Below are 113234 nucleotides of genomic sequence, written 5' to 3' on the forward strand. Positions count from 1 at the left end.
GTCGGAACCATGTTCCGGACACAGCACCACGCATCTTCGCGATGTCGTGTCCGGAACCTGGTTCCGTGGACGCCCCCCCACCCCCCCCCCCCCCCCCCCCCCCCCCCCCCCCCCCCCCCCCCCCCCCCCCCCCCGGCCCCCCCCCCCCCCCCCCCCCCCCCCGCCCCGGCGCCGGCCGGGCGGCACGTGGCGGGCCCGCCACGCGCCTCCCGTCCGGCTCGTCCCCGTTGATGGAGCAGCAACCGTCGGGTCCGCACGTCGGACCCGACGGTTGCTGCTCCATCGACGGCCGCGCGGTCGTCGTCCGCGCGGTCGTCGTCCGGGGGGGGGGGGCTAGCCGGCCTCGATGAACGCGGCCACGTCGGCGAGCTCCTCGGCCGAGACCGCGTGCGGCAGCCCGGCGTACGAGCGGTCCGTCACGTCCGTGTGGGCGGCGGCCCACGCCTGCGTCCTCGCGGTCGCCTCGGCCGGGATCACCGGGTCGAGGTCACCGTGCCCGAGGAACACCCGCGGGCGGACGGTGGCGACCGCCTCGTCGCGGGAGTCGGTGACGCCCGGCACGACGAACCCCGAGAGCGACACGGCGAACGCGAACGCCGTGGGTCGAGCACGGAGCAGCTGGAGCGCCATCGACCCGCCCTGCGAGAACCCGAGCAGCCCGACCCGCGCGTGCTCGGCAGCGACGGAGTCGATCCAGTCGAGCACGCCCTCGACGGCGGCGTCCACCGGCTCGAGCGCGGGGGAACCCGGCGTGCCGAGCGGGTACCAGGAGAAGCCCTGCCCCCACGGCGCCGGGGCGCGGAGCGACGCGATCGTCCACGCCGGCGGCAGCGCGGGCGCGAGGCCGAGCAGGTCCCGCTCGTCCGACCCCAGCCCGTGCATCGCGACGAGGAGCGGTGTGCCGGCGCGCTCCCCGGCCGGACGGGTCCACTGCACGCTGTCCGCATCGATCATGTGGACAACGCTAGCCATCCACAGCGACCGCGCCTTCCGCCGAACTCGCCGGGGCGACTGGTAGACACGGTGCATGGCCTCGCTCCGCACCCCCGACCCCGACTCCGGCTGGCTGTCCGACGAGGAACTCGCGAACATCCGCCGTCGGCTGCCCATCTGCTACGTCGAGGCGATCCCGGTCCGCACCGACGGGCTCGGCGTCGTGACCGAGGTCGGCGTGCTGCTCCGCGTCGCCCCGAGCGGCTCCATCGCCCGCACACTCGTCTCCGGTCGCGTGATGTTCGGTGAGTCGATCCGGACGGCGCTCTTCCGGCACCTCGAGAAGGACCTCGGTCCGATGGCCTTCCCGCAGCTCCCGGCGAGCCCGACCCCCTTCACGGTGGCCGAGTACTTCCCGCTGCCCGGCGCCTCGGTGTACACCGACGAGCGGCAGCACGCGATCTCCCTGGCGTACGTCGTGCCCGTGACCGGCACGTGCGACCCTCGGCAGGACGCCCTCGAGCTCACGTGGATGAGCCCGATGGAGGCAGCCTCCGACGCCGTCGCCGAGGAGATGGAGGGCGGCCGAGGTGCCCTGCTCCGCGCCGGCCTAGCCTCGGTCGGCGCCCTGCACTAGCCAGGCCTGCAGGCCGGCCAGCTCCACGGGCGCCGCCCACCGCGCCGCATGCACGACGAAGCCCCCGGATCCGATCGGATCCGGGGGCTTCGCAGCGCGGTCGGTGACCGGGCTTCAGTGCTTCTCGTCGCGGAGGCTGTCCGCGACGCCGTGCGCCGCGTCCTTGACGTCGTCGACGCCCTGCTTGGCCGACGCCTTGGCCTGGTCGGTCTGACCCTCGGCCTTCAGCTTGTCGTTGCCGGTCAGGTTGCCGACGCCCTCCTTGAGCTTCCCGCCGAGCTTCTCGCCGGTGTGGTTCTCTTCGCTGCCAGCCATACGGTCTCCTTCCAACGACGAACGTTCCCCCGCGGGCCACTCGCGCGGCCTGCGGTGAAGGAGAACCTACGCGTCCGGCGTCGCCCGCTTCGCACCCGACGTCCAGGTTCGGTCGAGCGCGGGCGCGGCCCGGGCGAGCGCGGAGTCTCAGTGGCGGTCGGCTGCCCCGGCCGGACGCGACGCGCGACGCGAGCCCCCGCGGCGACGAGCGACGCCGGACTCCGAGCCGGCCCCACGGCCCGCTGCGTAGCCGCCCTCGGACGACCACACCGGAGCGGACCCACCGCGCACGACGTCGCTGGACGCCCGACGGCTGCCGCCCGAGCGGCGCTGACCGCCCGATGCCGCGCCACCCGTTGCACCGCCACGGCTCGCGCCGCCACGGGACCCGGCAGCGCCGGAGCCCTCGGTGACCGGTCGGCCACCGCGACCGCCGGTGGACCGGCCCGACCCGCCGCCGGCGGACGTGGTCTGCGGGGCCGGGGCCGCGCCCGGCGTCCGTCCGCCGCGACCACGGCGACGACCGCCGCCGGCCGTCTCGGACCGTGCCGACTCGGTGGTGCGCGGCTGGCGCTGGCGCTGCTGCTGGACCGGCGCCTCCTCGACGTAGCGGACCGGGGCGACCTCGCCGACCAGGGACGTGACGGCGGGTGAGGTCGCGGTGACCTGCTGCGGCGCGACCTTGATCGCAGCGGCGCGCATCATCTGCGCGACGTCGCGGCGCTCGGCCGGCAGCGTCACGGTGACGACGTCACCGGAGGACCCGGCGCGTGCGGTGCGACCCGAGCGGTGCAGGTACGCCTTGTGCTCGGTCGGCGGGTCGACGTGCACGACGAGCTCGACGTGGTCGACGTGCACACCGCGGGCGGCGACGTCGGTGGCGACGAGGACGAGGGCCTCGCCGGACGAGAACTTCGCGAGGTTCCGCTCACGGGCGCCCTGCGACAGGTTGCCCTGAAGGTCGACCGCGGGGATGCCCTGCGAGCTGAGCTGCTTCGCCAGGCGCTTCGCGTGGTGCTTGGTGCGCATGAACAGGATGCGTCGGCCGGTGCCCGAGGCGAGCGCGCGGACGAGGTCCTTCTTCGCGTCGGCGTCGGGGACCTCGAACAGGTGGTGGGTCATCGCCTCGACCGGGCTGGTCTCGTCGTCGACCGAGTGCATGACCGGGCTGTGCAGGAACTTCTTGACGAGCTTGTCCACGCCGTTGTCGAGCGTTGCCGAGAACAGCAGGCGCTGCCCCTTCTCGGGCGTCGCCTGCATGATCTTCGTCACGCCGGGCAGGAAGCCCATGTCGGCCATGTGGTCGGCCTCGTCGAGGACGGTGACCTCGATGTCGCCGAGGCTCACGTGCCCCTGCTGCATGAGGTCGGCGAGACGACCCGGGCAGGCCACGACGACGTCGACGCCGGCACGCAGGGCGTCGACCTGACGCCCCTGGCCCACGCCGCCGAAGATCGTGGTGGTGTTCAGGCCCATCGCCTTCGCGAGGGGTGCGAGGGTCGCGTCGATCTGCGTCGCGAGCTCACGCGTCGGGGCGAGCACGAGTGCACGGGGCCGACCGGCGCGACGGGGACGACGGCTCGCGGCGAGGCGGGCGGCCAGCGGGATCGCGAAGGCGATCGTCTTCCCGGAGCCGGTCCGGCCGCGGCCGAGCACGTCCTTGCCCTGCAGCGAGTCGGGCAGCGTGTCGGCCTGGATCGGGAAGGCCGTCTCCTTGCCCTGCTGGGCGAGGACCTGCGCCATCGGCGCGGGGACGCCGAGGTCGGTGAAACGGATGTCGGAAGGGGTGGCGGTCATGGTGACCTTTCGGGCCGGCACGTGCCGGCCGTGGGCGCGCTGGCATGTGGCGCGCGGGCGGGAACCCCGCGTCAGCGGTGCTGACGCGGTCGCCGCAGCAGAGAGCCTGGCACCGGGATGTCGGTGCGCGATCATCGACCGGATGAGGGTCGGGAGTCGGGGGCGTCCGTACGACGCACGAGGCGATCGGCGCCTCGAGTACCCCCAGCATAGCGTGCGACCCCCGGGGTCGGGCAGGACCGTTCGCCGAGCGCGTGCGATGATCCCCTCGTGCGCACCCGTCCCGTCCTGCTGACCGCCGCGGTCGCCCTGGTCACCGCCCTCGCCGGCACCGGCTGCGCGGCGGCCGCCACGCCGGCTGCTCCCGCCTCGTCCGCCGGGACCCGGTACACGGACCTGCCGACCTCGGGGCGCCCGGACTACCAGCTCGGCGGCGGCTACACCCCGGCCGCCGGGGTCACGATCGTCGAGCGGGACAGCACCGACCGCCCCGCCGCCGGCAGGTACTCCATCTGCTACGTCAACGGGTTCCAGACGCAACCGGGGTCGCTCGCCGAGTGGCAGCGTCGCGCCCCGTCCGCCCTCCTGCGCGACGGCGCGGGGACGCTCGTCTCCGACCCGGGCTGGCCGGACGAGGTGCTCCTCGACACCAGGACCGCCGCGAAGCGCGCCGCGATCACGAAGGAGCTCACGAAGGCGGTGGTCCGCTGCGCCGACCGGGGGTTCGACGCCGTCGAGTTCGACAACCTCGACTCGTGGACGCGGTCCGGGAAGCGGTTGACCCGCTCCGGCAACCTCGCGCTCGCCGCCGCCCTCGTGCGGGTCGGGCACGAGCACCGACTGGCGGTCGGGCAGAAGAACACGCCGCAGCTCGGGAAGGCCGGGCGGCAGACGACGGGCTTCGACTTCGTCGTGGCCGAGGAGTGCGTGCAGTACGACGAGTGCTCGGCCTACACGGCGGCCTACGGGAAGCGCGTCATCGACATCGAGTACTCGGACACGCTCCACCGGTCGTGGGCGTCGGTCTGCGGCATGCGGGACCGTCCGGCGATGACGATCCTGCGGGACCGCGACCTGGTCACCCCGGCCGACGACGAGTACGTCTTCGAGCACTGCTGACGCAGGACCGGGAACCAGACAGACCCGCAAGACGCAATGTCGGCGGTAGGGCGCAGCAGTACACCGCTGCGAGACCTCGCCGACGTTGCGTCTTGCGGAAGGGGTGCGGACAGCTGACGGCGGACGGCCGGGAGGCGCGGATCGCCTCCGCCCCGCACATCGCGGGCCGAGGCGGGCGGGTCAGGCGGGCCAGGCGTCGCGCAGGGCGGCGACGGCCTGGTCGGCGGAGAGCCCGGCCTCGTGCGCGGTCGCGGCGAGGGCGCGAGCCGCCCCGGCGACGGCCTCGGGTACCTCGGCCGGGCGGACCACCCGCGTGCCGGCACCCCGCGCAGTGTGCACGAGCCCGGCCTCCTCGAGCAGCTGGTAGGCCTTCGCCACCGTCCCCGGGGCGAGCGAGAGCTCCTCGGCGAGGGCGCGGACACTCGGCAGGCGCTCCCCGTCCACCAGGTACCCGGCAGCGATCTGCGCCGCGATCTGCGAACGGACCTGCTCGAACGGCGGTACCCGGCCGCCCGCGTCGAGGGCCACGAGTCCCGTCATGCGATCCACCCTTGTGTCCTGTCCGTTGCGTGTTGCGTGCCGCGTCGTGCGGGCATCAGAAGTCGTACTGCTCGCCGACCGGGATCGGCACGGCGACCGTGTTGCCCGGGGGAGCGAGGGGGCACGCCCAGGCCGGGTCGTACGCACACGAGGGGTTGTACGCGAAGTTGAAGTCGAGGACGAGTTCGCCGTCGTCCCCGCCGAGGTCCGCGCCCTTGATCGTGTCGAGCAGGTAGCGTCCGCCGCCGTACGTGCCGCGGGCCCGTCCGGCGCTGGCGTCCTTCACCGGGACGAAGAGCCCGCCCGCGTACCCGCCGTGCGACCACACGTCGAGGGTGCCGATGCCCGGCAGTCGGACGATGCCGAGGCGGTCGAAGTGCACCGTGCCGTCGGTGCCCGTCTCGACGTCCATGGCCTGGGGCTCGGCGTCCTCGATGCGGACACGGAAGCGCCACTCGGGGTCGTAGTCGGGGACCGGCAGCGCCTCGAAGTCGCGCGCGTCCTCGTCGAGCAGCGGACTGGCCGGGTGCTCACCGAACATGGCGTCGCGGGTCTCCCGCCACATCGCGTGGGCGGTCTCCGGGTCCGGCGTCGCCCGCACCCGGCGGTACAGGTCGAACGTCATCCGACGCCAGTCCACGGTGGCGAGCGTGCTGTGCACGCGGTCCTGGGCCCTCGGCTCCTGCGTCTGGCTCACACGGCGAGCGTACGCCCGGCTCCTCCGGACCCGCCAGCACCGGGCCGCAGTCGGTGGACGGACCCCGCGGGCCGGGCACCGACCGCGGTCAGCGGACGGACCGACGCCAGGACGGGGCGAGCTGGCGCATCCGCAGGGCCCGCCACTGCCAGATGACCCACATGCCCGGCCAGAGCGCGGCGCCGAGCAGCGCCGGACGCATCCGGTAGGTCAGGCGGTCGAGCAGGAGCGTGCGACCGTCGCCGAGGTCGACCGTCGCCATCCGGTGCCGCATCGTCATGCGGCCGAAGAGCCCGGTCTCCCCGCCGCCGTTGTCGCGCTGCACGGGGACGCCCTCCACCTCGTACAGGTCGATGTCGACGTGGGTGTCGCCGCTCGGCACGATGCCGAAGGCGTCCGCGGCGATCGGGTGCGGCGTACCGGGCGTCCAGCGTTCGGGCAGGCCCTCGGGGGAGCGTGACCGGTAGACGAGGAACGGCTTCGTGACCGCGACCATCACCGACGGCGAGAGCAGGGCGTCGCGGACGGCATCGACGGGGGCGTCGAGGACGATGCGGAGACCGACGTGCATGGCGCGCACGCTACGCCGGAGCGCTGGGCAGCCCGGCGCCGACGGGGGACGGACGGGTTCAGGCGTGCCGGGCGGCCCGGCGGCGGGAGCCCTCGGCGCGGTCACGGGTGCGCAGGCGTTCGGTGAGCGCCAGGCGCACGGTCGGCCACTCGGCGGCGGTGATCGAGAAGACGACGGTGTCGCGGAGCGTGCCGTCGCGTCCGATCGCGTGGCTGCGGAGGACGCCGTCCTGCTTCGCTCCGAGCGACGCGATCGCCGCACGCGACTGGTGGTTGTGCCAGTGCGTCCGGAACTCGACCGCGATGCAGTCCCACGTCTCGAACGCGTGGGAGAGCAGGAGCAGCTTCGCCTCGGTGTTGATGCCGGTGCGCTGCGCTGCCCTGGCGAGGAACGTGTACCCGATCTCCACCCGGCGGTTGGCCGTGTCGATGTTCGCGAAGGTGGTCGACCCCACGACCCTGCCCGTGGGGCGGTCACGGACGGCGAACGGCACCATCCGACCGGCCTCGTGCTCGCCGAGGCGCCGCTCGATCTCGTCGTCGACGCGGTCCGGCGCCGGCACCGAGGTGTACCAGGTACGCCAGAGGTCGCCGTCCGCCACCGCCGCCCGCAGGTCGTCCGCGTGCTCGGCCGCCAGGGGCTCGAGCGTGACGCGGTCGCCGGTCAGGGTGGGGACGGTGGCGAGCTCCATGGTCATCGATACTACGGTCGCGGTACCGACAGCGGGGCCGTCGGGACACCCCCGTGGGGACCGGTCCTGTGGAGACGGACAGGGGACCGCCACGGCTATCGTGGTCCGGTGGCAGCACGCACGCAGGAGAAGTACCAGGTCCGGTTCGCGTGGGGGGTCGCCGGTGCCGACCGGATCGCGCACGGCACGCACCTCGTGGTGTGGGTGGACGTGCTGCCGGACCCCCGATCGGCGGTGCACGGCGCCGGTCCCGTGGCGCGGGCACGTGCCGCGGCAGCCCTGCTGCCGGACGGTCCGGAGGTCGTGCTCGGCCACCTCGGCAACGCGGCGTCCGTGGCGGAGCGGGTGACGCGCCTCCAGGCCGAGCGTGGCGACCGGTGCGTCGTCGCGGTCGTCGCGGCCGGGCGGTCCCTGGTCAGCGCGGACGACGTGGCGGAGGACGCCGGCGAGCCCGCCGACGCCGAGGGAGCGCCGGACCCGGCGGTCGAGGACCTGCTCGCGGCGGGCGCGGTCGTCGACGCGCTGATCTCCGTCGGGATCGACCACACCTCACCCGAGGCGGCGGCTGCGTGCGCCGCCTTCACCGGACTCCGCCGCGCCGTGAAGCACCTGGTCAGCGCCGCCGAGGGGGCTGCCGAGCTGGACCGCGGGACGGTGCACGCGGCGCTCGCCGCCGGACCGGAGCTCGTCGTCCTGCGGGAATCCGGCGCCGCGGCGTAGCGTTCCCGATCGCAGGCGTCGACCGGGCGCCGCTGACCGCAAGGAGCACGTCATGAAGGCAGTCGTCGGCGACACCGTGATCGCGGAGGCCCCGCAGGAGGACCTCGTGCAGATCGAGGGCAACTGGTACTTCCCGCCGTCGAGCGTGAAGCCGGAGTTCTTCTCCGAGAGCGACACGCAGTACCACTGCCCGTGGAAGGGTGACACGCAGTACTACACGGTCACGGTCGACGGTCAGGCACTGCCGGACCGCGCGTGGTCGTACCCGACGCCCATCCCGTCCTCGTTCGACCGCGTCGGCAAGGACTACTCCGGCTACTACGCGTTCTGGAAGGACGTCCGCGTCGTCGACTGACGTCGGTCGGGCCGGGATCACCCGGCCAGCGTCAGCACCACGAGCGCCACGTTGAGGGCGACGATCACCAACGCGATGACCCCCGCCACGACGCGGGTGGTCATCGCGTTGACGTCTGCACCCATGATGCTGCGTCGCGAGGTGTAGACCACGAGCGGGACGATCGCGAACGCGATCCCGAAGCTCAGCACGACCTGGCTGAGCACCAGCAGCGTCGTCGGATCCGCCCCCACGGCCAGCAGCGCGACCGCGGGCAGGAGCGTCACGAGTCGGCGCACCACGAGCGGGACCCGCACGTGCAGCAGTCCGTGCATGATCTCCGCGCCGGCCATGCAGCCGACCGACGTCGAGGCGAGGCCGGACGCGAGCAGTCCCACCGAGAACAGGACGCCGACGACGGGGCCGACGTTCGCCTCGATCGTGGCCTGCGCGCCGGGGATCGTGTCGGTGCCGGCGACCCCGGGCAGCGTCGCGGCAGCGAGCACGAGCATGCAGACGTTCACCCCTCCGGCGACGACGAGTGCGAGGCCGACGTCCCAGCGCGTCGCGACGAGGACCCGGCGTCGCTCCGGTCCCGCGGGCACGTCCCCGTGGCGGTCGCGGGCGAGGGCCGAGTGCAGGTACACCGCGTGCGGCATGACGGTCGCGCCGAGCATCGACGCCGCGAGCAGCACGGACTGCGAGTCCTCGAAGCGGGGGACCAGGCCGCCGACGAGCTCGCCGGGAGACACCTGCGCGAACAGCAGTCCTGCGCAGAAGCCGACGGTCAGGATCGCGAGCATCGTCGTGACGACCGCCTCGAACGTCCGGGTGCCACGGCGGCTGTGCAGCAGCAGGATCGCCATCGAGACCACCCCGGTGAGCACGCCGCCGGCGACCAGCGGCAGCCCGAAGAGCAGGTGCAGTGCGAGTGCGCCGCCGATGACCTCGGCGACGTCGGTGGCCGCGGCGACGATCTCGGCCTGCGCCCAGAACAGCAGTCGGGGCGTCCGCTTCATCCGGAGGCCCAGGTGCTCGGGGAGCGACCTGCCGGTGACGACGCCGAGCTTCGCCGACAGGTACTGCACGACGACGGCGCTCGCGTTCGCCGCGACGAGCACCCAGAGCAGCAGGTATCCGTACTGGGCGCCGGCGGTCAGGTTGGCGGCGACGTTGCCCGGGTCCACGTAGGCGATCGCGGCGACGAAGGCCGGACCGAGGAGTGTGAGGCCGGCCGCGCGCCGCCGAGGGTCGACGGGGCCCGGCCCACCGGGTTCGCCGGCGGTGCCGTCACCGCGTCCCCCTGCAGGGCGACCGGAGCGGGCACGTCGAGCGGCGGCGGTGTCGGTCATGCGACCAGCATGCCAGGATTCGGTGCGCCGAATCCACAGATTCGTTCAGTCGGTCAAGCCGCCGCGCGCCGCGCTCGGTGCGCCCGCACCTTCGCTCGGTTGCCGCACCGCTGCATCGAGCACCAGCGGCGCGTGCCACCGCGCGACGAGTCGTAGAACACCAGCCCGCAGTCCTCGGCGGAACAGCGGCTCAGCCGGGTCGGCTGGCCGTCTGCCGCCACGTCGTCGAAGCCCACCTCGGTGAACAGCGCCACGGCGTCCCGCGCCACGCTGGACAGCGCCTGTGCCAGACGGACCCGGTTCGCGCCCGCCCGACGGCGGCCACCCGGCAGGCTCGGCGGCACGTCGGGCAGTGCCGCGAACAGGTTGACCGTGTCGATGTCGTCCGGTGCGGGCCGGGTCCGGCCGGTCCCGGCCCGGAGTCCCACGGCGACCGCGGAGCGTGCGGTGGCGTCGGACGAGCCGGCGGGTGCGGGTGCCGCGGCGACCGCGAGCCGACCGATCGCGGCCCGGAGCGCCCGGGCGTCCTGCAGTTCGCGGGCGGTCGCGCCGACGTCGATCGGCTCGGTGTGGTCGCCGAGCCACTCGTCGAGGTCGGCGGGGGTCACCAGGAGCTCGCCGAGTCGGGCGCGGGGGCGGCGGGCGTCCGGGTCGTCGGCGAAGCCACCGGTGTGCGCGAAGTCCAGGGCGATCCGACCGGCGTCGAAGAACCACGACGACCCGCTGTCGGTCCGGATGTGCTGCCCCGTGTGCATCCGTCCAGGCTAACGGCTCCCCGGCGCGCCTCCCCGCGCCCTGTGGATCATGCGGTAGCTGCGCGCCGCTCCCACGTGATGAGGTTCCGGCCGTCGAACCGTCGGCTGCACCGCGCGCACGCCAGCGGTCGCGTGGGGGTGCGGTACCGGACGTGCTCGTGGCCGGCCGGGCAGCTGCCGACCCACGGGGCCAGCTCGGACGCGATCGGTCCGTCGTACAGGCGGGACCCGGTGTAGCCGATGCCCGCTGCGGTCCGCCGCCACACGGGCCCGTGCCCGGCCCGCGGACCGGCGAGGGCGTGGGCGACCTCGTGGAGCAGGACCTGCTCGACGTCGTCGTCGCTCACCCGGGCGGCGATGTGCCGGCTCACCGTGATGCGTCGGCGGGCGAAGTCGCACTGCCCGGCTCGGGTCTTGGCGTGGTCGAAGGCGAACGTCCACCCACCGGGACCGAGGTGCGCGGCCAGCAGGTGCTCCGCGCGCGCCCTGACCCGCTCGAGCGTCGCCCCCGCGGCAGGGCGGGGAGCCTCCGCGGCAGGGCCGGACGCCCGCGTGGACGGCCCCGACGCGGCCTGCGCCGCCGCCGACCGTTCCGTCACGGCAGGTCGGGGTCCGGCTCGTCGCGGGGCGCCTGGCCCTTCTGCGCGGCCTTCGCGGCGATCCGGCCCCAGATGTCGTCGGCGTCGGTCCGTGCGGCGTCGGGCGCGCCGAGCACCCGGCGGCGGATCGGCGGGACCTGCTTCACCGGCTCCGCGACCCGGGTGGTCGGCTCGTCGTCCTCGGCCCGGCGTGCGGCGACCTCGCGCGCCGTGCGGGGCCGGTCGTCGGTGGCCTTCGGCTGCGAGACCGATGCCCGCAGCGCGGCCTCGACCGCGGTGCGGAGTGCCTCGGTGCGCTCGGAGGGGGCGCCTGCCTGCCGGAAGGCCTGGTACGCCCGCGAGAGCGCGGAGCGGGCCTCGTCGAACCGGGACAGTTCGAACAGCGACCACCCCTCGAGCTCGGCAGCGGCACCCTCGAGCTCCGGCCACTCCTCGGTCCGGGCGGTGTCGCGTGCCATGGCGGCCTCGGTCGCGGCACGCTCGTGGCGGCCCAGGTCGTGCAGCACGTGGGCGCGACGGATGCGTGCGGCGACCTTGTCCGAGCGCTCGCCGGTGAACATCGTCAGGCGGAACACCTCTTCGGCGACGACGAGCGACTCGTCGAGGCGGCCCAGCAGGCGGAGCAGTTCGGCCCGCTCGGCGAGCGCGTCCGTGCTCCGGCTCTGACCGAGGTCGCGGAGTCGCTGCTGCACGGCGTCGGCGTCCACGGCCGGGCGCAGGCTGATCGGCGCGAAGGTGCTCCCCGGGCTGACACCGGCGGTCACCGGAGCAGGACTGCCCGGTGCGGCGTGACGGGGTTCCCGGGCGCGGTCGACGCGGTCGGGCTGCTGGCGGTCATCGGGCGGGAGGGACATCGGTTCGAGGGTAACCGCGGCCCGCCGTGAGCGAGCGGTGCCACGCGCACGGGGGGTCCGAGAACGCGGGACGGCCCGTCCCGCACCAGCGGGACGGGCCGACGGTCGAGGCCTGGTGGTCAGTTGCTCCCGGCGATCGCGGACGTCACGGCGACGCTCACGGCGATGAAGGTCGCGAAGGTGGCGACGACGGCGAGGATGATGGCGAGGACGCCCCAGACGCGCCCGCGGCCCGCGACCGCGGCGATGATGCCCTGCACGAGGGCCCAGAGACCGAGCACCGCCGCGATGAGGACGACGATCGCGCCGCCGCCGAACTGGCTCAGGGCGGACGGGTCGTTCATGAGCTGCTGCTGCAGCTGTTCCTGCTGCTCCACCGAACCGCCGCCGTTCCGCGCCATCTCCGCGAACGCAGCGTTGCCCGCGAGCGCGGCGCCCATCACGGCACCACCGACGACACCGAGCACGAGCGACAGGACCCCGAGCGCGAACGCGACGAGGCCGACGGTCTTCTTCTTGCGCTTGGGCTCCTCGTAGGACTGCCACGCCGGGCTGCCGGCGCTCGCGGGTGCGGACGACGCCGCGTACGGCTGGTGCGACCCCTGGTGCTCGCCCCACGTCGGGGAGTCCTGGTGGCCGTCGCGCTGGCCGTACCGGTCGGGCTGGTCGCCGTGCTGCTGCTGGCCGTCCTGCTGCTCGCCGTACCGGGGCTGCTGGCCGTACTGCGGTGCCGCGCCGGGCTGGTCGACGCGCTCGCCGTAGCGAGGTGCGTCGGAGCGGTCGTGCTGCGGTGCGCTGCCCCAGACCGGTGCGTCGCCGGTCCGGTCCTCGTTGCGCCGGTCGTCGTTCGTCATCAGGGGACTCCCTCGGTCGGTCGCGCAGGTGCGCGGTCGTTGTCCCCCATCTTGGCAGCCGGGGGACCGGTGCGTTCAGGGGCGCGCGTCCGTCACGTCACCCACCGACGCGACGGGAGGCGCGGTGCCGGACCTGCGCCGTGCCTCCCGTCCGCCCCGTGGACGCGACGCGGCCCGCGCCGTCAGCCGCCGAAGACGCTGCGGTTCGGCTCCGGGGACGCGACCGCGGTCGCGTCCGTCACGATCGGCGCACCCGCCGTGAACGCGCGCAGTTCCTGCCCGTGCACGACCTTGGCGGGCATCGGGTCGGACGAGTACCGCCGGGGCATGTCCGCCACCGGCAGGTCCGCCTTCGACCCGAGCAGCACGATGTTCCCGAAGCGCCGGCCCTTGAGCATCCCGGTGTCGGCGACAGCGGCGACCGAAGGCAGGACGGCCTGCAGCGTCGAGGCCTGCCCGCGGGCGAAGGCCAGGCCGGCCCCGTCCGCGACGTTCACGGCGACGATGCCGGTGGGGGAGAGGAACTCGGTGACCGAGCGGTAGAACTCGACGCTCGTCACGTGCGCGGGGATCTGCGACCCGCCGAAGACGTCGACGACCACCAGGTCCACCGTGCCCCGCAGGCCGTTCGGGAGCTTGCCGAGGACCTCGCGGGCGTCGCCGTACCGGACCCGGATCGAGGCGCCGCGGGGGAAGGGCAGGACCTCGCGGACGTGCTCGACCAGGTCGCGCTCGAGCTCGACGACCTGCTGCCGCGACCCCGGCCGGGTCACCGCGACGTAGCGGGGCAGCGTCAGGGCACCGGCGCCGAGGTGCAGCGCCGTGATCGGTCCCTCGGGCAGCAGGTCGATCGCGTGCCCGATCCGCCGGATGTACTCGAAGGCCAGGTGCGTCGGGTCCTCGAGGTCGACGTGCGACTGCGGGGTGCCGTCGACCACGAGCGTGAAGGAGCCGGGGCGGTGCCGGTCCGGCTCCACGGACGCCCAGCCCGCACCGATCCGGAACCCGTCGAACGCGTCAGCCATGCCCCCATGGAACACCACCGACGATCCCCACCCGGACCACCACCCGTGGGTGGTGTGGCCGCATCCGCCCGGTCGTGAGGCTGGGAGCACCGGTCGGGGACCCCCGCCGGACAGCGTCCAGGAAGGCACACCGTGACCGCTCAACTCCTCGCGAACACCGTCGTCGGCATCGTCCTGGTCGGGTTCCTGGCCTGGCGCCAGGCGACCTGGCGGGCACTCGACCCCGCCCGGGTGTGGCGGGCGCCGCTCGTGCTCGGCGTCGTCGGCGTCGTGGTGCTCGCGGAGTCGGTGGCCGCCGTCACGACGCTCGACGTGCTCTTCCTCGGCATCGAGGCCCTGGCGGCCGTGGCCGCCGGCCTCGCGATGGGCGCGATGACCCGCTTCCGCACGACCGCGACGCCGGACGACCACGGCCGGGTGCTGCAGGCCCGGACGGGCTGGGCGGGCGCCGGGCTCTGGGTCCTGCTCATCGTCGTCCGCATCGGGCTCGACGTCGTCGGCGGACACCTCGGGACGCACCTGCTCACGTCGACCGGCGTGGTCCTGCTCGTCCTGGCGCTCAACCGGGCCGCCCGTGCCCTCGTCGTCGACCAGCGGATCCCGCACACCGCGCGCGGCATGATGGTCCGGTGACCACCGGCCCGGACCCGACGAGCACCGCCGCGGCGTGGGACGGTCCCGTCCCGCGGCGGTCGGGCTCCGCGACGACCCGTGCGCTGAACGCGTTCGGCATCGCCGCGGTCACCTACTGGTTCGTGCGGAACGGCCTCACGGACGGGGCGCCCGCCTGGGTCTGGCTGGTCGGCACCCTGGCACTCGCCGCGTGGGCGATCCGGGTCGCGGCCCGCACCGAGCGCGTGCTCTTCGCCGCCGCGTGGGTGATGGTCGTCGCCGGCGCGGCGGTCGTCGTACCGACCGCCGCGGTGACGGTGGCCGTCCCGTTCGTGGGCGTCGTGGTGATCGGTGCGGGGCGACGTCAGCCCGTCTGGGCCGGTCCGGTCGCCGCCACCGTCGCGCTCGTGGTCGTCGCGGCGACCGCCGCCGCCTCGGGAGCGCCGGTCGGCCTCGTCCTCGGAGGCGGCGCCGGCCCGCTCCTGGCCGCAGTGGTCGGGTTCAGTCGTCGGCAGTTCCGGATCGCCGAGGAGCGCACCCGCCAGGCCGTGGCCGAGCAGCAGCGTGCCGAGCTCCTGGCCGACCGCTCGCGCGCCGCCCGCGAGGTCCACGACGTCCTCGCCCACTCCCTCGGCGGCCTCGTGCTCCAGCTCGACGCGGTCGAGGCCCTGCTCGAGGCCGGTCGGGTCGACGAGGCGACGCGTCGCGCGGGCGAGGCCCGAGCGCTCGCGGCGACCGGACTGGCCGATGCTCGCCGCGCCGTGCACGCCCTGCGCGACGACACGGCTCCGCCCACCCTCACGCAGCCGGGTGACCTGGTCGGCCTGGTCGCCGCGCACCGGTCGTTCGGCGGGTCCGTCACCACCCACGGAGACGCGGCACTCACCACCGTCGACGCGGCCCACCGCCGGGTCGTGGTCGCGGCCGTCCGGGAGGCACTGAGCAACGCCCGCAGGCACGCCCCCGGTCGCCGCGTGGTGCTGTCCGTCGACCGGGCGGACTCCGCCGTGCACGTCACCGTGGCCAACCCGCTCGACCGGTCCGGCCACGCGCGTGCCGGTGCGGACGGCCGCGCCGGGGCGGTCGGCCACGGACTCGTGGGCATGCGGGAGCGCTTCGCGGAGCTCGACGACGGGTCCTCCGTCACGGCCGGCAAGGTCGACGACGCCTTCGTCGTCGCGATGCGGGTGCCGGAGGCCACGTCGTGACGATCCGGGTGCTCGTGGTCGACGACCAGGCGATCGTGCGGGACGGTCTGGTGACGGTGCTGTCGCTCGTGCCGGACCTCGAGGTCGTCGGCGAGGCCACCGACGGCGCCGAGGCGATCGCGATGGTCGCCGTCGACCCGCCGGACGTCGTGCTCATGGACCTGCGGATGCCGGGCACCGACGGCCCGACGGCCACCGCCACCATCACGGCGGCGCACCCCGACGTCGCCGTCCTCGTGCTCACCACCTACGCCGACGACGACTCGATCGTGGGTGCGCTCCGCGCGGGTGCGCGCGGGTACCTGACGAAGGACGCCGGGCGCGCCGAGCTCGCCACGGCCGTGCGCGCGGTCGCCTCCGGGCAGGCCACCTTCGACGCCGGCGTCGGCGCGCGGCTGGTCGCCCGGCTCGGTGACGCCCCGGCTCCGGCTCCGCTGTCGGTGCGGGACCGCTTCCCGGGGCTCACGCCGCGCGAGGCCGACGTGCTCGAGCGGGTCGCGGACGGCCGGACGAACCCGGAGATCGCCGCCGAGCTCTTCCTGACGGTGCCGACCGTGAAGTCGTACGTGAACCAGGTGTTCGCGAAGCTCGGCGTCCGCACGCGCGCCGAGGCAGTCGCCCTCGTCCTGCGCTGACCCCCGCGACACACCGCGGCCCCGTCGGTCTGCCCACCGGGTCGTGTTGCCCGTCCTGCGACGCGGATCCCGTGACCCGGCCACACCGGGCGCTGCGGTCGCGACCAGCCGACGCCAAGCCTGGTCACGTACCGTTCACCGCGTCGTCACCCGACAGGTGTCGGACACGGTGCCGCCCCGGCGCCGGTGTCCCCGGTCGCCGGTGACCACGACGTGGACCGGACCGGCCCCGCGCGACCCCCACCGCGCCCGGGCGGACCGAGCGTCGTCGGCGAGCCGCGTGCCCGCCGCCCTCCGACGTGCGACGGCGCACGCACCACACGCGTGCGCCGACCCCGCGACCGAGGTCCGGCGGCACGTGGAACGACCACGACTCCGACCAGGAGACCCGCCATGACCGACACCACGAGCGTCCCCACCCACCGCCCGCTCCGCGCACTGCCGACCCGCACCGTACCGGGGCCGGTCCGGTCCGCCCACCCGCATCGTGCCTCCGGTCCGGTGGCCGCGGACGGCGAGCGCGCACCCCGCTGGATGCGCGTCACGGGTGCCGTGCTCCTGCTCGGCGGTGGCGCGCTCACGGCTGCCGTGCTCGGCTGGCCCGGCGACGCGCCGGAGGTCGCGCTCCTGCTGCCCGGCGTGCTGGCGCTGGTCGCCGGTGCGCTCCTGCTGCTCGCGCGCACCGGGATCGCGGTCACCGAGACCGACGTCGTCCTGCGCTTCCGGCCGCTGCCCGCCCGTCGGATCGCGAGGCAGCACATCGCCGACGTCGCGATCGCCGAGGCGGACGCCCGGACGTACGGCGGGGTCGGGCTGCGCCTGGGTCGCGGGGTGCGGGCGCTCGTCCTCACGCCGGGCCGGGGCGTGCGCATCACGGACGACCGCGGTCGGGTGACCTTCGTCCGGACCGAGCACCCGGAGCGGGTCGTGCACGCGCTCGTCGACTGAACCGGCCGTCCTGGCGCTCGCCGGGAGCGGGACCGGAGCGTGTTACCGGGGGAACGCGATCGTGGCCCGCGCGCTTATACACGCCATCGCCGAATCCGGTCAAGCCAGGACTGGACAGCGCGTGCCGGAGCGACCTATGATGACAGTTCGCGCTCCCTGGCATCCGTGTGTCGTCATATTGCGGTCGAACACGCGCCCTGGTGAAGCCGGTCCCGTATATGGCGGCGGGACCCGCTCACCGATCATCCCACAGGTCCTCGACGGTCGTGCTCCTCACGGTCGTGTCGTCGGATCCGCGTGTCGGTGATCCGGGGTCGCGCCGAGCGATCAATCCACTCACCTACGTGCTGCTCGTCAGTACCGGCCCGACGGGGCCTACCGGAGGTCACACCCTTGGCTGCTGCGCCCAACGCATCCACCAACCCCAAGAACGGTCGCAACCACTCGCGACTCTCGTTCGCCAAGATCACGGACACCCTCACGGTTCCTGATCTGCTCGCCCTCCAGACGGAGAGCTTCGACTGGCTCGTCGGCAACGACGTCTGGAAGGCCCGCCTCGCCGAAGGACAGGAGCAGGGTCGCACCGACCTCGCGCTGCACTCCGGCCTCGAGGAGATCTTCGAGGAGATCTCCCCGATCGAGGACCTCGGCGAGACCATGCAGCTCTCGTTCACGTCCCCGGAGCTCGAGGACCCGAAGTACTCCATCGACGAGTGCAAGGAGCGTGGCAAGACCTACGCCGCGCCGCTGTACGTCAACGCCGAGTTCATGAACCACATGACCGGTGAGATCAAGACGCAGACCGTGTTCATGGGCGACTTCCCGCTCATGACCGAGCGCGGCACGTTCATCATCAACGGCACCGAGCGCGTCGTCGTCTCGCAGCTCGTCCGCTCGCCGGGCGTGTACTTCGAGCGCCAGCAGGAGAAGACCTCCGACAAGGACATCTACTCCGCTCGCGTGATCCCGTCGCGTGGTGCATGGCTCGAGTTCGAGATCGACAAGCGCGACCAGGTGGGCGTGCGCATCGACCGCAAGCGCAAGCAGTCCGTGACCGTCTTCCTCAAGGCCCTCGGCCTGACGAGCGAGGAGATCATGGAGGAGTTCCAGGGCTTCGCCTCGATCGAGTCGACCCTCGAGAAGGACGCCGTCCTCACCAAGGAGGAGGCGCTCAAGGACATCTACCGCAAGCTGCGTCCGGGCGAGCAGGTCGCCGCCGAGGCCGCGCGCGCGCTCCTCGACAACTTCTACTTCAACCCGAAGCGCTACGACCTCGCCAAGGTGGGTCGCTACAAGCTGAACCGCAAGCTCGGCATCGACGCGCAGCTCTCGGACTCGGTGCTGACCGTGCAGGACATCGTCCGCACCATCAAGTACCTCGTCTCGCTGCACGCCGAGAAGACCACGCTCGACGGTGTCCGCGACGGCGAGCCCGTCCAGCTCCGCCTCGACGTGGACGACATCGACCACTTCGGCAACCGTCGCATCCGCGCCGTCGGCGAGCTCATCCAGAACCAGGTCCGCACCGGCCTGTCCCGCATGGAGCGCGTCGTCCGCGAGCGCATGACCACGCAGGACATCGAGGCGATCACCCCGCAGACCCTGATCAACGTGCGACCCGTCGTCGCCGCGATCAAGGAGTTCTTCGGCACCTCGCAGCTGTCGCAGTTCATGGACCAGAACAACCCGCTCGCGGGTCTGACGCACAAGCGTCGCCTGTCGGCCCTCGGCCCGGGCGGTCTGTCCCGTGAGCGTGCCGGCGTCGAGGTCCGCGACGTCCACCCGTCGCACTACGGCCGCATGTGCCCGATCGAGACCCCGGAAGGCCCGAACATCGGCCTGATCGGCTCGCTCGCGTCGTTCGGTCGGATCAACTCCTTCGGCTTCATCGAGACGCCGTACCGCCGCGTCGTGAACGGTCAGGTCACCACGACCATCGACTACCTCACGGCATCGGAGGAGGACGACTTCGTCGTCGCCCAGGCCAACGCCCCGCTGACGGACGACTTCCACTTCCAGGACGACAAGGTGCTCGTCCGCAAGAAGGGCGGCGAGGTCGAGCTCGTCGGCAAGGACGAGGTCGACTACATGGACGTCTCGCCGCGCCAGATGGTGTCGGTCGCGACCTCGCTCATCCCGTTCCTCGAGCACGACGACGCGAACCGCGCCCTCATGGGTGCGAACATGCAGCGTCAGGCCGTCCCGCTGCTCCGTTCCGAGTCGCCGCTCGTCGGCACCGGCATGGAGGGCTACACCGCCATCGACGCCGGTGACGTCGTCACCGCCGACAAGGCCGGTGTGGTCTCCGAGGTCTCGGCCGACGCCGTGACCCTGCAGCTCGACGAGGGCGGCACGCAGACCTACTACCTGCGCAAGTTCGACCGCTCGAACCAGGGCACGAGCTACAACCACCGCGTCATCGTCTCCGCAGGCGAGCGCGTGGAGCAGGGCGAGGTCATCGCCGACGGCCCCGCGACGGAGAACGGCGAGCTCGCGCTCGGCAAGAACCTCCTCGTCGCGTTCATGCCGTGGGAGGGCTACAACTACGAGGACGCGATGATCCTGTCGCAGAACCTCGTGAAGGACGACACGCTCTCCTCGATCCACATCGAGGAGTACGAGGTCGACGCCCGCGACACGAAGCTCGGCAAGGAGGAGATCACCCGCGACCTCCCGAACGTCAGCCCGGACCTCCTGGCCGACCTCGACGAGCGCGGCATCATCCGCATCGGCGCCGAGGTCCGCCCCGGCGACATCCTGGTCGGCAAGGTCACGCCGAAGGGCGAGACCGAGCTCTCCGCCGAGGAGCGCCTGCTCCGCGCGATCTTCAACGAGAAGTCGCGCGAGGTGCGCGACACCTCGCTGAAGGTGCCCCACGGTGAAGAGGGCACGATCATCGGCGTCAAGGTCTTCGACGCGCAGGACGGCGACGACGAGCTCGGCTCGGGCGTCAACCAGCGTGTGGTCGTCTACATCGCCCAGAAGCGCAAGATCACCGCGGGTGACAAGCTCGCCGGTCGTCACGGCAACAAGGGCGTCATCTCGACGATCCTGCCGGTCGAGGACATGCCGTTCCTCGCGGACGGCACCCCGGTCGACATCGTCCTCAACCCGCTCGGCGTCCCCGGCCGCATGAACTTCGGCCAGGTCCTCGAGATCCACCTCGGGTGGCTCGCGAAGCAGGGCTGGAACGTCGAGGGCATCCAGGAGTGGGCATCGGCCCTGCCGGAGGCAGCGCACAGCGCGGCGCCCGGCACGAAGGTCGCCACCCCGGTGTTCGACGGTGCGTACGAGCGTGAGATCGAGGGCCTCCTCGACAGCACCCTCCCGAACCGCGACGGCGAGCGCCTGATCGGTTCGTCCGGCAAGGCGCAGCTCTTCGACGGTCGCTCCGGCGAGCCGTTCCCGGAGCCCGTCTCGGTCGGTTACATGTACATCCTCAAGCTGCACCACCTGGTCGACGACAAGATCCACGCCCGTTCGACCGGTCCGTACTCGATGATCACGCAGCAGCCGCTGGGTGGTAAGGCGCAGTTCGGTGGCCAGCGGTTCGGTGAGATGGAGGTGTGGGCGCTCGAGGCGTACGGCGCCGCCTACGCCCTCCAGGAGCTCCTGACGATCAAGTCCGACGACATCCTCGGCCGCGTGAAGGTCTACGAGGCGATCGTCAAGGGCGAGAACATCCAGGAGCCCGGCATCCCCGAGTCGTTCAAGGTCCTCATGAAGGAGATGCAGTCGCTCTGCCTGAACGTCGAGGTCCTCTCGGCCGACGGCCAGGCGGTCAGCCTCCGCGACACGGACGACGAGGTCTTCCGTGCCGCTGAAGAGCTCGGCATCAACATCTCCTCGCGGTTCGAGTCGTCGTCCGTCGACGACATCTGAGCCGGCCCGTACCGAACACGTTTCGAACTCAGCAAGAGAGAAGAACATTGCTCGAAGCAACGTCATTTGACGCCATCCGGATCGGCCTCGCGACCGCCGAGGACATCCGTCAGTGGTCGTACGGCGAGGTCAAGAAGCCGGAGACCATCAACTACCGCACCCTGAAGCCCGAGAAGGACGGTCTGTTCGGCGAGCAGATCTTCGGGCCGTCCCGCGACTGGGAGTGCGCCTGCGGCAAGTACAAGCGTGTCCGCTTCAAGGGCATCGTCTGCGAGCGCTGCGGCGTCGAGGTCACCAAGTCCTCGGTCCGTCGTGAGCGCATGGGCCACATCGAGCTCGCCGCGCCCGTCACGCACATCTGGTACTTCAAGGGCGTCCCGTCGCGCCTCGGCTACCTCCTCGACATGGCGCCGAAGGACCTCGAGAAGGTCATCTACTTCGCGGCGTACATGATCATCGACATCGATGAAGAGGGCCGTCACGCCGACATGCCCGGTCTCGAGAACGAGATGCGCCTCGAGATCAAGAACCTCGAGGGTCAGCGCGACTCGATCATCGCCGACCGCCTCAAGAAGCTCGAGGACGACCTCGCGGCGCTCGAGGAAGAGGGCGCCAAGGCCGACGTGAAGCGCCGGACCAAGGACACCGCCGAGAAGGAGATGTCCCAGGTCCGCAAGTCCTTCGACGAGGACATCACCCGCCTCGAGCGCGTGTGGGAGGACTTCCGCAACCTCAAGGTCGGCGACCTCAAGCCCGAGGACGCCGTGTTCCACGAGCTCCAGGACCGCTTCGGGATCTACTTCGACGCCTACATGGGCGCCGAGGCGATCAAGCTGCGGCTCGAGGCCTTCGACCTGGCCGCCGAGGCCGAGGCGCTGCGTCTGCAGATCGCCGAGGGCAAGGGCCAGAAGAAGATCCGCGCGATCAAGCGCCTGCGCGTCGTCAGCTCCTTCCTCGCCACCGGCAACTCGCCGGCCGCGATGGTGCTCGACGTCGTGCCGGTCATCCCGCCGGAGCTCCGCCCGATGGTGCAGCTCGACGGTGGCCGCTTCGCCACGTCGGACCTCAACGACCTCTACCGTCGTGTGATCAACCGCAACAACCGTCTCCGCCGCCTGCTCGACCTCGGTGCCCCCGAGATCATCGTGAACAACGAGAAGCGCATGCTGCAGGAAGCGGTCGACGCGCTGTTCGACAACGGTCGTCGTGGTCGTCCGGTCACGGGTACCGGCAACCGCGCCCTGAAGTCCCTGAGCGACATGCTCAAGGGCAAGCAGGGTCGCTTCCGTCAGAACCTGCTCGGCAAGCGCGTCGACTACTCGGGTCGTTCGGTCATCATCGTCGGCCCGCAGCTCAAGCTGCACCAGTGCGGTCTGCCGAAGCAGATGGCGCTCGAGCTGTTCAAGCCGTTCGTCATCAAGCGCCTCATCGACCTGTCGCACGCGCAGAACATCAAGTCGGCCAAGCGCATGGTCGAGCGTTCGCGTCCGCAGGTGTGGGACGTGCTCGAGGAGATCATCCGCGAGCGCCCCGTGCTGCTGAACCGTGCGCCGACGCTGCACCGTCTGGGCATCCAGGCGTTCGAGCCGCAGCTCGTCGAGGGCAAGGCCATCCAGCTCCACCCGCTCGTGTGTGCTGCGTTCAACGCGGACTTCGACGGTGACCAGATGGCCGTGCACCTGCCGCTGTCGGTCGAGGCGCAGGCCGAGGCCCGCATCCTGATGCTCGCCTCGAACAACATCCTCAAGCCGTCGGACGGCCGTCCGGTGACCCTGCCCGCACAGGACATGATCATCGGTCTGCACCACCTGACAACCGTCCGCGAGGGCGCGCTCGGCGAGGGCCGTGCGTTCTCCTCGGTCGCCGAGGCGATCCTGGCGAAGGACCAGAACACGCTGCACCTCAACGCGATGGTGAAGATCCGCATGTCGGGTGTCCACTTCGCCGAGGGCGAGGCGCCGGAGGGCTACGAGGTCGGTCAGCCGATCCTCCTCGAGACCACCCTGGGCCGTGCGCTCTTCAACGAGACGCTGCCGGCGGACTACCCGTTCGTCCAGCGCGTCACCGACAAGGGCACCCTCTCCGCGATCGTCAACGACCTCGCCGAGCGCTACTCCAAGACCGAGACGGCCGCCGCGCTGGACCGGATCAAGGACGCGGGCTTCTACTGGGGCACGCGCTCCGGTGTGACCGTGGCGCTCTCCGACGTCGTGACGCCTCCTCGCAAGAAGGAGATCATCGCGGGCTACGAGGTCCAGGCCGCCAAGGTCCAGGGCGAGTTCGACAAGGGTCTGATCACCGACGCGGAGCGCCGCGCCGACCTGATCAAGATCTGGACCGAGGCCACGAACGAGATCGCGCAGGAGATGCGCGACAACTTCCCGGTCGACAACACCATCAACCGCATGGTGTCGTCGGGTGCTCGTGGTAACTGGCTGCAGGTGCGCAACATCGCCGGTATGCGTGGTCTGGTGAACAACCCGAAGGGTGAGATCATCGCCCGCCCGATCATCAACTCGTACCGCGAGGGCCTGACCGTGGCGGAGTACTTCATCGCCACGCACGGTGCCCGCAAGGGTCTGGCGGACACGGCTCTCCGTACCGCCGACTCGGGCTACCTGACCCGTCGTCTCGTCGACGTGTCGCAGGACGTCATCATCCGTGAGGACGACTGCGGGACGACCCGCGGCCTCGAGCTGCCGATCGCGACCGTGGGTGCCGACGGCACGCTGGTCCGCGACCCGCGCGTCGAGAACACCGTGTACTCGCGCACCCTGGCCACCCCGGCGTCCGACGCCTCGGGCACCCAGGTCGCCGAGGCCGGCGAGGACGTCGGTGACGTCCTGCTGGACACGCTGCTCGCTGCCGGTGTCGAGAGCATCAAGGTGCGCTCGGTCCTGACCTGCGAGTCCGCCGTCGGTGTCTGCGCGAAGTGCTACGGCCGTTCGCTCGCCACGGGCAACCTCGTCGACATCGGCGAGGCGGTCGGCATCATCGCCGCCCAGTCCATCGGTGAGCCCGGTACCCAGCTGACGATGCGTACCTTCCACACGGGTGGTTCGGCCTCGGCCGACGACATCACGCAGGGTCTGCCCCGCGTGACCGAGCTCTTCGAGGCCCGCACCCCGAAGGGCGCGTCCCCGATCGCCGAGGCCCCCGGCCGCGCCACGATCGAGGACACGGACAAGGGCCGTCGGATCATCCTCACGCCGGACAACGGCGACGAGCCGTTCATCTACCCGGTGCTCAAGCGTGCGACCCTCCTCATCGAGGACGGCCAGCACGTCGAGCTCGGCGAGCAGTTCATCGCCGGCACGGTCGACCCGAAGGAGGTCCTCCGGGTCAAGGGTGTGCGCGAGGTCCAGAAGCACCTCGTCAACGGCGTGCAGGACGTGTACGGCTCGCAGGGCGTGCCGATCCACGACAAGCACATCGAGGTCATCGTCCGTCAGATGCTCCGCAAGGTCACCGTCGTCGACCACGGCGACACCGACCTGCTGCCGGGTGAGCTCGTCGACCGGTCGCGCTACAACGCGCTGAACCGTGCGGCGCTGCAGGAGGGTCGCAAGACCGCCTCGGCTCGCCAGGAGGTCATGGGCATCACGAAGGCGTCCCTCGCGACCGAGTCGTGGCTGTCCGCCGCGTCCTTCCAGGAGACCACCCGCGTCCTCACGCAGGCGGCCATGGAGGGCAAGCAGGACCACCTCGTCGGCCTCAAGGAGAACGTCATCATCGGTAAGCTCATCCCCGCCGGGACGGGCCTCAGCCGGTACCGTGACGTGGACGTCGCCGCGACCGAGGAAGCCAAGGCGGAGCGGTACCCCAACCGCATCTTCGCCGACGACTCCTCGTTCTCGGACGCCGACCTGAGCTTCGTCGACTTCGACAGCTTCTCGTCGGACGACTTCACGCCCGGGACCTACAACTGAGCCTGAGCTGAACCCGGAAGGCCCCCGCATCCTCGGATGCGGGGGCCTTCCTCGTTCCCGGACCACGGGACGGACGGGAGGCCCGTGGCGGGCCCGCCACGGGCCTCCCGTCCGCCGTGTGGTCGCGGCTCAGGCGGTCCGGCCCTTCTCGTCGACCAGCGAGTACAGGCTGAGCACGTTGCCGTCGGGGTCGCGCACGTCGAACCAGTCGACGGCACCGTCGACGCACTCGACGGGACCGACGTCGATGCCGAGCGACCCGATGCGGGCGTGCTGCGAGCGGACGTCGTCGACGCCGAAGCGGACGGTCGCCGGTCGCTGCTCGGCGTCCGGGTCCAGGTACAGCTGGAGCCAGATGCCGCCGATCTCGTACTCGACGACGCCGTCCTCGGGCTCGAGGTCGGGATCGGTGCGCTGGAACACGGCGCCGTACCAGAGGCAGGACGCTTCGATGTCCGTGACGGGCAGTCCCACGGTCACGCTCGTGATGTCCATGTCTCATCATGTCCCGGCGCGGGCGTGCGCGTCGAGGGTCTTCCGGCGAACACTCCTGCACAGGCACGGCCGGCCGTCCGCTCGTCCACGGACCGCGCCCCGGACCGCTCCGCCCGCGCTCACGAGCAGCACGATCGACGCATGTCGACCATCGTCCGCTGCGGCCGGTACCCGCTGGTACCCCTGCACTGGGGACACCCGCCACCCCGCCGCCCCCTCGTTGTGGGACTGCGGGGGCGGCAGGGGCCAGCCGTAGCGTGGACGGGCGCCGCGCCGCAGCGGTGCGCACCCCCACGACCCGGTCTCGACCCGAAGGAGGCTCCGGGACACATGGCCACGCTCTCCGAGATCCTGATCCTCAACGGCGCACTGCCGATCGAACACCTCGACGCGATGACGGGCGACGAGGAGATCGACGAGCGGGCGATCCGCACCCTGGTCGACCAGGGCGTCGTGAGCGAGGCACAGTACATCACCGCCCGCGCGGCGTCCAACAACTCCCGCACCGTCCCGCTCACGGACTACCCCGTCGACGGGACCGCGGTGTCGATGCTGCCCGCGGCGCTCTGCCGACGGCACGGCGTGCTCGGCATCGGGTTCGAGGGCGAGACGCTCGTGCTCGCGATGGTCAACCCGACGAACGTGCTGGCGATCGACGACGCCCGGACTGCCTCCGGGCGCACCGTGAAGCCGCTGCAGGTCGACGAGCGGGACCTGCTGGCCGCGCTCGACCGGTACCTCCGTGCCGACGACGAGCTCAACGACCTGACCTCGTCGCTCGAGGAAGAAGCGTCCGCGCAGGCGCAGCAGCAGGTGGACCTGACCGACGGGTCGCTCGACGACGTCCCGATCGTCCGCTTCGTGAACCTGCTCGTGTCGCAGGCGATCCAGGACCACGCGTCCGACATCCACATCGAGCCCGGCGAGCACGAGGTGCGCGTCCGCTACCGCATCGACGGTGTGCTGCACGAGATGGCACCGGCGCCGAAGAACATCCAGAACGGTGTCATCAGCCGGCTCAAGATCATGAGCGACATCGACATCGCTGAGCGACGCAAGCCGCAGGACGGCCGCATGTCCGTCCGGCACGGCGGCCGACAGATCGACCTCCGTGTGGCGACGCTGCCCACGGTGTGGGGCGAGAAGGTCGTCATGCGGATCCTCGACAACACGAACACGTCGATGACGCTCAAGGACCTCAACCTGCTCGAGCAGAACTTCCAGGCCTACCAGCGGTCCTACTCGAAGCCGTACGGCATGATCCTGGTCACCGGTCCGACCGGCTCGGGCAAGTCGACGACGCTCTACACGACGTTGAACGCCGTCGCGAAGCCCGAGATCAACGTCATCACCGTCGAGGACCCGGTCGAGTACCGGATGGCCGGCATCAACCAGGTGCAGGTGAACCCGAAGGCGGGGTTGACGTTCGCCTCCGCGCTCCGCTCGATCCTGCGTTCCGACCCGGACGTCGTCCTGCTCGGTGAGATCCGCGACCACGAGACCGCGCAGATCGCGATCGAGGCCTCCCTCACCGGCCACCTGGTGCTGTCGACCCTGCACACGAACGACGCGCCCTCGGCGGTCACCCGTCTGACCGAGATGGACATCGAGCCGTTCCTGGTCGGATCCGCGCTCGACTCGGTCGTCGCGCAGCGCCTCGCCCGACGGCTCTGCGACCGGTGCAAGGCACCCGCGCGGTACACCCCGGCGCAGCTCGTCGCACTCGGCTTCGTGCCGAGCGAGGACACCCCCGTACCGGAGTTCTTCGGCCCGGTCGGGTGCGCGGTCTGCTCGAACACCGGGTACCGCGGGCGGATCGCCCTGCACGAGGTCATGACCGTCACCGAGGAGATCGAGCGCCTCGCCGTCGCGCGGGCGTCGAGCGCCGAGATCAGCCGGGTCGCGCAGCAGCAGGGCATGCTCACGCTGCGGCAGGACGGCTGGGAGAAGGTCAAGCTCGGCATGACGAGCGTCGACGAGATCCTGCGCGTGGTCGCGTAGGTCGGGAGCACGAGGACGATGAGCGAATCGGTGTACGACATCGAGGCCGGCGACGACCCCGTCGCCGGGTGGCACCCCGGACAGCCGGGCAACGAGGTCGGCGGTCGTCGCGCGGCCCGCCTGGCCGCGGCGGCAGCAGCTGCGGCGGCGGCCTCCGCCCCGGCCTCGCCGCGGGTCGAGCCGGCCGTCGTGCCGACCTCGAGCAACGCCGTGTACGACCTGTCGGCCGAACCCTGGAGCCCCGGACCGTCGAACCCCGAGCCGTGGCGCGCCGAGCCCGCGGTGTCCGCCGAGCCCGCCTGGGACACGTCGTGGCCGCCGCCCGCGGGGGAGCCCGTCGCCGTGCCGGTGGCGCAGCCGCATGCCGCACCGGCCACGCCGCCCGCTGCGGTCCCGCCGTCGACCGCCGCCTACGGGTACGCCGACGCGGTGACCCAGCACCTGCCGGTGGTGCCCGCGGAACCGACCACGAGCCTCCAGACCGTCGCGACGACCGTGCCGACCACCGGCGCCGTCGCCGGGACGCACCCGGAGATCGGCTTCACCCGCCACGCACGCGAGGTCGCCGACGCCGACCTCATCACCGCCCTCGCCCAGGTCGTCTACCAGGGCGCATCGGACCTGCACGTGACCGCCGATGCGCCGCCCACCGTGCGCGTCGACGGCTCGCTGCGTCCCGCCGTGCCCGGAGGGCCCTGGGCCCGGAACAAGGTGATCGCGGCGCTGAAGACCCTGCTCAGCCCCGAGCAGGCCGGGCAGTTCGACCACGAACAGGAACTCGACTTCGCGTACTCGCTGTCGCCCGAGTTCCGCTTCCGCGTGAACTACTACCAGCAGCGCGGCAACTGGGGCGCCGCGTTCCGCATCATCCCCACGAAGATCAAGACCCTCAAGCAGCTCGGCATCCCGGAGCACGTCGGCGAGTTCGCGAAGCTGCCCCGCGGTCTCGTGCTCGTCACCGGGCCCACCGGATCCGGCAAGTCGACCACCCTCGCCGCGCTCATCGACCTGGTCAACGAGACCCGCGCCGACCACATCGTCACGGTCGAGGACCCGATCGAGTTCATGCACGACCACAAGAAGGCGATCATCAACCAGCGCGAGGTCGGTGCGGACACGCACTCCTTCGCCGCCGCCCTCAAGCACGTGCTGCGGCAGGACCCCGACGTCATCCTGATCGGCGAGCTCCGCGACCTCGAGACCATCTCCGTCGCGCTGACCGCGGCCGAGACCGGACACCTCGTGTTCGCCACGCTCCACACGCAGAGCGCCCCCGGCACCATCGACCGTGTCATCGACGTGTTCCCGCCGCACCAGCAGGGGCAGATCCGCACCCAGCTCGCCGCGACGCTCGAGGGGGTCGTCTGCCAGACCCTCGTGCCGAAGGCCAACGGCGCGGGCCGCGTCGTCGCGACCGAGATCATGAAGACCACGCCGGCGATCGCGAACCTCGTGCGCGAGGGCAAGACCTACCAGATCACCTCCGCCATGCAGGCCGGCCGCGACGCAGGCATGCACACGATGGACCAGGACCTCGCGGAACTCGTCAACGTCGGCACCGTCACCCGCGCCGCGGCGATGGAGAAGGTGCACGACGAGGACGGCTTCGACCGGCTCGTGCAGCGCGTCGAGTCGCCGTCCGACTCGTCCGCCGCCGCGATCGCCGCCTCCGAGATCGACTTCGGCGACAAGTACTCGGGAGGCCACTGATGTCACTCGCCTTCGACTACCGGGGCCGCGACGGCGCCGGGAAGCTCGTCAAGGGTCGACTCGACGCCGCCTCCGAGGGGGCCGTCGTCCAGCGCCTGCGCGGCATGGGTGTGTCGCCCATCGCGATCACCGAGGCGAAGCCCGGCACCGGGCTGCAGACCGAGATCAAGATCCCCGGGTTCGAGAAGGGCGTCGGGCTCAAGGACCTCGCGATCATGTCGCGGCAGGCCTCGACCATGCTGTCGTCGGGGCTCTCGCTGCTCCGCGCGCTGACGATCCTCGCCGACCAGACGGACAACAAGAAGCTGCAGGACATCCTCGGCAAGGTCCGAGACGACGTCGAGCGCGGTGTCTCGTTCTCCGACGCCGTGGCGAAGTACCCGGTCGACTTCCCGCCGATCATGATCAACATGATCCGGGCGGGGGAGACCGGCGGGTTCCTCGACCAGGCGATGGACTCGATCGCGACGAACTTCGAGAAGGAGCACAAGCTCCGCTCGACCATCAAGTCGGCGATGACCTACCCGGTCGTGGTGCTCGTGATGTCGCTGCTGGCGGTCGTCATCATGCTCGTGTTCATCGTGCCGATCTTCCAGGACATGTTCGCCTCACTCGGCGGGCAGTTGCCGCTGCCGACGATGATGCTCGTGTGGCTGTCCCACGCGATGGTCTACGTCGGTCCGGTGCTCGCCGTGCTCCTGATCGTCGGCTGGGTGTGGTGGCGGTCGAACAAGAACACCGACCGGGTCCGCGGGCTCGTCGACCCGCTGAAGCTGCGTATGCCGGTGTTCGGCCAGCTCGCTCGGAAGATCGTGATGGCACGGTTCTCGCGGAACCTGTCGAACATGATCGGCGCCGGCGTCCCGATCCTCGAGGCCCTGCAGATCGCCGGCAAGGTGTCGAACAACATCGTCGTCGAACGGGCATTGCACCGCGTTTCCGAAGCAGTCCGGAAAGGCGAATCCATCGCCGCACCACTGGAACGCGAAACGGTGTTCCCGGCAATGGTCGCGCAGATGATCGCCGTCGGCGAGGACGCCGGTTCCATGGAATTGATGTTGGAACGCATCGCGGTGTTCTACGACAATGAAGTAGAAGCGTCGACCGAAGCATTGACGTCGCTCATCGAGCCGCTGCTGATCGGGTTCCTCGGCGTGGTGGTGGGCGGCATGATCGTCGCGCTGTACCTGCCGATCTTCCAGATCTCCTCGCTCGTCAAGTGACTCGACGACCGACGTCCCTCGTTCCGGGGTCCGTCAGGTGATCCGCACCCCCGGTACTGGGGGCATTTCGTAGCGGAGATCACCCCCGTTCTCGGGATTATGCCCCCAAAGCGCCCTGAATACGCTTGCCAGCGGCGGCGGAGCAGTCTGCGGCACATCCCCCAACGCATTTCCCAGAAGAATGGAAAACACCATGTACTTCGCTCTCATGGGCAAGCTCGACGCTCGCCGCAAGGGTCTCCTCGAGGACAAGGAGAAGGGCTTCACGCTCATCGAGCTCCTCGTCGTCGTCATCATCATCGGCATCCTCGCCGCGATCGCGATCCCGGTGTACCTGGGTGTGCAGAACAACGCGAAGGACTCCAGCGTCAAGTCGGACCTGACCAACTTCAAGACCGCAGTGGTCAGCATGCAGACCACGAACGGCACGCTCCCCGCGGCTGCCACGTACAACGCCACGACGGCTCTGAGTGATGACCTCAAGAAGGCCGGTGCGAGCCAGGGGGCCGACACGTCCTCGATCGCGTACACGACCGGCGGGACGACTGCCGCGCCGACCTTCAAGATCGTCGGCACGAGCTCGACGGGCAACAAGTTCTGCGCGTCCGACTCGAAGGGTGTCACCGCCGGGGACGCCTGCTGAATCTCCCTCGGAGGCGGATCGTGACGATCGTCACGGTCCGCCTCCTCTCACCGCGACCGTCAACCGGCGACCAGAGAGGCTGAGCATGCTGCTGCGCATCGTCGACCGACTCCGGGCGGCGCGGGAGTCCGACGAGGGCTTCTCCGTCATCGAGGTCATGGTCGCGATGACGATCTTCGCGATGATCGCCGCCGGCGTCGCAGCCGGCATCGTCTCGACGATGTACCTCACGCAGGACAACCGCTCGCGCGAAGCAGCACTCCAGCTCGCCAACCAGGCGCTCGACGCCGCACGCAGCACCAAGGACGTCTTCACCCTCGACGACGAGACCCTGCCGGCCACGGTCGGCAAGCAGACCTACACCGTCAAGCAGACGACCAACTGGATCAACTCGGACGGTTCCGACAACACTTGCGGGGCGGGCTCCGGCGTCCTCGCCTACAAGCGCGTCGCCATCACCGTCTCCTGGACGAGCGGCACGTCGCCCCGCCAGAAGAACGTCGTGCTCGACACCCTCATCTCCCCGTCGTCCGCCGTGTCGAGCGCGACGGCGTCGACGATCGTGGTGGGCGTCAAGACGGCGACCGGCGCCGCGAACCCCGGGGTCTCCGTGACGATCACGCCGGACTCCGACGGCGCCAAGAGCCTCGCCAAGCCGCCCGCCGTCACCGATGCGAACGGCTGCAGCTACGCCGTGGGTGTCACTCCGGGCACGTACAAGGTGACCATCGCCAAGGCCGGGAACATCGACCCCACCGGTGACTCGACCCCCGACGCGGTCGTGAAGACCATCGCCGGCGGAGTCGGCAACAAGACGTTCGCGTTCGACCGCGCGATCAGCGTGACGACCGGCGGTCCCCTCAACCTCAAGGACGGCGTCAGCGCGAAGCTGCCGGCCTCACTGCCGATGACCTACGTCTCCGGCGACACCGTCCGGACCGCCACGACCACCCCGACGCTGCTGTACCCCTTCCAGTGGACGGCGATAGCGGGGGCGTTCTCGAGCACCTGTCCGAACGTCGATCCCACCAAGTGGCCCGCGGCGGGCGGCTTCACGGCGTCGCCGAACATCTTCAACGGCACGGACGGGACGACGCCTGGCTTCAACCCGACGACCGACCTGACCGTCACGGCCCGCGCGCCGATGGGCGTCATCGACGTGAAGACGAACGGCCTCGACACCGTGCTCTCGGCCACGGTGAAGAACACGACCGCGGTGCCGAACGGCGATCCCGGTTGCGGCACCACGACCTACTGGTTCACCGGACTGAACTCGAACAAGGCGACCACGATCGCGCTGCCGTTCGGGACCTACACCCTCGCCGGCACCACGGTGCTCGGCGGCCTGCTGAGCAACGGGGCCGTGAACGTCTCCGCGAACCCGGACGTCATGAACCTCAAGGTCTCGACGAGCGGCAAGGTCGTCACCCTCGATCCGCGGACCGTGGTGAGCCCGTGATCGCCTTCCTCCGAGGTCGCATCGACCGGGCAGGCGACGACCGTGGTCTCACGCTGGTCGAGCTCCTGGTCGCGATGAGCCTCTCGTTGCTCGTGCTCACCATCGCGGGGTCGTTCCTCGTCTCGGCGCAGAAGGCTGCGGTCACGGCGACGTCGACGAGTGCGAACACCCGCGCCGCGTCGGTCGCCATGAACGAGATGAGCCGCATGCTCCGCGCAGCGACCGACAACCCGGTGCCCACCGGCGACGACTCGCAGTTCGCCTTCCAGTACGCCAGCGCCACGACGCTGCGCTTCTTCGCGTACGTGAACCTCGACTCGACGCTCTCGCAGCCGGTCGAGGTGCAGCTCACCCTCGACCCCGTGACCAAGCGCATCACCGAGACCACCTGGAAGGGCACGGCGATCGCGGGCAACTCGTCGTACTACGCCTTCCCGCTCGCCACGGGTGCGACGCTGTCCGCCACACCGACGAGCAAGCGCACGCTCGTCTCGTCCGCCGTCAGCCCCGTCGCGTTCAGCCTGAAGAACGCAGACGGCGACGTGCTGAACGCGACCGGGGCGGCCGTCTCCGCCGTGGAGCTCGCCAACATCCGATCCGTCGACGTCTCCGTCACGGTCGGCGCCCGCACGGACGACCCGAACGCGGTCACCCTGGCGAGCACCGTCAGCCTGCCCAACATCGTGATGGGAGCCTCGTCGTGATCCGTCTGCTCCGCGCGCTCCGCCGCCGCGACGACGACCGCGGCATGGCCCTGGTCGCGGTCGTCGGCATCGGCGCAGTGGTCATGCTGCTCGTGGGAACGATGGTCGCCGTCGCGACGTCCGGTGCCCGCGTCACCTCGACGGACCGGTCCTGGAACCGTGCGATCGCAGCGGCCTACGCGGGCGTCGCCGACTACCAGTCCCGTCTCAACGCGGACAACTCCTACGGCAACTACGGCCAGGCGGACGCGCCCTTCAGCGCGGCTTCCGGCAGTGTCTTCGCCAAGGGCTCGGGGGGCAACCCGGCGTTCGGCTACCGCGCGCAGGACGCCTGGGTGTCGGTGCCGACGAGCGACGGGTCCGCGAGTGACTCGGCGTTCCGGTACGCCGTCGACAACAGCAAGTTGTCCTCGCAGGGCGTGATCCGTGTGCAGTCGACCGGTCGTTCGGGAACCACCACCCGCACCGTCGTCGCCAACGTCCGCCCGGACGGCTTCTCGAACTACCTGTACTTCACGAACTACGAGTCCGGTGACCCGTCGGTGACCAACGAGAAGGGGATCGGTTCCGCCCCCTGCACCTCGGCGTACCGTCCGCTCGCGACGACGTCGACCTGCGACCAGATCCAGTTCGGGTCCGGCGACGTCCTGAAGGGGCCGGTCCGTTCGAACGACCAGATCAAGGTCTGCGGCGCGACCTTCAAGAACACCGTCCAGAGCGTGTTCGGCGTCTCGAGCAGCGGATGCTCGACGGGCAACTACGCGTCCAACCCCACCACGTCGTCCACACTCACACCGCCGGCGACCATCGGCGACCTGCGGGACTACACCCGCTCGGACCTCCCGTCGACGATCGAGACGGTCGAGGGTGCCGGCTGCCTGTACACCGGGCCGACGAAGATCGTCTTCAACGGTGACGGGACGATGACCGTCCGGTCACCGCTCACCATCGTGACCCAGGTGCGCGGCGAGAGTGCCGTACCGGGAGCACAGATCACGAGCGGCGACGCGGTCGCGAAGTGTGGGTCCGTCGCCGCCCTGCGCAGCGCCGCCGGTGCGACGATCGCCGTGCCGAAGAACAACCTCGTCTACGTCCAGAACGAGCCGAGCGCTCGACCGGCTGGCACCGCACAGGACCCGAACTACTGGAACGGGTCGCCCATGAAGACCACGGCCACGGCGTGCTCCGTCCCGAACCCGACCGTCGGTCGCGACAGCGCGACGTCGCTTCGCGGCAACGGCGTGGGGTACCCGTACGTGGGGAGTTCGACGAGCGTCTCCGAGACCGACCCGACCGCGGGTGCCGGTGCGGCGGTGTCGAACCCGTACGGCTGCGACCGGGGGGACGTCTTCGTCCAGGGAACCGTCGACAAGGCCGTCACGATCGCGGCGGAGAACTACCTCTACGTCACGGGTGACATCACCTACAGCGCGAACCGCTCGGCCTCGACGGTCCTCGGGCTGATCGGGCAGCGCGCCGTGTGGGTGTGGAACCCGATCCGTCCGGACGGCAACGCCATCCTGCCGAGCAACCGGGAGATCGACGCTGCGATCCTCTCGAACACCGGAACGTTCGTCGTGCAGAACTGGACGAGGGGCTCGACCTACGGGCGCGGCCTCCTCACCGTGAACGGTTCGATCGCCCAGAACTTCCGTGGTGCCGTCGGACTGGCCAGCGGTCAGGGGTACACGAAGGCGTACCAGTTCGACTCGAGCCTCGCGGTCTACACACCCCCGAAGTTCCCGCAGCCGACCGTCACGACGTACCGGGTCGCCACACAGGTCGAGTCGAGGACGGCGTACACCGCGAGCGGGACGGCCATCCCGTGACCGCTGCCGTGACGCTCATCGGCAGCCTGACCGCTGCCCTCGGACTGGCGCTCGGGTCGTTCCTCAACGTCGTGGTGCACCGGGTGCCCGCGGGGCTCTCGGTTGTGGCGCCGGCCTCGGCCTGCCCGCGCTGCGCGCACCCGATCCGCAGGCGTGACAACGTCCCCGTGGTGTCGTGGCTCGTGCTCCGCGGACGCTGCCGCGACTGCGCGACGCCGATCTCCGTCCGGTACCCGCTGGTCGAGGCGGCCACCGCGGTCCTGTTCGTCCTGGTCGCGGTCCGCTTCCTCTTCCTCCCGGGGGCCGAGTCGACCCCCGCCGGGCTCGCCGGGCAGCTCGTCCTGCTCGTCGCCCTGCTCACGGCGATGGCGGGCAGTGTCGCGCTCGCCCTCATCGACCTGGACACCCACCGGCTGCCGAACCGCATCGTGCTCCCGGCGTACCCGGTCCTGCTCGTCCTGCTGACGCTGTCGTCCGCGCTCACCGGTGAGTGGAGCGCCCTGCTCCGGGGCCTCGTCGGGATGGTCGTCCTCGGGGGCGTCTACCTGCTCCTGGCCCTCGCGGTCCCCCGCGGGATGGGCCTCGGGGACGTGAAGCTGGCCGGCGTGCTCGGGCTCGTCCTCGCGTACCTCGGATGGGGACCCCTCGCTGTGGGTGCTTTCGCGGCGTTCCTGCTCGGCGGTACCTTCGGCATCGTCCTCCTGGTGGCGGGACGGGCGCGCCGGTCGACGGGGATCCCGTTCGGCCCCTGGATGCTCCTCGGCGCGTGGGTGGGCGCGTTCGCCGGCGGACCGATCTGGGGCGCGTACCTGCGACTCCTCGGTCTCGACTGACCGCACTGCTGCCCCGGAAGGAACACACGACATGGCGAAGAAGATCGTCGGCATCGACATGGGTTCGGAGACGATCCGAGCCGTCGAGGTCGCTGACGCCGAGAAGGCGCAGCCGATCATCACCCGGGTCGCCGAGGTCCCGGTGCCGGTCGGTGCGACGAAGCAGGGCGAGGTGCTCGAGGCGAACACGGTGGCCGCCGCGCTCCGCGAACTCTGGTCGATCGGGCGCTTCCGCACGAAGGACGTCGTGCTCGGGATGGGCAACCAGCGGGTGCTGTCCCGTGACCTCACCGTGCCGAAGGCGCCGCTCGCGCAGATCCGTGAGTCGCTGCCGTTCCAGGTGCAGGACATGCTGCCGGTCCCGGTGGGTGATGCGATCCTCGACTTCTACCCGACCGAAGAGGCCGTGAGCGACGCGGGTCCGGTCGTGCACGGTCTGCTGGTGGCCGCCATCAAGGACGCCGTCCTCGCCAACGTCCGGGCGGCCGAGCTCGCCGGGCTGCGGCCGGTCGGCGTCGACCTCATCCCGTTCGCGCTGACGCGCGTCCTCGCGCCGCGGGTCGCCGGAGCCGGGACCGTCGCCCTGGTGGACTGCGGCGGGAACACCACCTCGGTGGTCGTGGTCCGGGACGGTGTGCCGCGGTTCGTCCGCATCATCCCCACCGGGGGAGACGACGTGACGAAGACCATCGCGACCCGTCTCGAGATCCCGGTCGCCGAAGCGGAGGCCGTGAAGCGGCACTTCGGTCTGGTCGGCCGGACGCTCACACCGGACGACGCCCGAGCGGTGGGTGTGATCCGTGAGACCGTCGGCGAGCTGATGACGAGCATCCGCAACACCGTCAACTACTACGCCAACACCCGTCCGGACGACGCCGTCCGCGGCATCGTCGCCGTGGGTGGCGGCGCCGCCCTGCCCGGGTTCCGTGAGGGCCTGGGCGACGTCTCCGGGCTCCCGGTCGCGATCGGCGACCCGTTCGTGTCGGCACGCACCGCGCGCGGCATCACCCCCGAACTCCTCCGTGAGCGCTCGACGTCCATCGCCGTCGCCTGGAGCCTGGCCGTCGGAGGACGTGCAGCATGACCGAGATCATCGACGGGACGTCCACATCGACGGGGACTCCCGGACCGCGGGGCCGTTCCGGCCGCCAGCGCCCGCAGGGCGCCAGGACTCCGTCAGCCGGCGGTACGCGTGGACTCGTCATCGGAGGCCCGCCCCGGGTGGACCTCCTGCCGGCCGTCGTGCACACGGACCGACGGCACCGCCAGATCGTCCGTCGTGTCTGGGCCGGTGTCGTCGTGGTGGCGGTCGGCGTCGGCATCGTCGCCGGCTGGGCGACCATGGAGCGCATGTCGGCGGAACAGGAGCTCGCCGCCGCGCAGGGCGAGACGACCGCGCTCGCGCAGCAGCAGGGCCAGTTCCGCGACGTGCGGGCCGCCGAGTCCGAGTCGTCCCTGCTCGAGGCCGCGCAACGCGTCGGCGGATCGACCGAGATCGACTGGTCGACGACGCTGCAGTCCGTGCGATCGAAGCTGCCGAGCGGCGTCGAGATCACGAACGTCACCATCGACTCGGCGTCGCCCACAGCGCAGTACGCGCAGTCGGACGACCCGTTGCAGGGACAGCGCATCGCGACGCTGACCTTCGACGCGAAGAGCGCCGTCCTGCCGTCCATCCCGGACTGGCTGACCGCCGTGAGCGGCGTCACGGGTTTCGTCGACGCGAACGCGAACTCCGTGGCACGCGCCGACGACGGCAGTGGGTACTCCGTCAACATGACCATCCACCTCGACGAACGAGCGTTCGACGGCAAGTACGCTGCCGACGCCGCGAAGGGCTGACCGATGTCCCGCACCCGCCTCAGCCTGCTCCTCGCCGTGCTCTCGATGGTCGTCGTGGCCGTCGGGGGGTTCTTCCTGGCCGTCCAGCCCCAGCTCGCCCAGACGGCTGCCGCCCACGAGCAGACGACGACCGTCGAGCAGACGAACGACGCCAGCCGTGCGGAGCTCGTACGGCTTCGGCAGCAGGCCGCGCAGCTCCCGTCGATGCGTCGGGAGCTCGCGGCCCTCGAGACCTCGATCCCGTCGAAGGCGTCGCTGTCGTCGTTCATCGACGAGCTCGACGGCGTCGCGGAGGCGAGCGGCATGCAGGTCTCGTCCTTCACCGCGAGCGACGCGACGGCCTACACTCCGCCGGCAGCGGCCGCGACGGACTCCGGAGCGTCCACGAGCGGAGCGACCGCCGCTCCGAGCGCTGCGGCGACACCGGCCCCCACGACTGCTGCGGCGACGTCCCCGACCGCACCGCAGGTCGTGACCGACCCGGCGATCACCGCGCAGAACCTCTCGGTCGTCCCCGTCACGGTCGCGGTGGACGGCACCTTCGACCAGGCCCTGGCCTTCGTCAAGGGCGTGCAGGCGGGTGGCCGGCTCTTCCTCATCACCACGATCAGCTCGACGCAGAAGACCGGTACCGACGGCGGCGTCGGGACGACCGCGACCTGGACCTTCGGAGGGTCCGTGTACGTGCTCGACCGCACCGCCGGAGCGTCCTCGACGGCCACCCCGAGCCCCGCTGCGAACGGCTGAGACGCCCGCCCGACACCACCCCGCGAAGTGGGTGCGGCACGCCACGCCGCTCCCGCTTCCGCGACACCCGTCGGAGTGCGTACGATGCTCCCGACGCCGCGCTCGCGGCTGCTCACACCCCTCTCGGACGGTCGCCTCAGGACGGCCGTTCCTCGTCGTGCCCGGAGTCGCGCGTGTTGGTCGGAATCGTGGAGTTCCTCGGCTGGTTCGGTGCCGTAACCGTTCTCGCAGGTTACCTGCTCTTCTCGCTGGGCAAGATCCCGAACGGGCCGCTGTACCAGTCCCTCAACCTCGTCGGTGGGCTGTCCGTCGCGATCAACGTCGCGGCCCACCACGCCGTCCCGTCGACGATCGTGAACGGTGTCTGGGCGGTCATCGCGGTGGTCGTCCTGGTCAGGATGGCTCGTGCCCGTCACGCCGCCGGCGTCCGTGCTGCGGAACCGGAGGAGACCGTGGCGCCGCCCGTGCTGCACGCCGAGCCGCTGGCGACGACGGCCGTCCTGCCGGTCGTGGGGCCGGCGCTGCGTGACCACGAGGCGGAGGCGAGCGGTGCCGCGCCTGCCGCGCCGCGCCTCCAGGCCGGTCCGGTTCCCGAGGCGGGCACGGGCGCCCTGCGCGCGGACGCCGACGCGGCACCCACCGCGCACGGACGCGCCGACGCGGCACCCACCGCGCACGGACGCACCGATGCCGCCGCGGCACCCGCGGCGCCGATGACCGAGTCGGTCCCGGTCATCACCGCGACCATCGCGCTCGCGCTCGTCGCTGCTGCGCAGCAGCACGTCGGCACCGTGACACAGGAGCACACCACCGTCGGGCACGCGGCAGACGGCACGGACGAGCACGCCGGGTCGGTGGCCCAGCGCGACGACGCGACGCAGTGACGCCCCGCCCGGGTGCGGCCGGCCCGCCCACCCGGCTGCGTCCCGCTCGGCCAACCCACCCCGCTCCGCAGCCCCCGGCGGTACGATCACCCCATGTCCCGGTGGCTGATCGCGACGATGACGTCCGTCCTCTTCATCGCGCTCGTCGTCGCCGTGACGGGCTTCGAGTCCCTGCTCGCCGACGTCGAGGCGATCCCGCAGCCCGACGCCAGCCAGTACCTCGGACCCGCGATGGTCGTCGCCGCCGCGGTGGTCGTGTTCCTCGCGACCGCGGCCGGCGTCCGCGAGGGCAACCCGGGCGTCACCGGCCTCGTCGCCGCGGCGGCCGCCTACCTCGTGATGCTCGCCGTCGGATCGGTCGGCTACGCCCTGACCCGCGGGGACGGCACGGAGCTCCTCGTGTTCCCGGCCGGCTCGGCCCTGAGCCCGTTCGTGGTCGGCTCCGTCGTCGTGGCGCTCCTCTGCGTCGTCGGAGGGGTCACCGTCGCGCGTCACCAGGCTCGCCAGCAGGCCGGCCAGGGTGCCGCGACGGAGGAGCGCGACCACGTCTGAGGGCCGTCCCCACGACGCCGCCCGGCGGTAGGATCCCGGAGCAGGCACGAGGCACGACGGGGGACGCATGACCGACCAGCAGCCGGACGGGTGGGCAGCCGTCCCGCACGTCGACACGCTCCGCGGGACGCAGGAGGCCCCGGTCCCCGCGGGTGTACCGACCCCCGCACGGCGTCGACGCCCCGTGCGGCGTGGCGCACTCGTCGGCATCGTCGCGGGCGGCGTCGCGGTGGTCGTGCTCGCGGTGACCGGCGTGGTCGGGTACGTGTCGCAGTCCGCGTCGCACGCGGCGGACCGCCCGGTCCGTGCCTTCCTCGACGACCTGACGGCCGGTCGCGTCGACGACGCGCTGGACGCGGCGGGCATCGACCACGACGACCAGGACGTCCTGCTCACCGACGCCGCGTACGCGAAGGCCTCCGGCCGTGTGACCGGCTACCGCATCGCCGCGACGCGGACCGACGGCGACACCGCGACGGTGCGCGCGTACCTCCGCCAGGGTGGCCGCGACGTGGCGGCCACGTTCACGCTCGACCGGGAGGGCACCGACTGGGGGGTCTTCCCGGTGTGGGCGCTCGAGGCGCCGGAGCTCGGCGAGGTGGAGCTGTCGGTCCGTGGTCCGGCGGGGACGCCGGTCGAGGTGGCGGGACAGCGGATCGCGACGTCGGAGGACGGGACCGCGCGGCTCTCCGCCCTCCCCGGCACCTACGCGGTGGCCGTGGACGGCGGCAAGTGGTTCACCGCCGAGGGTGCGTCGGCGCAGGTGTCCGGCTTCGGTGTGACCGGCTCGGCGCCGGTGGCGATGACGACGACGCTGACGTCGGCGGGCGAGCAGGCGGCACAGCAGGCCGTGGACCGCTGGGTGGACGGGTGCATCGCGTCGACCGACGCGGCACCGGCCGGGTGCAGCTTCTACGCCTACGGCGAGGACCCCGAGTACGCCTACTCCAACCAGAAGTGGACGCTCGAGCAGCGGCCGCGGGTCACGGTCGGTGGCTGGCTCTCCCGTGGCTGGGCCGTCTCGACGACGACCTTCGGTCGCGCCACGTTCACGGCGGACATCTCCGGACCAGGAGGGGTGGGCACCGCCTCGGCCGGTCCGATGAACGTGAACGCGAGCGGGTACGTGTCCGGCTTCACGGACGAGGGTGCGACGTTCGAGTCCGCCATCGGCAACGGCGCCTCCGACACGGGGTCCTGACCGGCCGGGAGGCGCGGCGCACCGCCGTCCTCCCACCGCACCCGGCTGCGTGGTCGGTCAGGCCCCTCGCGCCCGCCTCGGCAGGAGCGGTCCGGGCCCGCGGGCCCCGCCCGCGGGCCCCGCCCGCTGGCACGGTCCGCGGGCGACGCGCCCGGATTGATTTCGTCGTGTGACGCGGGTAGCCTCTACCGGGTGTGCGCCCTCGGGCGCGCCCGAAATCCCGGGTCGCGACATCCGCGCCGGGACCATCCATCCCTCGACCTCCCTCCGCCGTCAGGCGGTGATCAGCGTGGGATGAGGAAGCCGACGGAACGCGTCGGCCAGAGCACGAGCGAAGAACCAGGAGAACAGTTGCCTACCATCCAGCAGCTCGTTCGCAAGGGTCGTACGCCCAAGGTCGTCAAGACCAAGGCGCCGGCACTGAAGGCGAACCCCCAGCAGCGTGGTGTCTGCACCCGCGTCTACACCACCACCCCCAAGAAGCCGAACTCGGCCCTGCGCAAGGTCGCTCGTGTCAAGCTCTCGAACGGCACCGAGGTCACGGCCTACATCCCCGGTGAGGGCCACAACCTGCAGGAGCACTCGATGGTGCTCGTCCGCGGCGGTCGTGTGAAGGACCTCCCCGGCGTGCGGTACAAGATCATCCGTGGTGCCCTGGACACCCAGGCCGTCAAGAACCGTAAGCAGGCCCGCAGCCGCTACGGCGCGAAGAAGGGTTGAGTTAGATGCCTCGCAAGGGTCCCGCCCCGAAGCGTCCCGTCGTCGCCGACCCGGTGTACGGCGCGCCGATCGTCTCGCAGCTCGTCAACAAGATCCTCCTGGACGGCAAGAAGGGCCTCGCCGAGCGCATCGTCTACGATGCACTCGAGGGTGTCACCGCCAAGAACCAGCAGGATGCCGTCGCGACGCTGAAGAAGGCGCTCGACAACGTCCGTCCGACCCTCGAGGTCCGCAGCCGCCGCGTCGGTGGCTCGACCTACCAGGTCCCGGTCGAGGTCAAGCCGCACCGCGCGAACACCCTCGCGCTCCGCTGGCTGACCTCCTACGCCAAGGCCCGCCGCGAGAAGACGATGACCGAGCGTCTCATGAACGAGATCCTCGACGCGTCGAACGGTCTCGGTGCCGCGGTCAAGCGCCGCGAGGACACGCACAAGATGGCCGAGTCGAACAAGGCCTTCGCGCACTACCGCTGGTAAGTCCGGCGCTGGTCGTCCCGGCACCGGTCGGGCGTCGGCGGTCAAGAACCGTCGGCGCCCGCCCGGCCGCCAACCTCTCCTACAACTCTTCCGGAGGAACCTGTGGCACAGGACGTGCTCACCGACCTGAACAAGGTCCGCAACATCGGCATCATGGCGCACATCGATGCCGGCAAGACCACGACCACCGAGCGCATCCTGTTCTACACGGGCATCACGCACAAGATCGGTGAGGTCCACGACGGCGCCGCGACGATGGACTGGATGGCGCAGGAGCAGGAGCGCGGCATCACGATCACGTCGGCCGCGACGACCTGCTTCTGGGACAACAACCAGATCAACATCATCGACACCCCCGGTCACGTGGACTTCACGGTCGAGGTGGAGCGTTCGCTCCGCGTCCTCGACGGTGCGGTCGCCGTCTTCGACGGCAAGGAGGGCGTCGAGCCCCAGTCCGAGACCGTGTGGCGTCAGGCGGACAAGTACGACGTCCCCCGCATCTGCTTCGTCAACAAGATGGACAAGCTCGGCGCGGACTTCTACTTCACCGTCGACACGATCATCAACCGCCTCGGTGCGGAGCCGCTCGTGCTCCAGCTGCCGATCGGTGCCGAGAACGACTTCGTCGGCGTCATCGACCTCATCGAGATGCACGCCAAGGTGTGGCCCGGCGACGCCAAGGGCGACGTGACCATGGGCGCCCAGTACGAGGTCCAGGAGATCCCCGCGGACCTCCAGGAGCGTGCCGAGGAGTACCGCGCGAAGCTGATCGAGCGCGTCGCGGAGACCGACGACGCCCTGCTCGAGAAGTTCTTCGGCGGCGAGGAGCTCACCAAGGACGAGATCAAGGGCGCGATCCGCAAGCTCACGATCGCTTCCGAGGTCTACCCGGTCCTCTGCGGCTCGGCCTTCAAGAACCGCGGCGTCCAGCCGATGCTCGACGCGGTCATCGACTACCTCCCGTCCCCGCTCGACGTGCCGCCGATGATCGGCCACGACGTCAAGGACGAGGAGAAGGAGATCATCCGCAAGCCCGACGCCACCGAGCCGTTCTCGGCCCTGGCGTTCAAGGTCGCGGTGCACCCCTTCTTCGGTCGTCTGACCTACGTCCGCGTGTACTCCGGCTCGATCGAGTCCGGTGCCCAGGTCATCAACTCGACCAAGGGCAAGAAGGAGCGCATCGGCAAGATCTTCCAGATGCACTCCAACAAGGAGAACCCGGTCGACAACGTCACCGCCGGTCACATCTACGCGGTCATCGGCCTCAAGGACACCACCACCGGTGACACCCTGTGCGACCCGACCGACCAGGTCGTCCTCGAGTCGATGACGTTCCCGGAGCCGGTCATCGAGGTCGCCATCGAGCCGAACACGAAGGCCGACCAGGAGAAGCTCTCCACGGCCATCCAGAAGCTCGCCGAAGAGGACCCGACGTTCCGCGTCGAGCTCAACGCCGAGACCGGTCAGACGACGATCAAGGGCATGGGCGAGCTCCACCTCGACATCCTCGTCGACCGCATGAAGCGCGAGTTCAAGGTCGAGGCGTCCGTCGGCAAGCCGCAGGTGGCCTACCGCGAGACCCTGACCAAGGTCGTCGAGCGCTACGACTACACGCACAAGAAGCAGACCGGTGGTTCCGGCCAGTTCGCGAAGGTGCAGATCGCCCTCGAGCCGATGGAAGTCACGGCCGAGAAGGTCTACGAGTTCGAGAACGCCGTCACCGGTGGTCGCGTCCCGCGTGAGTACATCCCCTCGGTCGACGCCGGTATCCAGGACGCCATGCAGGTCGGCATCCTGGCGGGCTACCCGACCGTCGGCGTGAAGGCCATCCTCAAGGACGGTGCGGCGCACGACGTCGACTCGTCCGAGATGGCGTTCAAGATCGCCGGTTCGATCGCCTACAAGGAGGCCGCCCGCAAGGCCGGCCCCGCCATCCTCGAGCCGATCATGGCCGTCGAGGTGCGTACTCCGGAGGAGTACATGGGCGACGTCATCGGTGACCTCAACTCCCGTCGTGGCCAGATCGCCTCGATGGAGGACGCCTCGGGCGTCAAGGTGGTCCGCGCGAGCGTTCCGCTGTCCGAGATGTTCGGCTACGTCGGGGACCTCCGGTCCAAGACCTCTGGTCGTGCGGTCTACTCGATGACCTTCGAGACCTACAGCCAGGTCCCGGCCAAGGTCGCCGAGGAGATCATCGCGAAGAACAGCGGAGAGTAGCGCTCCGGCGTTCTCTCCACAGGCGGGGGTGCCCGGCGACGGGCCCCTCGCCACCAAGTACAGTTAGACACACACCCTGCACGCCAACGGTCGAGTACCGGGGGCATGCTCTCCGAGTCCTGAGGAGGACCCACAGTGGCCAAGGCCAAGTTCGAGCGGACCAAGCCGCACGTCAACATCGGAACCATCGGTCACGTCGACCACGGCAAGACCACGCTCACGGCGGCGATCACCAAGGTTCTGCACGACCAGTACCCGGACCTCAACGAGGCCCGCGACTTCGCTCAGATCGACAGCGCTCCCGAGGAGCGCGACCGCGGCATCACGATCAACATCTCCCACGTCGAGTACCAGACCGACAAGCGCCACTACGCGCACGTCGACGCTCCTGGTCACGCCGACTACGTGAAGAACATGATCACCGGTGCGGCGCAGATGGACGGCGCGATCCTCGTGGTCGCCGCCACCGACGGCCCGATGCCCCAGACGCGTGAGCACGTCCTGCTCGCCCGCCAGGTCGGCGTCCCCTACATCGTCGTCGCGCTGAACAAGTCCGACATGGTGGACGACGAGGAGATCCTGGAGCTCGTCGAGCTCGAGGTCCGTGAGCTCCTCGGCTCGCAGGAGTTCGACGAGGACGCCCCCGTCGTGCAGGTCTCGGCGCTCAAGGCGCTCGAGGGCGACGAGAAGTGGGTCAAGTCCGTCCAGGACCTGATGTCCGCCGTCGACGAGAACGTCCCGGACCCGGTGCGCGCCACCGACCAGCCGTTCCTCATGCCGATCGAGGACGTCTTCACGATCACCGGTCGTGGCACCGTCGTCACCGGTCGTGTCGAGCGTGGCACGCTCGACCTGAACTCCGAGGTCGAGATCGTCGGCATCCGCCCGACGCAGAAGACCACGGTCACCGGCATCGAGATGTTCCGCAAGCTGCTGGACAAGGCCGAGGCGGGCGACAACACCGGTCTGCTCATCCGTGGCCTCAAGCGCGAGGACGTGGAGCGCGGCCAGGTCGTCGTCAAGCCGGGTTCGGTCACGCCGCACACCGAGTTCAAGGCGAACGCGTACATCCTGACCAAGGAAGAGGGCGGGCGTCACAACCCGTTCTACGCGAACTACCGTCCGCAGTTCTACTTCCGCACCACGGACGTCACCGGCGTCATCACGCTGCCCGAGGGCACCGAGATGGTCATGCCGGGCGACACCGTCGCCATGTCGGTCGAGCTGATCCAGCCGATCGCCATGGAGGCCGGCCTCCGCTTCGCCATCCGTGAGGGTGGTCGCACGGTCGGCGCCGGTACGGTCGAGGAGATCGTCAAGTAACTCCCGGTTCTCCGGAAGACACTGCGTGAGCGGGGTCGGGCCCTCGGGCCCGGCCCCGCTTCGTCGTTCCAGGAGGGCGTCCCGAGCTCGCCGTGGCCGTCGCGTGCCACGAGCCGGGGTCCGTCACAGGTGGGGACGGGCACCATCGTCCTGGTGACCCGTCTCCGACGTTCCGCGACCAACGGTCGCGGCTACCACCGTGTCCGTAGTGGCAAGGGGTTCTCGTTCCGCGACCCGGACGGCAACACCGTGACGGACGCGGCCGTCCGGAAGCGCCTCGAGGACCTCGTCATCCCGCCGGCCTGGGACGACGTGTGGATCTCGCCGTACGAGAACGGGCACATCCTGGCGACCGGCAAGGACGGTGTCGGTCGCCGGCAGTACATGTACCACCCGGGGTGGCGCGAGCGGATGGACCGGATCAAGTACGACCGCGCCCTGGCCCTCGCGGAGTCGCTCCCCGCCGCTCGTCGGATGGTCACGCAGGACCTCCGTCGACCGGAGCCCGACCGTCGTCGTGCCCTCGCCGCTGCGTTCCGGATGCTCGACCAGGGGTCGCTCCGGGTCGGGTCGGAGCGCTACGCCACGGAGCACGGCAGCCGGGGCCTGTCGACCCTGCTGTGCGCCCACGCGCACGTGTCCGGCGACGACATCGAACTCGACTTCCCGGGCAAGAGCGGACAGGAGTGGTCGTCCACCATCCACGACCACGACCTCGCACGGGTGATCGCCGGCATGAAGCGGCGTGGTCCGAACGCCCGGCTGCTGTCCTTCCGCGCGGAGCGCGGCGCCGAGTGGGAGCCGCTGGCCGCCGAGGACATCAACGAGTACGTCAAGGAGCGCGCGGGGGACGAGTTCACCGCCAAGGACTTCCGGACGCTCCACGGCACCGTGGCCGCTGCGGTGGACCTCGCGAAGACCGGGCCCCAGAGCAGTCAGGCGAAGCGCAAGAAGGCGGTCTCGCACGCCGTGAAGGCCGCGAGCGAGGAGCTCGGCAACACCCCGACGGTGTGCCGGCAGAGCTACATCGACCCGCGACTGCTCGACGCGTACGAGCACGGCGAGACGATCGACCCGGACCGGCTGCACGCGGCCGAGTCCGAGGTGCGCGCGCTGCTCTACCGACAGTGACGACGAGGTGCGGGAGATGACGTACGGTTGGACACCGTGTCCGACCACCCCCACACGGACACGGAAGGACCCCTCCCAGTCGTGACCGACGAGTGCATCCACGGTTTCCCCACCGAGCTCTGCGACATCTGCTCCCCCCGTCAGGCCGAGGTGCCTGCGGTCCCCTCCACGCCGGCACCGCGCCGGACCCGCATCACCACCGACCTCCGCTCCACGCCCGCACCGTCGAGGGGTTCCTCGTCGCTCCGGTCGCCCGCGGCCCCCGAGCTCCCGGAGCCCCGCGTGTTCGCGTCGCTGCGGGCGCACCACGCGACGCACGTCGACAACCTCGCGGGGATCGTCGCCGAGGGCGCGATCCTGGCGGCGGACGCGGCCACGCCGGCCGTCGACGTCAGCTCGACCCAGACGCGGACCGCCCGTGCCGAGGCGACCGCGCCCGACGGCGGCCCCGTGTCCGGCCACGTGACGTTCTCGCTCTCGCCGGACGCCGCCCGGTGGGACGAGCTCCGACGCGGCGCCGACGGCCCGCGGTGGTCCGACGCCGCGCGCCGGACCCGTGCCACCGAGTACGTCGTGCTCGTCGTGCCCGTGACGGCCTTCGGGGCGTCCGTCATCGTCGCGGACCAGGACGCCGACGCCGAGGACGTGCGGTTCGCCGTCGGTCCGGAGGCTGCGACGAACCTCATCCGCCGCACGGACTTCACCGACCCGGAGATGCACGGCCTCGAGCTGCTCGCGGGTCCCCGTGTCCCGCTGTCGTCCGTCGCCGTCATCGGCGTGCCGAACGACCGCGTCCGGCAGCAGGTGAAGGCACTCCTCGCCGCGCACCGGGTCGCCGGTCCGCGCGTGGCGGTGTTCCCGCCGTGGTTCGTCCCGCCGCTGTCGGAAGCGTTCTGACCCGGGCCGTACCGCGCCCCAGCATCGTGCCCGCTCGGCCTCGCCGAGCGGGCACGATCCGTCCCGCTCGACGGGACGGGCAGACGGGACGGACCCCCTCGACGGCCCGTCCTGCGCACTCGGGGCGGCGTCCGCGAGCCGGTCCGGACCGACTCCGGGAGGTGCCCTGCGGGGCGGCGGTGCGCCGTGCCTCCCGGCCGGTCGGTGCCCGCGTCGCCGGCGGATCAGACGCCCCGCGACACGCCACGGAATCGCGACACGCCCGGGTTGCAGGGATGTCGTGCCTGTGCGAAGATTGTCCGGTTCCGAATTCCGCGGGCGTTCGCGCGCGCAGGATCACTGCTCTGGCAGTGCACAACCCCTCCGTCCAGCGGAGCTGGGTTGGGCCGCAGGCAGCAGAACACGATCGATTCCCTCGTGAGCGCCCGGCCACTGCTGTGTCCGGATGTGGGGGAGGCGACATGCCCACGCTGGACGGCCACGGTCGCCCTGCGCGGTTGACAGGAGAACAGCGGTCATCCCCCGAGGATGCGGCCGGTTGGTTCAGGAAAACAGCCAAGCCCTGCAGGAATGCACGGTGACGGCGGCGTCAGGCGGCCCGAGGGTGCGCGGCGCAGAGAGGACAGAGAGACACATGGCGGGACAGAAGATCCGCATCCGGCTCAAGTCGTACGACCACGAGGTCATCGACACGTCGGCCCGGAAGATCGTCGACACGGTGACCCGTGCCGGTGCGACCGTGGTCGGCCCGGTGCCGCTCCCCACCGAGAAGAACGTGGTCACCGTGATCCGTTCGCCCCACAAGTACAAGGACTCGCGCGAGCACTTCGAGAAGCGCACGCACAAGCGGGTCATCGACATCGTCGACCCGACGCCGAAGGCCGTCGACTCGCTCATGCGACTCGACCTCCCGGCTGACGTCAACATCGAGATCAAGCTGTAAGGGGGACCGACCAATGGCGAACTCAACCAAGACCGTCAAGGGCCTCCTCGGCAAGAAGCTCGGGATGACCCAGGTGTGGGACGAGGACAACAAGTTCATCCCCGTCACCGTGATCGAGGTCGGCCCGAACGTGGTCACCCAGATCCGCAACGTCGAGCGCGACGGCTACGAGGCGATCCAGATCGCCGCCGGCGCCATCGACCCGCGCAAGGTGAACAAGCCGGCCGCCGGCCACTTCGAGGCTGCCGGTGTGACCCCGCGTCGCACCCTCACCGAGATCCGCACCAACGACTCCGCCGAGTACACGCTCGGCCAGGAGCTCACCGTCGACACCTTCGAGGCCGGCCAGAAGGTCGACGTCGTCGGGACGTCGAAGGGCAAGGGCTTCGCCGGTGTCATGAAGCGCCACGGCTTCGCCGGTGTCTCCGCTTCGCACGGTGCGCACCGCAACCACCGCAAGCCCGGTTCGATCGGTGCTTCGTCGACCCCGTCGCGCGTCTTCAAGGGCATGCGCATGGCTGGTCGCATGGGTGGCGAGCGCGTGACCGTCCTCAACCTCACGGTGCACGCCGTCGACGCCGAGAAGGGTCTGCTGCTCGTCAAGGGCGCCGTCCCCGGTGCGCGCGGTCGCTCCGTCTTCGTCCGCACCGCCGTGAAGGGTAAGTGATCATGGCCACCGAGACCGCAACCACGATCGACGTCCTCGACGCGACCGGAGCCGTCGCCGGCAGCATCGAGCTGCCCGCCGAGCTCTTCGACGTCGAGACCAACGTCCCGCTGATCCACCAGGTCGTCACCGCGCAGCTCGCCGCCGCGCGTCAGGGCACCCACAAGACCAAGAACCGCGGCGAGGTCCGCGGCGCCGGTCGCAAGCCGTTCAAGCAGAAGGGCACCGGCCGCTCCCGTCAGGGTTCGGTCCGCGCTCCGGAGCACACCGGCGGTGGCGTCGTCCACGGACCGACCCCGCGCGACTACTCGCAGCGCACCCCGAAGAAGATGATCGCCGCTGCTCTGCTCGGCTCGCTCTCGGACCGCGCCCGCGGTGGCCGCATCGCCGCCGTCGAGTCCTTCGTCCCGGCTGAACTGCCGTCGACGAAGACCGCTCGCACGCTCATCGAGAAGGTCGCGCCCGTCAAGAACGTGCTCGTCGTGCTCGAGTCGGACGACGAGCTCACGCTCAAGTCGGTCCGGAACCTGGCGAACGTCCACGCGCTCTCGTACGGCCAGCTCAACGCCTACGACGTGCTCAAGGCCGACGCCCTCGTCTTCAGCAAGAGCGCACTCGACGCCTTCATCGCGTCGAAGACCGCGAAGGAGATCTCCGCATGAGCGGCTTCAACAAGGACCCGCGCGACATCATCATCTCGCCGGTCGTCTCGGAGAAGAGCTACGGCCTGATCGACCAGGGCAAGTACACGTTCATCGTGGACCCCCGTTCGAACAAGACCGAGATCAAGCTCGCCATCGAGAAGATCTTCGACGTCAAGGTCGCGAGCATCAACACGCTGAACCGCCCGGGCAAGACCCGTCGCACGCGTTTCGGCATGGGCAAGCGCAAGGACACCAAGCGCGCCATCGTGACGCTCAAGTCCGGTTCGATCGACATCTTCACGGCTGTCGGCTGAGGACCAGAGGGATAAATCATGGCTATTCGTAACTACAAGCCGACGACCCCCGGTCGTCGCGGCTCGTCGGTCGCCGACTTCGCTGAGATCACCCGTTCGACGCCGGAGAAGTCGCTGCTTCGTCCGCTGCCGAAGACCGGTGGCCGCAACAGCTCGGGCCGCATCACCACGCGTCACATCGGTGGTGGCCACAAGCGCCAGTACCGCGTGATCGACTTCCGTCGTCACGACAAGGACGGCGTGGACGCCAAGGTCGCGCACATCGAGTACGACCCGAACCGCACCGCGCGCATCGCGCTCCTGCACTACGTCGACGGCACGAAGCGCTACATCATCGCGCCGAACAAGCTCAAGCAGGGCGACGTCGTCGAGCAGGGCCCCGGCGCCGACATCAAGCCCGGCAACAACCTGCCGCTGCGCAACATCCCCGTCGGTACGGTCATCCACGCCATCGAGCTCCGCCCCGGTGGCGGCGCGAAGATGGCGCGTTCGGCCGGCGCCTCGGTGCGTCTCGTCGCCAAGGACGGCCCCTACGCGCAGCTCCGCCTGCCGTCGGGTGAGGTCCGCAACGTCGACGCCCGCTGCCGCGCCACGATCGGCGAGGTCGGCAACGCCGAGCAGTCCAACATCAACTGGGGCAAGGCCGGCCGCATGCGCTGGAAGGGCGTCCGCCCGACCGTGCGTGGTGTCGCGATGAACCCGGTCGACCACCCGCACGGTGGTGGTGAGGGCAAGACGTCCGGTGGTCGTCACCCGGTCAGCCCCTGGGGCCAGGCCGAGGGTCGTACGCGCAAGCCGAACAAGCCGAGCGACAAGCTCATCGTCCGTCGCCGTAACGCCGGCAAGAAGCGCAAGTAGGAGTTCAGAAGATGCCACGCAGTCTGAAGAAGGGCCCCTTCGTCGACGAGCACCTGCTCCGCAAGGTCGTCACGCAGAACGAGGCCAACACCAAGAACGTGATCCGCACCTGGTCGCGTCGCTCGATGATCGTCCCGAACATGCTCGGGCACACGATCGCCGTGCACGACGGCCGCAAGCACATCCCGGTGTTCGTCACCGAGTCGATGGTCGGTCACAAGCTCGGCGAGTTCGCGCCGACCCGCACCTTCCGTGGTCACGTGAAGGACGACAAGAAGGGCCGTCGCCGCTAACGCGGGGACGAAGAGGAGGAACGAAATGGTGGAGTCGATCGCACGCGTGCGACACATCCGCGTCACGCCTCAGAAGGCCCGTCGCGTCATCGAGCTGATCCGCGGCAAGCAGGCCCACGAGGCCCTCGCCATCCTGAAGTTCGCCCCGCAGGCCGCTTCGGAGCCCGTGTACAAGCTGGTCGCCTCGGCGATCGCGAACGCACGGGTCAAGGCGGACTCGACGAACAGCTTCCTCGACGAGCGCGACCTCTACGTGAGCCGCGTCTTCGTCGACGAGGGCACGACCCTGAAGCGGTTCCAGCCGCGCGCCCAGGGCCGGGCCTTCCGCATCAACAAGCGCACCAGCCACATCACGGTCGTCCTCGCGACGCCGGACGAGGCCGAGGCTGCCGCGACGAGCAAGAAGGCGAGCAACTAATGGGCCAGAAGGTCAACCCGTACGGCTTCCGTCTCGGGATCACGACGGACCACGTCTCGCACTGGTTCACCGACAGCACGAAGGCCGGTCAGCGCTACGCCGACTACGTGGCCGAGGACATCAAGGTGCGCGAGTACCTGAAGAAGACCCTCGACCGCGCCGGTGTCGCCCGCATCGAGCTCGAGCGCACCCGTGACCGTGTCCGCGTGGACATCCACACGGCGCGTCCGGGCATCGTCATCGGTCGCCGTGGCGCCGAGGCGGAGCGCGTCCGCGGCGAGCTCGAGAAGCTCACCAAGAAGCAGATCCAGCTCAACATCCTCGAGGTCAAGAACCCCGAGACCGAGGCCCAGCTCGTCGCGCAGGGCATCGCCGAGCAGCTCTCCGCCCGTGTCGCGTTCCGTCGCGCCATGCGCAAGGGCCTGCAGGGTGCACAGCGCGCCGGTGCCAAGGGTGTCCGCATCCAGGTGTCGGGTCGTCTCGGCGGCGCCGAGATGTCGCGCTCGGAGTTCTACCGCGAGGGCCGTGTGCCCCTGCACACGCTCCGCGCGAACATCGACTACGGCTTCTACGAGGCTCGGACCACCTTCGGCCGCATCGGCGTGAAGGTCTGGATCTACAAGGGCGACATCACGAACAAGGAGCTCGCTCGCGAGCAGGCGAACCAGCGTTCGTCGCGCCCGGAGCGTCGTGGCGGCCCCCGTGGCGAGCGCGGCGACCGTCGTGGCGGCGACCGTGGCGGCCGTCAGCAGCAGGCCCCGCAGGACGCGCCGGCCGGCGCAGGAGTTGAGGCGTAACCATGCTTATTCCCCGTCGAGTCAAGCACCGCAAGCAGCACCACCCGAAGCGTTCGGGCCAGGCCACCGGTGGCACCAAGGTGTCTTTCGGTGACTACGGCATCCAGGCGCTGACCCCCGCCTACGTGACCAACCGTCAGATCGAGTCCGCTCGTATCGCCATGACGCGTCACATCAAGCGTGGCGGCAAGGTGTGGATCAACATCTACCCGGACCGTCCGCTCACGAAGAAGCCGGCTGAGACCCGCATGGGTTCCGGTAAGGGCTCGCCCGAGTGGTGGGTCGCCAACGTCAAGCCGGGCCGTGTGCTCTTCGAGCTCTCCGGCGTCAACGAGGACATCGCCCGCGAGGCGCTGACCCGTGCAATCCACAAGCTGCCCCTCAAGGCACGCATCATCAAGCGCGAGGAGGGCGACGCGTAATGGCGATCGGTTCCAAGGAGCTCCGTCCCACGGAGCTCGACACGTTCGAGAACGAGCGTCTCGCTGACGAGCTGAAGAAGGCCAAGGAGGAACTCTTCAACCTCCGCTTCCAGTCGGCCACCGGCCAGCTGGAGAGCCACGGTCGTCTCCGTGCCGTCAAGCGCGACATCGCACGCATCTACACCGTCCTCCGCGAGCGCGAGCTCGGCATCCGTGCCACCCCCGCGCCCGTCGAGACCGCCACCAAGGCCAAGAAGACGAAGAAGGCTGACAAGCCGGCCGAGTCGACCGAGGCCGCTACCGCCGAGGAGAACTGATGGCGAACGAAGAGAAGAACTCCGCCGCCTCGACCCGCGGCTACCGCAAGACGCGTCGCGGCTACGTGACGAGCGACAAGATGGACAAGACCATCGTGGTCGAGGTCGAGGACCGCGTGAAGCACGCGCTCTACGGCAAGATCATCCGCCGCACGTCCAAGGTGAAGGCCCACGACGAGCTCGGCACCGCTGGTGTCGGCGACCTCGTCGTGATCAGCGAGACCCGTCCCCTCAGCGCCTCCAAGCGCTGGCGCCTGGTCGAGATCCTCGAGAAGGCCAAGTAGGCCCCGGCCTGCTTCGGAATAGGAGACAGCAGTGATTCAGCAGGAATCCCGCCTGAAGGTCGCCGACAACACGGGTGCCAAGGAGATCTTGACCATCCGCGTGCTCGGTGGCTCGGGTCGTCGCTACGCCGGTCTCGGTGACGTGATCGTCGCCACGGTGAAGGACGCCATCCCCGGCGGCAACGTCAAGAAGGGTGACGTCGTCAAGGCGGTCATCGTTCGCACCAAGAAGGAGACCCGTCGTCAGGACGGCTCCTACATCAAGTTCGACGAGAACGCGGCAGTGATCCTCAAGGCCGACGGCGACCCGCGCGGTACGCGCATCTTCGGTCCGGTCGGTCGCGAGCTCCGTGACAAGAAGTTCATGAAGATCATCTCGCTCGCGCCGGAGGTGCTGTAAGCCATGGCGAACATCAAGAAGGGTGACCTCGTCCAGGTCATCACGGGCGCCAAGCAGGAGCGTGGCGGCGACCGTGGCAAGCAGGGCAAGGTCATCGAGGTCCTCAAGGACAAGAACCGGGTCGTCGTCGAGGGCGTGAACTTCGTCACGAAGCACGTCCGCGTCGGCCAGACGCAGCGCGGTTCGAAGACCGGTGGCATCGAGCAGCACGAGGCTCCGATCCACGTCTCGAACGTCGCCATCGTCGACCCGAAGACCAAGAAGCCGACCCGCGTCGGTTTCCGCAACGAAGAGGTGGAGAAGGACGGCGTCAAGAAGACCGTCCGCGTCCGCTACGCCAAGAAGTCGGGTGAGAAGCTCTGATGACCGACACGACTGCCGCGCCGGCGACCAAGGTCGAGCCGCGCCTCAAGCAGAAGTACAAGAACGAGATCAAGGCCGCTCTCACCGAGCAGTTCGGCTACGCGAACGTCAACCAGGTCCCCGGCCTGGTCAAGGTCGTCGTGAACACCGGCGTCGGTGAGGCCGCTCGCGACTCGAAGATCATCGACGGGGCCGTCAAGGACCTCACGGCGATCACGGGTCAGAAGCCGGTCGTCACGAAGGCCCGCAAGTCCATCGCGCAGTTCAAGCTGCGTGAGGGCCAGGCCATCGGCGCGCACGTCACCCTCCGCGGTGACCGCGCGTGGGAGTTCATCGACCGCCTCGTCACCCTCGCACTGCCCCGCATCCGCGACTTCCGCGGTCTCAGCGACAAGCAGTTCGACGGGAACGGCAACTACACGTTCGGTCTCACGGAGCAGTCGATGTTCCACGAGATCGACCAGGACCGCATCGACCGCGTGCGTGGCTTCGACATCACCGTCGTGACCACCGCGAAGACGGACGACGAGGGCCGCGCGCTGCTCCGCCAGCTCGGCTTCCCGTTCCGTTCGGCCGACCAGACGGTCTAAGCTAGTCCGGGCGTTGCGGGCCGGAGGATTCACGTCCTCCGGCCCGCACGCGCGAACACCGGTCGTCGGCATCAGCCGTCGGCCTCCAGGTCTCCGGGATCCGCTCGGAGACCACCCGATCGCTCAGGTCGGCATTCGTGGAACGGGTGTCGAAACCAGGCGAAGAATGGACGACCATCATGACGATGACCGATCCGGTCGCAGACATGCTGACCAGATTGCGGAACGCGAACTCGGCGCACCACGACGCCGTCTCGCTGCCCAGCTCCAAGCTGAAGAAGAACATCGCCGACATCCTCAAGCGCGAGGGGTACATCAGCGAGTGGAAGATCGAGGACGCCCGCGTCGGGCAGACCCTCACGATCGACCTGAAGTACGGCCCCGAGCGCGAGCGTTCGATCGCCGGCATCAAGCGCGTCTCGAAGCCCGGTCTCCGGGTCTACGCGAAGTCGACGGAGATCCCCCAGGTCCTCGGTGGCCTCGGCGTGGCGATCCTCTCGACCTCGTCGGGACTGCTCACCGACCGTGAAGCCGAGCAGAAGGGCGTGGGTGGGGAAGTCCTCGCCTACGTGTGGTGACCGACAATGTCTCGTATCGGACGTCTTCCCATCGACATCCCCGCAGGCGTGACCGTCTCCGTTGACGGCCAGGCCGTCGCGGTCAAGGGCCCGAAGGGCGAGCTCACCCTCGTCGTCGCGGAGCCCATCCAGGCCAAGGTCGAGGAGAACCAGGTCCTCGTCACCCGCCCGGACGACGAGCGCGAGTCCCGTGCCCTGCACGGCCTGACCCGCACCCTCATCGCGAACAACATCGTCGGCGTGACCCAGGGCTACTCCAAGGGCCTCGAGGTCGTCGGCACCGGTTACCGCGTGCAGGCCAAGGGCAGCAACGTCGAGTTCGCGCTCGGCTACTCCCACCCCATCACGGTCGAGCCGCCGGCGGGCATCAGCTTCGCCGTCGAGGGCAACAACAAGCTCACCGTGTCGGGCATCGACAAGCAGGCCGTCGGCGAGGTGGCTGCCAACATCCGCAAGCTGCGCAAGCCCGAGCCCTACAAGGGCAAGGGTGTCCGCTACGCGGGCGAGATCGTGCGCCGCAAGGCCGGAAAGTCAGGTAAGTGATCATGGCTCTCGGTATCCGAGGAAAGAGCAAGTCGGCCGCCAAGGCGCGCCGTCACAACCGTCTCCGCAAGAAGATCACCGGCACCGAGGCGCGTCCGCGTCTCGCTGTCACCCGGTCGTCGCGTCACGTGTTCGTCCAGGTCATCGACGACGCGAAGGGCCACACGCTGGCCAGCGCCTCGACGATGGAGGCCGACCTCCGTTCGTTCGACGGCGACAAGACGGCCAAGGCCCGTCGCGTCGGCGAGCTCCTCGCCGAGCGTGCGAAGGCCGCCGGCGTCGAGGCCGTGGTCTTCGACCGCGGTGGTAGCAAGTACGCCGGTCGCGTCGCCGCGATCGCCGATGGTGCCCGTGAAGGAGGGCTGAACCTGTGAGCGACATCGCGAACAACAACGAAGCGGCCGAGACCGAGACCGCTGCTGCGACGGAGACCGTCGCCAAGGCTGCGGCCGGCAAGGAAGCGGAAGCCCCTGCCGTCGCCGAGCGCCCGGTCGAGACCGCTGCCGGCTCCGCGTCGAACAACCGCGACAACGCCGACCAGCGCGGCCGTCGTGGCGGCGGTCGTGACCGCCAGCAGGGTCGTGACCGCAACAACCGCGGTGGCGACAGCCAGTTCCTCGAGCGCGTGGTGACCATCAACCGCGTCTCGAAGGTCGTCAAGGGTGGTCGTCGCTTCAGCTTCACCGCGCTCGTCGTCGTCGGTGACGGCAACGGCCTCGTCGGTGTCGGCTACGGCAAGGCGAAGGAAGTCCCCACCGCGATCTCGAAGGGCGTCGAGGAGGCGAAGAAGAACTTCTTCCGCGTCCCCCGCGTCGGCAACACCATCCCGCACCCGGTGCAGGGTGAGGCCGCTGCCGGTGTCGTCCTGCTGCGCCCGGCCGCTGCCGGTACCGGTGTCATCGCCGGTGGTCCGGTCCGCGCCGTGCTCGAGTGCGCCGGCATCCACGACGTCCTGAGCAAGTCGCTCGGCTCGTCGAACACCATCAACATCGTGCACGCGACCGTCGAGGCGCTGCAGCAGCTCGAGGAGCCCCGCGCCGTCGCAAGCCGTCGTGGCCTCGACGTCGACCGGGTCGTCCCGGCCCGCCTGCTCCACGCCGAGGCCGCAGCACTGCGTGCCGCGACCGAGAAGGCAGGTGCGTGATGGCGATGCTGAAGATCACGCAGACGAAGTCCGTTATCAGCGAGAAGCAGTACCAGCGCGACACCCTGCGCAGCCTGGGCCTCAAGCGCATCGGCCGTACGGTCCTGCGTGAGGACAACGCCCAGAACCGTGGGTACATCGCGACGGTCGCGCACCTCGTGAAGGTCGAGGAGGTCGACGCATGAGCGACGAGAAGAACGAGCGCGTGCAGGTGCTGAAGCTGCACCACCTCCGCCCCGCCGCGGGCGCCAAGAAGGACCGCACCCGCGTGGGTCGCGGTGAGGGCTCGAAGGGCAAGACCGCGGGCCGTGGTACCAAGGGTCAGAAGGCTCGTTACCAGGTCAAGGTCGGCTTCGAGGGTGGGCAGATGCCGCTGCACATGCGCACCCCGAAGCTCCGCGGGTTCAAGAACCCGTTCCGTGTCGAGTACCAGGTCGTGAACCTGGACAAGATCGCGGAGCTCTACCCCAACGGTGGCGACGTCACCGTCGCGGACCTGGTCGCCAAGGGCGCCGTCCGCAAGAACGAGAAGGTCAAGGTTCTCGGTCAGGGTGACATCAGCGTGGCGCTGACGGTCTCGGTCGACAAGGTCTCGGCGTCCGCCGCCGAGAAGATCGTGGCTGCTGGCGGAACCGTCTCCCAGTAACCCCCGTCGGCGGCCCGTGCGTTTGCGCACGGGCCGCCGTTACGGTTTCCTTGACAGTGGCCGTCGTCCGTCGGCCTGGTCGGCGCTGCCGGCCGACACCGAGATGACCCCGATCGGGTCGCCGGTCCCAGAAGTTCGGAGTCCTCGTGTTCAGAGCGGTCGCGCGCATCATGCGCACCCCAGATCTTCGCAAGAAGATCGGCTTCACCCTCGCGATCATCGCGCTGTTCCGTCTCGGGTCGTACATCCCCGCCCCGTTCGTCGACTACGCCGCCGTGCAGAGCTGCCTCGCCAGCGCGTCGTCCTCTGGTGGGCTCTACGACCTGATCAACCTCTTCTCCGGTGGAGCGCTGCTGAAGCTCTCCGTCTTCGCGCTCGGCATCATGCCGTACATCACGTCGTCGATCATCGTGCAGCTGCTGCGTGTGGTCATCCCGCACTTCGACGCCCTCTACAAGGAGGGCCAGTCCGGCCAGGCGAAGCTGACGCAGTACACGCGTTACCTCACCATCGCGCTCGGCGTGCTGCAGTCGACGACGCTGATCACCGTCGCGCGTTCCGGCGCCCTCTTCGGCACCAACGCCTCGGCCTCCTGCTCGTCGATCATCTCGAACGACAGCTGGTACGCGATCATGCTCATGGTGGTCACGCTGACCGCCGGTACCGGCCTCATCATGTGGATGGGCGAGCTCGTCACCGAGCGCGGCATCGGCAACGGCATGTCGCTGCTCATCTTCACGTCGATCGCGGCGCAGTTCCCGTCGGCGCTCTGGGCGATCGAGCAGTCGCAGTCCTTCGAGCTCTTCCTCTTCGTCATCCTCGTCGGCCTGGTGATCATGATGGCCGTGGTCTTCGTGGAGCAGTCGCAGCGGCGCATCCCCGTCCAGTACGCCAAGCGCATGGTCGGTCGTCGCACGTACGGCGGCAACAACACCTACATCCCGATCAAGGTGAACATGGCCGGCGTCGTGCCCGTCATCTTCGCCTCGTCGCTGCTGTACCTGCCGGCTCTGGTCGCGCAGTTCAACCAGCCCTCGGACGGCTCCGAGCCGGCCGCGTGGGTGACCTGGATCCAGAACAACCTGACCTCGGGTGACAACTGGTTCTACATGGTCCTGTACTTCCTGCTCATCGTCGGGTTCACGTACTTCTACGTCGCGATCACCTTCAACCCCGAAGAGGTCGCCGACAACATGAAGAAGTACGGCGGCTTCATCCCGGGCATCCGGGCCGGTCGTCCGACGGCCGAGTACCTCGACTTCGTCCTGACCCGGGTGACGTTGCCCGGCTCGCTCTACCTCGGTCTCATCGCGCTCATCCCGCTGGCAGCACTGGCGCTGTTCGGCGCGAACCAGAACTTCCCGTTCGGCGGCGCGAGCATCCTCATCATCGTGGGTGTCGGTCTCGAGACCGTGAAGCAGATCGACTCGCAGCTGCAGCAACGTCACTACGAAGGGCTTCTCCGTTGAGCGCACGTCTCATCATCGTCGGACCTCCCGGAGCCGGGAAGGGCACCCAGGCCGGACGCATCGCCGAGGCCGTGGGTGTGCCCGCCATCTCGACGGGCGACATCTTCCGCAAGAACGTCGCCGAGGGCACCCCGCTCGGCGTGCAAGCCAAGGCGATCATGGATGCCGGCGAGTACGTGCCGGACGAGCTGACGAACGAGCTCGTGAAGTCCCGTCTGGCCGAGGCCGACGCCGAGCAGGGCTTCCTGCTCGACGGCTACCCGCGCACCGTGGGCCAGGTCGCGTACCTGGACGCGCTCCTCGCCGAGCAGGGCACCGCGGTCGACGCGGTGGTCCAGCTCGTCGCCGACCAGGACGCGCTGGTCGCGCGCCTGCTGAAGCGCGCCGAGGAGCAGGGCCGGACCGACGACAACGAGGAGACCATCCGTCGTCGCCAGGAGGTCTACACCGAGCAGACCGCACCGATCGTCGCGGCCTACGCCGAGCGTGGTCTGGTGCTCGACATCGACGGCCTCGGTGGCATCGACGAGGTGGGGGACCGCATCCAGGCGGCCCTGGCCGCGCGCGGGATCACCGCGGGCGTCTGAGCCCCGTCGTGCGACGTCGGAAGCCGTCGATCTACAAGTCGCCGGAGGAACTCCGGGCGATGGTCCGCCCCGGCCTGCTCACCGAGGCTGCACTCACCGCGGTCCGCGCGGCCATCCGCCCGGGCGTCACGACCGGAGAGCTCGACGCGATCGCCGAGCGGACCATCCGCGACGGCGGCGGCGTGCCGAACTTCCAGCTGGTCCCGGGCTACCGCCACACGCTGTGCGTCTCGGTGAACGACGAGATCGTGCACGGCATCCCTGGTGATCGCGTGCTGCAGCCCGGCGACATCGTGTCGGTGGACGCCGGGGCCGAGGTCGACGGGTGGAACGGCGACAGCGCGTTCACGACGGTGCTGCCCGGCGGGGACGCTCCGCTGACGACGGCCCGCCAGACGCTCTGCGACACGACCGAGCGCGCGCTGTGGCACGGCATCGCTGCGCTCGCGCACGCGCGGAACCTCAACGAGGTGGGCGCGGTGGTCGAGGACGCGATCGACGAGACCGGCGCGTGGGGCATCGTCGAGGACTTCACCGGGCACGGCATCGGGCGTTCGATGCACGAGGACCCACCCGTGTTCAACTACCGTGTCCGCGGCGCGGGCCCGGCGGTGAAGCCCGGCCTGGTCGTCGCGATCGAGCCGATGGTCACCGCCGGCACGATCGACAGTTCCACTGACGACGACGACTGGACGATCCGCACGCTCGACGGCTCGGACGCGGCGCACTGGGAGCACTCCGTCGCGGTGCACGCCGACGGCATCTGGGTCCTGACGGCCTCCGACGGTGGAGCGTCGGGCCTCGCGCCACTCGGCGTCACTCCGGTCCCCGTCCCGTAGGAGGCCGCTCAGCCCGGTGTGCTCGGCCTCCGTCTGCGTGGTCGGCGTCGCACCCGATGCGGCCTTCGTCCCACGGCCTGGAGGCCCGTCCCCGACTCCGCACCGCACGCTGCGGCGCGAGGGTGCTGCGTCGGGCGGGCGCGCACCGTCGACGGTGTCGTGGGGCGCGCCGTACGGCCCGCGTGCGGGACGGCGGTCGGGACCGGACACCGTGTGGTGTCCGGCCCGCCCGGTCAGTTGCCGACCGTGCAGGTCTGCTCGGACGCCGCCTGGCCGGAGATGCTCGAGGGGAGCGGCGTGGCCGCCTGTGTCGCGGCGGTCCCGGCGCCCGTGGACGCGCCGGATCCGGCGGACGGGGTACCACCGGGCGTCCCCGCGGAGCCGGACGGCGTACTGCCGGACGACGCGCTCCCGGTGGACGTGCCCGCACCGGTGGACGGCGACTCCTCCGACGCCCGCCCCGTGGACGAGTCGGTCAGTGAGGTCTTCCGGTCCTGCTGCAGTGCGACGTTGAGCGCGTGCGCGGGCTCCTCGGAGACGATCACGTGGGCCTGGTCCGTCGGGTCGTCGACGACCGGGTACTGCACGAACAGCATGTTCGAGGTGCTCATGCCGCGAAGGGTGGAGGCCAGTCCGACGAGGGTGCGCGTCTGCGCCAGGCCGTCGGAGAGCGTCATGTTCGACAGGGCGGCACCGGCGAGCTTGTAGAGCGTGATCGGGTTCGAGAGCGTGCCGTCCGACGTCACCTTGCGGAGCAGAGCGGACAGGAAGACCTGCTGCGAGCTGATCCGGGCGAGGTCACTGCCGTCGCCGACGCCGTGCCGGCTGCGGAGGAACGCGAGGGCGTCCTGCCCCGCGAGTTCGTGCTGGCCCGCGGCGAGGTGCAGCCCGACGTAGGTGTCGTCGATCGGCTTCGCGACGCAGACGTCCACGCCGCCCAGTGCGTTCGACATCTCGATCACGCCGTCGAACGTGATGAGGCCGGCGTACGGCACGGTCAGCCCGGTCAGGTTCTCGACCGTGTCGACGACGCACGAGATGCCGCCGTGGCCGAGCGCCTCGTTGAGCAGCTCGTGGTCCGCTGCCGGGTAGGTCGTGCCCGTCTCGGGGTTGGTGCACGCGGGGATCGGCACCTTGAGGTCCCGGGGGAAGCTCACCGCGGTGAGCTGCTGGTGGTCCTGGGAGATGTGGACGAGGATCGTGACGTCGTTCCGGGCGCCCTCGACCTTCTCCGCGGAGTCGAACTGCCCGATGCGGGTGTCACTGCCGATGAGCAGGATGTTCGCTCCGCCCTTGATCGCCGTGATGTCGGCCGTCTGCGCGGTGTTCTGGTCGTCCTTGCTGAGCGCGACCGTGCGGGGTGCGGTGGCGAGCTGGGCGCCGGCGATCGCGGCGACGCTCGTGCCGCTCACCAGGAGGACGGCCAGGGACGCCGCAGCGAAGCCCACGAGCGTCCCCCACGCGCGACGCCGGGGGAGCCGGCCGTGGCGGGCGAGGGGGCGGCGGGGTGCGTCAGGCACGGAGGTCTCCGATCGGTGGTCCGGCGCGGGCGTCGGACGGTCAGCGACGGCCAGGCTACGGCGAGGGGGCGCGAGCGGGCCCCGGAAGGTGCCGCGAAACCACTGTGGAACACTCAGCCGACGGGGTCGAGCCCCAGACCAAGGGGTCCGGAGGGAACCAGCACTTGGCAATCGGGGTACGCATCACCTAGACTCGATCCTTGGTGTGTCATGCCCTTTGGCGTGGCGCCCGACCCGCAGACCGGCTCGGGGATCACACCGGTAATCCAACCAAGCGACAGTGAGGCTATGGCCAAGAAAGACGGCGTCATCGAGATCGAGGGCTCGGTGCTCGAAGCTCTGCCCAACGCGATGTTCCGCGTTGAGCTGACCAACGGACACAAGGTCCTCGCGCACATCTCCGGGAAGATGCGCCAGCACTACATCCGCATCCTCCCCGAGGACCGCGTGATCGTGGAGCTGAGCCCGTACGACCTGACCCGCGGCCGGATCGTCTACCGCTACAAGTGATCCGCGAGCTGGAAAGGAACGGCTCGGCGAACCCGCCGGGCACGAAGCCAGCGAGCAACAGGAAGCAATCATGAAGGTCAACCCCAGCGTCAAGCCCATCTGCGAGCACTGCCGTGTCATCCGCCGCAAGGGCCGCGTCATGGTGATCTGCAAGAGCAACCCGCGCCACAAGCAGCGCCAGGGCTGAGCTCCCAGCAGGACCCACAACTCAACACTGAACACGCAGTACTAGAACCCCGGTCCGGCAGACGCCGTCACCGGGGGGACACCTCGGGGCGGAGGCCCGAGCACCGGTACTGCGCCACACCTCCATCGACAACAGGAGCAGCCAGCACATGGCACGTCTAGCAGGCGTCGACATCCCGCGCGAGAAGCGCGTGGAGATCGCACTCACGTACATCTACGGCGTCGGCCGTACCCGCGCGGTCCAGGCACTCGCCGAGACCGGTATCTCCGGTGACATCCGCGTCAAGGACCTGACCGACGACCAGCTCGTCGCCCTCCGTGACTTCATCGAGGGCAACTTTAAGGTGGAGGGTGACCTCCGCCGCGAGGTCGCCGCCGACATCCGCCGCAAGGTCGAGATCGGTAGCTACGAGGGTCTCCGCCACCGTCGTGGTCTCCCGGTGCGTGGTCAGCGCACCAAGACCAACGCGCGTACCCGCAAGGGACCGAAGCGCACCGTGGCAGGCAAGAAGAAGGCCCGATAGGAGATCATCATGGCTACCCCCAAGACTGCCGCGCGCAAGCCGCGTCGCAAGGAGAAGAAGAACGTCGCCGTGGGCCAGGCCCACATCAAGAGCACGTTCAACAACACCATCGTCAGCATCACCGACCCGTCGGGTGCCGTCCTCAGCTGGGCGTCCTCGGGTGCCGTGGGCTTCAAGGGTTCGCGCAAGTCGACGCCGTTCGCGGCGCAGCTCGCCGCCGAGTCCGCTGCGCGTCAGGCGCAGGAGCACGGCGTCAAGAAGGTCGACGTCTTCGTCAAGGGCCCGGGTTCCGGCCGCGAGACCGCGATCCGTTCGCTCCAGGCCGCTGGCCTCGAGGTCGGCTCGATCAACGACGTCACCCCGCAGGCGCACAACGGCTGCCGCCCGCCGAAGCGTCGCCGCGTCTGACGCGAGGAGCAACCGGCCGTTCCCCGCTCGTCCCCTGACCGGGGCGAGCGGGGCCGGCCATTCCTGGTCGTTCGATCGCGCACGGCGGGCCACCACGGCCCGTCGCTGCGCGTGATCACAACTCAACAGACCCGTCGGGGCCCGGTCGGCCCCGTCGTACCGCCGAGTGTCATATAGCGGACACTCCGCCGAAAGGAATCCCACAGTGCTCATTGCACAGCGCCCCACCCTGACCGAAGAGTCGATCTCCGAGTACCGCTCGCGCTTCGTCATCGAGCCGCTCGAGCCGGGCTTCGGTTACACCCTCGGCAACTCGCTGCGCCGCACGCTCCTCTCCTCGATCCCCGGCGCGGCTGTCACCAGCATCCGCATCGACGGTGTCCTCCACGAGTTCAGCACCGTCCCCGGTGTCAAGGAAGACGTCACCGAGATCATCCTCAACATCAAGAGCCTCGTCGTCTCCAGCGAGCACGACGAGCCGATCACCGCGTACCTGCGCAAGCAGGGTGCCGGTCAGGTCACCGCGGCGGACATCTCCGCCCCGGCTGGCGTCGAGATCCACAACCCGGACCTCGTCATCGCGACCCTGAACGACACCGCGCGCTTCGAGCTCGAGCTCACGATCGAGCGTGGCCGTGGCTACGTCTCGGCGACGCAGAACCGTTCGGAGTTCAGCGAGGCCGGGCAGATCCCGATCGACTCGATCTACTCGCCGGTCCTGAAGGTCACCTACCGCGTCGAGGCGACGCGTGCCGGTGAGCGCACGGACTTCGACCGCCTGGTCGTCGACGTCGAGTCGAAGCCGGCGATCACGCCGCGCGACGCCATCGCGTCGGCCGGTCGCACGCTGGTCGAGCTGTTCGGTCTCGCCCGCGAGCTGAACACGGCGGCCGAGGGCATCGAGATCGGCCCCGCGCCGGTCGACGCGGTGCTCTCGAACGAGCTGCAGACCCCGATCGAGGACCTCGACCTGTCGGTGCGCAGCTACAACTGCCTCAAGCGGGAGGGCATCAACACGGTGTCCGAGCTCGTCGCCCTGTCGGAGACGCAGCTCATGAACATCCGCAACTTCGGTCAGAAGTCGGTGGACGAGGTCAAGGACAAGCTCACCGAGCTCGGCCTGTCCCTCAAGGACACCGTCCCCGGATTCGACGGCGCCCACTTCTACAGCGGGTACGACGAGGACGAGTCCAACAACTGACCTCGCGCTCACGCGCACGCGCACCGTTGAGTCGGTGCGCACCACCATCACCACTGGAGAACTGACATGCCGAAGCCCACCAAGGGCCCCCGCCTCGGTGGCGGCCCCGCCCACGAGCGCCTGCTCCTGAGCAACCTCGCCAACGCCCTCTTCACGCACGGTCGCATCACGACCACCGAGACGAAGGCCAAGCGCCTGCGTCCCGTCGCCGAGCGTCTCATCACGTTCGCGAAGCGTGGCGACCTGCACGCGCGCCGTCGCGTGATCGCCCAGCTGCGCGACAAGTCGGTCGTGCACACGCTGTTCACGGAGATCGCCCCGCAGGTCGAGGACCGTCAGGGCGGCTACACCCGCATCACGAAGCTCGGCTTCCGCAAGGGTGACAACGCGCCGCTCGCGTCGATCGAGCTCGTCCTCGAGCCGGTCTCGGGCACGCCCGCCCCGGTCAAGCGCAACGCCGCCCCGGCCGCCGCCGCGCCGGTCGCCGAGGAGACCCCGGTCGAGGAGACCGAGGCCACCGAGGCGTCCGCGCCCGTCGAGGCCGAGACCGAGACCCCGGCTGCTGCCGAGGTCGAGGCCGACGCCGCTGCCAAGGCGGACGACGCCAAGTAGGTCCAGCACCACCACACGGAACCCCCGCGACGAACGTCGCGGGGGTTCCGTCGTTCCTGCGCGTCGCGCCGTGCGCTGGGGGGGGGCGTCGGACGGGAGGCACGGGTCGGGGCCGACACGCGCCTCCCGTCCGACGGTGGCCGCGTCCGTTCCCAGCGTCACTGCCGTACGGTGATCGCGACATGGCGAGGGCAGAACGGATCACCGGCGTCGGGCGCCGGATCTGGCGGTGGAGCCGCGACTCCGGGACGCAGCCACGCCTGCTGCTGGCCGGCAAGGCGGCCCTGGCCGCGACGATCGCGTGGACCCTCGCGAAGTACGCGCCCGGTGTCGCCGCCGAGTACCCGTACTACGCGCCGCTCGGGGCGATCGTCGCGATGCGCACCACGGTGTTCGCCGGCATCCGCGCCGGGGTCCAGACGCTCGTGGGCATCACGCTCGGCATCCTCATCGCCTGGCTGACCATGGTGATCGGTGACCCCGGCGTGATCGCGGTGGCCCTGGCCGTCGGCCTCGGCGTGCTCGTCAGCGGGTTCCGCATCCTCGGCGAGGGGTACTCGTGGGTCCCGATGGCGGCGCTCTTCGTGCTGCTCGTCGGCGGTGGCAACGCCGAGGGCTACTCGTTCGCGTACGTCGTCCAGATGGCGATCGGGATCGGGATCGGTCTCGCCGTGAACTTCGCGGTGTTCCCGCCGCTGCACTTCTGGGACGCCGAGCGCCGGATCGACCAGGTGAACGGGGTGCTCGCGCAGCAGCTCGACGACCTCGCTGACGTGCTCGACCAGGGGGAGCCGGACACCGGCGCCTGGGACCGGCAGCAGGAGCGGCTCGACAAGGCGATCGCGGACGTGCGCGACCGCGTGTCGACGGCGCAGGAGGCCCGCCGGATGAACCCGCGGAGCGTGCTGCGCGGGTCGCGTGCCCGGCTGCAGACCGACGGTGCTCGGTTCCGAGCCCTCGAGCGGGTCGCGTGGTACACGACGGACCTCACCGAGCTCGTCGCACGGTCCGGACCCGTCGCCGACAACATCGGCCGACCCGACCCCGCGTTCGCCGGCCCCTTCGCGGCGGCGCTGCGCCGTGTCGCGTGCGTGGTGCGCGGCGAGTGCGCGGAGGACGAGGGCGACCGGGCGATCGCGGACCTCGAGTCCGCGCTGGACGCCAGCCGGTCGAACCCGTCCGCCGTCACCGTGACGTCGAGCGCGATCGTGGCACTCCGCGGCGTGCTCGAGTCCGAGCGGCGTGCGACCTCGGACGTGGACACCGAGACGGGGCCGTCCGGGAAGCGACGCTGAGGGGTCAGACGCGGGACGAGCGCTCCACCCACGACCCGATCGCCGTCGCGGTGTCCGCTGCGTCCTCGGTGAAGAGCACCCAGTGCGTCCAGTCGCCGTCGCGGACCACGTCGACGGAGCAGGCCCGCTCGTCGCAGGTCCGCCACGCCCCGTCGCCCGCGCCGAGCCCGTCGAGGTCGATGCGGCCGGAACGGTCGATCGCACCCGCAGCGATGCGCTGCTCGGCGACCCACCCGCCCTCGGGCAGGTGGGTGTAGATCGCGCCGGTGCGGACGTGACCGGTCTCCTGGTCGTCGCTGACGAAGACGCAGGACTCCGCGCCCACCCGGTTCCGCGCGAAGTCCGTCGGCTCGGGGGCCGTGCTGCTGTTCGGGAACGGGCCGACGGCGAGCGTGGTGTCGGCGACGGCGTTCACGTTGTCGGCGTCGCAGCGCGTGATCGAGCCGTCGGGATCGGCGCGGTCGTCGTCCGCCGTGCCGAGCGACGACGCGGAGACCCGGTCGACGACCGCTGCGAGCAGGGCGTCGAACGCCGGCTGCACCCGTTCGGGGACCGCGTCGGCGTCGTCCTGCAGTCGCGTGGCGGAGAGGGTCACCCAGGCGCTGCCCGCACGCGCGTCGGTGGCGCAGTACACGCGCGCCGAGTCGCTGGCCGAACACCCCTCGAGTGCCGAGACGGCGTCGAACTCCCGGTGCTCGGCGAGCGCGTCGAGGCCGGCCGGCAGCACGGTCAGCTGGACGCCCTCGAACACCGGGTCGCCCCGGCGCCCCGGCACCTGGTCGTCGAGGGGCGCGACCCCGTCGGACGCGGTGCAGGAGGCGCCGCCGACGGCGACCAGGAACGCCTCGGTCCCCGCGACGTGCGCGGCCTCGCCCAGCAGGTCCACCGGGCGCGCGCCGGGGACGACCGCCGCCGCGAGGTCCTCGGGCAGCAGCGAGGAGCACGCGGGCGCCCCGGAGACGTCCGGGGCAGGGCCGAAGTCGACCGTGCCCGCACCGGACCGCGTCGGTGTGCTCGTGGGGGTGCTCCTGTCCGTGCTCGCGGACGTCCCGGTGCCGGCGTCCGTGCCGGTCGCGGTCGGTCCGTCCGCGGCGCACGCGGCGACGGAGACCACGGTCCCCAGGACGATGCCCGCGGACACGACGGCCCTGGTGATCATGTGCATGCGCTCAGGCTACGGACACCGGCGGCCGCCCCACCGGCCCGAGCGTCACGATCCCGCATCGGTCGTCCGTAGACTCCGACCGTGCCCGTCGCGTCCCGTGTCGCCGTCCTCGGACCGGTGACGGTCGAGGGACCGGACGGCGCTGCGCTCCCGGTCACCGGCGCGCTCGCACGCTCGTTCCTGACCGCACTCGTGCTGGCCCACGGGCACGCGCTCGGCACCGACGCGCTCATCGACGAGCTCTGGGGCGACGAACGACCGAAGGGCGCCCGGGCCGCTCTGCAGACGCTGGTGTCGCGCCTGCGCCGGACGACCGCGGACGGCCTGGTCGTGTCGACGAGCACCGGGTACGCACTCGGTGGCGACCCGACCGGCATCGACCTGGTGGCCGCCGAGCGTGCCGTGTCGGGTCCCGATCAGGCGTCCCTGCACGACGCCCTCGGCCGGTGGCGCGGTGCCCCGGGCGCCGACGTCGACGGGGAGCTCGGCACCGCCCTGGCCGAGCGTGCCGCAGTCGCCGAGCACGCCCTGCGCCGACGGCTGGCGGGGCTGCTCCTGGACGACGGGGACGCCGCCGCGGCCGCGACGATCTGGACCGCCGAGGTCGACGCGGCGCCGTACGACGACACCGCGGCTGCCGGGGCGATGCGCGCCCTCGACGCCGACGGCCGCACGGCCGAGGCGCTCGCGGTGTTCGCGGCGCACCGTGAGCGCCTGGCCGAGGGACTCGGTGCGGACCCGTCCGTCGGACTCGTACGGCTGAACGCCGAGTTGCTCCGCCGTGCGGTCGCCGCCGAGGACCCGGTCCGTCGGATCGGCCTCCGCGTCGCCCCGAACGAGCTCGTCGGGCGCCAGGACGACGTCGCCGCGGTGTCCGGACTGCTCGGGGAGCACCGCCTGGTCACCGTGCTCGGCCCCGGTGGCCTCGGCAAGACCCGGCTCGCCCAGGCCGTGGCGGCGGGGCTGCCCCCGACCACGGGCGTCGTCGTCTGCGAGCTCGCGCCGATCGGCGACGGCGACGACCTGCTGCCGGCCCTCGGCGCGCTGCTGGGGATCGCCGAGGTGCGCTCGGCGCGGATGCTGCAGGACGCCGTCGTCACGGACCTCTGGGGCAGGGTGGTCCGGGCGCTCGACGACGGGCCGACCGTGCTCGTCCTCGACAACTGCGAGCACCTGGTGCACGCCGTCGCCCGGTGCACCGCCGACCTGCTCGCCGCCGTCCCGGGCCTGCGGGTCCTGACGACGTCACGGGCACCCCTCGCGATCGCGGGCGAGGTCGTCGCACCGCTCGGGCCGCTGCCGGTCGAGGCGGACGGCGCCGCCGTCCGGCTGTTCACCGAGCGCGCCCGTGCCGCCCGACCCGGCGCCGTGCTGCCGGTCGACGCCGTACGGCGCATCTGCACCCGCCTCGACGGCAGCCCGCTGGCCATCGAGCTCGCGGCCGCCCGCATCCGCGGCATGTCCGTGGACGAGGTCGAACGGCGGCTCGACGACCGGTTCGCCCTGCTGCGGGGCGGCGACCGGAGTGCTCCCGAGCGGCACCGGACGCTGCTCGCGGTGATCGAGTGGAGCTGGCGGCTCCTCGATCCCGGCGCGCAGGACCTGCTCACCCGGCTCGCGCTCTTCCCGGACGGCGTCGCGGTCGACGCGGTCGAGGCCGTGGCGGAGCCGGACCGACGTCCGGACGCGCTCGACGACCTCGCCGAGCTGGTGGAGCAGTCGCTCGTGCAGCTCGTCGAGGTCGAGGGCGAACCGGTGCGGTACCGGCTGCTCGAGACCGTCCGCGAGTTCGGGGCGGCGCGGCTGGCCGAGCGAGGCAGCACCGGGACGGTCCGTGCGGCGATGACCGGGTGGGGGCGGACGCTGTCGTCGACGCGGAACGTGTTCTCGTTGGGCGGCCCGGACCAGCTCGTCGCGTTCACCGAGGTGCGACGCGAGGCTGACAACCTCGTCGCACTGCTGCGCTGGGCGCTCCGGGCGGACGACGTGCCGACGGTCACGCAGGTGTTCGCCGCGCTCGGCGGGTACTGGACCCTGCGGGGGCTGCACCGGGAGGTCGTCGCCGTCGCTCCCGACGTCGTCAGGGCACTGCGCTCCCGCACGCCGCAGCCGGCGGACCGCACGGCCGCGGTCGTTGGACTCGTGCTCTGCGGCGCCACGTCGGCGTTCACCGACCTGCGGACGACCGCGAGGGCGGTCTCCGGCCTCCGGCACGTGCTCCGGACGGGTCGGGCCGACCACCCCGTGGTCGACGCGCTCGCCGAGCTGCTGCTCACCGTCGGTCGGCCCCGGCACGGCCTCGCGACGCTCGCACGGATGCGGGACGACCCGCACCCCGGGGTGTCGTGCCTCGCCCACATGCTCAGTGCACCGCTCGCCGAGAACGCCGGGGAGCCCGCCGAGGCGCTCCGCTTCGCCCGGCGCGCCCAGGAACTGTCGCTGGGCACCGGCGACGCCTGGACCACGGGCTCCGGCGCGACCACCCTGACCCAGCTGCTCGCGCAGTCCGGGCGGTACCGGGAGTCGCTCGCCGCGGCCGTCACCGCCCGCGAGCACCTCGAGCTGTTCGGCGCCGAGGACGACCTGTACGAGATCGGGTGGACGGTGGGGCTCGCTTCGGCGGCGATCGGCGACGTCGAGCGCGCCCGCTCGATCGCGGCGGACCTGCGGCACCGGCCGACCGGCGGCCGCGGCGGCTTCGACGACCGGGGCCTGATCGCCGTGCTCGCGGTCGCGATCACGGCGGAGTGCGCCCGGTACGAGGGTGACCTCGCGACGTCCACAGCCGGGTACACCGAGGCGTGGGACGTCGTGCAGCCCGGCCGCGGGAGCGCCGCGCACTGGGCGCTGATGGCGGGCGCGGCACGCATCGCGGCGGTGGACGAGGCGGTGGCGGCGCGGTCCGGCGGGGCCGCCACGCGCCTCCCGGCCGCCGAGGAGGCGGTCGCACGCCGGGTCCGGACCGGCACGATCGTCCAGCTGCGCGTGCGCGACGCCCGCCGGGACATGCCGGTGATCGGGACGGCCCTCGCCGGGCTGGCGGTCGCCTACGCCCGCGCCGGCCGCCCGGCGACGGCGGCGGCCTGCTGGGGCGCCGTCACGCGGATCGGGTCACGCCAGGACTTCGCCGTCCTCTCCCACGCCCGGCTGCGACCGTTGCTGGCCGAGGTCGTCGGTGAGGCCGGGCTCGCCGACGCCGAGGCGGCCTCGGCCGGCTGGGACCGGACCGAGGCCGCCGCACGGGTGCGGGCCCTGCTCGAGGACGAGCGACTGCCCGCCTGAGCCCGACCCGCTGCCCGCCTGCGCGCGAGCCGGTGCCCGCCTGCGCGTGAGCGGCCGCCCGCCTGCGCGTGACGGTCAGGCCTTCCGCATGTACGCGCGGACGGTGAGCGGTGCGAACACCGCGACGACCACGGCGGCGCCGAACAGGCTGAGCCACAGGTCACCGCCGACGGTGCCGTGGTTCACGAGGTCGCGGACGGCGGTGATGAGGTGGGAGACCGGGTTGACCTCGGTGAACCAGCGCAACCAGGACGGCAGCGTGGCCGTCGGGACGAACGCGTTCGACAGGAAGGTCAGCGGGAAGAGCACCAGGTTCGCGATGCCGGAGACGCTCGACGCGGTCCGGGCGATGACGCCGAAGTAGGCGAAGATCCAGCTGATCGCCCAGGCCACGACGATCACCAGGACGGCCGCCAGCAGCACCGCGCCGAGACCGCCCGCGGGGCGCAGGCCCATGGTGATCCCGACCACGAACGTGATCGTCGTCGCGATGGCGTAGCGGACGGTGTCGGCGAGCAGGGCACCGGCGAGCGGGGCGATCCGGGCGATGGGCAGTGAGCGGAAGCGGTCGAACACGCCCTTGTCCATGTCCTCGCGGAGCTGGACACCGGTGACGATCGAGGACGTGATCGCCGTCTGCACGAGGATGCCCGGGATGATCACGGGGAGGTAGCTGCCGACGTCCCCGGCGATCGCGCCGCCGAAGATGTAGGTGAACATCACCGTGAAGACGATCGGCATGAGCGTCACGTCGAACAGTTGCTCGGGTGTGCGGCGGATCTTGACGAGCCCGCGGTAGGCCATCGTGAACGACTGGCGGACGGTCGCGGCGAGGCCGGTGCCGCCGACGCCGGGGCGAGGGGTCACGCGGGGTGCCGACGTGGTGGGTGTCGGGGCGGTGGTCGTGGCGGTCATGCGAGGCTCCCTTCGAGGTCGGCGGCGGCGGACGCGTCAGCGGCCTCCGCTTCGCCGGTGATGTGCAAGAAGACCTCGTCGAGCGTCGGCTTCTGCACGCTCATCTCGGCGAGGGAGACGCCCGCGTCGCGGAACGACACGAGCAGGTCGGTCACGCGGTCGGGCGCGGTCATCGGAGCGGTCAGGCGTGCACCCTCCGGGCTCACGACCGCGGGGGTGCCGAGCACGCGTGCCACGAGCGACGCGGCCGTGGACAGCGCGACCGGGTCGGTGTCCGCCAGACGGAGCTGCAGCGAGGCCGTGCCGACCGATGACTTGAGGTCGTCTGCGGTGCCCTCGGCGACCACCCGGCCGTGGTCGATCACGGCGATGCGGTCGGCGAGCTGGTCGGCCTCGTCCAGGTACTGCGTCGTGAGCACGACCGTGGAGCCGGTCGCGACGAGCTCGCGGATCGTGTCCCACATCTGCGCACGGGTCCGCGGGTCGAGCCCCGTGGTCGGCTCGTCGAGGAAGATCAGCGGCGGCTGTGCGATGAGGCTCGCCGCCAGGTCGAGTCGGCGCCGCATGCCGCCGGAGAACGCCTTGAGGGGGCGCGATACCGCCTCGGTCAGCCCGAAGCGCTCGAGCAGCTCGCGTGCCTTGCGCTTGGCGTCACCGCGGGACAGCCCGAGCAGCCGCGCGAAGATGACGAGGTTCTCGGTCGCGCTGAGCGTCTCGTCGACGCTCGCGTACTGCCCGGTCACGCCGATCAGGGAGCGGACGGTCTGGGGCTCGCGGCGGACGTCGTGCCCGAAGACGCGGGCCTCGCCGCCGTCCGGTCGGAGCAGGGTCGCGAGCATCGAGATGGTGGTGGTCTTGCCGGCACCGTTCGGGCCGAGCACGCCGTAGACGGTCCCGGCCTCGACCCGGAGGTCGACGCCGTCCACGGCGCGGTTCGACCCGAAGGTCTTCACGAGGCCGGTGGCCTCGACCGCGAGGGGTGTGGTGGTCATCGGGATGTCCTTTCGTCGATGTCGGGACCGATGGTGCCGCCGGGCGCTCACGCGCCACTGACGCGGCGCTGACACGCGCTGACACGGGTGGGTGGCGCGGGTCGGTGGCGCGGTGCGGGACGCTGGATCGGCCGGGAGGCACGGGCCACCCCCGGTACGCTCGCTCCCGTGGACGGGACGGGCGCGACGGACGGATCGGGTGCGACGGACCGATCGGGTGCGACGGACGGATCGGGTGCGACGGACCGATCGGGTGGTGCGGCGACGGCCGGATCGGGTGTGCTCGGCGCGGGCTCCGGCGCGGACGCGGGTGCGGTGCGCCTGCGTCTCGACATCGCGTACGACGGTGCGGCGTTCTCCGGCTGGGCGCGGCAACCCGGGCTGCGGACCGTGCAGGGAGCGCTGGAGACGGCCCTCGCGACCGTGTTCACGCGCTGGGGCGAGCCGCCGCTGCTCACGGTCGCGGGACGCACGGACGCGGGGGTGCACGCCACCGGTCAGGTCGCCCACCTCGACCTGACCGCCGAGCAGTGGGGCGCCCTGACCCGACCGCGGCGGTCCTCGCCGGACGGGCCGCCGCGCACGTCGCTCGACGGACTGGTGAAGCGCGTGAACGGCATCGCGGCACCGACGGGGGACGTCGTCGTCACGCGGGCCTCGGTCGCGCCGGACGGGTTCGACGCCCGGTTCTCCCCGCTCTGGCGGCGCTACGAGTACCGGGTCGCGGACGCCGACGCCCCACGCGATCCGCGTCGTCGCGGGCACACCCTCTGGCACCCGGCGCGTCTGGACCCGGCGGCGATGGAGCGCGGTGCGCTGACGTTGCTCGGGCTGCACGACTTCGCGACGTTCTGCAAGCCGCGCGAGGGCGCGACCACCATCCGGACGCTGCAGGAGTTCCGCTGGGACCGCGAGCCGGACGGCGTGCTGGTGGCGCGCCTCCAGGCCGACGCGTTCTGCCACTCGATGGTGCGGGCCATGGTCGGGGCGACCATCGCCGTGGGGGAGGGCCGCTTCGGCCCCGACCGCCTCGAGGAACTGCGGGTCGCCGAGCAGCGGACCAGCGCCTTCAGGGTCGCGCCGGCGGTCGGGCTCACCCTGACCGAGGTCGGCTACCCGGCGGACGACGAGCTCGCGGCCCGCGCCACGCAGACCCGTGCGCGCCGGACGGACGACGAGCCGGACGCCGGTACCGTCGGGGGATGAGCTCCCGCAGGCCCCGTTCCGTCGTCTCCGTCGCCCCCGGGGTGGTGTTCGTCGAGGGGCCCGTGTCGAACTGGGTCGTGCTCGCCGAGGAGGACGGCGTCGCGCTGATCGACGCGGGCTACCCGGCCGACAGCGACCTCGTGCTCGACACCGTGCGGTGGGCCGGGCACGACCTGGGGGACCTGCGCAGGATCTACGTCACTCACGGGCACGTCGACCACGTCGGCGGGATCCCCGGGGTCCTCGAGCGCCACCCGCACGTGCAGGTGCTGGCGCACGCCGACGAGCTCGACAACGTCCGCGGGCCCGGACGGCAGCAGGTCACCCCCGCCGAGATCGGGGGCAGGCTCGCGGCGCCGCGCACCCTCCGGTGGCTGGCCCGGGCGATCCGCTCCGACGCTCTCCGGCCCGTCACGGTGCCGACGGCCCGGGCGTTCACGCTGCACGACTTCGCGGGGCGGGCGATGACGCCGTTCCCGGCCGTCGGGCACACCGCCGGGTCGACGGCGTACCTGCTGCCGGCCGCCGGGGCGATCGTGACCGGCGACGCCGTCGTCACGCACCACGACACCCAGCCGCGGGCGTGGCAGCCCCGGCCGCGGATGATCACGCCGTTCTTCACCGCCGACCAGGAGACCGCCGTCGAGTCCGCCCGGGCGCTGCCGTACCCCGAGGTCGTGCTGCCGGGGCACGGGCCCGCGGTGCACCGGGTCGGGAGCGAGTGGGTGCCGGTCGCCGGTTGAGCGGCCCCTCATCTGGGGTGGACCGGATCGTTCACCTGCCGGAAACCTGAGCGACCCGACAGCTGGCTAGCGTGCTGCAGTCCCCTTCCCCGACCAGAAGGTCAGCATGCCGAAGCTCCTCGGGCGCACTGTGCTGTGCGCCACCGTGGCCGCGACGCTCGTCGCCGCACCACTCGTCTCCGTCTCCACCGCCCTCGCGGCCCCCGCGGGTGACGGCCTCGTCATCAGCGAGGCGTACCTCAAGGGCGGCAGCGCGAACCAGCCCTTCACGAACAAGTTCGTCGAGCTCGAGAACCCGACGGACGCGCCCGTACCGCTCGCGGGCTGGTCGCTCCAGTACCGGTCGGCGACCGGCACCGGCGCGTTCTCGACGGGGGCCCTGTCGGGGACGGTCCCCGCGAAGGGATCGTTCCTCGTGCAGATGGGGTCGAACGGCAAGAACGGGACAGCGCTGCCCACCCCGGACGCCGTCACCGGCCTGAACCCCTCGGGGACGACCGGCACGCTCGTGCTCTCGGACCAGGCGAGCGCGCTCACGCTGCCCGCCGGTGCCGTCGCGACCGGGACGCCGGGGGTCGTGGACCTGCTCGGCTACGGCACGTCGAACACCTTCGAGACCGCCGTCGCCACCGCGGGGTCGGCCAACAGCGTCCCGGACGCGCTGACCCGCACGGGCGTGGTCGACACCGACTCGAACGCGGCGGACTTCCGCGTCACCACCTCGGTCACGCCGGAGAACGCCGCCGGGCAGACCGGCGGCGGCACCACCGACCCCGAGCCCACCGACCCCGGCACGCCGGCCGGTCCCGCCGAGGCCGTGACCATCGCGCAGCTGCAGGGCACCGGCACCGCCTCGCCGTACGTCGGCAAGCGGGTCGTCACCGACGGCGTCGTGACCGCGGTCTACGCCACCGGCGGCCTGAACGGCTACACGATCCAGACCGCCGGCACCGGCGGTGCGGTCGACCTCGCCACGCACACCGCGTCGGACGCCGTGTTCGTGTTCTCCGCCGCGACCGCGGGCAGCGTGGCCATCGGTGACGCCGTGCGCCTCACGGGCACGGTCGCCGAGTACAAGGGCCTCACCGAGCTCGAGGTCGCCTCGACCTCCGACGTCGAGAAGCTCCCCGCCGCGGGCGTCGTGCAGCCGGTCCCGGCGACGCTGACCCTGCCGCGCACGGACGCGCAGCGCGAGTCGCTCGAGAGCATGCTCATCGCGCCGCAGGGCGACTACACGGTCGCCGACAACTACACGACGAACCAGTACGGCGAGATCGCGCTCGCCGCGGGGACGAAGCGCCTGATCCAGCCGACCGAGGTCGCCCGCCCGGGCAGCGCCGAGTACGCCGCGGTCGTCGCCGACAACGCCGCGCGCAAGGTCGTCCTCGACGACGGCGCGAGCACGAACTTCCTGCCGCGCGACGACCAGAGCCAGGCTGCGCGCGAGATCCCGGTGTCGTGGCTCACCAACGCCGGGCCGGTCACGGTCGGCGCGGCGACGACGTTCTCGAAGCCGGTCGTCCTCGACTACCGCAACGACGCGTGGAAGTTCCAGCCGACCACGCCGATCACCGGCGCGACCCCGGCGGCGGACCTGCCCGCGTCGTTCTCGAACGTCCGCACCGCGGTGCCGGAGGACGTCGGCGGCGACCTCAAGCTCGCCGGGTTCAACTTGCTGAACTACTTCCCGACCACGGGCGACCAGCTCACCGGCTGCAAGTACTACGTGGACCGCGCGGGCAACCCGCTCACCGTGAACGACGGCTGCGACGCCCGCGGTGCGGCGAACGCCGACGACCTCGAGCGGCAGCAGGTGAAGATCGTCAAGGCGATCAACGCCCTCGGCGCCGACGTCGTCTCGCTCGAGGAGATCGAGAACTCCGCTGCGTTCGGCCAGGACCGCGACGCGGCCGTGGCCACCCTCGTGGCGGCGCTCAACCGGGCCACCGGGCAGGACACCTGGGCCTACGCGAAGTCCCCCGCGAAGCTGGCCGCGAACGAGGACGTCATCCGCCTCGCGCTCATCTACAAGAAGGACCGGGTCGCCCCCACCGGCGAGTCCACGATCCTGACGGACTCCGACGTCTTCCAGCGGCAGCCCGTCGCGGATGCCTTCCGTCCGGTCGGCGGGACGGCCGCCGACGACTTCCTCGTGATCGCGAACCACTTCAAGTCGAAGGGGTCGGGCACCGGCGAGAACGCCGACCAGGGCGACGGGCAGGGGGCTTCGAACGCCGACCGCGTCCGTCAGGCGAAGGCGCTCGCGACGTTCTCGACGTCGATGCAGCAGCAGTACGGCACCGACCGCGTGTTCCTGATCGGCGACTTCAACGCCTACAGCGAGGAGGACCCGATGGTCGTCCTGCGCGACGCCGGCTACACCGATCTCGCGCCGGCGGAGGACTCCACGGAGTACTCGTACGTCTTCAGCGGCCTGAGCGGCTCGCTCGACCACGTGCTCGCGTCCCCGGCCGCACTCGCCGCCGTCACGGGCGTGGACATCTGGAACATCAACTCGACCGAGTCGGTCGGCCTCGAGTACAGCCGCTACAACGTCAACGTGACCGACCTGTACCGCGACGACGTGTACCGCGCGAGCGACCACGACCCGATCCTGGTCGGCTTCGACCTGGCTGCCGACGGAACCCCGACCCCGGGTGACGGCGAGACCCCCGCTCCGGGTGACGGCGAGACCCCCGTTCCGGGCTCCGGCACCACGCCGGCCCCCAGCACCGGCACCACGCCGGCGCCCGGCGCAGGTGTCGGTCAGCCGCCCGTCGCGCCCGCCGAGTCCTCGCTGACCGAGGCGAACCGCGGCAGCGTCACCGCGCCGGCCTCGGCCCGTGCGGGCGAGACCATCACGGTCGGCGTCGGCTCGGCGCTCGCCGGGCAGCGGATCGCGGTGTGGCTGTACTCCGACGCGGTGCTCCTCGGCACCGAGGTGGTCGCCGCCGACGGCACCGTCCGCGTGACCATCCCGATCGGCACGACGACCGGAGCGCACCGCCTCGCCGTCACCGCTGCCGACGGGGCGCTCGTCGGCTGGACCGACATCCGGATCGACCCGGCGACGGGCGAGCTGGCGTTCACCGGCGCCGAGCTCACCGGTGGCCTCGCCGCCGCACTGCTCCTGCTCGCGGCCGGCACCGGATTGATCGTGACCCGTCGTCGTCGGGCGGCCCGCACCGCCTGACGCACCTGGTCGCACGTCGAACGCGACACCGCACCCGTCGATCGACGGGTGCGGTGTCGCGTTCCCCGCAGTGGTGACCACCGGACGGACGGGAGGCGCGTGGCGGCCCCGCACCGTGCCTCCCGTCCGTCAGCAACGGGCGTTCGACAAGGCGAGCCGCGTCGGGTAGGCTCTCACCTTGGTCTGTGCGCCTCGTGCGCCGGACAGTCAGATGAGCCCTCCACCGGGCAGTTCCACGGGCATCGCGCGTGGAACACCCACCGGAGCGGGATTCACGGACTCCTCACCTCGACACGAAAGCAGCACACCTGTGACTCGTACGTTCTCCCCGAAGCCGGCAGACGTCCAGCACGACTGGATCGTCATCGACGCGACCGACGTCGTCCTCGGCCGTCTCGCCACCCACGCCGCTGCGCTCCTGCGCGGCAAGCACAAGGCCACCTTCGCCCAGCACATGGACATGGGTGACTACGTCATCATCATCAACGCGGACAAGGTCGCCCTCACCGGCTCCAAGCTCGCGAAGAAGGTCTACTACCGGCACTCGGGCTACCCGGGCGGCCTCACGGCGACCTCCTACCCGGAGATGCTCGAGAAGCACCCGACCCGCGCCGTCGAGAAGGCGATCCGCGGCATGCTGCCGAAGAACACCCTCGGTCGTGAGCAGCTCAGCAAGCTCAAGGTCTACGCCGGCCCCGAGCACCCGCACGCCGCGCAGCAGCCCAAGGCGTACACCTTCGACCAGGTCGCACAGTAGTTCCGGCCACGACGACTTCAAGGACTGATAAAACTCATGGCTCAGATCGCTGACTCCCTCGACCAGACCCCGGAGAGCTTCACCACCGAGAGCGCCCCGGCGTCCTCGGAGGCCGCGCCCCGCCAGATCCTCAACGTCTCGGGCGGTGCCGTCGGGCGCCGCAAGGAGGCCATCGCGCGCGTCCGCCTCGTCCCCGGTGGCGGCACCTTCACGGTGAACGGCCGCACGCTCGAGGACTACTTCCCGAACAAGCTGCACCAGCAGCTCATCAACGACCCGTTCAAGGTGCTCGAGCTCCTCGGCGCCTACGACGTCGTCGCCCGCATCACCGGTGGTGGCCCCTCGGGTCAGGCCGGTGCGCTCCGTCTCGCCATCGCTCGCGCGCTGAACGAGATCGACCGCGAGAACAACCGCGCCACCCTCAAGAAGGCCGGCTTCCTCACCCGTGACGCCCGCGTCATCGAGCGCAAGAAGGCCGGTCTCAAGAAGGCCCGCAAGGCGTCGCAGTTCTCGAAGCGCTAGTCGCGCGACGAACCCGATCGCAATGCCGCGTCTGTTCGGTACCGACGGTGTTCGTGGACTCGCCAACGGCGAGCTGACGGCCGCGCTGGCACTGGGTCTCGCCCAGGCCAGCGCGGCCGTGCTCACGCACGGACACCACGCGGACGCCCGCCGGGCGTCCGGTCGACCGCGCCCCCGCGCGGTCCTGGCGCGCGACCCGCGCGTCTCCGGTGAGTTCCTGGGTGCCGCGGTCGCGGCCGGGCTCGCCTCCGCCGGCGTCGACGTGCTCGACGCCGGGGTCATCCCCACCCCCGCTGCGGCGTTCCTCGTCGCGGACGTCGACGCCGACTTCGGCGTGATGATCTCCGCGTCGCACAACCCCGCACCCGACAACGGGATCAAGTTCTTCGCCACGGGCGGCCGCAAGCTCCCGGACGAGGTCGAGGACCGCATCGAGGCGGCCATGCACGACCAGTCCGCACCGACCCCGACCGGCGGTGACGTCGGCAGGATCACACGTTTCGCCGATGCCGAGGACCGCTACGTCGTGCACCTGCTCGGCACACTGCCGCACCGGCTCGACGGCCTGCACGTCGTGCTCGACTGCGCGAACGGTGCTGCCGCGGGCGTCTCGCCCGAGGTGTTCGTCAACGCGGGCGCTCGTGTGACGTTGATCGGTGCCGACCCGGACGGCATGAACATCAACGACGGCGTGGGCTCGACGCACATCGACAACCTCGCCCGTGCCGTCCTCGAGCACGGCGCCGACGTCGGCATCGCGCACGACGGCGACGCCGACCGCTGCCTGGCGGTGGACGCCGCCGGCAACGCGATCGACGGTGACCAGATCATGGCGATCCTCGCGCTCTCGCTGCAGGAACGCGGGCAGCTCGCCGACGACACCCTCGTCGCGACGGTCATGTCGAACCTCGGGCTCAAGCGGGCCATGGCGGACGCGGGCATCACGGTGCTCGAGACCGGCGTGGGCGACCGCTACGTGCTCGAGAAGATGAACGAGGGTGGCTACTCGCTCGGCGGCGAGCAGTCCGGCCACATCATCTTCAACGACTACGCGACCACGGGCGACGGGGTCCTGACCGGGCTGCACCTCGTCGCGGAGATGGCCCGCACGGGGAAGACCCTGCAGGAGCTCGCGTCGTGCATGACGGTGTTCCCGCAGGTGCTGCTCAACGTGAAGGGCGTCGACCGCCACGGGCTCCACGACCAGGGTGTCCAGGACGCCGTGGCCGCGGCCGCCGAAGCGCTCGGCGACACCGGCCGGGTGCTGTTGCGTCCGTCGGGCACCGAGCCGGTCGTCCGCGTGATGGTGGAGGCCGCCTCGCAGGAGGACGCCCAGCGCGTCGCCGACGAGCTCGCCGACGTCGTGCGCGACCGGCTGACGATCGACCGGGCCGCGTAGGCCGCGTCCCGGCCCGCTTCCGCAAGACGCAACGAGGGCGGTCGCTCGCAGCTGAGTACCGATGCGAGCAACCGCCCTCGTTGCGTTTCGCGGGCCACCCTGCGCGGGCCGACCGCCGCGCGCCGCGACCCCGCGTCAGATCTTGCGGAGCAGCACCGAGTTCACCTTGTGGTTCGCGCCCTTCTTGAGCACGAGGGTCGCCCGGGAGCGCGTCGGGAGCACGTTCTCGAGCAGGTTCGGCTCGTTGATCGCTCGCCAGACCTCGGTCGCGGTGCGCACCGCGTCCTCACGCGAGAGCGAGGCGAACCGGTGGAAGAACGAGTCCGGGCTCGCGAACGCCTCCTCCTGCAGGGCGAGGAACCGGTCGACGTACCAGGACTCGATGTCCTTGGTCTTCGCGTCGACGTAGATCGTGAAGTCGAACAGGTCCGAGAGCGCGAGCCGTCCGTGCACCGGCGGTGCCAGCACGTTGAGCCCCTCGACGATGAGGACGTCCGGCTGCCGCACGACGATCTCGGCGTCCGGCACGATGTCGTAGACCAGGTGCGAGTAGAACGGCGCACGGACCTCGGTCGCGCCGCTCTTCACCTGGCTGACGAACCGCAGCAACGCCCGCCGGTCGTACGACTCCGGGAACCCCTTGCGGTCCATGATCCCGCGCCGTTCGAGCTCGGCGTTCGGGTACAGGAAGCCGTCGGTCGTCACGAGCTCCACGCGCGGGGTGTCCGGCCAGCGCTTCGTCAGCTCACGCAGGAGTCGTGCGACGGTGGACTTCCCGACGGCGACGGAGCCGGCGACACCGATCACGAACGGGGTGCGTCCGGCACGCTCGCCGAGGAAGCGGCTGGTCTCGGCGTGCAGGTCCCGGGCGCCGGCGGCGTAGAGCGTCAGCAGCCGCGACAGGGGCAGGTAGACCTCCTGCACCTCCTGCATGTCGAGCCGGTCGCCGAGGCCGCGCAGCTGCACGACCTCGGTCTCGGTGAGCGACAGGTGCTCCTTCGGCGCGAGCTGGGACCACTCGTCGCGCGGGATCTCCACGAACGGGGTCGGGTGCGCGACGGGGGTCTCCGTGATCGGCATGGGCACGAGCGTACAGACGGGAGGCAGGGCCCACATCGGCCGGTTCCGGACCGACGCGCCAGCGGCGGGCCGGCCGTGCCCGATGGGGAGGTGCCGGTGAGCCGACCGGCTCACGTGCACCGTGCCTCCCGTCCGTCACGACGGCGCGGCTCGCGCAGGCCGGGCTGCGGCAGCCGGGTCCGGGCCGGCAGGGGCGGGGTCAGGCGGGCAGGGCCGCCTCGATGGCGGCGACGACCTCGGGGGCGTCCGGCTTCGTGGTGGGGCGGAAGCGCGTGACCGTGCCGTCGGGCGCCACGAGGAACTTCTCGAAGTTCCAGCTCACCCGGCCGGCCTTGCCGGACGCGTCGGGGGTCTCCTTGAGCGCCTGGTAGAGCGGGTGTGCGCCCTTGCCGTTCACCTTCACCTTCTCGGACATCGGGAAGGTGACGCCCCACGTGGTGGAGCAGTACTCGTCGATCGCCTCGGAGGAGCCGAGCTCCTGCAGGAACTGGTTGCTCGGGAAGCCGAGGACGGTGAAGCCGCGGGGGCCGTACTCCCGCTGCAACGCCTCGAGCTGCTCGTACTGCGGCGCGAGCCCGCAGCGCGAGGCGACGTTCACGACGAGCACCGCCTTGTCCGCGTACTGCCCGAACGTCGTCTGCTCGCCGTGCAGCGTCGTGATCGCGATGTCGTCGAAGCGTCCCATGTGCCGGACGCTAGTCCACCGGGTCGAGACCGACCTGACGGCGACGGGCGCCGCAGTTGCGGTGTTCCGTACCGATCCGGTCACCGTGCAGGGTCGCTGCACGGGCAGACCGTAGGATCGGTCCCATGTGTGGAATCGTCGGCTACGTCGGCAGCAACAGCAGCCAGGACGTGCTCCTCGGAGGTCTCCGTCGGCTCGAGTACCGCGGCTACGACTCGGCGGGCATCGCCGTCGTCGACCGCCCGGGTGACCTCGTCTCCGCGAAGAAGGCGGGCAAGCTCCAGGCCCTCGTGGACGAACTCGAGGCGAACCCGATCGCGGACGGCAGCACCGGCATCGGGCACACCCGGTGGGCGACGCACGGCGGCCCGACGGACGGCAACGCGCACCCGCACCTGGCGGACGGCGGCAAGCTCGCGCTCATCCACAACGGCATCATCGAGAACTTCTCCGAGCTGAAGCAGGAGCTCCTCGCCGAGGGCGTCGAGTTCCGCAGCGAGACCGACTCCGAGGTCGCGGCGCACCTCGTCGCACGGTCCTTCCGCGAGACCGGTGACCTGACCAGCGCGATGCAGCAGGCCGTGCAGCGGCTCGAGGGCGCGTTCACGCTCCTCGTCGTGCACGCCGACCAGCCCGGCGTCGTCGTCGGTGCTCGGCGCAACTCGCCGCTCGTGGTCGGTCTCGGCGACGGCGAGAACTTCATGGGCTCCGACGTGGCCGCGTTCGTCGCGTACACGCAGCGTGCCCTCGCCATCGGGCAGGACGAGATCGCCACGATCCGCCCCGACGGCGTCGAGGTCATCCACTTCGACGGCACCCCGGCCGAGCCGAGCGAGTTCGAGGTGAACTGGGACGCCTCCGCGGCCGACAAGGGCGGTTGGAGCTCCTTCATGGCGAAGGAGATCAGCGAGGAGCCCGAGGCCGTCGCGAAGACGATCCTCGGCCGCGTGCACGACGGCGCGGTCACCCTGACCGACCTCGACCCGATCGCCGACCGGCTGCAGCAGGTCGACCGCGTCATCGTCATCGCCTGCGGCACCGCCGCGTACGCCGGCATCCTCGGCAAGTACGCGATCGAGCAGTGGGCCCGTGTGCCCGTCGAGGTCGAGCTCGCGCACGAGTTCCGCTACCGCGACCCGGTGCTCGACGACCGCACGCTCGTCGTGTCGATCAGCCAGTCGGGCGAGACCATGGACACGCTCATGGCGGTCAAGTACGCCCGCGAGCAGGGCGCCCAGGTGCTCTCGATCTGCAACACGCAGGGTGCCACGATCCCGCGCGAGTCCGACGCCGTGATCTACACGCACGCCGGCCCGGAGGTCGCCGTCGCGTCCACCAAGGCGTTCATCGCGCAGGGCGTCGCGCTGTACCTGCTCGGGCTGCACCTCGCGACGCTCAAGGGCACGCTCACGACCGAGCAGATCGCCGAGCAGGTGGCCGAGCTCGAGGGGCTCGCGCCGAAGCTGCAGCAGACCATCGAGGACGCCTCCGGCATCGCCGAGCTGGCGAAGTGGATGGCGGACACCCGCAGCGTCCTGTTCCTCGGGCGCCACGTCGGCTACCCGATCGCGCTCGAGGGTGCGCTCAAGCTCAAGGAGCTCGCGTACATCCACGCCGAGGGCTTCGCCGCCGGCGAGCTCAAGCACGGCCCGATCGCGCTGATCGAGCCGGGGCAGATCGTCTTCGTCATCGTGCCGTCGCCGCGCGACCCGCGCTCGCTGCACCCGAAGGTGGTCTCGAACATCCAGGAGATCCGTGCCCGCGGTGCCCGCGTCATCGCGATCGCGGAGGAGGGCGACGCAGCCGTGCTGCCCTTCGCGGACGAGGTCCTGCGCATCCCGCTCGCGACCCCGCTGTTCGAGCCGCTGCTCGCCGTCGCGCCACTGCACATGTTCGGCATGGAGCTCGCCGCGGCCAAGGGCCTCGACGTCGACCAGCCGCGCAACCTCGCGAAGTCGGTCACCGTCGAGTAGGTCGCCCAGGTGATCATCGGGATCGGGGTCGACGTCGTCGACACGGAGCGGTTCCGGGGTGTGCTCGAGCGCACCCCGGCCCTCCGGACGCGACTCTTCACCCCCGCCGAGCAGCTCCGGGACGGCGAACCCCGGCCGGTGTCGTCGCTCGCCGCCCGGTTCGCCGCGAAGGAGGCGCTCATCAAGGCCTTCGGGTCGAGCGCCGGGCTGAGCTGGCAGGAGCTCGAGGTCGTCGCGGACGACCAGCGGAACCCGTCGCTCACCCTGCACGAGGGTGCCCGTCGGGTGGCGGCGGACCGCGGGGTGACGAACGTCCACCTGTCCCTGTCGCACGACGGCGGGATCGCGACGGCGTTCGTCGTCATCGAAGGAGGAGCCGCATGACCGCCTTCACGGGGATCACCGTGGACCGCGAGGCACTGATCGCCAACTACGCCACGGTGTCCGAGCGGGTCTCGCCCGCCGGGGTCATCGCGGTCGTCAAGGCGAACGCGTACGGGCACGGCGCCGTCGACGCCGCGCGGGCGTTCGTCGACGCGGGGGCCGAGTGGCTCGGGGTCGCCGACGTGGACGAGGGCATCGCGCTCCGTCAGGCCGGCATCGACGAGGGCGTCCGGATCCTGGCGTGGCTGCACGCCCCCGACGAGGACTTCCGCCGTGCCGCACAGCACGGCATCACCCCCGCGGTGTCGAGCGTGTCCCAGCTCGCGGCCGCGGCGGACTCCGAGGTGCCCGAGGTGCACGTCTGCGTGGACACCGGCCTGAGCCGCAACGGCGCGGTCGAGTCCGAGTGGGCCGAGCTCTTCGCGACCGCCGGACGGATCGCACGCTCCGGCGGCCGCACCCGGGTCGAGGGGCTCATGTCGCACCTGTCGAACGCATCGCGGGCGGACGACCTCGACCAGGACGCCGCACTCCAGCGCGCGCTCGACGGCCTCGCCGCGAACGGGATCGTGCCGGAGATCGTGCACCTGGCCGCGAGCGCGGCGAGCATCGCGGTACCGGAGACCCGGCACGACGCCGCACGGGTCGGTCTGGCGCTGTACGGCCTCAGCCCGTTCACGGACCGCACCTCGGCCGACCTCGGGCTGCGCCCGGCGATGCGGGTGACCGCCGCCGTGCTCCGGACCGTCCCGGTCGCCGCGGGCGAGGGCGTCAGCTACGGCTACACCTGGCGTGCGGAGACGGACACGCGGCTCGCGGTGCTCGGCCTCGGCTACGCGGACGGCTTCGACCGAGCCCTGGGCAACGCCGTGTCGGTGCGCATCGGCGACCGGTTGTTCCCCGTCGTCGGACGGGTCGCCATGAACGCGATGCACGTCGACATCGGCGACGCGGACGTCCGGGTCGGCGACGAGGCCGTGCTGTGGGGCGACCCGGTCGACGGCGACCCCGCGGTCGAGGACTGGGCCGCCGCCATCGGCACCATCAACTACGAGGTGGTCGCCAGGGTCGGCCGCAGCGTGGAACGGAGGACCACGTGAACGCACCGCTGCGCCGGGCCCGGATCGACCTCGACGCGTACCGCTCGAACCTCGACCTGGTGCGCGAGTGGATGGAGCCCGTCGAGGTCATGGCGATCATGAAGGCCGACGCCTACGGGCACGGCCTCGAGCCGATCGCGCTCGCCGCCGTCGACGCCGGGGTGCGCTGGATCGGCGTGCTGACCGTGCCGGCGGCCCTGCGCCTCCGCTCGATCGGCGTCGGCGAGGACGTGCACCTGTTCACGTGGCAGCACGACCCCGCACTCGACTTCCGCGACGCCGTCGACTCCGCGGTCGACCTCGGCGTCTCGAACGCTGCCGAGCTGCAGCGGGTGATCGACGCCGTCGACCAGCGTCCGGCCCGTGTGCACCTCGGCGTCGACTCCGGGCTGCACCGCGACGGCGCGACCGCGGACGCGTGGCCCGACCTCGTGTCCCTCGCGGTCGACGCGCAGCGCGCCGGACGCATCGAGGTCGTCGCCGCGTACACGCACCTCGCCGAGTCGTCGGACGACGACGACAGCGCCGCCGTGGCCGTCTTCGACCGTGCCGTCGAGGTCGCCGAGGACCTCGGCCTCGACCTGCCGCTGGAGCACGTCGCCGCGTCGCTCGCGGGCCTCGAACGCAAGGAGTTCCGTAAGGACATGGTGCGGATGGGCGCGAACCTGTTCGGCATCCCCGGCGCCGACGGCGTCTCCGCTGCGGACCTCGGGCTCGAGCCGGTGATGACGCTCACCGCCTCGGTGGCGAAGACGAAGCGCGTACCGGTCGACACGGGCGTCTCGTACGACTACACGTACCGCACCTCGGCGGAGACCACGCTGGCGCTCGTGCCGGTCGGGTACGCGGACGGCGTCCCGCGCCTGGCACAGGGCCGCATCGAGGTCGCGATCGGCGGCAAGCGCTACCCGATCGCCGGCCGCGTCGCGATGGACCAGTTCCTGGTGGACGTCGGAGACGACGAGGTGCGCGTCGGGGACCCGGTCGTGCTCTTCGGCACCGGGGAGCACGGCGAGATGACGGTGCTCGAGTGGGGCGAGGCGCTCGGCACGATCGGCGAAGAGGTGACCTGCCGGATCGGCGCCCGTGTCCCGCGCGAGGTCGTCGGCCACCAGGTCGAGGGCCGGGTCGGGGCCTACCTGCGGGAACAGCCGTGACCGACGCCCGGGTGCTGCTCGACACGACCGTGTCGACGACGGACGAGATGGGCGCGCTCGGCGCCCGGCTCGCCGCGGTCCTGCGCGCCGGGGACCTCGTCGTGCTGACGGGTCCGCTCGGCGCCGGGAAGACGACGCTCACGCGCGGCCTCGGCGCCGCCCTCGGGGCCCGTGGCCAGGTGTCGAGCCCGACGTTCGTGCTCGCGAGGACACACCCGACGACCGCCGGGCCGGACCTGGTGCACGTCGACGCCTACCGGTTGAGCGACCCCGTGGAACTCGACGACCTCGACCTCGACTGGGACACGTCGATCGTCGTCGTCGAGTGGGGGCGCGGGTTCGTCGACGGCATCTCGGACGACGTGCTCGACGTCGAGATCGTCCGGGCGACCGGAGCGGACGCGGCGGATGCGACGGACGACGACCTCGACCCCGACGACGTGCCGGACGAGCCCCGACGGGTCGTCGTCACCGCGACCGGCACGCGCTGGGCCGACGTCACGCTCTGACGCGCCCTGCCCGTCAGGAGGGCGCCGACGCGCCTACGATGGACGGGTGCTGCTCGCGATCGACACCTCCGCAGGGACCTCGGTCGCCGTCGTCGACCCGGCCACCGGCACGGTGGTCGCCGAACGCAGCACCGACGACTCCCGCCGGCACGCCGAGGTCGTCGGCCCGTTCCTCGCCGAGGTCCTCGCCGAGGCCGGCATCACCGGCGCCGACGTCACCGGCGTGGTCGCCGGCACGGGCCCCGGACCCTTCACCGGCCTGCGCGTCGGCATCGCAGCCGCGCGGACCTTCGCCGCTGCGCGCGGCGTGCCCGTCCTGCCGCTCGTCAGCCACGACGCGATCGCGGCCGACCGGTCGACGTTCCCCGTCGTCGTCCTGACGGACGCCCGCCGCCGCGAGGTCTACTGGAGCGCGTACGACGCGACTGGTGAACGGGTCGCGGGTCCGGGGCTCGCGAAGCCGGCCGACCTGGACGAGGCGATCCGTGCCTCCCGTCCGGATGCCGTCAGTTGGGAGCGCGTGACGGTCGCGACCGTCCCGGCCGGGAGGCTCGGGTCGCTCGCCGCGGACCGGCTCGCCTCCGGCGCTCCCTTCGCCGACGACACCGCGCTCTACCTGCGCGACCCCGACGTGACGGTACCGGGGGCCCCGAAGCGGGTCGTCCGGTGACCGGGCTGCCGCCCGGCCTGCGGTTGCGCCGCGCGGTGCCGCAGGACCTCGACGACATCATGTGGCTCGAGCACGTCTCCTTCCCGACCGACGCCTGGTCGGCGTCGCAGATGGCGGGGGAGCTGTGGTCGCCGCACGGGTACTACGTCGTCGTGGAGACCACGGCGGACGGCGCGCCGACCGTCGTCGGCTACGCGGGGCTGTCCTCGCTCGCGGGCAATCCCGTCGCGGACGTGCAGACCATCGCGGTCGCGGGCGACCAGCGGGGGAGGGGCATCGGGAAGGTGCTCTTCACCGAGCTCCTCGACGAGGCCCGTCGCCGTGGCGTGCACGAGGTGTTCCTCGAGGTCCGTGCGGACAACCCCGTCGCGCAGGCGATGTACACCGAAGCCGGGTTCGAGCAGATCGCGGTGCGGCCCCGGTACTACCAGCCCGACGGCATCGACGCGTGGGTGATGCGGCTGACCCTCGCACCCGCGCCGACCGGCCCGGGACCCATCGGACAGGAGACCCTCGGTGAGCACGACTGACCCCCTGGTGCTCGGCATCGAGACGAGTTGCGACGAGACCGGTGTCGGCATCGTGCGCGGGACGACCCTGCTCGCGAACGTGATCGCGTCGAGCATGGACGAGCACGCCCGGTACGGCGGCGTCGTGCCCGAGGTCGCCGCCCGTGCGCACCTCGAGGCGATGACCCCGACCCTGCACGAAGCGCTCGAGCAGGCCGGTGTCACCCTCGACGAACTCGACGCCGTGGCGGTCACCGCGGGCCCCGGGCTCGCCGGCGCGCTGATGGTCGGGGTCGGGGCGGCGAAGGCCCTCGCGGTCGCGACCGGCAAGCCCCTGTACGGCGTGAACCACCTGGTCGGCCACGTCGGCGCTGACGTCCTGCGCGCGGACGACAGTGCGATCGAGCTCCCGACCGTGGCGCTGCTGGTGTCCGGCGGGCACACCTCGCTGCTGCTCGTGCGCGACCTGGTCGGGGACGTCGAGCTGCTCGGCGAGACGATCGACGACGCCGCGGGCGAGGCGTTCGACAAGGTCGCGCGGCTGCTCGGCCTGCCGTACCCGGGCGGCCCGCAGATCGACCGGGCCGCGGCGGACGGCGACCCCCGGGCGATCCGGTTCCCCCGCGGACTGACGCTGCCGAAGGACATGGCGCAGCACCGCTACGACTTCTCGTTCTCCGGCCTCAAGACCGCCGTGGCCCGCTGGGTGGAGAAGTGCCGCGACGAGGGCCGCGAGGTCCCCGTCGCCGACGTCGCGGCGTCCTTCCGCGAGGCCGTCGTGGACGTGCTCCTGACGAAGGCGCTCGCCGCGTGCCGTGACACCGGCGTCGACCGGCTGCTGCTCGGCGGCGGGGTCGTCGCGAACGCCCGGCTCCGAGCCGTGGCCGAGGAACGCTGCGCCGCCGCCGGGGTCGCCCTGCGGATCCCGCCGTTCGACCTCTGCACGGACAACGGCGCCATGATCGCGGCGGTCGGAGCCCGCCTGGTCGCAGAGGGGCACGCGCCGAGCGACCTCGGGTTCGCCGCGGACTCGACGCTGCCGGTGACGACCGTCCAGGTCTGACCACCCCCCCTACTCGTGGGCGGTGCCCGGACCGTGACGGGGCCCGTGTGGGAGGATGCTCAGCAGGCGCCGACCGACCGGCGTCGAGAGGGGTGGACGGTGTCCGATCAGAACCAGTGGCCGAAGCCGGGCGACTCGAGCGGGTCGTCCGACGGCCGGCAGCAGCCCGACGGGCAGCAGCCCCCGCAGTCGGCACCGCAGGGCAGTGGTCAGGACCCGTGGTCGCAGTCCGGTCAGGGATCGTCGGCACAGGGCGCCTCAGGCGGGGTGCCGCCGTACGGCCAGCCGCACCAGCCGAACCCCTACGGCCAGCAGCAGGGCAGCCCGTACGGTCAGCAGTACGGCGCCCCGTCGGCACCGCAGCAGGGCTCTCCGTACGGCGGCCAGCCCCAGGGCGCCCCCCACGGCCAGCAGCAGGGCAGTCCCTACGGCCAGCAGACGGGCGGCAACCCGTACGCCGCAGCCGGTCCCCAGCAGGCCGGCCCGCAGCACAACCCGTACGCGCCGCACCAGCAGGGCGGCAACCCCTACGCCGCGCCGTACGCGACGGGCGGCTACCAGCCGTACGCCCAGCGACCGAAGACCAACACCCTAGCGATCCTGTCGATCGTGTTCAGCGGCGTCGCGGGGCTGTCCCTGCTCACCTTCGTGTTCGCGTTCTTCGCGGTGCTCGCCGGTCCCGCGGGAGCGATCCTCGGCCACGTCGCCCTCGGCAAGGTCAGGACGACCGGTGAGTCCGGCCGGGGCCTCGCGCTCGCCGGCATCATCGTCGGGTGGGCCGCCACCGGGATCGCCCTGATCGGCATCGTCATCTTCTTCGCGATCCTCGGCGCCGGGACCGGCGGCTACTCGAGCGACTACGGCTACGACTCGGGCGCCTTCGTCGGCTGAGTGCTCCACCGGAGCGACGGGACCCCGCGGACACACCGCGGGGTCCCGTCGTCCTTTCGGGCTGCTCCCGCGGTCGGTGACGGCGCGACGGCGACGGTGGGGGCGAGACGGCGACGGTGAGGACGCGACGGCGACCGCGCCCTACCCGACCACGTCGGTGAGGCGCTCGCACAGGAGCGCCGTGTGTCGTCCCTCCAGGCGGGTGAGCACGAGCGTCACGGACCGACGGCCCCGCAGGCGCAACCGCTTCCGGAACTGCGCCGGGTCGACGTCGACGCCGCGCTTCTTGATCTCCACCGTCCCGACGTCCTCCGCCGCCAGACGCGCGGCGAGCTGCTTGACGTCGAGTGGCATCGTGTCGAGCACCCGGAACCCCTGCGCGAACGGCGTCGTCACCGCACGGTCCGACGTGACGTACGCGATGCCCTCCGACAGCATGCGTCCGTCGACCGAGCGGGCCAGGTCGCCGATCAGCCGCGCACGGATGACCGCGCCGTCCGGCTCGTACAGGTAGGTGCCGACGGGGCCGACCTCGACGTCCTCGGCATCGGCCGGACCCGTGAGCTCGGCGATCCCGTGCGCGCCGATCACGGTCGCCGCGCGCCGGACCCCGTCGCGGGCGAGCGGGCCGGACCAGAGGACGAGCTCGACGACCTCGCGGTCGACGGAGACCCACTGCGCCTCGAGCCCGTCCGGGATCAGGTCGCGGTCGATGCCCGGTCCGAGCTTCACACCCGTCGGGGTGGTCGTGGCCGCGGCGAAGACGGTGTCGAGGGAGGGTGACCAGTCGTCCGGGTCTGCCAGGCGCTTCGTGTTCGCGTGCCCGGCGGTCCGCCGTGCCGGGTCCATCCACACGCCGTCGACGCGGGACAGGTCGAAGCCGGCGGCGTCACCGAGCTCGACGCGGGCGTTCGGCCACAGGGCGAGGTTGTGGGTGGCGACCGCCGCGGTCACCTCGTCGCGGTCGACCGCGGTCACGTCGAGGTCGAGCGCGGCCATCGCCATCGCGTCACCACCGATCCCGCACCCGAGGTCCGCGACCCGGGTCAGCCCGGCGGCGGCGAACCGTCCGGCGTGCTGCGCGGCGACCTGCAACCGCGTCGCCTGCTCGAGGCCGGCCTCGGTGAAGAGCATGCGGGACGCGAAGTCGCCGAACTTCCCCCGAGCCTTCTGCCGCAGCTTCGCCTGGGTCAGGACGGCCGCGACCAGCCCCGGGTCGTGGCCCTCCGCGCGGAGCCGCGAGACCACCCGGACGATCTCGCCCCCGTCCGAGACGCCGGGGGTACGGTCGAGCAGGGCCATCCCCTCGGGGGTCAGCAACTGGGCGAGATCGGCGGCATCCACCCGTCGATCCTCGCAGGTCGCCGGGAGGCCCGACACGTGCTGGCACTCGGATTGACCGAGTGCCAGACTGTCCCTAGACTCGCGTTGGCACTCTCCTGTGCGTAGTGCCAACCGGTTCCCATCTGTACCGAGTCAGTACCGAGAAAGAAGAGGTCACCGTGGCCGTCACCATCAAGCCGCTCGAGGATCGCATCGTCATCCGCCAGGTCGAGGCGGAGCAGACCACCGCTTCCGGTCTCGTCATCCCGGACACCGCGAAGGAGAAGCCCCAGGAGGGCGAGGTCGTCGCCGTGGGCCCGGGTCGCATCGACGACAACGGCAACCGCGTCCCGCTCGACGTCGCCGTCGGCGACAAGGTCATCTACTCGAAGTACGGTGGCACCGAGGTCAAGTACTCCGGTGAGGACCTGCTCGTCCTCTCGGCGCGCGACGTCCTCGCGGTCATCGAGCACTGAGACCAGTTCTCCCTCGCGAACGCCCCGCCCGGCACACCGCCGGCGGGGCGTTCGTGCGTCGTACGGCGCGGCCGGGAGGCGCGGGGTCCCTCCGCAGCGTCGCTCCGGCTTCCTAGGATGGTTCCGTGAGTGAACCGAGCCCGGCGCGTCCGGCCCGCAGCGAGGCATCCGTCGGTGTCGTCCAGGCGATCGTGGCGTACGGGCTCTGGGGGCTCATGCCGCTGCTCTTCGCCGCGATGGCCCCCGCAGGCGCGTTCGAGATCGTCGCCTGGCGCATCGTCTTCGGCCTGGTGTTCTGCGCCGTGGCGATCGCGGTCACCCGCTCGTGGCTGCGCACCCGTTCCCTGATGGCGCAGCGCCGGGTGATGCTCGTGATGGGGCTCGCGGCCGTGCTCATCCTGGTCAACTGGACGGTGTACGTCGCCGCCACGACGACCGGCCACACGGTCGAGGCCGCCCTCGGCTACTTCATCAACCCGCTCGTGACGATCGCGCTCGGCGTCGTGGTCCTGCGCGAACGACTCCGCCCGGCGCAGTGGACCGCGGTCGGCATCAGCATCGTGGCGGTCGTGGTCATCGCGGTCGGCTACGGCCAGGTGCCGTGGATCGCCCTCGCACTGGCGTTCTCGTTCGGGCTGTACGGCCTGGTGAAGAAGCGGGTCGGCGGGACCGTCGACGCGCTGAGCGGCCTGACGCTCGAGACGGTGTGGCTGCTGCCCATCGCGGTCGGCGCGCTCGTCGTGCTCGGGGTCACGGGCCTCGGTGGCGGGGTGACGTTCACGAGCGAGGGGTGGCCGCACGTGCTCGTCACGGTGCTGACCGGGCCGGCGACGGCGGTGCCGCTGCTGCTCTTCGCGTCCTCGGCGCGGCGGGTGAGCCTGTCCACCCTCGGCCTGACGCAGTACCTCGCGCCGGTCATGCAGCTGCTCGTCGGCGTGGTCGTGCAGCACGAGGCGATGCCGCCGGCGCGGTGGGTCGGCTTCGGCATCGTGTGGGTCGCGCTCGTGGTCCTGACGGTCGACTCGTTCGCGGCGGCCCGGACGGCGCGGCGACGGACGCTCGCACCCGCGGCGGCCGAGCCGGCCTGACGGGCTCGCGCCGCGCCTCCCGGCCGCCCGCCCGCTCGCGCGCGCCCGCCCGCGCCCTGGGGCCGAGTCTCGGCAGCGCGGACACGTTCGCGCCGACTCGACGACGAAAGTGTCCGCCCAGCCGAGGCTCGGCTCGCCAGGAAGCCACGTGAGGAGGCCGGGGGTGCGACGACGCCCCGCGGCCTGAGCCGCGGGGCGTCGTCTGACGGGTCCTGCTGGTGTTACTTCGAGACCGAACCCTGGATGGCGGTCTGGTAGACGGGCTTGTTGTCGCCGTCGAACTTGTAGATGCCGATGTACGCGCTCGACGGGTCGTTCTTGCTGTCGAACGGACCGATGCCGGACGGGCCGGTGTACTGGATGTCCTCACCCTTGTCGAGCAGGTCCTTGCAGGCCTTGAACGTCTCGCACTTCGTGCCGCCGTCGGCGCCGGACACCGCGGCCATGTTGGCCTGGATCGTGCCCGAGTCGGTGCCCTTGCCCTTCACCGCGGCCAGCGCCGCGAGGGTCGTGGCGTCGTAGGACTCCGCCGCGTACGAGTAGTCGGCGAGCTCCTTGCCGGACGACTGCTTGTAGAAGTCCGCCAGGCGCTGCTTGAGCTCGTCCTTCGGGCTCGCACCGGGGATGGTGCCCTGCGCGCCCTCGAGGGTGCCCTTGTCGAAGTCCTTCGAGTAGTCCGCGGTGTTGCCGTCGGACATGTAGATCTTCGCCATGTCGGCGTTCTGCGACTTGAGCTCGGGGATGATCGACTTCGTCTCGTCGAAGGCGAGCACGACGATCGCATCGGGCTTCGAGGCCAGGGCCGCCGTCACCTCGGACGAGAACGTGGTCTGCCCGGGCGGGAACTCCTGGCCCTTGCCCTTCGCGCCGTAGACGACCTGGCCGCCCGATTCCTCGACCGCCTTCTGCACGGTGTCGCGGAGACCGGTGCCGTACGTGTCGTTGAAGACCAGGAACGCGACCTTGGCGTTGCCGTCACCCGTGATGAGCTGGCCGAGTGCCGAACCCTGCACCGAGTCCGGCGGTGCCGTGCGGTAGTAGTGCGACGAGTAACCGGACAGGTCGGTCGCGGTGTTCGCGGGCGAGATCTGCACGATGCAGTTGCTCGTCAGCTGGTCGATGACGTTCAGCGTGACGCTGGACGACTCGGCACCGATCACCACGGGGACCTTGGCGTTGACGAGCTTCGTCGCGGCCGAGCTCGACACGGTCATGTCGTTGCTGTCGCCGGAGTCGGTGGCCGGGTCGATGCTGACGTCCTTGTCGAGCACGCCACCCGCGGAGTTGATGTCCTCGACCGCGAGGCCGACACCGGACTCGGCCGGCGGGTTGAGGTACGACAGCGTTCCCGTGAGCGGGAGGATCGTGCCGATCTTCAGCGCGTCGGTGCTCGGGGTGTCGGGTGCCTTGCAGCTCGCCGCCGGGTCCTTCTTCGCCCCGCCCGCGGAGGCGGAGGAGGTCGACTCGGCGCTGCCGCTGGTGGAACACGCGGCGAGGAGGAGCGCTACCGCTCCCGCCACTGCCAGTGCCGTGGTGGCACGGGTGGTTCTGGTCATCCGTGGAGCCCTTTCTCTGCGCGGAGGCCCAACCGCATCGGGTCGAGCGCGGCCACCTCCGCGTGGGTTGTCGAGAAAACTAGGGCCGAAGTGTTTCGCCTGTGTGTCCGGGATCGGCACCTGGACGTTTCGTTACACACCCGTGACGAAACTGTGGAGGTGCACGGGAACCCCTGATGAGGAGTCCGTCCGGACGGTCGTGAGCGCGTGGAGCGCTCCTCCGCAGGGTGTCTCGACCCTGTCGTCCAGCGGTCTCGAAGCTGCCGTGCCGCCGTCCTGGTCGTGACGCGCGGAACCGGGACGAGCACGGTGACGGCCACGCGTACCGTCCGGTCCATGAGCAGTGCAGCTTCCGAGAACACGTTCCGTCCCACCCGCGCCATCGTCACCGGGGCCGAGTCCGGCATCGGCCGAGCAACGGCGGTGGCACTCGCCGCCGCCGGCATGGACGTCGGCATCACCTACCTGTCCGAGCCCGAACGCGCGGAGGAGACGGCGGCCGAGATCCGGCAGGCCGGGCGGCAGGCGTACGTGGCGCAGATCGACGTCACGCAGCTCGAGCACGCTGGCGCGGTGATCGACGAGCTGGCGGCGCAGCTGGGCGGGGTCGACGTCATCGTCGCCGACGCGGGGACCGGCGACAACGCGCCCTTCCTCGACATCACCCTCGAGCAGTGGCGGCACACCGTCGCGACCGACCTCGACGGCGCCTTCGTGACGATCCAAGCGGCCGCGCGGCGGATGGTGGAGCAGGGCACCGGCGGGCGCATCATCGGCATCACGAGCGTGCACGAACACCAGCCCCGCTACGGGTCGAGTGCCTACGACGCCGCGAAGCACGGGCTCGGCGGCCTGTTGAAGACGATCGCGATCGAGCTCGCCGAGCACGGCATCACCGCGAACGCCGTGGCGCCGGGGGAGATCGCGACGCGGATGACCGGCGCCGAGGACGAGGACCCGCACACGATCTCGCGCCCCGGCGTGCCGCTCGGTCGGCCCGGCAACGCGTGGGAGATCGCTGCGGCGGTGGCGTTCCTGGCCAGCCCGGCGTCGTCCTACATCACCGGCGTGTCCCTCCCCGTCGACGGCGGCATGCTCCAGATGGGCCCGCACGGCGGCAGCCACATCACGAGCGACGACTGGCGGAGCGCGTAGGGCGCGGGCCTTCCCCGCAAAACGCAACGTCGGCGTCTGCTCGCAGCGCTGTACCGCTGCGAGCAGCCGTGGAGGTTGCGTTTCGCGGGGACTACCGTCATGCGCCGGTCGGGAGGCCCGCGGTGCGCAACACGGTCTGCAAGCGTACCGGGGTGCGCACCTCCGACCAGCCCCACCGGACGACGCGACGCACCTCGGGTCGCTGCAGCAGGGTCTGCTCCCGGACCTTCTCGCGTCGGACGGCATCCGGGTCGTCGTACTTCTCGAGACCGTCGAACTCGCCGACGACGCCGGCGCGCGGCCACCAGAAGTCGACCCGGTACCGGCCGAAGGCCTGCTGGAGGACCGGGGGCGGGAAGCCGTCGTCCTCGATCCGGACCCGGCTGACCGACTCGCCGGGTGACTCGGAGCGTGGGTCCCCGAACCGGAGTGCCCGTCTCGCCCGTGTCATGCCCCTCGGCGAGGGCCACGACGCGAAGGCGCGACGGAGTTCGTCGACGGTGAGCAGATGCCCGCGCAGGACGTGGTCGAGGACGGCGACCCCGTTCTCGTACGAGGTGCTCCTGCTGAGGTCGACGACGGTCCGGAGCAGCGACGTGACCCGCCGACCGTCGATGGTGGTGGTGTCCGCTGGTGTGAGATCGGCCGCGTGCCGGACCACGCGTCGGCCCGAGTGCGTCGTCCCGAGCAGGGGGTCCGTGACGTGCACCCGTCGGTCCGGCCGGTCGACGTCGGGGAGTCCCCACAGCAGCGCGGCCGAACGGTGCGACAGGACGCGCCACTCGCCGACGGCGGTGACCACGGCCTCCAGCTCGATGCGAGCGCGTTGCCGCACCGACGCGTCGTGCCAGGCCGATCCGTCGACGGCGACTCCGTGGGTCACCCGGACCAGCTCCCCGCGACGGAGCCGGTGCTGCGACTCCCGGTCGTCCGAGCTGAGGAGGATCAGTCGTGATGGCTCGTCCATGGCGACGAGCATCGCCGTGCAGGGTCGCGTGCACGGCCCCGCTGCCGGATCTGTGGACAACCACCCGCGAAACGCAACGTCGGCGGCCCCTCGCAGCGGTGTAGCGCTGCGAGGAACCGCCGACGTTGCGTTTTGCGGGAGGGCTCGGGTCAGCCGCGGTAGTTCGGGGCCTCGACGACCATCTTGATGTCGTGCGGGTGGGACTCCTTCAGCCCGGCCGCGGTGATGCGGACGAACTTGCCGCGGGCCTTGAGCTCCGGCACGGTTCGGCCACCGACGTAGAACATCGACTGCCGCAGGCCGCCGACGAGCTGGTAGACGGCGTTCGCCACCGAGCCGCGGTAGGGCACCTGGCCCTCGATGCCCTCGGGGATGAGCTTCTCGTCCGAGGGGACGTCGGCCTGGAAGTAGCGGTCCTTCGAGTACGAGGTCTTCTCGCCGCGGGTCTGCAGTGCGCCGAGGGAGCCCATCCCGCGGTACGCCTTGTACTGCTTGCCGCCGACGAACACCAGGTCGCCCGGGGACTCGTCGGTGCCCGCGAGCAACGAGCCGAGCATGACGGTGTCCGCGCCCGCGACGAGGGCCTTCGCGATGTCGCCGGAGTACTGCAGGCCGCCGTCGGCGATGACCGGCACGCCGGCCTCACGCGCGGCGAGCGACGCCTCGTACACGGCGGTCACCTGCGGCACGCCGACGCCGGCGACGACGCGGGTGGTGCAGATCGAGCCCGGGCCGACGCCCACCTTCACCGCGTCGACACCGGCGTCGATGAGCGCCTGCGCGCCCTGACGGGTGGCGACGTTGCCGCCGATGACGTCGATGGCGGCGAAGGACGGGTCGGCCTTCAGGCGGCGGACCATGTCCAGCACACCCTCGCTCTCGCCGTTGGCGGTGTCGACGACGAGCACGTCGACGCCTGCGTCCCGCAGCGCCTCGGCACGCTGCCAGGCGTCGCCGAAGAACCCGATGGCGGCGCCGACGCGCAGGCGGCCCTCGTCGTCCTTGGTGGCGTCCGGGTACTTCTCGCTCTTGTCGAAGTCCTTGACGGTGATGAGCCCGCGGAGCTTGCCGTCGGCGTCGACCAGCGGGAGCTTCTCGATCTTGTGCTGCGCGAAGATCGCGACGGCTTCCTCGGGGTCGATGCCCTCGGCCGCGGTGACGAGCGGGGCCTTGGTCATGACGTCGCGGACGAGGGTGGTGGCCATCTCGAACGGGGCGACGAAGCGCATGTCCCGGTTCGTGATGATGCCGACGAGCGTGCCGTCCGACTCGACGACCGGCAGGCCGGAGACGCGGAACTGGCCGCACACGGCGTCGACGTCGGCGACGGTGGCGTCCGGGGTCGTCGTGACGGGGTTGGTGATCATGCCCGACTCGGAGCGCTTGACCTTGTCGACGTAGGCCGCCTGGTCCTCGATCGACATGTTGCGGTGCAGGATGCCGATGCCGCCCTGGCGCGCCATGGCGATCGCCATCCGGGCCTCGGTCACGGTGTCCATCGCGGCGGAGAGCAGCGGGACGTGCACCTCGATGCGCTTGGTGAGCCGGGACGTCGTGGACGCCTCGCTCGGGATGACGTCGGTGTGCCCCGGCAGGAGCATGACGTCGTCGTACGTGAGTCCGATGAATCCGAACGGATCCGGCTGGTCCATGGGTCCCCTTCGTGGGCGAGGTGAAGTGGTGGCACCGGGGCACGTCGTCGGGTTCCCGATGGGCCATGGTAACGCGCACGACACACGCGGCATTCCGACGTCCCCCGGTCGCCGGACCTGGGTGCCGGCTGACAGCTCCGCCGACACTCGATCCGGACGATCCTGTACCGGCCGGACGGGCGGATTCATGCGGATCGGCGGGGTGTCGGTCACGAAAGCAGCACGATTTGTGCAGGAGACGTGCTGGAAACACGGGGGACACAAAAAATCCCTAGGGTCCTCGACTATCCGAACGAGAGGCTCATCCGTGGGTTCCATCACTCCGCCGGGGTCAGCGCTCATGCGCCGATTCCGCCGTGGGGCACCAGGCCGCAACCGCCTGGTCCTCGCCGCAGTACTCTTCCTCGCTTTCCTCGCCACCTTCGCGGTCGACTGGGCAGTGTCGCCCTCGGCCGAGGCGGCGACGAGCAGTCCCTCCGCCAGCAGCAGTGCCTCGACGGCGCCGGCGAGCACCGGTCCGTGCGCGGTCAGCCCGACGAACGGCTGCATCCGGGGCACGATCCTCGACTCGGAGCGGAAGCCGGCCTCCGGCATCGCCGTCGACGTCGCGGGCCCCGGCGGCTTCGCCCAGACCGCGACGACCGACGACACCGGTCGCTGGTCCGTCTCGGTCGCCACCGCCGGGCAGTACACCGTCAGTGTCGACCAGGGGTCGCTGCCGAAGGGCCAGTACCTGACCAACGCGGCGGACGCCGAGCGCAAGGTGAACGCGACGCTCAACGCCAACGTCGGGCAGATCTTCCAGCTGTCCGACCAGCAGGGCGCGACCACCGCCGACGCCTCCAGCAGCTTCAGTGCCGCCCGGGCCTGGCAGCAGCTGGCCTCCGGCATCCGGCTCGGGCTCCTCATCGCCCTGGCGTCGGTCGGCCTGTCGCTCATCTACGGCACCACGGGCCTGTCGAGCTTCTCGCACGGTGAGCAGGTCACGCTCGGCGGCCTCCTCGCCTACGTGTTCGCGAACCAGCTCGGCTGGAACATCTGGGTGACCGGCATCGTCGTCACCCTGCTGTGCGCGGCGACCGGGTACCTGCAGGACGCCGCGATCTGGAAGCCGCTGCGACGCCGGCGCATCAGCCTCACCCAGCTGATGATCGTGACGATCGGTCTGTCGATCGCCGCCCAGTACGCGTTCCAGTACTTCTTCGGCGCCTCGACCGTCCGCATCCAGCAGGGCAACCCGGAGACGGTGACCTTCGCCGGGCTCACGCTGACCGTGCAGTCCTACGTCGCGATGGCGATCGCGCTCGTCGTGCTCGTCGGCACCGGCCTGTTCCTCGCCAAGACCCGCTTCGGCCGGGCGACCCGCGCCGTGTCGGACAACCCGGCGCTCGCCGCGGCGTCCGGCATCGACGTCGACCGGGTGATCCGGTTCGTGTGGACGCTCGCCGCGGGCCTCGCCGGGCTCTCCGGCGTCATGCTCGGCCTGGTCCTCAACGGCGTGAACTGGCAGACCGGGCTCCAGCTGCTGCTGCTCATGTTCGCGTCCGTCACGCTCGGCGGGCTCGGCACGGCGTACGGCGCCCTCGTCGGCTCGATGATCATCGGCATCGTCGTCGAGCTCACGAACCTCGTGCTGCCGGGTGACTTCAAGTACGCCACGGCCCTCGTGATCCTCATCCTCATCCTGCTGTTCCGGCCGCAGGGCATCTTCGGTCGCGCCGAGCGCATCGGCTAAGGGAGCACCGACATGGACTACATCCTGAACCTGCTGTCCTCGCTGACGCAGGAGGCCCTCGCCCCCACCACGGCGGCGTTCGCCCTGGCCGCCATCGGCCTCAACGTGCACTTCGGCCTCACCGGCCTGATCAACATGGGCCAGGCGGCGTTCCTGCTGCTCGGCGCGTACGGCTTCGCGATCTCGATCACGAACGGCCTGCCCTTCGTCATGGCCGTGCTCGTCGCCCTCGCGGTGGCGATCGTCTTCGCGGTCATCCTCGGCATCCCGACCCTGCGGCTCCGCGGGGACTACCTGGCCATCGTGACGATCTCCGGCGCCGAGATCATCCGCATGGTCGGCCGTTCGAGCCTGCTGACGAGCACCACCGGCGGCTCGAACGGCATCGCCGGGTCGGCCTACCGCGACCCGTTCAACGCCCTCAGCCCGCTGCCGGACGGCACCACCACCATCCTGTGGTTCTCGTACTCGAACAACGGGGTCAACGGCTGGTGGATCCGCATCGCCGCATGGGGCCTGGTCGCGCTGTTCACCCTCGTGCTGTTCCTGCTCATGCGCAGCCCGTGGGGCCGCGTCGTGAAGGCCATCCGCGAGGACGAGGACGCCGTGCGCTCCCTCGGCAAGAACGTCTACTCGTACAAGATGCAGGCGCTCGTCTTCGGTGGTGCGCTCGGGGCGCTCGCCGGGGTCATCTACGTGCTGCCGAGTTCCGTGCAGCCCGACGCCATGGGCCGTTCGATGACCTTCTTCATCTGGACCGCGCTCATCCTCGGCGGCGCCGCGACGGTCTTCGGTCCGGTGCTCGGCGCGATCCTGTTCTTCGTCGTGCGGCTCTTCGTCCGCACCCTCGCCGGGGACTTCATCCCCGACTCGATCATGAACGCACAGCAGGCGGAGCAGTTCTCCTACGTGCTCGTCGGCGTCGCGCTCATGCTCCTCATCGTGTTCCGGCCACAGGGACTCCTGGGCAACAAGAAGGAGCTGTCGTTCAGTGTCTGAGACGTACACCCACACCAAGACCGACCCGATCCTCACGGTCGACGGCGTCACCCGGCACTTCGGCGGCATGACCGCCGTCGACGTCGACCACCTCGAGGTGCAACGCGGCACCATCACCGCCCTCATCGGTCCGAACGGCGCCGGCAAGACGACGTTCTTCAACCTGCTGACCGGGTTCGACAAGCCGAGCCCCGGCGCGACGACCCGCTTCAACGGCAACACGCTGCAGAAGACGAGTGCGACGCACATCGCGAACAAGGGCATGGTCCGCACGTTCCAGCTCACGAAGGCGCTCAGCCGCCTCACCGTGATGCAGAACATGCTGCTCGGCGCTCGCGACCAGCCGGGCGAGAACTTCTTCGTCGGTCTGGTCCCGGCGCTGTGGCGGAAGCGCGAGCGGGAGATCACCGCGAAGGCCGAGGACCTGCTCGCCCGCTTCAAGCTCCTCGAGAAGCAGGACGACTACGCCGGCTCGCTGTCCGGCGGTCAGCGCAAGCTCCTCGAGATGGCCCGCGCGCTCATGTCCGACCCGACGATGATCATGCTCGACGAGCCGATGGCCGGCGTGAACCCGGCGCTCACCCAGTCGCTGCTCGGGCACATCCAGTCCCTGCGTGACGACGGCATGACCGTGCTCTTCGTCGAGCACGACATGCACATGGTCCGGCACATCTCGGACTGGGTCGTCGTGATGGCGGAGGGCAAGGTCGTCGCCGAGGGGCCGGCCGACACTGTGATGGACGACCAGGCCGTCATCGACGCGTACCTCGGTGCCCACCACGACACCGACCTGGGCGACGACTCGCTCCTCACCGAGGAGACGTACGAGGAGCTGGCCGAAGAGGTGGCCGAAGAAGAAGCGGCGGACGACCACCGCAAGCAGGACGAGCAGGAGGCGACCCGATGACCGACGCACCGAACGCAGCGGACGCGAGCCGCGCCTCCAGTCCGACGGACGCGACGGGCGCGACCGCGACCGGAACCGGCGCGACCGGAACCGGGGCGACCGCGACCGGAACCGGCGCGACCGCGACGATCGACCGCGGCGAGCCCGTCCTCACCGCGAAGAACCTCGTCGCCGGGTACCTGCCCGGCGTCAACATCCTCAACGGCTGCGACCTCGACTGCTACCCGGGTGAGCTCATCGGCATCATCGGCCCGAACGGCGCCGGCAAGTCGACGCTCCTCAAGGCCCTGTTCGGCCTGGTCTCGATCCGCGAGGGCTCCGTGAGCCTGCAGGGCGAGGACATCACGAACCTCAAGGCGAACAAGCTCGTGCAGGCCGGCGTCGGCTTCGTCCCGCAGACGAACAACGTGTTCCCCTCGCTCTCGATCGAGGAGAACCTGCAGATGGGCCTGTACCTCCGCCCGAAGAAGTTCGCCGAGCGGCTCGAGGTCATCTACGACCTGTTCCCGGTGCTCGGCCAACGGCGCAACCAGCGGGCGGGCTCCCTGTCCGGCGGTGAGCGGCAGTCGGTCGCGATGGCCCGGGCGCTGATGATGGACCCGAAGGTGCTGCTGCTCGACGAGCCCTCCGCGGGCCTGTCGCCGGTGCGCCAGGACGAGACCTTCATCCGCACGCGCCGGATCAACAAGGCCGGGGTGTCGATCATCATGGTCGAGCAGAACGCCAGGCGCTGCCTGCAGATCTGCGATCGTGGGTACGTGCTCGACCAGGGGAGGAACGCGTACTCGGGCACCGGGCGTGAGCTCGCCGATGACCCCAAGGTCATCGAGCTCTACCTCGGGACGCTCGCCAAGGACGTCGACTCCGCTCGCTGAGCGGGGCCGACCCGCGGGTACTGCTGTGGGGGTGGTACCCGCACCCGACGGGGCCGCGCAGGCTGCTGATGCGCCGCGCGGCCCCGTCCTCACGTCCGGGGCAGCTGCGTCGCCGCGTCTCGCGGCCGCCGTCTGCGTCCCACCCGGCCTGGAGGCGCGACCCGCCTCCGCCCTGCAGCCCCGGTCACGACGCCCCGGCTCCCCGCCCGTCGGCTAGCGTGACGCCGTGCGCACCCCCGGCCCCCTCGTGCTCGACGCCCTCGTCTGGGTCGTCTTCGCCGTGCTCTTCGTCGGCGCCGCACTGCTGGTGAAGGTCGCCGCCGCCCTGCTCGTGGTGCTCGTCGTGCTCGCGCTCCTGCTCGGCCTCGTGCTGCGGGCGCTGCGGAAGCGACGGGCACGGCCTCGACGCTGACCCGGGCAGCTGCACCGTCCACCCGTCCCACTCGCGGACCCCGCCCGCTAGGCTTGCCCGGTGACTGAAGTCGAGATCGGTGCAGGCAAGCGCGGCCATCGGGCCTACGCGTTCGACGACATCGCGGTGGTCCCCTCGCGGCGCACCCGCGACCCGCGTGACGTGAGCGTGCAGTGGTCGATCGACGCCTTCACCTTCGCGTCGCCGATCCTCTCGGCGCCGATGGACTCCGTGTCCTCGCCGGCGACGGTCATCCAGATGGGCGAGCTCGGGATCCTCGGTGTGCTCGACCTCGAGGGCCTGTGGACCCGCTACGAGGACCCGACGCCGTTCTACGAGGAGATCAAGACCCTCACGGACGGCAACGTCACGAAGCGCATGCAGGAGATCTACTCCGAGCCGGTCAAGGCCGAGCTGATCACCGCGCGCCTGGCCGAGATCCGTGCCGCCGGGGTGCCGGTCGCCGGCTCGCTCAGCCCGCAGCGCACCCAGGAGTTCTCGCAGACGGTCGTCGATGCCGGTGTCGACCTGTTCGTCATCCGCGGCACGACGGTCTCGGCGGAGCACGTCTCCCAGAACCAGGAGCCCCTCAACCTCAAGAAGTTCATCTACGAGCTCGACGTCCCGGTGATCGTGGGCGGAGCCTCGACGTACACGTCGGCGCTGCACCTCATGCGCACCGGTGCCGCGGGCGTGCTCGTCGGCTTCGGCGGCGGCGCGGCCTCGACCACGCGTGCGGCGCTCGGCATCCACGCGCCGATGGCGACCGCGGTGGCCGACGTCGCCGGTGCCCGTCGTGACTACATGGACGAGTCCGGTGGCCGCTACGTGCACGTCATCGCCGACGGCGGGCTCGACACCGCGGGCGACATCGTCAAGGCGATCGCCGTGGGGGCCGACGCCGTCATGCTCGGCACCGCGCTGGCCCGCGCGACCGAGGCGCCCGGTGGCGGTTTCCACTGGGGTGCCGAGGCACACCACCCCGAGCTGCCCCGCGGTCGTCGGGTCGAGGTCGGCCAGATCGCCCCGCTCGAGAACGTGCTGAACGGCCCGACCCCGTCGTGGGACGGCCGCGCGAACCTGGTCGGTGCCCTGCGTCGATCGATGGCCACCACGGGATACTCCGACGTCAAGGAGTTCCAGCGAGTAGAAGTGGTCGTGGCGCCGTACCACCAGCAGTGACGGTGGCACCCGTGCTCCCGCGCGGGTGACGCCTTCGGTGCCGACCGTGCGCGGAGGCCGGCTCCGTGCGCGCTACCCGCACGGAGGCGACGATGGCCAAGCCAGCCAGCAGCACCACGCAGACCAGCACGGACGCGACGAGCGCAGGTGCCGAGAGCACCGTCGAGGGCGCCCAGCGCGCCGCTGCACCGAGCGCGAGCGTCGGCTTCGACCCGTCCACGAAGCTCGGGCCGGAGGAGCGCGTCGCGGCGATCGAGGCGCTGAAGACGAAGGAGCTCGACGTCCTGGTCGTCGGCGGCGGCATCGTCGGCGGCGGCAGTGCGCTCGATGCCGTCACCCGCGGTCTGAGCGTCGGCATCGTCGAGGCCCGCGACTGGGGATCGGGGACGTCGAGCCGCTCGTCGAAGCTCGTGCACGGCGGCATCCGCTACCTCGAGCAGCTGAACTTCGCGCTCGTCCGCGAGGCCCTCATCGAACGCGGGCTGCTGCTGCAGCGCATCGCCCCGCACCTGGTGAAGCCGGTCCGCTTCCTGTACCCGCTCAACCACCGCGTGTGGGAGCGCTTCTACATCGGCATCGGCATGGCGATGTACGACGTCTTCAGCTGGTCAGGGGGCCGACCGCCGGGGGTCCCGCACCACCGGCACCTCAGCCGCAAGCAGGTCCTGAAGAACATGCCGGGCCTGAAGAAGGACGCCTTCGTCGGCGGCATGACCTACTACGACGCCCAGGTCGACGACGCCCGCTACGTCGCGTCGCTCGTCCGCACCGCCGCGTCGTACGGCGCGCACGCTGCGAGCCGCGTCCGCATCGAGGGGTTCATCAAGGTCGGGGAGCGGGTCGTCGGCGCGCACGCGCACGACATCCAGACGGGCGAGAAGTTCGACATCCGGGCGAAGCAGGTCGTGAACGCGACGGGCGTCTGGACCGACGACACCCAGGCGATGGTCGGCACCCGCGGACAGTTCAAGGTCCGGGCCTCGAAGGGCGTGCACCTCGTGATCCCGCGCGACCGCTTCCAGTCGAACACCGGCATGATCCTGCGCACCGAGAAGAGCGTGCTGTTCGTGATCCCGTGGGGCCGGCACTGGCTCGTCGGCACGACGGACACCGACTGGAACCTCGACAAGGCGCACCCGGCGGCGACCGCGGCCGACATCGACTACATCCTCGAGCACGTGAACAAGGTGCTCGCGGTGCCACTCACCCGCGAGGACGTCGAGGGCGTCTACGCCGGCCTCCGACCGCTGCTCGCGGGGGAGTCGGACCAGACCTCCCAGCTCAGCCGCGAGCACGTCGTCGCGCACACCGCCCCGGGCCTCGTGGTGGTCGCGGGCGGCAAGTGGACGACCTACCGCGTGATGGGCAAGGACGCCATCGACGAGGCCGTCGCCGCGATGGACGGCAAGATCCCGGCGTCGACGACCGAGGACATCCCGCTGGTCGGTGCCGAGGGCTACCCGGCGGCCTGGAACCGCCGGGCCCGGACTGCGAGGCAGTTCGGCGTGCACAAGGTCCGGATCGAGCACCTGCTGAACCGCTACGGCACGCAGGCCACCGAGGTGCTCCAGCTCGTCGAGCAGGACCCGTCCCTCGCCGAGCCGCTGCCGCAGGCCGACGACTACATCGGCGCCGAGGTGGTCTACGCGGCCTCGCACGAGGGTGCCCTGCACCTGGAGGACGTCCTCGCCCGTCGCACCCGCATCTCGATCGAGGCGTGGGACCGCGGTGAGGAAGCGGCTCCGGTCGCGGCGAAGCTCATGGCGGGCGTGCTCGGCTGGGACCAGGAGACGACCGAGCACGAGGTGTCGAACTACCTCAAGCGCGTCGCCGCCGAGCGCGAGTCGCAGCTGCAGCCCGACGACGAGTCGGCCGACCGGGTGCGTCTCGAGGCACCGGACATCGCGTTCGGCTTCGACGAGGACGACGTGGTCGTCGGCGGTGGTCGCTCCAGCGGCGCCGAGGGCGCGAAGGCGACCGACGAGCAGGTCGTCGGCGAGAAGACGAGCGAACCGAGGTAGGGACTGCCGGACTGACGGACGGGAGGCGCGTGGCGGCCCCGCCCCGCGCCTCCCGTCCGCCCCTTCCGCAAGACGCAACGTCGGCGGTTGCTCGCAGCGCTATCCCGCTACGAGACGTCGCTGCCGTTGCGTGTTGCGGGTCCGGACGGTCATCGCGACGAACAGGACCGGGATCGCGACGAGAGCGGCCAGGCTCGTCAGGTACAGCACGCCGGACCAGATCGTATGGGCGCCACCGTCCGTCCCGAAGGTGTCGGCGACGTCCATGCCGAGGAAGAACCCCGAGGCGAAGGTCGCGACCGCACCCGCCGCGAGCACGCCGAGGTCGAGCACCGCGATCACGGTGGCGGGCAGCCGAGCCGCGAGCCCGACGACCGCGGCGGCGACCGCGAGTGCCACCCCGATGCTCGCGATCACGACCACACCGCGGACGTCCCCGTCGACGGACATCCCCGCCGCGTCGATGCGGGCGTGGATCTGCGGCAGGGTCGCCCCGGGCACCGCGGCGAGCGGGTCGAGCACGAGCGCGTTGACGGCGAGCAGCGCCGCGTACGCCGCGACGACCACCACCCCGACGACGGCGACGACGATGCGAGCTGTTCCCCGAGTGCTCCCCATGCCCCGACGCTACCGGCAGCACGGAGTCCGCCGCCTCCGCCGCCGGGATGACCGGGCGGAGCGGAATGCCCCGGACCACCCGGTGGTTATCATCGGGGTACTCACCAAGGGAGCCATCATGGTCGACGTCCATCGCGTCAAACTCCCCGGAGTCGGCGTGCTGCACAGCTTCTACACCGACGACGGTGGCAAGTGCGGTGTCATCACGCACCGGTCGGGGCACTCCGACCTCATCTCGTTCGCCGACGTCTCGGACGGTGCGGACAAGTCCGAGAAGGTCTCGCTCCGCCTGAGCGAGGACGAGGCGCACACCCTGGCCGAGCTCCTCGGCGGCACCCGGATCACCGAGGGCCTCGACAAGCTCGACGAGATCCCCGGCCTGTCGATCGACTGGTTCAGCGTCGACTACGAGGACGCCATCGCGGGCAAGCCCCTCGGCGACCTGCACGACTCGGGCTTCATCGGCCTGACCGTCGTCGCGGTGGTCCGGGGCGACAGTGCGAACCCGGCGCCCTCGTCGGACTTCGTCGTGTTCCCTGGCGACACCATCGTCGTCGCGGGCGCACCGGAGAAGGTGGCCAAGGCGTTCGCGTACTACCGCAGCGGAGAGCTTGCGGCCGCAGCGGCCGAGGCCCCGCGCAGGAGCTAGTCCGTGCACCTGGGTGGTGAGCTGCTCACCATCGGCGTGCTGTTCGTCATCGCCTACGTCCTCGGACGGCTGGGCAAGACGATCGGGCTCCCCGCCATCCCGATCTACATGGTGGTCGGGCTCATCGCGAGCCCGCACACCCCGTGGATCGGCCTCAACGTCGAGTCCCACACGATCGAGCTCATCGCGACGTTCGGGCTCATCCTCCTGCTCTTCAACCTCGGGTTGGAGTTCGACCAGGAGGAGTTCTACGGCAACGCCGGCAAGCTCCTGGTCTCCGGCGGCACCTACGTCGCGATCAACATGGGCGTCGGCTTCGCGTTCGGGTTCTCGCTCGGGTGGGGCACGCGCGAAGCCCTGATCATCGCGGGCATGACGGCGACGTCGTCGAGCGCGATCGTGACGAAGCTCCTCATCGAGCTGCGCCGACTGGCGAACGACGAGACGCCGATGATCCTCGGCGTCACGGTCATCGAGGACGTCTTCATCGCCATCTACCTGGCGATCGTGTCGGTGGTGCTCTCGGGCGACACGAACGTCTGGGCCGTGGTCGGGAAGCTCGCCCTGGCGTTCGGGTTCCTCATCGTGATGTTCACCCTCGCCCGGTTCGCCGGCAAGTGGGTGTCGAAGATCTTCGCCACGCGCGACGACGAGCTGTTCACGGTGCTGTTCTTCGGCCTCGCGGTGATGTTCGGCGGCATCGGTGACCTGCTCGGCGTGACCGACGCGATCGGCGCGTTCGTGATCGGCCTGCTCTGCGGTGCCACGCGCTACCGCGACCGGATCGAGCAGCTCGCCCTGCCGATGCGCGACGTGTTCGCAGCGTTCTTCTTCGTGAACTTCGGGCTGGGCCTCGACCTGTCGACCTTCGGGGAGGTGCTCTGGCCCGTCCTCGGCGCGATCGGGATGACCGTCGTGCTGAACGCGGTCGCCGGGCAGCTCGTCGCCCGGATGAACGGCTTCAACGTCCAGCAGGGCATCAACACGGCCGTCATCCTCGTCAACCGCGGCGAGTTCGCGCTCATCCTCGCGACGCTGTCGGCTGCCGCCGGCCTGGAGGCACGGATCACCGCCTTCGCGGGTCTCTACGTGCTCGTCATGGCCGTCCTGGGTCCGCTGCTCGCCGTGAACTCGGACCGGATCGGCCGACTCGTGGTGCGGCCGGCGCGCGTCGCGCGGCTGCGCTCGCGCCTGCGCGACCGTCTCGGGCGCGCAGGTACGGGCCGGACGGCCCCTGCCGGGCCCGCCCTCGACGAGGCGATCGACGCTGCCGCCACGGCGGCCGTGGCCGACCAGGACGCCGAGGCTGCTGCCCGCCGGGCCGAGCGTGACCGCCAGTTCGCGGAGGAGTTCGCCCTCGTGGAGGCAGCGGGCAGGGAAGAGCGCGACAATGGCACCTCGGAACCGACGACGAGCGAGCCCGTGACGTCGCCGGTCGAGATCCCTGCCGAGCGTCCGAAGCGCCCGGCCCGCCAGCGCGATCCGGAGTACTGATACAGATGTGGGCCGTAGCCCGACGACCGAGGTGGATCGCGCTGCTCCTGCTGGCGCTCGTGCTCGCGGGGGTGTTCGCGGGGCTGGGCAAGTGGCAGCTCGAGCGCAGCATCGCGAACGGCAAGCCGCTGCCGGAGACGACCGAGACCCGCCGGGCGCTCGACGACGTCACCCAGCCCGGCCGCGCCGCCCCGGAGACGATCGCCGGGCAGAAGGTCACCGTCACCGGCGCCTTCGTGGCCGGCGACACGACGATCCTGACGGGCCGCTCCGGTGGGGGGACCTACCAGGCGGTCGGACACCTCGTCGACGCCGAGAGCGGTGCGAGCCTGCCGGTCGTGATCGGCTGGTCCGACCAGCGCCGCACGGCCGAGGCCGGTGGGGAGCGCCTGACCGACGGCCAGGAGCTCACCGTCGAGGGGCGGTACTACCCGGCCGAGTCGCCCGACCAGGACGCCTACACCAGGGGCGAGTTCTCCGCCGTCGCCCCGGCGCGGTTCGTGAACACGTGGAAGGCCTTCGACGACCGGATGTACATCGGGTACGTCGTCGCCGACGGCACCACCGCGAAGGCGGCCGACCTCGGCACCATCGCCGACCGGGCCCCCACGCGCGACATCCAGTTCGACTGGCTCAACCTGTTCTACGCGGTCGAGTGGGTCGTCTTCGCCGGGTTCGCCGTGTTCCTCTGGTACCGCTTCGTGAAGGACGCCTGGGAGCGCGAGCAGGAGGACGCCCGCGAGGCAGCGGAGGCGGCCGGCTCCCGAGGGGCGGAGGACGCCGCCGAGCCCGCTCCGGCACACCGGTAGGATCGGTCCATGGCCCTGACCGTCCGCACGCGTGACATCCCGAAGATCCCGGGCGCGGTGAAGTGGTACCGCGTCTCCGCCTACATCACCGGTGTGCTGCTGCTCGCGCTGGTGGTCGAGATGGTCATCAAGTACACGCCGCTGCAGCTCGAGATGCAGCTCGGCAACGGCCCGTTCTTCGTGCCGAACGGCACCGCCGGCGAGGCCCCCGGCACGTTCAACCTGTCGACCGCGATCCTCATCGCGCACGGCTGGCTCTACGTGCTCTACCTGTTCACGGACTTCCGCCTGTGGAGCATCATGCGCTGGCGGCCGACGCGCTTCCTGCTCATCGCCCTCGGCGGCATCATCCCGTTCATGTCCTTCGTGGTCGAGCACCGCATGCAGAAGCTGGCCATGGACACCCACCACGAGCTGACCGCTGCCCAGCAGCGTGAGAAGGAGGCCGCTCGGTGAGCGAGACCGAACAGCGCCCCGTCCTCGTCGTCGACTTCGGCGCGCAGTACGCGCAGCTGATCGCACGGCGCGTGCGCGAGGCGAACGTCTACAGCGAGATCGTCCCGCACTCGATCACGGCGGACGAGGTGCGCGAGAAGGACCCGGCGGCCATCGTGCTGTCCGGTGGTCCGTCGTCCGTCTACGAGGACGGTGCGCCGTCCCTCGACGGCGACATCCTCGACCTCGGCGTCCCGGTGCTCGGCATCTGCTACGGGTTCCAGGCCATGGCGAAGTCGCTCGGCGGCGAGGTCGCGCACACCGGTCTCCGCGAGTACGGCGCCACCGACGTGACCGTGTCCGGCACCGAGAGCGTGCTGCTCGGTGACCAGCCGGCGTCGCAGGTCACGTGGATGTCGCACGGCGACTCCGTCGCGAAGGCGCCGGAGGGCTTCGAGGTCCTCGCCTCGAGCGCATCGACCCCGGTCGCCGCGTTCGCGTCCGACGAGCGCAAGCTCTACGGCGTGCAGTGGCACCCCGAGGTGAAGCACTCCGCGTACGGCCAGGCCGTGCTCGAGAACTTCCTGCACCGCGCCGCCGGCCTCCCGGGCGACTGGAACTCCGCGAACGTCATCGAGGAGCAGGTCGCCCGCATCAAGGAGCAGGTCGGCTCGGCCCGCGTCATCGCCGGTCTCTCCGGCGGCGTGGACTCGGCCGTCGCCGCCGCGCTCGTGCACCGGGCCGTCGGCGACCAGCTCACGTGCGTCTTCGTCGACCACGGGCTCCTGCGCGCCGACGAGCGCAAGCAGGTGGAGGAGGACTACGTCGCCTCGACCGGTGTCCGGCTCGTCACGGTCGACGCCGAGGAGCAGTTCCTCGACGCCCTGGCCGGCGTGAGCGACCCGGAGCAGAAGCGCAAGATCATCGGCCGTGAGTTCATCCGCACGTTCGAGGCTGCGGCCGAGGCCCTGGTGCTCGAAGCGAAGGCGGACGACGACGCTGGCGAGGTCAAGTTCCTCGTGCAGGGCACGCTCTACCCCGACGTCGTCGAGTCCGGCGGTGGCTCCGGTACGGCGAACATCAAGTCGCACCACAACGTGGGCGGCCTGCCCGAGGACATGACGTTCGAGCTCGTCGAGCCGCTGCGCACCCTGTTCAAGGACGAGGTCCGCGCGGTCGGCCGTGAGCTCGGGCTGCCCGAGGTCATCGTCGGTCGCCAGCCGTTCCCCGGCCCGGGCCTCGGCATCCGCATCGTCGGCGAGGTCACGAAGGACCGCCTCGAGCTGCTCCGCGCCGCCGACAAGATCGCGCGGGAGGAGCTCACCGCGGCGGGCCTCGACGAGGAGATCTGGCAGTGCCCGGTCGTCCTGCTCGCCGACGTCCGCTCCGTGGGCGTCCAGGGCGACGGCCGCACCTACGG

At 71.0% G+C, this 113234-nt stretch carries 116 protein-coding genes (1 of these 116 running past the window's edge); 91 read left to right on the top strand and 25 right to left on the bottom strand.

The features are described from left to right. Positions 1-333: 333 nt before the first annotated feature. On the bottom strand, positions 334-954 hold the full coding sequence (locus tag QUG93_RS08330) for an alpha/beta hydrolase (RefSeq protein ID WP_289473465.1): 621 nt from the start codon (positions 952-954) through the stop codon (positions 334-336). A gap of 73 nt (positions 955-1027) precedes the next feature. On the opposite strand from QUG93_RS08330, the gene QUG93_RS08335 reads away from it, so the two are divergent. Next, positions 1028-1570: an NUDIX hydrolase family protein gene (locus QUG93_RS08335; protein WP_289473466.1), complete on the top strand. Its 543-nt coding sequence runs from the start codon at positions 1028-1030 to the stop codon at positions 1568-1570. 114 nt (positions 1571-1684) lie between these two features. On the opposite strand, the gene QUG93_RS08340 is transcribed toward QUG93_RS08335, so the two are convergent. Further along, on the bottom strand, positions 1685-1885 hold the full coding sequence (locus QUG93_RS08340) for a CsbD family protein (protein ID WP_289473467.1): 201 nt from the start codon (positions 1883-1885) through the stop codon (positions 1685-1687). A gap of 147 nt (positions 1886-2032) precedes the next feature. After that, complete coding sequence (locus QUG93_RS08345; RefSeq protein ID WP_289473468.1) at positions 2033-3682, bottom strand: DEAD/DEAH box helicase; 1650 nt, start codon at positions 3680-3682, stop codon at positions 2033-2035. A 270-nt stretch (positions 3683-3952) separates the two neighbouring features. Here QUG93_RS08345 and QUG93_RS08350 point away from each other — a divergent pair, with 270 nt between their 5' ends. Beyond that, entirely contained in the window at positions 3953-4801 is an 849-nt protein-coding gene (locus QUG93_RS08350; RefSeq protein WP_289473469.1) for an endo alpha-1,4 polygalactosaminidase, read from the top strand. A 180-nt stretch (positions 4802-4981) separates the two neighbouring features. Here the strand turns inward: QUG93_RS08350 and QUG93_RS08355 are convergent, their stop codons facing one another. From QUG93_RS08355 to QUG93_RS08370, 4 genes are all read right to left on the bottom strand, one after another. Continuing rightward, positions 4982-5341 (bottom strand): GntR family transcriptional regulator, encoded by a 360-nt coding sequence (locus QUG93_RS08355; protein ID WP_289473470.1) that lies wholly within the window; start codon positions 5339-5341, stop codon positions 4982-4984. Between the two features lie 55 nt (positions 5342-5396). Beyond that, positions 5397-5966: a DUF1684 domain-containing protein gene (locus tag QUG93_RS08360; RefSeq protein ID WP_289473668.1), complete on the bottom strand. Its 570-nt coding sequence runs from the start codon at positions 5964-5966 to the stop codon at positions 5397-5399. 160 nt (positions 5967-6126) lie between these two features. Further along, the gene (locus QUG93_RS08365) at positions 6127-6609 is read right to left on the bottom strand and encodes a hypothetical protein (protein WP_289473471.1); all 483 of its coding nucleotides are present in this window, start codon (positions 6607-6609) and stop codon (positions 6127-6129) included. Between the two features lie 58 nt (positions 6610-6667). After that, the gene (locus QUG93_RS08370; RefSeq protein ID WP_289473472.1) at positions 6668-7306 is read right to left on the bottom strand and encodes a GNAT family N-acetyltransferase; all 639 of its coding nucleotides are present in this window, start codon (positions 7304-7306) and stop codon (positions 6668-6670) included. 102 nt (positions 7307-7408) lie between these two features. Here QUG93_RS08370 and QUG93_RS08375 point away from each other — a divergent pair, with 102 nt between their 5' ends. Together QUG93_RS08375 and QUG93_RS08380 are read left to right on the top strand one after the other, a co-directional pair. Further along, complete coding sequence (locus QUG93_RS08375; RefSeq protein WP_289473473.1) at positions 7409-8020, top strand: hypothetical protein; 612 nt, start codon at positions 7409-7411, stop codon at positions 8018-8020. 52 nt (positions 8021-8072) lie between these two features. Beyond that, a complete protein-coding gene (locus QUG93_RS08380) occupies positions 8073-8375 on the top strand; it encodes a DUF427 domain-containing protein (RefSeq protein WP_289473474.1) in 303 nt (100 codons plus the stop codon). Between the two features lie 17 nt (positions 8376-8392). Here the strand turns inward: QUG93_RS08380 and QUG93_RS08385 are convergent, their stop codons facing one another. The 6 genes from QUG93_RS08385 to QUG93_RS08410 form a co-directional block, all read right to left on the bottom strand. Continuing rightward, positions 8393-9706 (bottom strand): Nramp family divalent metal transporter, encoded by a 1314-nt coding sequence (locus QUG93_RS08385; protein ID WP_289473475.1) that lies wholly within the window; start codon positions 9704-9706, stop codon positions 8393-8395. Positions 9707-9759: 53 nt separating this feature from the next. Then, the gene (locus QUG93_RS08390; protein ID WP_289473476.1) at positions 9760-10461 is read right to left on the bottom strand and encodes a CGNR zinc finger domain-containing protein; all 702 of its coding nucleotides are present in this window, start codon (positions 10459-10461) and stop codon (positions 9760-9762) included. A 47-nt stretch (positions 10462-10508) separates the two neighbouring features. After that, positions 10509-11060 (bottom strand): SprT-like domain-containing protein, encoded by a 552-nt coding sequence (locus QUG93_RS08395; RefSeq protein WP_434533094.1) that lies wholly within the window; start codon positions 11058-11060, stop codon positions 10509-10511. Beyond that, positions 11057-11914 carry a hypothetical protein gene (locus QUG93_RS08400; protein WP_289473477.1) on the bottom strand — a complete coding sequence of 286 codons (858 nt, stop codon included), beginning with the start codon at positions 11912-11914 and terminating at the stop codon, positions 11057-11059. The genes QUG93_RS08395 and QUG93_RS08400 overlap by 4 nt, the downstream gene beginning before the upstream one ends. 119 nt (positions 11915-12033) lie before the next feature. Continuing rightward, entirely contained in the window at positions 12034-12768 is a 735-nt protein-coding gene (locus QUG93_RS08405) for a DUF4064 domain-containing protein (protein ID WP_289473478.1), read from the bottom strand. Between the two features lie 182 nt (positions 12769-12950). Continuing rightward, positions 12951-13793 carry a spermidine synthase gene (locus QUG93_RS08410; protein ID WP_289473479.1) on the bottom strand — a complete coding sequence of 281 codons (843 nt, stop codon included), beginning with the start codon at positions 13791-13793 and terminating at the stop codon, positions 12951-12953. Positions 13794-13925: 132 nt separating this feature from the next. On the opposite strand from QUG93_RS08410, the gene QUG93_RS08415 reads away from it, so the two are divergent. The 6 genes from QUG93_RS08415 to QUG93_RS08440 all read left to right on the top strand — a co-directional run bounded on the left by QUG93_RS08415 (position 13926) and on the right by QUG93_RS08440 (position 25007). Beyond that, entirely contained in the window at positions 13926-14426 is a 501-nt protein-coding gene (locus tag QUG93_RS08415; protein ID WP_289473480.1) for a hypothetical protein, read from the top strand. Next, a complete protein-coding gene (locus tag QUG93_RS08420; protein ID WP_289473481.1) occupies positions 14423-15613 on the top strand; it encodes a sensor histidine kinase in 1191 nt (396 codons plus the stop codon). Before QUG93_RS08415 ends, QUG93_RS08420 begins: the two co-directional genes overlap by 4 nt. Further along, positions 15610-16248, top strand: coding sequence for a response regulator transcription factor (locus tag QUG93_RS08425; protein ID WP_289473482.1), 639 nt, complete (start codon positions 15610-15612; stop codon positions 16246-16248). Before QUG93_RS08420 ends, QUG93_RS08425 begins: the two co-directional genes overlap by 4 nt. 393 nt (positions 16249-16641) lie before the next feature. Next, positions 16642-17196 carry a hypothetical protein gene (locus QUG93_RS08430; protein WP_289473483.1) on the top strand — a complete coding sequence of 185 codons (555 nt, stop codon included), beginning with the start codon at positions 16642-16644 and terminating at the stop codon, positions 17194-17196. A gap of 393 nt (positions 17197-17589) precedes the next feature. After that, on the top strand, positions 17590-21078 hold the full coding sequence (gene rpoB / locus QUG93_RS08435) for a DNA-directed RNA polymerase subunit beta (protein WP_289473484.1): 3489 nt from the start codon (positions 17590-17592) through the stop codon (positions 21076-21078). A gap of 47 nt (positions 21079-21125) precedes the next feature. Continuing rightward, positions 21126-25007: a DNA-directed RNA polymerase subunit beta' gene (locus QUG93_RS08440; RefSeq protein ID WP_289473485.1), complete on the top strand. Its 3882-nt coding sequence runs from the start codon at positions 21126-21128 to the stop codon at positions 25005-25007. A 129-nt stretch (positions 25008-25136) separates the two neighbouring features. Here QUG93_RS08440 and QUG93_RS08445 read toward each other — a convergent pair whose 3' ends face one another. After that, entirely contained in the window at positions 25137-25502 is a 366-nt protein-coding gene (locus tag QUG93_RS08445; RefSeq protein ID WP_289473486.1) for a VOC family protein, read from the bottom strand. Positions 25503-25832: 330 nt separating this feature from the next. On the opposite strand from QUG93_RS08445, the gene QUG93_RS08450 reads away from it, so the two are divergent. The 43 genes from QUG93_RS08450 (at position 25833) to map (ending at position 61010) form a co-directional block, all read left to right on the top strand. Next, complete coding sequence (locus tag QUG93_RS08450) at positions 25833-27503, top strand: GspE/PulE family protein (protein WP_289473487.1); 1671 nt, start codon at positions 25833-25835, stop codon at positions 27501-27503. 18 nt (positions 27504-27521) lie between these two features. Next, the gene (locus tag QUG93_RS08455) at positions 27522-29213 is read left to right on the top strand and encodes a type IV pilus twitching motility protein PilT (RefSeq protein ID WP_289473488.1); all 1692 of its coding nucleotides are present in this window, start codon (positions 27522-27524) and stop codon (positions 29211-29213) included. Continuing rightward, the gene (locus QUG93_RS08460) at positions 29213-30436 is read left to right on the top strand and encodes a type II secretion system F family protein (RefSeq protein ID WP_289473489.1); all 1224 of its coding nucleotides are present in this window, start codon (positions 29213-29215) and stop codon (positions 30434-30436) included. Before QUG93_RS08455 ends, QUG93_RS08460 begins: the two co-directional genes overlap by 1 nt. A gap of 193 nt (positions 30437-30629) precedes the next feature. After that, positions 30630-31079, top strand: a complete 450-nt coding sequence (locus tag QUG93_RS16015; protein WP_353067763.1) for a type II secretion system protein — start codon at positions 30630-30632, stop codon at positions 31077-31079. Between the two features lie 85 nt (positions 31080-31164). Continuing rightward, positions 31165-32538 carry a prepilin-type N-terminal cleavage/methylation domain-containing protein gene (locus QUG93_RS08470; protein WP_289473490.1) on the top strand — a complete coding sequence of 458 codons (1374 nt, stop codon included), beginning with the start codon at positions 31165-31167 and terminating at the stop codon, positions 32536-32538. Then, positions 32535-33242 (top strand): prepilin-type N-terminal cleavage/methylation domain-containing protein, encoded by a 708-nt coding sequence (locus tag QUG93_RS08475; protein WP_289473491.1) that lies wholly within the window; start codon positions 32535-32537, stop codon positions 33240-33242. Before QUG93_RS08470 ends, QUG93_RS08475 begins: the two co-directional genes overlap by 4 nt. Beyond that, the gene (locus QUG93_RS08480) at positions 33239-35071 is read left to right on the top strand and encodes a hypothetical protein (RefSeq protein WP_289473492.1); all 1833 of its coding nucleotides are present in this window, start codon (positions 33239-33241) and stop codon (positions 35069-35071) included. Before QUG93_RS08475 ends, QUG93_RS08480 begins: the two co-directional genes overlap by 4 nt. After that, positions 35068-35904 carry a prepilin peptidase gene (locus tag QUG93_RS08485; protein WP_289473493.1) on the top strand — a complete coding sequence of 279 codons (837 nt, stop codon included), beginning with the start codon at positions 35068-35070 and terminating at the stop codon, positions 35902-35904. The genes QUG93_RS08480 and QUG93_RS08485 overlap by 4 nt, the downstream gene beginning before the upstream one ends. Positions 35905-35935: 31 nt before the next feature. Further along, entirely contained in the window at positions 35936-36988 is a 1053-nt protein-coding gene (gene pilM, locus QUG93_RS08490; RefSeq protein ID WP_289473494.1) for a type IV pilus assembly protein PilM, read from the top strand. Positions 36989-37125: 137 nt separating this feature from the next. Next, entirely contained in the window at positions 37126-37746 is a 621-nt protein-coding gene (locus QUG93_RS08495; RefSeq protein ID WP_289473495.1) for a hypothetical protein, read from the top strand. 3 nt (positions 37747-37749) lie between these two features. After that, complete coding sequence (locus QUG93_RS08500; RefSeq protein WP_289473496.1) at positions 37750-38493, top strand: type 4a pilus biogenesis protein PilO; 744 nt, start codon at positions 37750-37752, stop codon at positions 38491-38493. 176 nt (positions 38494-38669) lie between these two features. After that, entirely contained in the window at positions 38670-39377 is a 708-nt protein-coding gene (locus QUG93_RS08505; protein WP_289473497.1) for a CBU_0592 family membrane protein, read from the top strand. A gap of 93 nt (positions 39378-39470) precedes the next feature. Beyond that, complete coding sequence (locus tag QUG93_RS08510; protein ID WP_289473498.1) at positions 39471-39929, top strand: DUF6121 family protein; 459 nt, start codon at positions 39471-39473, stop codon at positions 39927-39929. Between the two features lie 67 nt (positions 39930-39996). After that, complete coding sequence (locus QUG93_RS08515; protein WP_289473499.1) at positions 39997-41130, top strand: hypothetical protein; 1134 nt, start codon at positions 39997-39999, stop codon at positions 41128-41130. Positions 41131-41481: 351 nt separating this feature from the next. After that, positions 41482-41850: a 30S ribosomal protein S12 gene (gene rpsL, locus QUG93_RS08520; RefSeq protein WP_058728453.1), complete on the top strand. Its 369-nt coding sequence runs from the start codon at positions 41482-41484 to the stop codon at positions 41848-41850. Between the two features lie 5 nt (positions 41851-41855). Further along, positions 41856-42326 carry a 30S ribosomal protein S7 gene (gene rpsG / locus QUG93_RS08525; protein ID WP_058742332.1) on the top strand — a complete coding sequence of 157 codons (471 nt, stop codon included), beginning with the start codon at positions 41856-41858 and terminating at the stop codon, positions 42324-42326. Positions 42327-42428: 102 nt separating this feature from the next. Next, the gene (fusA, locus tag QUG93_RS08530) at positions 42429-44543 is read left to right on the top strand and encodes an elongation factor G (protein ID WP_289473500.1); all 2115 of its coding nucleotides are present in this window, start codon (positions 42429-42431) and stop codon (positions 44541-44543) included. Positions 44544-44678: 135 nt separating this feature from the next. Next, complete coding sequence (gene tuf / locus QUG93_RS08535; protein WP_058728450.1) at positions 44679-45866, top strand: elongation factor Tu; 1188 nt, start codon at positions 44679-44681, stop codon at positions 45864-45866. Positions 45867-46019: 153 nt separating this feature from the next. After that, positions 46020-46997, top strand: a complete 978-nt coding sequence (locus tag QUG93_RS08540; protein WP_289473501.1) for a DNA topoisomerase IB — start codon at positions 46020-46022, stop codon at positions 46995-46997. A gap of 81 nt (positions 46998-47078) precedes the next feature. Continuing rightward, the gene (locus QUG93_RS08545; RefSeq protein ID WP_289473502.1) at positions 47079-47894 is read left to right on the top strand and encodes a DarT ssDNA thymidine ADP-ribosyltransferase family protein; all 816 of its coding nucleotides are present in this window, start codon (positions 47079-47081) and stop codon (positions 47892-47894) included. A gap of 634 nt (positions 47895-48528) precedes the next feature. Then, positions 48529-48837, top strand: a complete 309-nt coding sequence (gene rpsJ, locus QUG93_RS08550) for a 30S ribosomal protein S10 (RefSeq protein WP_022903286.1) — start codon at positions 48529-48531, stop codon at positions 48835-48837. 13 nt (positions 48838-48850) lie between these two features. Further along, positions 48851-49504 (top strand): 50S ribosomal protein L3, encoded by a 654-nt coding sequence (gene rplC / locus QUG93_RS08555; RefSeq protein WP_289473503.1) that lies wholly within the window; start codon positions 48851-48853, stop codon positions 49502-49504. A 2-nt stretch (positions 49505-49506) separates the two neighbouring features. Then, positions 49507-50166 carry a 50S ribosomal protein L4 gene (gene rplD / locus QUG93_RS08560; RefSeq protein WP_289473504.1) on the top strand — a complete coding sequence of 220 codons (660 nt, stop codon included), beginning with the start codon at positions 49507-49509 and terminating at the stop codon, positions 50164-50166. Beyond that, complete coding sequence (gene rplW, locus QUG93_RS08565; RefSeq protein WP_022903283.1) at positions 50163-50462, top strand: 50S ribosomal protein L23; 300 nt, start codon at positions 50163-50165, stop codon at positions 50460-50462. The genes rplD and rplW overlap by 4 nt, the downstream gene beginning before the upstream one ends. A gap of 18 nt (positions 50463-50480) precedes the next feature. Beyond that, positions 50481-51320, top strand: a complete 840-nt coding sequence (gene rplB, locus QUG93_RS08570; RefSeq protein ID WP_022903282.1) for a 50S ribosomal protein L2 — start codon at positions 50481-50483, stop codon at positions 51318-51320. Between the two features lie 11 nt (positions 51321-51331). Next, positions 51332-51613 carry a 30S ribosomal protein S19 gene (rpsS, locus tag QUG93_RS08575; protein ID WP_017885529.1) on the top strand — a complete coding sequence of 94 codons (282 nt, stop codon included), beginning with the start codon at positions 51332-51334 and terminating at the stop codon, positions 51611-51613. A 25-nt stretch (positions 51614-51638) separates the two neighbouring features. After that, complete coding sequence (gene rplV / locus QUG93_RS08580; RefSeq protein ID WP_289473505.1) at positions 51639-52031, top strand: 50S ribosomal protein L22; 393 nt, start codon at positions 51639-51641, stop codon at positions 52029-52031. Continuing rightward, complete coding sequence (gene rpsC, locus QUG93_RS08585) at positions 52031-52828, top strand: 30S ribosomal protein S3 (protein ID WP_022903280.1); 798 nt, start codon at positions 52031-52033, stop codon at positions 52826-52828. The genes rplV and rpsC overlap by 1 nt, the downstream gene beginning before the upstream one ends. 2 nt (positions 52829-52830) lie before the next feature. Continuing rightward, complete coding sequence (gene rplP, locus QUG93_RS08590) at positions 52831-53250, top strand: 50S ribosomal protein L16 (protein WP_022906346.1); 420 nt, start codon at positions 52831-52833, stop codon at positions 53248-53250. Then, the gene (gene rpmC, locus QUG93_RS08595) at positions 53250-53567 is read left to right on the top strand and encodes a 50S ribosomal protein L29 (RefSeq protein WP_058728265.1); all 318 of its coding nucleotides are present in this window, start codon (positions 53250-53252) and stop codon (positions 53565-53567) included. The genes rplP and rpmC overlap by 1 nt, the downstream gene beginning before the upstream one ends. Next, on the top strand, positions 53567-53851 hold the full coding sequence (gene rpsQ, locus QUG93_RS08600; RefSeq protein WP_058728266.1) for a 30S ribosomal protein S17: 285 nt from the start codon (positions 53567-53569) through the stop codon (positions 53849-53851). The genes rpmC and rpsQ overlap by 1 nt, the downstream gene beginning before the upstream one ends. A gap of 31 nt (positions 53852-53882) precedes the next feature. Further along, positions 53883-54251 (top strand): 50S ribosomal protein L14, encoded by a 369-nt coding sequence (rplN, locus tag QUG93_RS08605; protein WP_017885523.1) that lies wholly within the window; start codon positions 53883-53885, stop codon positions 54249-54251. A gap of 3 nt (positions 54252-54254) precedes the next feature. Further along, positions 54255-54614, top strand: a complete 360-nt coding sequence (gene rplX / locus QUG93_RS08610) for a 50S ribosomal protein L24 (RefSeq protein WP_022906349.1) — start codon at positions 54255-54257, stop codon at positions 54612-54614. Further along, positions 54614-55204, top strand: a complete 591-nt coding sequence (gene rplE, locus QUG93_RS08615) for a 50S ribosomal protein L5 (protein WP_111227400.1) — start codon at positions 54614-54616, stop codon at positions 55202-55204. The genes rplX and rplE overlap by 1 nt, the downstream gene beginning before the upstream one ends. A 179-nt stretch (positions 55205-55383) precedes the next feature. Then, entirely contained in the window at positions 55384-55782 is a 399-nt protein-coding gene (gene rpsH / locus QUG93_RS08620) for a 30S ribosomal protein S8 (RefSeq protein WP_069712809.1), read from the top strand. A gap of 6 nt (positions 55783-55788) precedes the next feature. Beyond that, positions 55789-56325 carry a 50S ribosomal protein L6 gene (gene rplF, locus QUG93_RS08625; RefSeq protein WP_289473506.1) on the top strand — a complete coding sequence of 179 codons (537 nt, stop codon included), beginning with the start codon at positions 55789-55791 and terminating at the stop codon, positions 56323-56325. Positions 56326-56327: 2 nt separating this feature from the next. Further along, positions 56328-56699: a 50S ribosomal protein L18 gene (gene rplR, locus QUG93_RS08630; protein ID WP_058725386.1), complete on the top strand. Its 372-nt coding sequence runs from the start codon at positions 56328-56330 to the stop codon at positions 56697-56699. Beyond that, a complete protein-coding gene (gene rpsE, locus QUG93_RS08635) occupies positions 56696-57469 on the top strand; it encodes a 30S ribosomal protein S5 (RefSeq protein WP_081985128.1) in 774 nt (257 codons plus the stop codon). The genes rplR and rpsE overlap by 4 nt, the downstream gene beginning before the upstream one ends. Further along, the gene (rpmD, locus tag QUG93_RS08640; protein WP_031273241.1) at positions 57469-57654 is read left to right on the top strand and encodes a 50S ribosomal protein L30; all 186 of its coding nucleotides are present in this window, start codon (positions 57469-57471) and stop codon (positions 57652-57654) included. The genes rpsE and rpmD overlap by 1 nt, the downstream gene beginning before the upstream one ends. Beyond that, positions 57651-58115, top strand: coding sequence for a 50S ribosomal protein L15 (gene rplO / locus QUG93_RS08645; RefSeq protein WP_111227403.1), 465 nt, complete (start codon positions 57651-57653; stop codon positions 58113-58115). Before rpmD ends, rplO begins: the two co-directional genes overlap by 4 nt. 146 nt (positions 58116-58261) lie before the next feature. Beyond that, entirely contained in the window at positions 58262-59584 is a 1323-nt protein-coding gene (gene secY, locus QUG93_RS08650) for a preprotein translocase subunit SecY (RefSeq protein ID WP_289473507.1), read from the top strand. Further along, a complete protein-coding gene (locus QUG93_RS08655) occupies positions 59581-60171 on the top strand; it encodes an adenylate kinase (protein ID WP_289473508.1) in 591 nt (196 codons plus the stop codon). Before secY ends, QUG93_RS08655 begins: the two co-directional genes overlap by 4 nt. 8 nt (positions 60172-60179) lie before the next feature. Beyond that, positions 60180-61010, top strand: a complete 831-nt coding sequence (gene map / locus QUG93_RS08660; protein WP_289473509.1) for a type I methionyl aminopeptidase — start codon at positions 60180-60182, stop codon at positions 61008-61010. Between the two features lie 233 nt (positions 61011-61243). Here map and QUG93_RS08665 read toward each other — a convergent pair whose 3' ends face one another. After that, positions 61244-62530: an LCP family protein gene (locus QUG93_RS08665; RefSeq protein ID WP_289473510.1), complete on the bottom strand. Its 1287-nt coding sequence runs from the start codon at positions 62528-62530 to the stop codon at positions 61244-61246. A gap of 288 nt (positions 62531-62818) precedes the next feature. Here QUG93_RS08665 and infA point away from each other — a divergent pair, with 288 nt between their 5' ends. The 7 genes from infA (at position 62819) to QUG93_RS08700 (ending at position 67266) form a co-directional block, all read left to right on the top strand. Then, positions 62819-63040 (top strand): translation initiation factor IF-1, encoded by a 222-nt coding sequence (gene infA / locus QUG93_RS08670; protein ID WP_017885509.1) that lies wholly within the window; start codon positions 62819-62821, stop codon positions 63038-63040. Between the two features lie 70 nt (positions 63041-63110). Further along, entirely contained in the window at positions 63111-63227 is a 117-nt protein-coding gene (gene rpmJ, locus QUG93_RS08675) for a 50S ribosomal protein L36 (protein WP_022903266.1), read from the top strand. A gap of 148 nt (positions 63228-63375) precedes the next feature. Beyond that, on the top strand, positions 63376-63750 hold the full coding sequence (gene rpsM / locus QUG93_RS08680) for a 30S ribosomal protein S13 (RefSeq protein ID WP_058728274.1): 375 nt from the start codon (positions 63376-63378) through the stop codon (positions 63748-63750). Between the two features lie 9 nt (positions 63751-63759). Beyond that, the gene (rpsK, locus tag QUG93_RS08685) at positions 63760-64158 is read left to right on the top strand and encodes a 30S ribosomal protein S11 (protein ID WP_017885507.1); all 399 of its coding nucleotides are present in this window, start codon (positions 63760-63762) and stop codon (positions 64156-64158) included. Between the two features lie 205 nt (positions 64159-64363). Beyond that, positions 64364-65359, top strand: a complete 996-nt coding sequence (locus QUG93_RS08690) for a DNA-directed RNA polymerase subunit alpha (RefSeq protein WP_069712814.1) — start codon at positions 64364-64366, stop codon at positions 65357-65359. A 66-nt stretch (positions 65360-65425) separates the two neighbouring features. Continuing rightward, on the top strand, positions 65426-65971 hold the full coding sequence (gene rplQ, locus QUG93_RS08695; protein WP_289473511.1) for a 50S ribosomal protein L17: 546 nt from the start codon (positions 65426-65428) through the stop codon (positions 65969-65971). Positions 65972-66153: 182 nt separating this feature from the next. Beyond that, positions 66154-67266, top strand: a complete 1113-nt coding sequence (locus QUG93_RS08700) for an FUSC family protein (protein WP_289473512.1) — start codon at positions 66154-66156, stop codon at positions 67264-67266. A 4-nt stretch (positions 67267-67270) separates the two neighbouring features. Here the strand turns inward: QUG93_RS08700 and QUG93_RS08705 are convergent, their stop codons facing one another. Beyond that, entirely contained in the window at positions 67271-68431 is a 1161-nt protein-coding gene (locus QUG93_RS08705) for a hypothetical protein (protein WP_289473513.1), read from the bottom strand. Between the two features lie 81 nt (positions 68432-68512). Between QUG93_RS08705 and QUG93_RS08710 the strand changes: the two genes are divergently transcribed. Further along, entirely contained in the window at positions 68513-71713 is a 3201-nt protein-coding gene (locus QUG93_RS08710) for an AfsR/SARP family transcriptional regulator (RefSeq protein ID WP_289473514.1), read from the top strand. Between the two features lie 75 nt (positions 71714-71788). Here the strand turns inward: QUG93_RS08710 and QUG93_RS08715 are convergent, their stop codons facing one another. Together QUG93_RS08715 and QUG93_RS08720 are read right to left on the bottom strand one after the other, a co-directional pair. Continuing rightward, entirely contained in the window at positions 71789-72628 is an 840-nt protein-coding gene (locus QUG93_RS08715) for an ABC transporter permease (protein ID WP_289473515.1), read from the bottom strand. Continuing rightward, positions 72625-73620: an ATP-binding cassette domain-containing protein gene (locus QUG93_RS08720; RefSeq protein ID WP_289473516.1), complete on the bottom strand. Its 996-nt coding sequence runs from the start codon at positions 73618-73620 to the stop codon at positions 72625-72627. Before QUG93_RS08720 ends, QUG93_RS08715 begins: the two co-directional genes overlap by 4 nt. Before the next feature lie 315 nt (positions 73621-73935). Between QUG93_RS08720 and truA the strand changes: the two genes are divergently transcribed. The 6 genes from truA (at position 73936) to glmM (ending at position 81440) form a co-directional block, all read left to right on the top strand. After that, positions 73936-74826, top strand: coding sequence for a tRNA pseudouridine(38-40) synthase TruA (gene truA, locus QUG93_RS08725; protein WP_289473670.1), 891 nt, complete (start codon positions 73936-73938; stop codon positions 74824-74826). Continuing rightward, the gene (locus QUG93_RS08730) at positions 74823-75569 is read left to right on the top strand and encodes an MBL fold metallo-hydrolase (protein WP_289473517.1); all 747 of its coding nucleotides are present in this window, start codon (positions 74823-74825) and stop codon (positions 75567-75569) included. Before truA ends, QUG93_RS08730 begins: the two co-directional genes overlap by 4 nt. A gap of 106 nt (positions 75570-75675) precedes the next feature. Further along, the gene (locus QUG93_RS08735; RefSeq protein WP_289473518.1) at positions 75676-78762 is read left to right on the top strand and encodes an ExeM/NucH family extracellular endonuclease; all 3087 of its coding nucleotides are present in this window, start codon (positions 75676-75678) and stop codon (positions 78760-78762) included. A 310-nt stretch (positions 78763-79072) separates the two neighbouring features. Then, on the top strand, positions 79073-79519 hold the full coding sequence (rplM, locus tag QUG93_RS08740; protein WP_289473519.1) for a 50S ribosomal protein L13: 447 nt from the start codon (positions 79073-79075) through the stop codon (positions 79517-79519). Between the two features lie 36 nt (positions 79520-79555). Beyond that, a complete protein-coding gene (rpsI, locus tag QUG93_RS08745; protein WP_289473520.1) occupies positions 79556-80041 on the top strand; it encodes a 30S ribosomal protein S9 in 486 nt (161 codons plus the stop codon). A 22-nt stretch (positions 80042-80063) separates the two neighbouring features. Further along, the gene (gene glmM / locus QUG93_RS08750) at positions 80064-81440 is read left to right on the top strand and encodes a phosphoglucosamine mutase (protein ID WP_289473521.1); all 1377 of its coding nucleotides are present in this window, start codon (positions 80064-80066) and stop codon (positions 81438-81440) included. Positions 81441-81575: 135 nt separating this feature from the next. On the opposite strand, the gene coaA is transcribed toward glmM, so the two are convergent. Together coaA and QUG93_RS08760 are read right to left on the bottom strand one after the other, a co-directional pair. Then, positions 81576-82520, bottom strand: coding sequence for a type I pantothenate kinase (gene coaA, locus QUG93_RS08755; RefSeq protein WP_289473522.1), 945 nt, complete (start codon positions 82518-82520; stop codon positions 81576-81578). Between the two features lie 199 nt (positions 82521-82719). Continuing rightward, entirely contained in the window at positions 82720-83205 is a 486-nt protein-coding gene (locus QUG93_RS08760; RefSeq protein WP_289473523.1) for a glutathione peroxidase, read from the bottom strand. A gap of 125 nt (positions 83206-83330) precedes the next feature. Here QUG93_RS08760 and glmS point away from each other — a divergent pair, with 125 nt between their 5' ends. The 9 genes from glmS (at position 83331) to QUG93_RS08805 (ending at position 91461) form a co-directional block, all read left to right on the top strand. Beyond that, positions 83331-85178 carry a glutamine--fructose-6-phosphate transaminase (isomerizing) gene (gene glmS, locus QUG93_RS08765; RefSeq protein ID WP_289473524.1) on the top strand — a complete coding sequence of 616 codons (1848 nt, stop codon included), beginning with the start codon at positions 83331-83333 and terminating at the stop codon, positions 85176-85178. A gap of 9 nt (positions 85179-85187) precedes the next feature. After that, on the top strand, positions 85188-85562 hold the full coding sequence (locus QUG93_RS08770; protein WP_289473525.1) for a holo-ACP synthase: 375 nt from the start codon (positions 85188-85190) through the stop codon (positions 85560-85562). Then, a complete protein-coding gene (gene alr / locus QUG93_RS08775; RefSeq protein ID WP_289473526.1) occupies positions 85559-86662 on the top strand; it encodes an alanine racemase in 1104 nt (367 codons plus the stop codon). The genes QUG93_RS08770 and alr (QUG93_RS08775) overlap by 4 nt, the downstream gene beginning before the upstream one ends. Continuing rightward, positions 86659-87819, top strand: a complete 1161-nt coding sequence (alr, locus tag QUG93_RS08780; RefSeq protein WP_289473527.1) for an alanine racemase — start codon at positions 86659-86661, stop codon at positions 87817-87819. The genes alr (QUG93_RS08775) and alr (QUG93_RS08780) overlap by 4 nt, the downstream gene beginning before the upstream one ends. After that, positions 87816-88328 (top strand): tRNA (adenosine(37)-N6)-threonylcarbamoyltransferase complex ATPase subunit type 1 TsaE, encoded by a 513-nt coding sequence (gene tsaE, locus QUG93_RS08785; RefSeq protein ID WP_289473528.1) that lies wholly within the window; start codon positions 87816-87818, stop codon positions 88326-88328. Before alr (QUG93_RS08780) ends, tsaE begins: the two co-directional genes overlap by 4 nt. Positions 88329-88374: 46 nt before the next feature. Further along, positions 88375-88998 carry a tRNA (adenosine(37)-N6)-threonylcarbamoyltransferase complex dimerization subunit type 1 TsaB gene (tsaB, locus tag QUG93_RS08790; protein WP_289473529.1) on the top strand — a complete coding sequence of 208 codons (624 nt, stop codon included), beginning with the start codon at positions 88375-88377 and terminating at the stop codon, positions 88996-88998. Continuing rightward, on the top strand, positions 88995-89528 hold the full coding sequence (gene rimI / locus QUG93_RS08795) for a ribosomal protein S18-alanine N-acetyltransferase (RefSeq protein ID WP_289473530.1): 534 nt from the start codon (positions 88995-88997) through the stop codon (positions 89526-89528). Before tsaB ends, rimI begins: the two co-directional genes overlap by 4 nt. Beyond that, positions 89515-90570, top strand: a complete 1056-nt coding sequence (gene tsaD / locus QUG93_RS08800; protein ID WP_289473531.1) for a tRNA (adenosine(37)-N6)-threonylcarbamoyltransferase complex transferase subunit TsaD — start codon at positions 89515-89517, stop codon at positions 90568-90570. Before rimI ends, tsaD begins: the two co-directional genes overlap by 14 nt. Positions 90571-90669: 99 nt before the next feature. Next, positions 90670-91461: a DUF4190 domain-containing protein gene (locus QUG93_RS08805; protein ID WP_289473532.1), complete on the top strand. Its 792-nt coding sequence runs from the start codon at positions 90670-90672 to the stop codon at positions 91459-91461. Positions 91462-91602: 141 nt separating this feature from the next. On the opposite strand, the gene QUG93_RS08810 is transcribed toward QUG93_RS08805, so the two are convergent. Continuing rightward, on the bottom strand, positions 91603-92805 hold the full coding sequence (locus tag QUG93_RS08810; protein ID WP_289473533.1) for a class I SAM-dependent methyltransferase: 1203 nt from the start codon (positions 92803-92805) through the stop codon (positions 91603-91605). Between the two features lie 158 nt (positions 92806-92963). On the opposite strand from QUG93_RS08810, the gene groES reads away from it, so the two are divergent. Then, a complete protein-coding gene (groES, locus tag QUG93_RS08815) occupies positions 92964-93260 on the top strand; it encodes a co-chaperone GroES (RefSeq protein WP_056121496.1) in 297 nt (98 codons plus the stop codon). A gap of 125 nt (positions 93261-93385) precedes the next feature. Then, complete coding sequence (gene rarD, locus QUG93_RS08820) at positions 93386-94348, top strand: EamA family transporter RarD (RefSeq protein WP_289473534.1); 963 nt, start codon at positions 93386-93388, stop codon at positions 94346-94348. Between the two features lie 221 nt (positions 94349-94569). Here the strand turns inward: rarD and QUG93_RS08825 are convergent, their stop codons facing one another. Beyond that, the gene (locus QUG93_RS08825) at positions 94570-95904 is read right to left on the bottom strand and encodes an ABC transporter substrate-binding protein (RefSeq protein ID WP_289473535.1); all 1335 of its coding nucleotides are present in this window, start codon (positions 95902-95904) and stop codon (positions 94570-94572) included. 336 nt (positions 95905-96240) lie between these two features. Here QUG93_RS08825 and QUG93_RS08830 point away from each other — a divergent pair, with 336 nt between their 5' ends. Further along, positions 96241-97059 carry an SDR family oxidoreductase gene (locus tag QUG93_RS08830; protein ID WP_289473536.1) on the top strand — a complete coding sequence of 273 codons (819 nt, stop codon included), beginning with the start codon at positions 96241-96243 and terminating at the stop codon, positions 97057-97059. Positions 97060-97156: 97 nt separating this feature from the next. Here the strand turns inward: QUG93_RS08830 and QUG93_RS08835 are convergent, their stop codons facing one another. Further along, positions 97157-98026, bottom strand: coding sequence for a hypothetical protein (locus tag QUG93_RS08835; RefSeq protein WP_289473537.1), 870 nt, complete (start codon positions 98024-98026; stop codon positions 97157-97159). 149 nt (positions 98027-98175) lie between these two features. Then, positions 98176-99678 (bottom strand): IMP dehydrogenase, encoded by a 1503-nt coding sequence (gene guaB / locus QUG93_RS08840; RefSeq protein WP_289473538.1) that lies wholly within the window; start codon positions 99676-99678, stop codon positions 98176-98178. A gap of 307 nt (positions 99679-99985) precedes the next feature. On the opposite strand from guaB, the gene QUG93_RS08845 reads away from it, so the two are divergent. The 7 genes from QUG93_RS08845 to QUG93_RS08875 all read left to right on the top strand — a co-directional run bounded on the left by QUG93_RS08845 (position 99986) and on the right by QUG93_RS08875 (position 107809). Beyond that, positions 99986-101413, top strand: a complete 1428-nt coding sequence (locus QUG93_RS08845; RefSeq protein ID WP_289473539.1) for a branched-chain amino acid ABC transporter permease — start codon at positions 99986-99988, stop codon at positions 101411-101413. Between the two features lie 12 nt (positions 101414-101425). Then, positions 101426-102412 (top strand): branched-chain amino acid ABC transporter permease, encoded by a 987-nt coding sequence (locus QUG93_RS08850; protein WP_289473540.1) that lies wholly within the window; start codon positions 101426-101428, stop codon positions 102410-102412. Then, positions 102405-103319 carry an ABC transporter ATP-binding protein gene (locus QUG93_RS08855; RefSeq protein WP_289473541.1) on the top strand — a complete coding sequence of 305 codons (915 nt, stop codon included), beginning with the start codon at positions 102405-102407 and terminating at the stop codon, positions 103317-103319. Before QUG93_RS08850 ends, QUG93_RS08855 begins: the two co-directional genes overlap by 8 nt. Beyond that, positions 103316-104194, top strand: coding sequence for an ABC transporter ATP-binding protein (locus QUG93_RS08860; RefSeq protein WP_289473542.1), 879 nt, complete (start codon positions 103316-103318; stop codon positions 104192-104194). The genes QUG93_RS08855 and QUG93_RS08860 overlap by 4 nt, the downstream gene beginning before the upstream one ends. 226 nt (positions 104195-104420) lie before the next feature. Beyond that, positions 104421-104606: a hypothetical protein gene (locus QUG93_RS08865; RefSeq protein WP_289473543.1), complete on the top strand. Its 186-nt coding sequence runs from the start codon at positions 104421-104423 to the stop codon at positions 104604-104606. 60 nt (positions 104607-104666) lie between these two features. After that, positions 104667-105788, top strand: a complete 1122-nt coding sequence (locus QUG93_RS08870; protein WP_289473544.1) for a GuaB3 family IMP dehydrogenase-related protein — start codon at positions 104667-104669, stop codon at positions 105786-105788. A gap of 92 nt (positions 105789-105880) precedes the next feature. Beyond that, positions 105881-107809 carry a glycerol-3-phosphate dehydrogenase/oxidase gene (locus tag QUG93_RS08875; protein ID WP_289473545.1) on the top strand — a complete coding sequence of 643 codons (1929 nt, stop codon included), beginning with the start codon at positions 105881-105883 and terminating at the stop codon, positions 107807-107809. 99 nt (positions 107810-107908) lie between these two features. Here the strand turns inward: QUG93_RS08875 and QUG93_RS08880 are convergent, their stop codons facing one another. After that, positions 107909-108427 carry a hypothetical protein gene (locus QUG93_RS08880; RefSeq protein WP_289473546.1) on the bottom strand — a complete coding sequence of 173 codons (519 nt, stop codon included), beginning with the start codon at positions 108425-108427 and terminating at the stop codon, positions 107909-107911. A 118-nt stretch (positions 108428-108545) separates the two neighbouring features. Between QUG93_RS08880 and QUG93_RS08885 the strand changes: the two genes are divergently transcribed. The 5 genes in view from QUG93_RS08885 to guaA are tightly spaced (at most 9 nt apart) and all read left to right on the top strand, a layout consistent with a single transcriptional unit that may run on beyond the window. Then, positions 108546-109076: a cation:proton antiporter regulatory subunit gene (locus tag QUG93_RS08885; RefSeq protein WP_289473547.1), complete on the top strand. Its 531-nt coding sequence runs from the start codon at positions 108546-108548 to the stop codon at positions 109074-109076. Between the two features lie 3 nt (positions 109077-109079). Then, complete coding sequence (locus tag QUG93_RS08890; RefSeq protein ID WP_289473548.1) at positions 109080-110570, top strand: cation:proton antiporter; 1491 nt, start codon at positions 109080-109082, stop codon at positions 110568-110570. Between the two features lie 5 nt (positions 110571-110575). Then, positions 110576-111379, top strand: coding sequence for an SURF1 family cytochrome oxidase biogenesis protein (locus QUG93_RS08895; protein WP_289473549.1), 804 nt, complete (start codon positions 110576-110578; stop codon positions 111377-111379). 9 nt (positions 111380-111388) lie between these two features. Then, positions 111389-111835 (top strand): DUF3817 domain-containing protein, encoded by a 447-nt coding sequence (locus QUG93_RS08900; protein WP_289473550.1) that lies wholly within the window; start codon positions 111389-111391, stop codon positions 111833-111835. After that, on the top strand, positions 111832-113234 hold the 5' portion of the coding sequence (gene guaA, locus QUG93_RS08905) for a glutamine-hydrolyzing GMP synthase (protein ID WP_289473551.1). The gene runs 178 nt beyond the window's last position; 1403 of the gene's 1581 nt are visible here — the first part of the coding sequence; it begins with the start codon at positions 111832-111834; the stop codon falls past the right edge of the window. Before QUG93_RS08900 ends, guaA begins: the two co-directional genes overlap by 4 nt.

This window comes from Curtobacterium caseinilyticum, from assembly GCF_030363035.1.
Taxonomy (GTDB): Bacteria; Actinomycetota; Actinomycetes; order Actinomycetales; family Microbacteriaceae; genus Curtobacterium; species Curtobacterium caseinilyticum.

Excerpts from the sequence above, each read along its gene's own strand:
- QUG93_RS08850 (WP_289473540.1), top strand. The coding sequence starts at position 101,426 with ATGGACTACATCCTGAACCTGCTGTCCTCGCTGACGCAGGAGGCCCTC.
- rpmD (WP_031273241.1), top strand. The coding sequence starts at position 57,469 with ATGGCGATGCTGAAGATCACGCAGACGAAGTCCGTTATCAGCGAGAAG.
- rplD (WP_289473504.1), top strand. The coding sequence starts at position 49,507 with ATGGCCACCGAGACCGCAACCACGATCGACGTCCTCGACGCGACCGGA.
- rplF (WP_289473506.1), top strand. The coding sequence starts at position 55,789 with ATGTCTCGTATCGGACGTCTTCCCATCGACATCCCCGCAGGCGTGACC.
- rplX (WP_022906349.1), top strand. The coding sequence starts at position 54,255 with ATGGCGAACATCAAGAAGGGTGACCTCGTCCAGGTCATCACGGGCGCC.
- QUG93_RS08370 (WP_289473472.1), bottom strand. The coding sequence starts at position 7,306 with ATGACCATGGAGCTCGCCACCGTCCCCACCCTGACCGGCGACCGCGTC.
- alr (WP_289473526.1), top strand. The coding sequence starts at position 85,559 with ATGACCGCCTTCACGGGGATCACCGTGGACCGCGAGGCACTGATCGCC.
- QUG93_RS08445 (WP_289473486.1), bottom strand. The coding sequence starts at position 25,502 with ATGGACATCACGAGCGTGACCGTGGGACTGCCCGTCACGGACATCGAA.
- rplB (WP_022903282.1), top strand. The coding sequence starts at position 50,481 with ATGGCTATTCGTAACTACAAGCCGACGACCCCCGGTCGTCGCGGCTCG.
- QUG93_RS08515 (WP_289473499.1), top strand. The coding sequence starts at position 39,997 with ATGACCGACCAGCAGCCGGACGGGTGGGCAGCCGTCCCGCACGTCGAC.
- rpsQ (WP_058728266.1), top strand. The coding sequence starts at position 53,567 with ATGGCGAACGAAGAGAAGAACTCCGCCGCCTCGACCCGCGGCTACCGC.
- QUG93_RS16015 (WP_353067763.1), top strand. The coding sequence starts at position 30,630 with ATGTACTTCGCTCTCATGGGCAAGCTCGACGCTCGCCGCAAGGGTCTC.
- QUG93_RS08730 (WP_289473517.1), top strand. The coding sequence starts at position 74,823 with ATGAGCTCCCGCAGGCCCCGTTCCGTCGTCTCCGTCGCCCCCGGGGTG.
- rpsH (WP_069712809.1), top strand. The coding sequence starts at position 55,384 with ATGACGATGACCGATCCGGTCGCAGACATGCTGACCAGATTGCGGAAC.
- rplW (WP_022903283.1), top strand. The coding sequence starts at position 50,163 with ATGAGCGGCTTCAACAAGGACCCGCGCGACATCATCATCTCGCCGGTC.
- QUG93_RS08360 (WP_289473668.1), bottom strand. The coding sequence starts at position 5,966 with ATGACGTTCGACCTGTACCGCCGGGTGCGGGCGACGCCGGACCCGGAG.
- rpsJ (WP_022903286.1), top strand. The coding sequence starts at position 48,529 with ATGGCGGGACAGAAGATCCGCATCCGGCTCAAGTCGTACGACCACGAG.
- QUG93_RS08355 (WP_289473470.1), bottom strand. The coding sequence starts at position 5,341 with ATGACGGGACTCGTGGCCCTCGACGCGGGCGGCCGGGTACCGCCGTTC.
- rpsG (WP_058742332.1), top strand. The coding sequence starts at position 41,856 with ATGCCTCGCAAGGGTCCCGCCCCGAAGCGTCCCGTCGTCGCCGACCCG.
- QUG93_RS08700 (WP_289473512.1), top strand. The coding sequence starts at position 66,154 with ATGGCGAGGGCAGAACGGATCACCGGCGTCGGGCGCCGGATCTGGCGG.
- rplV (WP_289473505.1), top strand. The coding sequence starts at position 51,639 with ATGGTGGAGTCGATCGCACGCGTGCGACACATCCGCGTCACGCCTCAG.
- QUG93_RS08830 (WP_289473536.1), top strand. The coding sequence starts at position 96,241 with ATGAGCAGTGCAGCTTCCGAGAACACGTTCCGTCCCACCCGCGCCATC.
- rpmJ (WP_022903266.1), top strand. The coding sequence starts at position 63,111 with ATGAAGGTCAACCCCAGCGTCAAGCCCATCTGCGAGCACTGCCGTGTC.
- QUG93_RS08335 (WP_289473466.1), top strand. The coding sequence starts at position 1,028 with ATGGCCTCGCTCCGCACCCCCGACCCCGACTCCGGCTGGCTGTCCGAC.
- QUG93_RS08760 (WP_289473523.1), bottom strand. The coding sequence starts at position 83,205 with ATGGGACGCTTCGACGACATCGCGATCACGACGCTGCACGGCGAGCAG.
- QUG93_RS08705 (WP_289473513.1), bottom strand. The coding sequence starts at position 68,431 with ATGCACATGATCACCAGGGCCGTCGTGTCCGCGGGCATCGTCCTGGGG.
- QUG93_RS08405 (WP_289473478.1), bottom strand. The coding sequence starts at position 12,768 with ATGACGAACGACGACCGGCGCAACGAGGACCGGACCGGCGACGCACCG.
- rplC (WP_289473503.1), top strand. The coding sequence starts at position 48,851 with ATGGCGAACTCAACCAAGACCGTCAAGGGCCTCCTCGGCAAGAAGCTC.
- pilM (WP_289473494.1), top strand. The coding sequence starts at position 35,936 with ATGGCGAAGAAGATCGTCGGCATCGACATGGGTTCGGAGACGATCCGA.
- QUG93_RS08385 (WP_289473475.1), bottom strand. The coding sequence starts at position 9,706 with ATGACCGACACCGCCGCCGCTCGACGTGCCCGCTCCGGTCGCCCTGCA.
- QUG93_RS08400 (WP_289473477.1), bottom strand. The coding sequence starts at position 11,914 with ATGTCCCTCCCGCCCGATGACCGCCAGCAGCCCGACCGCGTCGACCGC.
- QUG93_RS08410 (WP_289473479.1), bottom strand. The coding sequence starts at position 13,793 with ATGGCTGACGCGTTCGACGGGTTCCGGATCGGTGCGGGCTGGGCGTCC.
- QUG93_RS08340 (WP_289473467.1), bottom strand. The coding sequence starts at position 1,885 with ATGGCTGGCAGCGAAGAGAACCACACCGGCGAGAAGCTCGGCGGGAAG.
- glmS (WP_289473524.1), top strand. The coding sequence starts at position 83,331 with ATGTGTGGAATCGTCGGCTACGTCGGCAGCAACAGCAGCCAGGACGTG.
- QUG93_RS08875 (WP_289473545.1), top strand. The coding sequence starts at position 105,881 with ATGGCCAAGCCAGCCAGCAGCACCACGCAGACCAGCACGGACGCGACG.
- rplO (WP_111227403.1), top strand. The coding sequence starts at position 57,651 with ATGAGCGACGAGAAGAACGAGCGCGTGCAGGTGCTGAAGCTGCACCAC.
- QUG93_RS08345 (WP_289473468.1), bottom strand. The coding sequence starts at position 3,682 with ATGACCGCCACCCCTTCCGACATCCGTTTCACCGACCTCGGCGTCCCC.
- rpmC (WP_058728265.1), top strand. The coding sequence starts at position 53,250 with ATGGCGATCGGTTCCAAGGAGCTCCGTCCCACGGAGCTCGACACGTTC.
- QUG93_RS08715 (WP_289473515.1), bottom strand. The coding sequence starts at position 72,628 with ATGACCGCCACGACCACCGCCCCGACACCCACCACGTCGGCACCCCGC.
- rpsM (WP_058728274.1), top strand. The coding sequence starts at position 63,376 with ATGGCACGTCTAGCAGGCGTCGACATCCCGCGCGAGAAGCGCGTGGAG.
- QUG93_RS08825 (WP_289473535.1), bottom strand. The coding sequence starts at position 95,904 with ATGACCAGAACCACCCGTGCCACCACGGCACTGGCAGTGGCGGGAGCG.
- QUG93_RS08380 (WP_289473474.1), top strand. The coding sequence starts at position 8,073 with ATGAAGGCAGTCGTCGGCGACACCGTGATCGCGGAGGCCCCGCAGGAG.
- coaA (WP_289473522.1), bottom strand. The coding sequence starts at position 82,520 with ATGCCGATCACGGAGACCCCCGTCGCGCACCCGACCCCGTTCGTGGAG.
- glmM (WP_289473521.1), top strand. The coding sequence starts at position 80,064 with ATGCCGCGTCTGTTCGGTACCGACGGTGTTCGTGGACTCGCCAACGGC.
- QUG93_RS08895 (WP_289473549.1), top strand. The coding sequence starts at position 110,576 with ATGTGGGCCGTAGCCCGACGACCGAGGTGGATCGCGCTGCTCCTGCTG.
- rpsI (WP_289473520.1), top strand. The coding sequence starts at position 79,556 with ATGGCTCAGATCGCTGACTCCCTCGACCAGACCCCGGAGAGCTTCACC.
- QUG93_RS08510 (WP_289473498.1), top strand. The coding sequence starts at position 39,471 with ATGTCCCGGTGGCTGATCGCGACGATGACGTCCGTCCTCTTCATCGCG.
- QUG93_RS08720 (WP_289473516.1), bottom strand. The coding sequence starts at position 73,620 with ATGACCACCACACCCCTCGCGGTCGAGGCCACCGGCCTCGTGAAGACC.
- QUG93_RS08900 (WP_289473550.1), top strand. The coding sequence starts at position 111,389 with ATGGCCCTGACCGTCCGCACGCGTGACATCCCGAAGATCCCGGGCGCG.
- QUG93_RS08835 (WP_289473537.1), bottom strand. The coding sequence starts at position 98,026 with ATGGACGAGCCATCACGACTGATCCTCCTCAGCTCGGACGACCGGGAG.
- QUG93_RS08330 (WP_289473465.1), bottom strand. The coding sequence starts at position 954 with ATGATCGATGCGGACAGCGTGCAGTGGACCCGTCCGGCCGGGGAGCGC.
- QUG93_RS08860 (WP_289473542.1), top strand. The coding sequence starts at position 103,316 with ATGACCGACGCACCGAACGCAGCGGACGCGAGCCGCGCCTCCAGTCCG.
- QUG93_RS08500 (WP_289473496.1), top strand. The coding sequence starts at position 37,750 with ATGTCCCGCACCCGCCTCAGCCTGCTCCTCGCCGTGCTCTCGATGGTC.
- rplE (WP_111227400.1), top strand. The coding sequence starts at position 54,614 with ATGACCGACACGACTGCCGCGCCGGCGACCAAGGTCGAGCCGCGCCTC.
- infA (WP_017885509.1), top strand. The coding sequence starts at position 62,819 with ATGGCCAAGAAAGACGGCGTCATCGAGATCGAGGGCTCGGTGCTCGAA.
- QUG93_RS08450 (WP_289473487.1), top strand. The coding sequence starts at position 25,833 with ATGGCCACGCTCTCCGAGATCCTGATCCTCAACGGCGCACTGCCGATC.
- QUG93_RS08460 (WP_289473489.1), top strand. The coding sequence starts at position 29,213 with ATGTCACTCGCCTTCGACTACCGGGGCCGCGACGGCGCCGGGAAGCTC.
- QUG93_RS08735 (WP_289473518.1), top strand. The coding sequence starts at position 75,676 with ATGCCGAAGCTCCTCGGGCGCACTGTGCTGTGCGCCACCGTGGCCGCG.
- rplR (WP_058725386.1), top strand. The coding sequence starts at position 56,328 with ATGGCTCTCGGTATCCGAGGAAAGAGCAAGTCGGCCGCCAAGGCGCGC.
- rplQ (WP_289473511.1), top strand. The coding sequence starts at position 65,426 with ATGCCGAAGCCCACCAAGGGCCCCCGCCTCGGTGGCGGCCCCGCCCAC.
- guaB (WP_289473538.1), bottom strand. The coding sequence starts at position 99,678 with ATGGACCAGCCGGATCCGTTCGGATTCATCGGACTCACGTACGACGAC.
- rplP (WP_022906346.1), top strand. The coding sequence starts at position 52,831 with ATGCTTATTCCCCGTCGAGTCAAGCACCGCAAGCAGCACCACCCGAAG.
- QUG93_RS08430 (WP_289473483.1), top strand. The coding sequence starts at position 16,642 with ATGACCGACACCACGAGCGTCCCCACCCACCGCCCGCTCCGCGCACTG.
- rpsK (WP_017885507.1), top strand. The coding sequence starts at position 63,760 with ATGGCTACCCCCAAGACTGCCGCGCGCAAGCCGCGTCGCAAGGAGAAG.
- QUG93_RS08885 (WP_289473547.1), top strand. The coding sequence starts at position 108,546 with ATGGTCGACGTCCATCGCGTCAAACTCCCCGGAGTCGGCGTGCTGCAC.
- QUG93_RS08455 (WP_289473488.1), top strand. The coding sequence starts at position 27,522 with ATGAGCGAATCGGTGTACGACATCGAGGCCGGCGACGACCCCGTCGCC.
- rpsS (WP_017885529.1), top strand. The coding sequence starts at position 51,332 with ATGCCACGCAGTCTGAAGAAGGGCCCCTTCGTCGACGAGCACCTGCTC.
- rpsC (WP_022903280.1), top strand. The coding sequence starts at position 52,031 with ATGGGCCAGAAGGTCAACCCGTACGGCTTCCGTCTCGGGATCACGACG.
- QUG93_RS08470 (WP_289473490.1), top strand. The coding sequence starts at position 31,165 with ATGCTGCTGCGCATCGTCGACCGACTCCGGGCGGCGCGGGAGTCCGAC.
- QUG93_RS08390 (WP_289473476.1), bottom strand. The coding sequence starts at position 10,461 with ATGCACACGGGGCAGCACATCCGGACCGACAGCGGGTCGTCGTGGTTC.
- QUG93_RS08365 (WP_289473471.1), bottom strand. The coding sequence starts at position 6,609 with ATGCACGTCGGTCTCCGCATCGTCCTCGACGCCCCCGTCGATGCCGTC.
- QUG93_RS08880 (WP_289473546.1), bottom strand. The coding sequence starts at position 108,427 with ATGGGGAGCACTCGGGGAACAGCTCGCATCGTCGTCGCCGTCGTCGGG.